Genomic DNA, 107,670 nt, shown 5'->3' on the forward strand with positions numbered 1-107,670 from the left:
TTCCTGTTCATTGACGATGGGCGAAAATATCGCATCTCCAGCACGCTGCCGTTGTCCGCCGCGTTCACAAAGTCGGGCCGTCATTGCATCATGAGGCGGCGTTGTTCCAGAGCGTCGCTGTGGTTATGGGCTCGACTTACTTTATTTTTATCTACGAGGGCAAGGCGGCTTTGAAAGACAGCATCTCACAGACGCAAAAAAGCCCGCAGGGCTTGCGCCATGCGGGCTTTTCGTACTTCACCGGCCTTATCTGGTAATAACCGGTGTCTAAAGGCTGGGGGGAGTTGAATAGGTTGCCTATTATTTTGATTATATGGCTTATTCCTGATTCAATTTTTGTTATATGGGCCTAAGTGGGGGCCTAAAAATTTATTCACATTAGATCCTGTCCCTGTGATGGTTGGTAAGGTGTGAACAAAGAGCAATGGTCTATTTCATATAAAGCTCTTTACTAATGTGCTGGTGAATGTTCACTTGAGCCTATCTATTGGAAAATAAAAGTTAAGTAATGCTGGTGTAAAAAATCTTGAGGAGTGCAATACAGGAGGAGGTAGTTATCTTTCTTGTATGACGCTGACAGAAGGGAGTCTGTGATGAAAAATAACGATGTAATTTGTTTATTATAAACAAATTTTATATGATTTTAGCTTGTTCTCCGAAGATTGTGGGGGAATTATGGCTCGGGAATACAGGCATCCACCAAGCGCAGCATGTCTTTCGGCCTCGATGAGGGATCTTGGGTATTCGCTCGAAACGGCAATTGCTGATTTGATCGACAACAGCATTTCTGCTGGTGCAGATATTATCGACATTATTTGTGATGTGTCAGGTAAGGTGCCTGTTGTCGCTATTCTCGACAACGGAACAGGGATGGCGGAAGACGGATTGATGGACGCGATGCGACATGGAACTGGTAATCCCAAGCAGCATCGTTCGCCGCGGGATCTGGGCCGCTTTGGTCTTGGACTGAAGACGGCATCGTTCTCTCAGTGTCGCTCCTTGACAGTGATAAGCACGAAGGATGGGGCTATCTGTGGTGCCGAATGGAACCTAGATCGCATCGATACAGCAGACGACTGGATCCTGAGTATTCTCGATGATGCTGATATTTTGGCACTGCCTTATGTTGATCGCCTTGGCAAGCAAGGGACTGCGGTCATATGGCGAGAGCTTGACCGCTTGCTGGAAGACGAGGCCGGAGATCGTCGTCAGGAGATCGTGAACGAAAAGCTTGAAACGGTGGGGCGCCATATTTCCCTCGTTTTCCATCGTTTCCTTTCGGGAGAGATAAAGGGGCGTTCCAAAATCTCGCTCACTATTAATGGTCGTCCCATTGGCGCATTTGATCCCTTCTGCCGAAAGAATCCGGCCACGCAAGTCCTTCCGGAGGAAATCGTCCGCATAGGCGATGCCGAAGTTCGCTTGCAACCATACGTGCTTCCACATCACAGCCGTCTTTCCGCGTCCGAGTACGACTACTACCAGGACCGCAGCGACTTCATCTCCAACCAGGGAGGCTATGTCTATCGGAACGGGCGCCTGATGGCGTGGGGAGATTGGTTCCGGCTGGTACCGAAGGGTGAGGCCACCAAACTGGCACGGGTGCAGATCGACTTTCCCAACAGTCTGGACGAAGCTTGGACGATCGACATCAAGAAGTCGCGCGCCCGCCCGCCCCACGCGGTGCGTGAGCGCCTGCGTCAGATAATCTCTAAGATTGCCAGCCGCAGCGTGACGGTACATCGGGGTCGCGGACAGAAGCTGTTTCAGGAAACCCAGGCGCCGTTCTGGGAGCGATATGCCGATAACGGTGGCATTCGGTTCGTGATCAATGAACAGCACCCAATCATAGCCTCGCTGGCGGGAAGACTCTCGACAGAGGATGCAGACCTGCTTAGCACGCTGCTTGATTCGGTTGCAGCTTCGCTGCCAGTTGAGATGATCTATTCCGACTATTCGACTCACCCGCGCGAGATCAATCAGCGTTCGGTGGATGAAAGCCAGACCATGGAGCGTCTGAGGAACCTGCGTCAGGTTCTGTACGGTGATGGGCCGGGCGATGCGAGGGCTTTTCTTCAGATCGTGCGCTCCACACATCTTTTCGATGGCCAGATTGAGCTAGCCGAAAAATTCATCAGCGAGGCCTTTGCATGAGCATTACAGCCATCACGGAAGAACGAAACATTGCCAACGCTCTCATCTCGGGCCTTGCCAACATGGCGGAAACGCCAACGCGCGATCAGGTGGAGGAAAAGGCAAGGCAGATTGCTTCAATCTTCGGCTATACGGGAGACCTCCGCAACATTGTCACCGAGGCCATGGAATCGGTTGTGACCCGCATGGGAGCAGGCATCTCATTGGTTGATGTCAATGCGAAGCATAACGATCAATGGGTTCACAAGCGCGAGGACATCACTTGGAGCTATGCCAATGCATACGAGGAATTCCTTCGCAACGAGGGCTGGCCTCCTCAGATGGTCCAGTCGCTGAGCGATGTGACCAACCGCATTCTTGGTCACCTTCAGGATCCACTGAGCGAAGGCACGAGCTGGAACCGTCGTGGCCTGGTCATCGGCCATGTGCAGTCGGGGAAAACGGCTAACTATACGGGTTTGATAGCACGTGCAGCCGATGCGGGCTACAAGTTCATCGTCGTCATCGCGGGCATTCACAACAACCTGCGCAGGCAGACACAGCAACGCATTGACGAGGCCTTCATCGGTCGATCGAGTGATCCGGAGGATCGCCGGAAAATAGGCGTCGGCCTTGATCCAGACTATCCCGGTGCGGCAACACTCACCAACATCAATGAGGACTTCAACAAGAACACAGCGGCCAAGAGCGGCTGGAAGATCAACGACTTCAGCAAGCCGATCATCCTGATCATCAAGAAGAACGTCACGACGCTCACAGCGTTGCATAAATGGCTGAAAGAACTGAACGCCGAAGGGAAAGACCGCATCTCCGATGTACCCATGCTGCTGATCGATGACGAGGCCGACAACGCATCGATCAACACGAACAAGGAGGATCTGGACCCAACCCGGACGAATGCGATGATTCGCCGCATCCTGGGTCTGTTCGCGAAGTCCTGCTATGTCGGATATACGGCAACACCGTTCGCCAACATCTTCATCAATCCGGATGCCTATGGCGATGATGTGCAGGAAGAGCTATTCCCTCGCGACTTCATCTATTGCCTGGATGCACCCACAACCTATTTCGGTGCGGAGAAGGTATTCCTCAATGAGGCGACAAGCGAGTCGATCATCAGGCCGATCGATGATTGCGAGGATCTCATTCCCTACTCGCACAAACGCGACGATCCCGTCCACGAGTTGCCTCCCAGTCTCTATCGCGCACTCGACGAGTTCATCGTCGCCCGCGCCATTCGGAACCTGCGCGGACAGGCCGGCAAGCATTGCTCGATGATGGTCAATGTGTCGCGCTTTGTGCCGGTGCAGAAGGCTGTGCGCGACTTCCTGAGTCTCAGGGAGAAGAAGATCAGAGAAGCAGCTCTCGCCAACTACGCGATGCCGGAAGACGTTTCGTCAAGAAACATGTACATGAAAGGCCTGAAGGAGGCCTTCGATGCCGAATATGCCGACGTTGGAGTCACATGGGCTGAAGTGAAGACTGCCCTCAATGGCGTCTTTGAGCATCTTCACCTCTATGTCATCAACAGCAAGAGTGACGAGGTGCTAGACTACACCCGGTACGAGAAGGAAGGCATCGGGCTGACGGCGATCGCGGTCGGTGGCCTGAGCCTGTCGCGAGGTTTGACCATCGAGGGATTGACCGTCAGCTACATGTACCGCAATACGAAGATGTACGACACCCTCATGCAGATGGGTCGCTGGTTCGGCTACCGGCCGGGCTTCGAGGATCTCTGTCGCGTCCATCTCTCGCGCGATTCGATCAACTGGTACTCCCACATCGCCGATGCTGCCGAAGAACTTGTGCAGCAGGTCAAACGCATGCGGCGCGATCGCCTGAGCCCCAAAGATTTTGGGCTTTACGTCCGCTCGCATCCGGACAGCCTGCTGATCACAGCCGCGAACAAGATGAGATCCGGCCAAGAGGTCACAGTCGAACAGAGTTTCAGTGGGCGACTCCGTGAAAGCTACATCGTTTCCACCGACCCCAATGTGAATGCAAAGAACTTTGAGCTGATCGCCGATCTCTGGCGAAGTGGATTTGGTGGACGGCCAGAGAAGCCCACCAAGAAAGGCGTCATCTTCAGAGACGTGTCCGTCGAGGTGATCGACGATTTTCTCACCCGATTCGAATGCCATTCGACCTTTGCGGGACAGAAATCGGACGTGGTGAGTTATCTCGAACGGATCGCAACGAAGCGTCCGCTTGCGGATGTTCTGCTGATTTCTCCCCCGGGTGGGTCGGGTGGTGAAAGACCGTTCACCCTGAGGAATCAGGTGCGCGTTGTAGGGAAGGATCAGCCAAACGGCACTTCGTGGCGCCTGAACAAGGACCGGGTCGCCTCGCGCGGCGACGAAAAGCTCGGACTCGGCGACACACAATGCGATGAGGCTAGGAAAGTCGCTGGTGGCGAAGATGGATCAGGGGCGGTATCCGACACACACTACCGCATGGTTCGGAACAAACCACTCCTCATGATTCACAGTCTGGAACCCAAGAGCGAGACAGTGACAGGTCCGATCGCCGCCTTTGGGGTTAGTTTTCCCTACGGAGATTATTTGACGACCATCAATGTCGTCGTCAACAAGGTCTGGCTCCAACAGATGGTGGGATATGCCGATGACCCTGCTGAGGAGGAAGAGCAAGATGATTGATTCCTCACCATGGGATGACATCACCGTTCCGGGAGCGGACTTCAATGTCCGCCAAGTTGCAGTGGAAACAGCCGTGCCCTGCTTCTGGGGACGTGATGCCAGTGGTGCCTGCCTGTTCATTGTGGAACTTCAGGGCGACCACGCAGCCCAGTACCGGAAGAATGCGGTCACGGTGAACGGCGTCGATGTCGATCTTCGTGCCGGCGCTCAGGGGCAGCAACACCTAGTCCTCGTTCTTGAAAGACAGGTCGATCGCGATCTCTTCAAAGGACTGTGCCAAACCCTTGCATTCGCACTGGAACACGCCACCGATTCGGCCAGCTCTCTGGCAGTCTCGCTGGCGCACATCCGTCGCTGGAAGACTTTCCTCTCGGGCCGAAGTCAGCATCTTTCCACCGAGGCAGTCCGTGGTCTCTTCGCTGAAATCGTCTTTCTGATGGAGCTGATCGATCGGAAAATGCCGAGCAATGCCGCCGTTGAAGCCTGGCTTGGTCCGGAACGATCACATCAGGATTTCATCTTCGGCAATACGGCTGTTGAGGTCAAGTCACTCTCGGGCGCCGAGCGGAGCAGTATCCGCATTTCGTCGGAAGACCAGCTTGAATCCCTGAACGACACACTGTTCCTGCGCGTTTACCGGTTGAGCAGTCTGGCGGATGCGGAAGGTGCCCGTTCCCTCAATGAGATCGTCGCGGCAGTTCAGGTGCGGTTCGATGAGGCGGGGGCCGTCGAGGCCTTTGACCGGAAGCTGGTTGCTCACGGCTATGCACCGCTCCCTGACTATGATGAGCCACGTTTTGTCGTCAGCGACGTGCGCAGCTATCGGGTTGCCGACGATTTTCCGCGTCTCATGCGGTCGCAACTGCCGGCAGGAATTGCCAAGGTAGCCTACGATATCAAACTGGAAACGATTGCTGAATATGAGTGTGACGGAGCCGCCGTCTTCGGAGGAGAGTGATGGAGCAAACATGTGAAGAGTTCTTCCACGACTTCCGACAGGAACTGCTGGCGGGATCCGAGGTCAATGGCAGATTTCAGCTCGACGAGTTCATGGATACCATCGCTGCAGAGCTTGTCGAAACAGGCTTTACGGAAGGCTTCGAACTGTGTCATTTCCGGGCGCAACGTGGAGTGCGTGTGGACGGCTACTGGTTCAATGATGAGGGAGTCCTTAACCTCTTCATCGCAGACTTCGAGTCCCGAAACGAACTGGCGTCCCTGATCAGGACGGACGTAGATGCGGCATTCAAGCGCGTTGCCAACTTCTTCAATGCGAGTATTGACAGGAGTCTGGCTGACGGTCTGGAAGTCACTTCTCCGGAATACGGCCTTGCCAGACAGATTGTCGATCGAAGAGGTGCCATCAGCTCACTCAACCTGATTCTTCTCTCCGAGCGCACGCTCAGCGGGGCGGTGCAGAGCCTTCCGGATGGAGAAGTTGCTGGCGTTCCCACGAGTTATCACGTATGGGATATTTCACGGCTTCATCGTCAGCGGAGCTCACGCAGCTACAAGGAACCACTGGATCTCGACTTCGAGGAGATGTTCGGCAAGGGCATCGCCTGCCTTCCTGCCCACTTGACAACCGATGCCTATCAGTCCTACCTCATGGTCATGCCAGCAGATGTGCTGGCGACCCTGTACGGAAGTTTCGGAGCGCGCCTGCTGGAGCAGAACGTTCGGACATTCCTGCAGGCTCGTGGTAATGTAAACCAAGGCATACGGGCAACGATCCTGAACGAGCCGGGAATGTTCTTTGCCTACAACAACGGGATCACGGCCACTGCGCAGAGTGTCGAGAAAGAGGCAACGGATTCCGGTCTGGCGATCACAAGAATTGTCGATCTTCAGATCGTCAATGGTGGGCAGACCACCGCATCTCTGTTCCATACGCGGAAACGGGACAAGGCGGACCTTTCCCAGATATTCGTTCAGATGAAGCTCTCCGTCATCGACAGTCAACAAAGCGAGATGGTCGTGCCGAAGATATCGGAATACGCCAATACCCAGAACAGGGTGAATGCTGCCGACTTCTTCTCGAATCATCCATTCCATGTCCGGATGGAAGGATTTTCGCGGCGAATTTGGGCGCCGACGCAGAAGGGAGCTGCTCGTGAGACGCGATGGTTTTATGAGCGTGCGCGCGGCCAGTATGCCGATGCACAGTCGAAGCTCACACCTGCAGAGCAGCGTCGATTTAAGGCCGAACATCCCAAACCCCAGATGTTCACGAAAACAGATCTCGCTAAATTTGAGAACGTCTGGGATGATCACCCGAGGTGAGTGAATCTTGGTTCTCAGAAGAACTTTGCGCGTTACGCTGCTCGAATCGGCGAGGAATGGGTGAAATCATCCGATACGTTCAATGAGTTCTATTTCCAGAGAGCCGTCGCACGTGGCCTGCTCTTCCGTGCCACAGAGCGTATTGTTTCCGCACAACCGTGGTACAACGGTGGATACCGGGCAAACATCGTGGCCTACACATTGGCGATACTCAGCGATATCACGAAACGCAGAAAGGCGAGTGTCGACTTTCTGGGAATCTGGAATACGCAGATGGTCGATTCTGTTTTGGGAGAGGCACTCGCCCTAGTGTCGAAGCAAGTGAATGATGACATCATCAAACCACCACCAGGGATCTCGAATATTTCCGAATGGTGCAAAAAGGAAGCATGCTGGACGAGGATACAGGCTCGTACCGAAGCCATTGCCAATCTACTCTCTCAAGAATTTTACGATCAACTTGTTTCGAACGATGATCAAATTGCGACTGAGCGGTCAGCAAAAAATACGCAAAGGATCGACAACGGCATCGAGGCACAGCAAAAAGTACTGGCTGTTCCCTCCTGCGAATGGGCTCGTATCTGCCAATTGCTGCTCGAAAGACATCTGCTCACGCCGAAGGAAGAGGGTGTGCTCAGGGTGGCCATTCAGATTCCTGGCAAGATTCCAACAGAGAGGCAGAGTTTGGTTTTGCTGAAGGTTCTTGATAAAGGACGGCAGGAAGGCATTGTTGTAAGCAAATCCTAACGAGGATTTGCTCAATCACTATATGTTTTCATGACCGCTTTTTGGGGTATCTTCCAATATTGAAAGAACGATCTTGGCTATATTATAAGCAAGGAATGGTGGTACGGCGTTTCCTACCTGATGGAATTGCTGAGTCCGATTTCCTTGAAAAAAATAGTCATCTGGGAAAGTCTGTAACCTGGCTGCTTCTCTTACCGTCAGGCTGCGACACTGATATGGATCATAGTGAATAAAGTAATGTCCATCTTTGGCTATATGACTGGTAATTGTGGTTGATGGCTGATCTTCCAGTTGTACTCGGAAGCGATCAGCGAATTTTCCACTCTTCCAGTTTTTATGAGCCGGAGTTAATCCTTCCAAAGAAAAATCCTTATGGCCTTTGGGAGAAACACCTTTTGCTTGAGCGAATGCAGCGGCAAAGAGGTAGCGACGCAGGTCACTCTCCATATGCCCTCTGGTTTCATGATTCATAAAAAAATCGAGATGCCTTGATGCCAGCCCTGTATACCATTGGGCTAATTCAGAGAAACATTTTTGAGGGTTACGATATTGTTTTCGTTGCATACCGTAGTCACGTGGTAAACGTGTTGCTATGGCAACTATATTCAGAATATCTGCGACATCTTCCAGTTCATTCTTTTCCTTACGGGCCTCTTCTGCGAGTTCACGAGCATGCTTGGTAAGAAGGTCTGCCCATCGTTCAGCAGAATCTTCACCCTTTGATATCTTGCTGCGAAGTGAGGGAAGATCCCCAATAACCTGTCTTACACTGATAGGTGCGAACGCTGGTTTGAGTACGTTTGGTCGCCATCCAGACCCTTTCTCACGGCACAGATCATCTCTTATGCCTAACAAAATCACCCGATGTCTAGCCTGAGGTATACCATAATGTTCCGCTCGTACAATAAAGTCACGGGCGTCAATATTTTTAGGGTCATCTCCCTGAACAAAAGATGTATCTGTAACTAATGAAAAAATGCTATAGCCACAACTTACCAAGTCTTTCAAGATACTTTGAAATATTTTCGAACCATTAACTTTAGATGAAAGAATACCCTTAACATTTTCCATTACGAAAATCTGCGGTTTATATTTATCAATAATGCGTAGATATTCCTTGTAAAGGAAATGGCGGGGGTCTTCTTCTGCTTTATAATTTACGTTACCTTTGTTTCTGGCCCTGCCGACTAGAGAATATGCTTGGCAAGGCGGGCCGCCAATCAGAACCCAAGGCGTTTTCGAGTTTATACCTTTTTCCCTGATTGCCTGATCGAGACGAAGGTTGCTATCTGCTTTACCTAGTGTCAGCATCAATGCTTCATTGCACGCCTCTACCCAGGCATTGCTTGTTTTTTCATCCCATTCTGGAAGTGGGGTCGCATCTTTAGGGATGCTGCTTTTGCCGTTACATAGCGAAAAATAAGGGGCAACAGCATCGTTGCCTAATCTCTTCAAGTTACGGTAGAAGGCTCGCAGTCGAAGCGTTGCATGTGCTGAATGCTCCATCTCCGCAGAGATGGCGATACGGAAAGCAGCATGCGAAGAAAATCCTTCACCCAGCCCTCCAGGGCCAGCAAAAAGGTCTACGATGGGAATCTGTAACAAAGCGGTGCTCATATTATATATCAGTGGTTCTTGTCGGTTGCCAAGATACCAGGAAGTGGCGTAAACGGGAAGGTAAACCTGATGGACATTGTTGATAAGAAGACGCGGTCTCGTATGATGTCTGGCATAAAAGGGAAAAATACACGACCAGAATTGATCGTACGGAAATATTTGCATGCTCAAGGCTTTAGATTCAGGCTACATGTTGACAACTTGCCTGGTAGACCCGATATCGTTTTACCTAAACATGGATTGTGTATTTTCGTTCATGGGTGCTTCTGGCATCGACACGATCGCTGTAAGTATGCAACTACACCAAAGACTCGCTATGAATTTTGGATGAAGAAATTTATTTCTAATAAACAAAGAGATATTGAAGTTAAAATGAAACTGTATGACGCTGGGTGGCGTGTATTTGAACTATGGGAGTGTGGTTTCAGAGATGGTGGTACCCCTCTTGACTGGTTGGCTGAATCTATTTGCAGCGATATCATCACGCTAAACTGGCCTGACTATGTATGCAGTGGTGATAAATTGGACTCTTCATTGTAATCACAGAGGTTCTCCGATGTGGTTATGGCCGGTGTTGGTAATCTGAACGCTTCCAACCTATTCCTGTTAGAATATGTGATGACAAAACTACTATACTAACTACCTTGTTATCACGTCGTGCTTTTGCCATATATCTGCTGTATGTACCGCCCACGTCCATCGCCATGCCCTAAATCCATCGACACCAGCGCGCTGGCTTCCCGATTACTGAAACCCTGTCGCCGGTAATAATGCATCGCATCCTGCGCCCATGCGTAACGCAGGCTGTGCGGGGAATATTGCCCCTTTAGTCCGGCCAGAGCGGTTTGCGAACGCCAGCGGTTTATGGCACTTTTCAGATCCGGTTTATCAATCAGCCGATCGTTATGAGTAGCGGCTACCGCCAGCGCCTGATTCACTGTCTGCGTTAACGCTTCCCGATCCAGCACCCGCGTTTGCCGGGGTCGTCCGCCTTTGGTGCCGAATACCACCATCAATTGCTCGTCGCCTCGATCCAGTGCGGTGGCCCATGTCTGGAGCGACTGCGAACATTGCACCGCTTCCTGCGAACGTAGGCCCATCATCCGAGCCAGTTGCAGCGTCAGCGCGAGTCCGGCGTCTTTCTGTTGCAGGATTGCCAGCGTCGCCTGATAGCGCTCCGGCGTAATCGCCTTTCGCGTACCGTCCCGTCTGGCGCCGCTCAGCCCTAACGCCTTGTTGCTCAATCGTTCCGCATCCGCCAACTTATCCCGACCGGCGGTGCGCAGTATCACCCGCACCGCTGCCATTTCATTATGCAGCGTGCGCAGAGTAATTCCCTGTTCTAACCGTTCGGCGATATAGCATTCGATATGTTTTGCTTTCAGATGCTGCACCGTGCGGATCTGAATATTCAAAGACAGCAGGTGACTGGCAAGCCGCTCTGCAATTTTTAGTCGGTCATGCACCGTCTTATGGCTGCCGCCGGCCTGTCGGGCCAGCGTAAGCATTTCCCGCCTTAATCGTGACATAGAACCCCCATCCTCAATAACCTCTGTTCTCCGGCGCACGGCGATTTACGACACGGGGAAACCGTGTCGCACTGAACAATACCTGCGCGCCGGAGCGGCAGCGGTTGAGGTATGACGGGGATATCGGTTATGCACTCGGTGCAGCCGCCTGCATCAGCAGGGTGGATCCCCTCAGGCTAAAAGCCTGCCTCAGGTATCGGTTCAGTCCTCCTCTGATAATTGGGTTGATGAGAATTGACGCAGAAAATGTGCGTCAGATGACAAGTCGCGTCGGACAGCGCTGTGGCGTAAGGGCTGGCGCAGAGTACGTTAGCCGCGTCACTTGCAACGGCTTTTCGCCGCATGAAGTGACGCCGCTGCCTCATGGATAAGCTAGGCTGAGGCAGCAAAAGGCCGCAGACGGTTGCGCCAGCTATAAGATTGTTACGTACGCATCAATGCGTATGCGAAAGGCAAGAACAAAAAGGATGCAGCCCTAAGGCGTTGGGATAAGGTAGCTACCATCGCCGCAGCGATCACCCGCAGACTGGTAGCGGGACGGGTTGGGTGTCGACCACACAGGTTGAGCCTGCGCGTTGGCTTGAAGGTCGTGGCAACATGGGAATGCTGCTTGCAGCAATGGTGTAAGACTCACAACTTACTGCGCCAAAATCCGTATATCAAGCGGCTAACGCGCTGCGCTTGTTGGCTCCTTACTGGATTTCTATTCCATAGAAATCCAGTAAGGAGCGTCTAAATCCACTGACAGGATGAAAAAAATTTTGTAAATTTTTAGTGGCTAATCCGAAGTTCCATCTCGGTATTGTTGATGCTGTCCGCTGTTATAACGCGAAGGCCAGATCTCTTCGGGGCGTTTATGCAAGGCTTCGGCGATTAAGCGTTCTCCTTTAGGCCAATGGCGCGTCAGTGTATTTGCCAAAGTGGAAGAGGCGAGTCCCGCTTCTCTGGAAACCGCAGCCAGCGTTGTGCCTTTCTTTCTTAAACCAGCAATGATATCTGCCGGATGCCAGTCTTGTTCAATCATACGAAGTCACCCAGGTTGATGCCCGTCAGAGGCGATGAAATCGTTTGTTCTGACTAAGGCATATTTTAATTTCTTCCTTTTTAGCATCCGCTAAGTGACTTTATCTTAAGAGTTACTAAAGACGCGGGATTGAGTTCCTGTTCATTGACGATGGGCGAAAATATCGCATCTCCAGCACGCTGCCGTTGTCCGCCGCGTTCACAAAGTCGGGCCGTCATTGCATCATGAGGCGGCGTTGTTCCAGAGCGTCGCTGTGGTTATGGGCTCGACTTACTTTATTTTTATCTACGAGGGCAAGGCGGCTTTGAAAGACAGCATCTCACAGACGCAAAAAAGCCCGCAGGGCTTGCGCCATGCGGGCTTTTCGTACTTCACCGGCCTTATCTGGTAATAACCGGTGTCTAAATTGGTGGAGCTGGGGGGATTTGAACCCCCGTCCGGAATTACTCTACCGTTGGTACTACATGCTTAGTCTAATCTTTACATTCGCCTGCCAGCTGCGGATAGACACGCTACTAACAAACTAGCCTGATTGGATTTAACGCTTCAGCCCCAGGCAGGACATCCACGCGATCTCTTTTGGGTTTGACCTCTCTTGATCCCCGTCCTAAGAGCGGAGGCTAGGGAGAGAGGGCTCAGAGCAGGTTATTAAGCTGCTAAAGCGTAGTTTTCGTCGTTTGCGACTATTTTTTTGCGGCTTTTTACGAGGCCAACCGCCCCTCGGCATGCACCTAGGGCTTTGCAAATCCCGTCGAATCCAGAATCAGCCCCAAGGAACTTTCGTTAGTATATCAGAACTTACCTGACTTTAGCCACCCGCTTAGCGGTTTGCGTTCTTCATGATACGCGCTTTGTCTACTTTCCACTCACGATCTCGAATATCGTCACGTTTGTCGTGGTCTTTTTTACCTTTCGCTACGCCGATTTTGACTTTGCTCCAGGCGTTTTTCCAGTACATGGATAAGGCAACCACCGTGTAGCCATCACGGCTGGTGCGGCCCAGCAGAGAATCGAGTTCCCGTTTGTTGAGTAACAGTTTGCGCGTGCGCGTCGGATCACAAACAACATGTGAAGAGGCGACGTTGAGCGGTGTGATGGTGGCGCCGAACAGATACGCTTCGCCGTCACGGAATGTCACATAGCTGTCGCTGATATTGGCTTTGCCCGCACGCAGTGATTTTACTTCCCAACCTTGCAACGAAAGACCGGCCTCAAATTCCTCTTCAATGAAGTATTCGTGGCGGGCACGCTTGTTTTGCGCAATGGTAGCGGAACCGGGTTTGTACGCTTTTTTCTTTGTCATAGTGCCGTCATTATACTGGATGTAAAAGGGAATGAAATCCCTGCCGATTGTTTGAACCATTGTTAATGATATTGTGCGATAGTGCGCGCGGAATTTTCATCTGTCGGCTTATCAGTGCTATTATTTTGCGCGTTTATGAATCACGGAAAATGATATGCCAAAGATAAGTCGTTCTGCTCTGGTGCCATTCAGTGCGGAGCAAATGTACCAATTGGTGAATGATGTCTCTTCTTATCCCGCGTTTTTACCAGGTTGCACCGGCAGCCGGGTAATTTCTGCCACGCCAGATGAAATGACCGCCGCGGTTGATGTTGCCAAAGCGGGGATTCACAAGACATTTACCACACGCAACACGCTGACCAATAACCAGAATATCAACATGCAACTGGTTGATGGTCCTTTTCGCCAATTAAGCGGCGACTGGCGCTTTACGCCGTTAAGCCCCGATGCCTGCAAGGTGGAGCTGCACCTTGATTTTGAATTCACCAATGCGTTGATTGAACTCGCTTTCGGTAAAATTTTCAAGGAGTTGGCAGGAAATATGGTGCAGGCGTTCACGCAACGGGCCAAAGAGGTTTACAGTGCCTGATATTCGCGTGGAGGTCGTTTATGCCTTATCGGAACGACAATACCTGCGGCCGGTAACGCTGGCGGAAGGGAGTACCGTCGAACAGGCGATTGTTGCATCGGGGCTGTTGGAACTGCGCCAGGATATCGATTTACAGACCAATAAAGTCGGTATCTATAGTAAAGCGGCGAAATTGACCGATATTCTCAATGATGGCGATCGCGTCGAGATTTACCGGCCGCTGATTGCCGACCCGAAAGCGTTGCGTCGTCAGCGCGCCGAGCGCGCTAAAAAGTAAAGCGTCTGGCGCTTTACTCCCGTCACTCGTCTGCACAGCGGAAACCTTGTCTGATAAAATCGTGGGTTTTCGCTGTTTCAGATTCGCTCTACATTCAACAGGTTATCGCCAGATTAATTCAGCGCGGGTTTGTTATCGATGTGAGTTAACACGCCTTCGCCGCTAAAGGTCAGCGTCAAGGTTTGTTGTTTGACGGATTCATGGCCCGGCTGTTGGCGGAATACATAAAACCAGGTATTGCTGCCGAACGGATCCTGCATCATGGGCGTTCCCAGGATATAAGCAACCTGTTGTCGGGTCATTCCCGTGTGGATTTTCGCGACGTCAGCCGGCGCCAGATAGTTTCCCTGATTGATATCCGGCCGATAAACCACTTTCTCTAACGTGGAACAACCGGCAGTCAGCATAACAACCACCGCAGCGACGACAGTCAGCGTTTTACAGCGCATAGTGATTACATTCCTTAAGAGCATAGGTTGCCGATGATAATAGACCTTGCCTGAATTGAAAACCTGCAAGACCCCAGTATGACCTCGGGAAGGCAAAAAAGTTGGGATTTTTTATGGCGGGCCGTCACTACGTGGCTTGAAAACGCGCCCGGCGTTAATTGCTTTGCTTTATCGAGTCAGGCTGACTTCCCCTTATCGGGTTTACGGGCGTCGATGTCCCGATTTTCAGCGTCCGCAGGCTGCGTTTCCTTCCCCTGTTTTTCTGCAAAAATAACGCATAATCAATACCATTTTTGTTCTTTGTGGTTTCTGTTCGCCTGTGGCAGCATCGCTCTGGACTCAGGTTCTCCTGTCTTCTTGTGCCATCGTCCGATCCGGCGGCACTCATCCTTAGCTTAACTATGAATACATCATTACTGCCCGTTGGCGTCATATCGGCGGGTGGCTTCGCTTAAAATGAGATCGATATGCTATTTTCAACTGCGTTTTACTTTTTCTCCGCCAGTAAATTAAAGAAATATGCCGCCGCGGCCATGATGGGAACGTTATTTTTGCTTACCGGTTGCGATGATGGCGGTAATGAAACGCAAACGTCATCGCCCTCGACGATCCGTTATGCGCTATGGTCTTCTCCCAGCGGAAACTTTCATCCCGAACTTTATTTTACCGATTACGATCGCGCGGTGATTTTTGTCACCTTTGATCGTCTGGTGGAGCTGAGTCCGAAGCAGGAGTTTATTCCTTCGCTGGCGACCCGTTATGAGTACGCCAACGACGGCAAGACGCTGATTTTCCATCTGCGCGACGACGTAAAATGGCATGACGGTAAACCGTTCACCGCCCATGACGTGGCGTTTACCTATCAGGCCACGGCGGATGCGAACTGGCCGGCGGATACGCCGGAGTTTACCACCCAGCTCGAAGGCTTCGACGCTTACCACAGCGGTAAGGCGCAGCAGGTGAGCGGCATTAATGTCATTGACGATCACACGGTGAGCTTTACGTTCAAAACGCCTTACGCTTCGGCGCTGGCGTATTTTGCCGATCGCCCGGTGCTGGCGAAACACGTATGGGAAAGCACGCCGGTCGGCGAGTGGAGCAACGCAACCGCGCTGCTGAATAACCCGGTGGGAACCGGCCAGTATAAAGTGGTGCGTTTCGTGCCGGATCAATATGTGGAACTGGCGCGCAATGATGACTACTTCAAAGGGCAACCGAAAACCGAGCGGCTGATTTTCAAAGTCAGCAACCGCGATACGGCCCAGTCGGAACTGCTGAACGGCGAACTGGATATTGTGCAGTTGTCCTCCTTTAACCCCGCGGATTTAAAGCAGTATGAAGATGCGGGCGTTAATCTGGTGATTCAGAACGGCACCAGCGGGCAGTATATGACCATCAACCATCAGGATCCGATTCTGGCCGACGTGCGCGTGCGGCAGGCGCTGATATATGGCATCAACCGGCAGGGGATTATCGATCATTTGCTGTTTGGCCACGGCCAGTTATTCAATGCCAAGGTTCACCCGCAGGATCCCGCCTATCCGTCGGCGATCAACAATTATTCCTATTCGGTTGAGAAGGCCGGCGAATTGCTGGAAGAAGCGGGCTGGCTGAAGGGCAGCGATGGCGCGCGCGTCAGAGACGGCCAGCGTTTGACGCTGACGCTGCATGTGCCGACCGGCAACCGCACTCGCGAACAGTCTGCGGCAATCATCCAGCAGGATCTGAAAAAGTTGGGGATTGACGCCAATATCATTGTCGGCGACTTCAACTCCACGCTGTCGATCCTGCAAAAGCCGAGCACGCCTTACCAACTGCTGTTGATGGGCGGCACCTTCCGTCCGGGGCAGTACGACAATAACTACTGGTGGGAACGCTTCAGCGACGATCGCCTGACTCAACTGGGCAATGAAGCCAACCGGACGGTGGATAACGCCGCACGCTACCAGATTCTGCATCGTTGGGTACAGCGCCAGAACGAACTGGCGATCCTTGGCTGGCTGTATATCCCCAGCATCGGTTATGCGGTGAATCCCCGCATTCAAAACTATCAGCCCTATCCCTATGAACCTTTCCGACAGGCCTATCAATGGGAGGTCGAGCAGGCAAAACCGTAGGTCATAGCCGATAAAGGAGAGTCAGATTGCTATGCTGATCGTCTATTTTTTACGCCGTTTGCTGCTGGTGTTGCCGATCGCGTTAGGGATTTCGGTGCTGGTGTTCTTGTTGATTAACATGCAGCCCGGCGATCCCTACGCGTTGATGATCGATCCCAACGCGCCGCCGGCGGTGAAAGAGGCGCTGTTGCAGCGCGTGGGGTATTACGACCCGCTTTATATCCAATATTTCAAATGGTTATTTCGGGTAGTGCAGGGCGACTTCGGGTTTTCGCTGCATTACCGCATGCCGGTTTCCGAGGTGATAGCGAGCCGGTTCGGCAATACGCTGTTGCTGGCCGGCGCGGCGCTGGCGATTTCGTTTCTGGTATCGATACCCTTGGGTACGCTGGCGGCGTTACGTCGCCAGACGTCGTTGGATTATCTGACGGTCTCTTTCAGTTTTATTTTTTTCTCCATCCCGGCCTTTTTCCTCGGTCTGGTGCTGATCAAACTGTTTGCCGTGGATCTGCGCTGGCTGCCGGTATCGGGCAAGGTCACGCTGGGTAAAACGCTGAGCGGCGTTGATTACGCGCTGGACGTGCTGCGTCATCTGGTGTTGCCGGCCCTGGTGCTCGGCTTGATGAACAGCGCGGTATTTATCAAATATTTACGCAGTAGTCTGATCGGTATTTTGGATCAGGATTTTATGCGTACCTTACGCGCTAAAGGCCTATCGCGGCGCAACATTATCTGGCGTCATGCGCTGAAAAACGCGGCCAGGCCAATGATCACCATTTTGTCGCTGGAGATCCCGGTGCTGTTTTCCGGCGCGCTGATGACGGAAACGGTATTTTCCTGGCCGGGTATCGGTCGTCTGAATTATGAAGCGGTATTAAACCGTGATTACAACCTGCTGATGGGGATCATCATGCTGTTGGCGCTGCTGACGCTGCTGGCCAATCTCTTGGCTGACGTGCTGTATGCGATAGTGGATCCGCGGGTGAGGTACACGTCATGAGTATCACGCTGCCTGCCGCGAACGATGCGGCGTCGATACAAGGCAACCGGGCGTGGCGGCGTTTTCGTCGTCATACGCCGGGTATGGTCGGGCTGGCGGTATTGGCGCTGATCGTCATCGTGGTGCTGGTCGCGCCGTGGTTTATGCCGCTCGACCCTGATGATATCGATTTGACGCGCATCGAGTCGCCGCCCTCCGTTCAGCACTGGCTGGGAACGGACGAACTGGGGCGGGACGTGCTTACCCGTCTGATCTATGGCGGACAGGTTTCCGTGCTGGTGGCCTTCAGCGCCACGCTGTTGCAACTGGGCATCGGCATCACGCTCGGCGGTCTGGCCGGCTATTTTGGCAAAGGCGTTGACGCCGTGGTGATGCGTTTCACCGACATCATTATGTGCTTCCCGTTTTATGCCATCGCCATTTCCATGGCCGGCCTGCTTGGCGCCAGCACCTGGAACGTGGTGATCATCATCGGCGTGCTGAACTGGACCGGGATTGCACGTCTGATCCGCGCCGAATTTCTCTCATTATCCAGTCAGGAATATGTGGAGGCCGCGCGCGTGATGAACGTAGGGCACTGGCGCATCATTTCCCGCCATTTGCTGCCGAATGCGCTGGGGCCGGTCATCGTCTACGCCACGCTGGCGATCGCCACCGGCATCCTGGCCGAGGCCGCGTTGAGCTTCCTCGGGCTGGGGGTTAAACAACCGACGGCAAGCTGGGGCAATATGCTGTCGGCGGCGCAAAATATGCGCGTGTTGGGCAATGCCTGGTGGCTATGGCTGCCGCCGGGCGTGATGGTTTTTGTCATGGTGCTGGCGATTAATTTTGTTGGCGATGCGTTGAGATACGCATTCGATCCCACTTCTTCGCGGGCTTAATACCCTGTTGGCAGTAATCCCATGTTGGCGGTAATACCACGTAGTGTCGGAGGTAACATGAGTACGTCTTTGAATAAGCAGGAACAGCAATGGCTGGCGCGTATTGACGAATGGGTTGAGCGACATAAGGAAGAGCTGGTGGCCGATATCGCCGAGTGGGTGCGGATTCCGAGCATCAGTATCAGTCAGGACGGCGAAGACGCGCCTTTCGGCGCGAACTGCGCGCAGGTGCTGGAAGTCGCGCTCAGACGCGCGCGCGAACTGGGCTTTCGCACGCAAACGCATCAGGGTTATGCCGGTTCCATTATTTATGGCGAGCACGAACAGGATATCGGTCTGGCGAGCCATCTCGACGTGGTGCCGGAAGGCGAAAACTGGGTTTACCCGCCGTTTGAGGTTACCCGCAAGGGCGACTTTCTGATTGGGCGCGGCGTGGCGGATAACAAAGGGCCGGCGGTGCTGGATTTGTACCTGCTGCGCCTGATTCGCGATCTCGGTATTCCTCTGTCGCACAATTTGCGCCTGATTTATGGTCTGGCGGAGGAGACGGGCATGGAAGATCTGGCCTGGTATGCGCGCAACGCGCCGGTGCCGGTGGTTTCCATCGTCACTGACGGCCGTTTTCCGGTGAATTATGCCCAGAAAGGCCAGATTTCGCTGACGCTGAACGTGCCGGTGGGCGAGACGCTGCGGCATTTTTCCGCCGGTATCGCCGGCAACAGCGTGCCGGAACGGGCTGGCATTCAGCTCGACGGTATTGATTTGACCACGGCGCAGGCGGCGGTGGCGCGGCTATTCGGGCTGGCGCAAGGAAAAGTGCGCGTTGAGGCGCGTGCGCAAGGCGTATGGCTGGAAGCGCAGGGGGTCGCGGGCCATGCCGCATTTCCCGAGGGAACGCTGAGCGCGGTGCGCGTGCTGTTCGCCGCGTTGCTGGAAACGCAACTGCTGACGGGGCGCGATCGGGACGTCGCGTTGTTCTTCGAGCAGGCGCTGGTTTCCCCCTATGGCGAGCATGTCGGTATCGCTTTTGCGGATGCGCCGTCCGGCAAGCTGACATTCAATGCCGGCGTCTGGCGGCCTGACGAACGGCAGGACGCGCTGCGGGTCACCCTGGACATCCGTTATCCGGTGACGACGAAGGCGGAAGCGGTGATTGCCGGGCTGGAAAAAACGCTGGCGCCGCAGGGCATTACGCTGCTGTCATGGAAAGATACGCCGCCGTTTTATATCGAAGAAAACGATCCGCGCGTACAGATCTTACAACAAAGCTATCAGGCCATACGCCAAACCGATGAACCGCCTTACGCCATGGGCGGCATCACCCACTCGAAAGTGCTGCCCCGGGGCATCACCTTCGGGCCGGGCTATGCGCGTACCGACGGCCGAATCCCGGATTTCCTGCCGCCGGGACACGGTTTCCCGCACGGCGCGGATGAATCCCTGCATCTGCCGTCGCTGCTGTCGGTGTTCCCGATTTATGTGTTATCGATTATCCGGCTGGATAACTGGCTGCGCGAGAATCCGCAATAACCTGAATTTCTAAGGAAATAGAGTGATGCCCAATCCCCCCTCATCGCTTGTGCTGTCCGTGCGCGGTCTGAATGTGAGTTTTGCTCAGGCCGCGGGGGAGCAATCGGTGCTGACGGATATCGATTTTGATCTGTACGGCGGCGAGGTGTTGGCGCTGGTTGGCGAGTCCGGTTCCGGTAAGAGCCTGACGGCGCTGTCGATACTCGGTTTGTTGCCCGCCAATGCCCGCGTCAGCGGCGATATCCGCTATGCCGGACAGTCGCTGCTTGCGGCGTCGGAAAGCCAATTAAGGCAGATTCGCGGTAAGCGTATCGCCATGATCTTTCAGGATCCGCGTCTGGCGTTGGATCCGGTGTTCCGCATTGGCGAACAGATTACCGAGGCGCTGCTGACGCATCACAAAGCGCTCAGCCGCGCGGCCGCCCGAGCGCGCGCTCTGGAATTGCTGGAACTGGTGGATATTCCCGACGCGGCCAGCCGCATCGATGCCTACCCGCACGAACTGTCCGGCGGGCAGTGTCAGCGAGTGATGATTGCCATGGCGCTGGCGTGCGATCCGGAAATTCTGATTGCCGACGAGCCTACCACGGCGCTGGACGCCACGGTGCAGAAAGAGATACTTCAGGTATTGCGTCGTCTGCGTCAGCGTATTCCTATCGCCATCTTGCTGATCACGCATGATATGGGCGTGGTGGCGGAAAGCGCCGATAGGGTGATTGTGCTGCGCCGCGGGCGCATTGAAGAAATCACCGATATCGCCGCCTTGTTTCATCAGCCGCAATCGGCCTATAGCCGGGAATTGCTGGCGGCGATCCCTCGCTATCGTCGGCATGCGCCGACGTCGACGCCTTCTCTGCCGACGTTAGTTCAGGTGACCGGACTGTGCGTGGAATACCGACGGCATCGGCAACGCGTGCGGGCGCTGGACGATCTTTCCTTTTCCTTGCCGGCGGGCTGCTTTACCGGCATGGTGGGGGAGTCCGGTTCCGGCAAATCGACGGTGGGGCGGGTGCTGGCCGGTCTGGTTGCTCCCGGCGCCGGCGAGGTGGTGATCGACGGTATCAATATGGCAGACGGTCGGGCGCGGGATATGCGGCGCGTTCGCCAGCAGATCGGCATGGTATTTCAAAGCCCGCGCAGTTCGCTCAATCCGCGTTATACCGTGGCGCAGTCGATAGCCGAACCGCTGGCGGTGCATAGCGATCTGGCGAAACGTGCTATCGACGTTCGGGTTGATCTTTTGCTGGAGCAGGTTGGGCTGGGGAGTTCGTGGCGGCATCGTTATCCGCATGAGCTATCCGGCGGGCAGTGTCAGCGCGTAGCCATCGCCCGTGCGCTGGCGCTGAAGCCGACGCTGCTGATCGCGGATGAACCGACGTCGGCGCTGGATGTGTCGGTACAGGCGCATATTTTGACGCTGTTGAAAAATCTGCAACAGGAATACCGCTTCGGCTGTTTATTCATCAGTCACGATCTGGCGGTGGTCAGCGAATTGTGTCGTGAAGTGCTGGTACTGAAAGCGGGACGTCTGGTTGAATCGGGGCCGGTCGATAAAGTGCTGCATCATCCCGATCATCCCTATACCCGCAAACTGATCGACAGCGTTCTGTATCCGCTCGCCACCTGAGGGTTTTGTCGCGGCTGACCGGCCCCTCCCTGGGGCCGGGCCTTACGCGGCCAGCAGCTCTTTGGCGTTCGCCAGCGTATTTTTCGTGACGGCGCTGCCGCCCAGCAGCCGCGCCAGTTCCTGCAAGCGAGCGCGCTTATCCAGCGGCTGCATCAAGGTTTCCGTTTCCGCGCCGTCCGTCTGTTTGCTGACAAAAAAGTGATGATGACCGCAGCCGGCGACCTGAGGCAGGTGGGTGACGCACATAACCTGCGTGGACTCGCCAAGCTGACGCAGCATTTTCCCGACGATGGCTGCGGTCGGGCCGCTGATCCCCACGTCGACCTCATCAAAAATCAGCGCGGGCGTATCCATTTTACGCGCGGTAATCACCTGAATAATCAGCGCGATACGCGACAGCTCCCCGCCGGAGGCCACTTTAGCCAATGACTGGTGCGGCTGGCCGGGGTTGGTGGTGACGCGAAACTCGATGCTGTCCGCGCCGCTGGCCGTCAGGAATTCAGGGGTAAATTTTACGTCGATAGTGAAATGCCCGTGCGGCATGGCCAGTTCATGCATATTGCTGGTGATCAGCTGCGCCAGCTCTTTGGCGTGGTGCTGACGACGAACATGCAGCTGCTCGGCGACATGCAGCGCCTGCTGATGATATTCACTGACGGCGAGGCTCAGGGATTCATGATCGCTTTCCTGCTGCGCCAGCAACTGCTGTTCTTCCAGCAACTGCTGGTGAAACGCCGGCAAGGCTTCCGGCTGAACATGGTGTTTACGCGCCAGCGCCAACTGGCGGGATAGCCGTTGCTCAAGTTCAAACAGCCGGATAGGGTCGAGATCCATCTGTTCGCTGTAATGACGCAGTTCGTCGCTGGCCTCGCTAAGTTGGATGCCCGCTTCCTCCAGCATGGAGAGCACGCCGGACAGCTTCTCATCCATACCGACCAGCTCGCCGAGACGATGTTTTACGCTATGCAGCATGCCGAGCATATTTTGCTCTTCGTCTTCACTGAGCAACTGCAATGCCTGCTGACTCAGCGCCAGCAGTTGTCCGCTGTTCGACAACCGTTTGTATTCGGCGTCGATCTGTTCATATTCGCCGGACTGCGGGGCGAATTCATTCAGCTCTTTCAATTGATATTGCAGCAGTTCGCGACGGGCTTCCCGTTCTATGGCGGCCTGTTGCAACTGCGCCAGCGAACGGCAGCTCTGGTGCCACTGCTGCCACACTTGCTGCATGGCGCCGAGCAATTGGGCTTCATCGGCGTAGGCGTCCAGCAGATGTTTCTGGTGCTCCGGTTTGAGCAGCAACTGATGCGCGTGCTGGCCGTGCAACTGAATCAGAAGCTGGCCGAGTTCGCGCAATTGCGACAGGGGAACCGCCGTACCGTTGATAAAACCGCGCGAGCGGCCGTCCGCGCCAATCACCCGGCGCAGCAGGCACTCATTGCTGTCGTCCAGTTGATTTTGCTCCAGCCAGCGCCGCGCGCTGGGCGTGTCCGCCAGCGAGAAACGCGCGCAGATATCCGCGCGGGACGCGCCCGGCCTTACCATGCTGGCGTCAGAACGATTGCCCAGGCACAGGCCGAGGGCATCGATAGCAATGGATTTACCGGCGCCGGTTTCGCCGGTGATCACGCTCATTCCCGCCTGAAAATCGATTTCTAACTCACGCACGATGGCGAAGTTACTGATAGTGAGTTGCGCCAGCATGATAGTTTTCCTGTATGTAATAACAAGGTGTGAATGCATACAGTATAAACTGGTTTTATATACAGTAAAGTGGTGAAAAGCGATTTTAGAATAATTTTTTCGACCAGCCGAGCTTTGAACTCAACGTATTGAAATAATTATAATTTTTAGGGTGAATAAGATTCAGCGCATATTCGCTGCGGCGAATCAGCACCTCTTCCTTTTCCTGTATCGGCAGCGAAATCTGGCTGTCGCAGCTGATTTCCAAATCGCTGGTGATGTGGGAAAACTTCAAACGGATGGTGCTGCTGCTGTTGATTACCAGCGGACGCGCCGAAAGCGTATGGGGGAACATCGGCACCAGCGTAATGGCGTCCAGCGAGGGGGTCAGGATCGGGCCGCCGGCGGATAAGGAGTAGGCGGTGGAGCCGGTGGGCGTGGAAATGATCAGGCCGTCCGAACGTTGGGAGAAGGCGAAGCTGTCGTCGATATAGACTTCGAATTCAATCATGTGCGCCACTTTCCCCGGGTGGAGCACCACTTCATTAATGGCGGTGCTGCTGCTGCTGGGCCGATCGGCGCGGCAAATATGCGCTTCCAGCATAAAACGTCGTTCGCTCAGATACTGACCGCTTAATACATCGGAAAGTTGCTGTTGGGCGTGGTCGGGATCCAGATCGGTCAGAAAGCCGAGGTTGCCGCGGTTAACGCCGATAACCTGAATGTCGTAACGCGATAGTACCCGGGCGGCCCCCAGCATATTGCCGTCGCCGCCCACCACCACGGCGAGATCGGCTTTCTGACCAATCTCGGCCAGACTGCCGCTTTGCGCGCCTTTCAGATTCAGATCGAGGGCGATCTGCTGCTCAATCAACACCGTATAACCTATACTGGTCAGCCAATGATAGAGCATTTCGTGGGTCGCCAGCGCGGTAGGATGGCGCGGATGGCCGACTATGCCAATACATTTAAACGGTTTATTCATTGCTGTCGTTATCCTCGGCGTAATGAGCCAGTAGCGGGGAAATCAATATGTGACTGATTCCCTTGAATCCCCGGTTTTGATCCCCATAATAAGCAACTAGCGGGATTAATGCTAAAACGCGGAGAATTTCATGAGTAGTAAAGAACAGAACACGCCTGACGAGCAAGTCTTGGATCAAACGGACGCGGCAAAAGGGCAACAGGCGCAAGGCGCAGCAGATGCAACCGACCCACGCGATGCGCGTATCGCCGAACTGGAAGCGCAGTTGAGCGAGTTGCAACAGCGTGAACGTGATAACGTGCTGCGCGCCCGCGCCGAAGCCGATAATATCCGCCGCCGTGCGGAAATCGATGTTGAGAAGGCGCATAAATTCGCGGTGGAAAAATTCGCCAGCGAAATGCTGCCGGTGATCGACAATCTTGAACGTGCGCTGGATTTGGCGGATAAATCCAACGAAGCGTTGGCGCCGATGGTTGAAGGTATCGAACTGACGCTGAAATCACTGCTTGATGCCGTGCATAAGTTTGGCATTGAAGTCATTGAGGACGTGAATGTTCCCTTTAATCCGGATGTCCATCAGGCCATGACCATGCTGGAATCCGCCGATCACGAACCCAATCACGTCATGATGGTGATGCAGAAGGGCTACACGCTGAATGGACGCCTGCTGCGTCCGGCGATGGTGGCGGTCTCTAAAGCGAAAGCCTGATTACCTTTCATCTTTCACGTCGCAGACCGGGATATCTGTTGTTTCCTGCGGCCTGAGACCTTGCGTTACACTCTGACCCCATGCCTCGGCGTGGGGTTTTTGTTTATATTTTGTTAAGGTTTTTTTATTAAAGGCGTGTTTTTTATCCTCTTGTTGGACCATCATATTTATCTATCAGAAGAATCGTTATTGCCATTTTAAATGCGCTTGATAATCATTATCATTTATGTGAAGGTGATAAAAACAATAGCGTTAGAAGGGTTATACTATGTCGAGCAGTCGAGTCGCCGAATCAGCACGCCGTACATCAAGAAAAGTTAAACTTTCTTTGATGGGGCCGGCGTTTATCGCGGCGATCGGGTACATCGATCCTGGTAACTTCGCAACCAATATTCAATCCGGCGCCGCCTACGGCTACACCCTGTTATGGGTTGTGGTATGGGCCAATGTCATGGCGATGTTGATCCAACTGTTGTCGGCCAAGCTGGGGATAGCCACCGGAAAAAATCTGGCGGAACTGATCCGCGATCGTTTTCCACGCCCCGTGGTTTGGGCCTACTGGGTTCAGGCCGAGGTTATCGCGATGGCGACCGATCTGGCTGAATTTATCGGCGCCGCCATCGGTTTCAAACTGCTGTTGGGCGTCTCCCTGCTTGAAGGGGCGATTCTCACCGGCATCGCCACCTTTTTGATTTTGATGCTGCAACGGCGCGGGCAGAAGCCGCTGGAGATGGTGATCGGCGGATTGTTGTTGTTTGTCGCCGCCGCTTATATCGTCGAACTGGTTTTCTCTCAGCCTGAATTAGCCGCACTGACCCGCGGACTCGCCATTCCCAGCCTGCCGACGTCGGATGCGGTGTTTCTGGCGGCCGGCGTGCTGGGCGCAACCATCATGCCTCACGTGATTTATCTGCACTCATCTCTGACGCAGCGCGCGGGGGGACACTCCCGCGCCGAACGCTATTCCGCCACGAAAGTCGACGTCGCCGTGGCCATGACCATCGCCGGGTTTGTCAATCTGGCCATGATGGCGACCGCCGCCGCGGCCTTCCATTTCAGCGGCAATCAGAATATCGCCGATCTGGATCGGGCCTATCTGACGCTGGAGCCGCTGCTGGGCCAGGCCGCAGCGACGATTTTCGGCCTGAGTCTGGTGGCGGCGGGACTCTCCTCGACCGTGGTCGGCACGCTGGCCGGACAGGTGGTGATGCAGGGGTTCGTCCATTTCCATATTCCGCTGTGGGTACGGCGGAGCGTCACCATGCTGCCCTCATTCATTGTTATTTTGCTGGGCATGGATCCCACCCAGGTGCTGGTATTCAGTCAGGTTATCCTGAGCTTTGGTATCGCGCTGGCGCTGATCCCCTTACTGTCCTTCACCGGCAACCGGGCGTTGATGGGAGAGATGGTAAACAGCCGGTTAATACAGAATGTCGGAAAAGCGATAGTTTTCGTTGTGGTGGCGCTTAATGTTTACCTGCTCGTCAGCACGGCGTTGGGATGGTGACACTACGTGCATTCCGCCGGATCCCGCTTTATCATCGGGCATTGAATTTTTTGTAACGGGCCTTGCCGCCCGTTATCCTTCCTGGTGCCGTCGCAAACGACGTTTTATTTGGGGGCTGTGATGTCGTCGCCTATCAATATCATTGAAAAAAAACTATTGTCCGATCATTGGTTTATTCTGCATAAATATGTTTTTGATTTAAAAAGAAAGAATGGCGGCGTCGTCCGTCAGATCCGCGAGGTTTACGACCGGGGGGACGGCGCGACCATCCTGCTGTATAACCGGCGCAAGGGTACCGTTATCCTGACCCGGCAGTTTCGTATCCCAACCTACCTGAATGGCAATGAAAGCGGCATGCTGCTGGAGGCTTGCGCAGGCATGCTGGACAATCACTCGCCGGAAGCCTGCGTGCGCAACGAGGCGATAGAAGAAACCGGTTATGCGGTCGGTCAGGTGGAGAAACTGTTTGATGCCTATATGTCGCCCGGCGGGGTGACGGAGCGGCTGCATTTTTTCGCCGCCGAGTATAGCGATGCCGACCATAACAACACGGGCGGCGGTGTCGAGGACGAAGATATCGAAGTGCTGGAATTGCCCTTCACGCAGGCCATGGACATGATAAATGACGGCCGCATTAAAGACGCGAAAACCATTATGCTGCTGCAACACGCCTATATTCGGGGATGGTTTGCGAAATGACGTCGTAATCCGTCCTTTACGTGCGCTTGTCCGGCTGGTTAAGCGCGTATTTATTGAATGCGGTTCAACAACGATGAGTCGAACGCGTTACCCGAATGCGTCCGGCTCTGTCATCCGCCGGTTTGGGTGCGGATTGCCGGCGGCGAAAAATTACAGTCTGGCCGCCAGCAGGTTTTCCAGCTTTTGCTGATCGGCGGCGAACAGACGGATCCCCTCCGCCAATTTATCCACTGCCATCGGATCCTGATTATGCTCCCAGCGAAATTCGGGTTCGGATAAGGCCGCCGGGTGGTGAAACGCTTCCGTTGACGGCGTGAGTCGGCGCTCCACCCGCTCGGTGCTATTTTTTAATTGCGCCAGCAGCGGCGGGGCAATGGTCAGTCGATCGCAGCCCGCCAGCGCCAGAACCTGCTCTACCTTGCGGAAGCTTGCTCCCATAATCACGGTTGAGTAGCGGTAGCGCTTATAGTAATCATAAATATTGCGAACCGATTCAACGCCGGGATCCTGCTCGACCTGATAATCGTCGGCAGGCTGTTTAGCCTGATACCAGTCATAAATTCGGCCGACAAACGGCGATATCAGGTAGACACCGGCTTCAGCACAGGCGCGGGCCTGAGCGAAAGAGAACAGCAGCGTCAAATTACAGTTGATGCCTTCACTTTCCAGTTCTTCAGCCGCGCGGATTCCCTCCCAGGTCGCAGCAAGCTTGATCAAAATACGTGAACGGGGAATCTCTTTTTCCTGATACATCCCAATCAGCTTACGGGCTTTCGCTACGCACATACCGCGATCGAAAGAGAGCCGGGCATCCACTTCCGTGGAAATCCGCCCCGGAATAGTTTGCAGTATTTCAGCGCCGATGTTGATCGCCAGCCTGTCGCAGGCATTAATGAGCTGAGTCGCTTTACCGCCGCCTTGTTGGCGGGCATAGGTAAGCGCATCGTCGAACAGGGATTGATACTGAGGTAGCGGCGCGGCTTTCAGGATCAAGGATGGGTTGGTGGTGGCGTCCTGCGGCGCGAACTGGCGTATGGCCTCGATATCGCCGCTGTCGGCGACCACCACGGTGAACTGTTTAAGGGCGTCTAACTGGTTCATGGCTGAGTTCCTTGCATCGAAGTGGGAAAGGCTCACCGATCGTTTTCCTGATTTTCGTAATAGCTTATTTTCTCGACTTTGGGGGCGGATCCGCCGCCTTCAAACTCGGATGTCAGCCACACGGAGACGATCTCTTTTGCCAGCTCAGGGCCGATGACCCGCGCGCCGAGCGCAATAATCTGCGCATCGTTGCTTTTTCGCGCGCGTTGGGCTGAATAGGTATCGTGGCACTGTGCCGCACGGATACCGGTCACTTTATTGGCGACAATACTCATGCCGATCCCGGTGCCGCACAGCAGGATCCCTCGCGCATGTTTACCGTCTTTAATCGCGTGCGCCAGCGTGTAGGCAATATCCGGGTAGATCGGATTATCGCCGGTCGGATCGTAACTATAGTCGGTTACCTGTAATCCCTGTTGCTGCAAGTAATCAACAATCGTGTTTTTCAGATCAATTGCGGCACTGTCCGCACCTATCGCAATCGAGAGCATGTCTACCTCCTGCCTTTTGAAATGTACCGGCTATAAACATATACCGCCATGATCAAATGTTCAATTGATGAATATTTGTTTTATTGATTACAGGTATAAACATTCTTTAAAAGAGCATTTTTTGTCCAGAAGGATGAGTTTTAGCGGCTTTTTTACCTTTTTGATACATATCTGGATCATGCTCACACTTTTTAAACGTCAGCTATAGGCAAAAGATCGTGGTAAAGCTATTGTTCATATGTTCATTGAATGTGTTAATGATCTAAACCTTTTTGAGGAGATCACAATGTGTCAGACCTGCATGCACGAGATAAAAAAGACAAAAAAGAGAGAAGGTCGCACCGGGTACCCAATGATCAAGTATTACGGCGTTGCTCAGGAACAGCCTGGCGTAGAGGCGGAGTTACGGAATGGTGTGACTATCGGTCGTGAGGAGTCCGTATGAGTAAGATCTCTGTTACTGAAACCGCAGAACAGTCTTCAATCCCGTCTTCTGTAGAAAAATCGACCATTCGCAAGATTTCCCTGCGTCTGGTGCCTTTCGTCGGGTTGATGTTCTTCATTAATTTTCTCGATCGCACAGCGATATCTTTCGCTGGCCCTAATGGTATGAATACCGATCTGTCGCTGACCGTTGCGCAGTTCGGACTGGCTTCCGGCATTTTTTTCATTGGCTATATTCTGCTTGAAGTACCCAGCAATCTGGCGCTGCACCGTTTCGGCGCCCGCAAGTGGTTATCGCGCATCATGGTGACCTGGGGGATTGTTTCGCTGCTGTTTACCTGGGTCAGCAGCGTCGAAGGACTGTATACGCTGCGATTTTTACTGGGGATTGCGGAAGCCGGTTTTTTCCCCGGCGCGATTCTGTTCCTCAGTATGTGGGTTCCAGCCCGCTACCGCAGCAAAATCCTGGCGCTGTTTTATCTGGCTCAACCGCTGACGGTGGTGCTGGGCGCGCCGCTGGCCGCCTGGCTTATCGATCAGCATGGCTTATTCGGGCTTTCCGGCTGGCGCGTGATGTTTCTCGGCGTATCAATACCGGCAATTGTCGTCGGCATTATTACCTGGTTCTATCTGGCCGATCGCCCGGCAGAAGCAAAATGGTTGAATGATGACGAGAAACGCTGGCTGGTGGGCGAGCTGGAGAGCGAACACGCCACGAAAAACCACAGCAAGCACCCTGGCGTCATGACCGTGATGTTTAACAAACGCGTATGGGTGTTGTGTCTGATTTACTTCGGTTTCATTTATGGCCTGTATGCGCTGGCGTTCTTCCTGCCAACCATTATCGCCGGTTTCCAACAGCAGTTCGGAACGACGTTTAATGTCATGGAAAAAGGGCTGATTACCGCCGTGCCGTATCTGCCTGCCGCCATCGTCATGTATTTCTGGTCGCGTGACGCCACTCGACGCGGCTGTCGTTCATGGCACATCGCCATTCCGGCGCTGACCGGCGCGGTCAGTATTCCTCTGGCGCTGTTTATGGAGTCGCCGACGGCGACGATAGCCGTGATTACGGTGACCGCCTGTTCCATTTTTGCCGCCTTGCCCAACTTCTGGACGCTGCCGACTCAGTTCCTGACGGGGGCGTCGGCCGCCGCCGCTATCGCATTGATTAACACCATTGGCAATATCGCCGGTTTCTCCGCGGGATACATAACAGGTATGGTGCGTGGCCTCACCGGAACCTACATTATTCCGATGATGATCGTCGGCGGCCTGATGCTGCTTTCAGCCGTGTTAATTGTCCTGCTCAGCCGTTCGGATCGGCAATCCAAAGCCGTATCCGCAACACAGGAGCATTGATATGACTTATTTGTTCAACCAACCTTCCGCGTTTGCCCGGGAATTAGTCGAAGGCTTTGTCGCCGCGCATGCCGGCAAGGTACGTCAGGTTCCCGGCGGCGTGGTGAGAAGTACGCGCAGTCGTGAAGGTGGGGTCGCCATTGTGGTGGGCGGCGGTTCCGGCCATTATCCGGCGTTCGCCGGGCTGGTCGGCCAGGGGCTGGCGCACGGCGCGGCAATGGGCAATTTGTTTGCCTCGCCTTCCGCACAGCAGATCTGTTCTGTCGCCAGAGCTGCGCACAATGGCGGCGGCGTACTGCTGACATTCGGCAACTACGCGGGAGATGTTCTGCATTTTGGTCAGGCTAAGGCGCGCCTGAATGCGGAAGGTATTCCCTGTGAGCTGCTGGCGGTGACCGATGACATCTCCAGCGCGCCGCTGAACGAATGGCAAAAGCGACGCGGCGTGGCGGGCGATTTGATGGTCTTCAAGACCGCCGCCGCCGCCGCGGAAGCCGGATACGATCTGGCCGCGGTACTTGAGATCGCCACGCGAGCCAATCAGCGCACGCGTTCATTAGGCGTCGCGTTTTCCGGTTGTACTCTGCCGGGGGCGGAACAGCCGCTGTTTCAGGTTCCTGCCGGTACGATGGCGGTAGGTATGGGGATCCACGGCGAGCCGGGCATTCAGGAAGGACCGATATCCAGCGCGGATGAACTGGCGGAACTACTGGTGAGTTCACTGTTGGCGGAAGTGCCGGCGGGGATTGGCGACATTGCCGGGCAGCGGGTCAGCGCGATCCTTAATGGCCTGGGCTGTGTGAAGTATGAAGAACTGTTTGTGGTTTATCGCCGGGTTTCGCAACTGCTGGCTGAACAGGGGTTAACGGTGGTGGAACCGGAAGTCGGCGAACTGGTGACCAGCTTTGACATGGCGGGCCTGTCGCTCACGTTGTGCTGGCTGGATGACGAACTGGAGCGATTCTGGCGCGCGCCGGCCGATACGCCCGCGTTCCGTAAAGGCAGCGTGTTGGCCGCCGAACCGTTGGCCGAGCGGGAACTGGCGGCCGAGCCGGAAACGATCCCGCCGGCGACGGACGTCTCAAGGGATGCGGCTCGCTGTGTGTCCGCCGCGCTGGATGCGGCAAAACGGGTGATTGTGGAAAACGTTGCAGAACTGGGACGTATTGACGCCATCGCCGGCGATGGCGATCACGGCATCGGTATGGAGCGCGGCGTGATTGCCGCGGCAGAGAAAGCGGCGGAGATGCTGGCGCGGCAGGCGGGGGCCGGCACGTTATTACAGCGTTCGGCGGATGCCTGGGCCGATCGGGCCGGAGGCACCTCCGGCGCGATTTGGGGCGTGGCGCTTAACGCGCTGGGCATCGTGCTGGGGGATGAGAAACGACCTGATGGCCACTGCGTGGCGGAGGGCGTCCGCCAGGCCAAAGAGAGCATTATGCATTTTGGCAAGGCGAAACTGGGCGATAAAACGCTGGTTGATGTGCTGAGTCCGTTTAGCGATGAACTGACCCGGCTCGTCAATGAAGGCGCCTCGTTGCCTCAGGCCTGGCAGCAGGCGGTGATTCGCGCGCAGCGGGCGGCGCAAGAAACCGCGCATCTGCGTCCCAAAATTGGCCGCGCTCGTCCGCTGGCGGAAAAAAGTCTCGGCACGCCCGATGCGGGTGCGGTATCGCTGGCCATGATTGTTGAGGCCGTCTCGGCGGTATTGAATTCCGCGCAAACTTCAGCGTCCTCCTCTCAGGCGGTGACGCACGGGGAGTGTGAGCGATGAGCGCACGTAAACTGACGCTGGGCGTCAGCCTGAAAATGTATTTCGGCTATCAGCAAACGCTCGACTGGTGCCGGAAAGTCGGCGCCGTCGTTGCACAGCACCCTCTGGCGTCGAGGCCGCAGGTCAGGCTATTTGTTCTACCCGCCTTTCCGGCTTTGGCGCCGGTTATTCGCACTCTGGCCGACGGCCCGGTCGGTGTGGGCGCGCAGGATCTGCACTGGGCGGACAGCGGCGCGTTTACCGGTGAAGTCAGCGGCGCCATGCTGCATGAAATAGGCTGTCGCTATGTGGAAATCGGCCATGCCGAGCGCCGTCGCTACTTTGGCGAAACGGATGAACATATCGCGCTGAAAACCGCCGCCGCCTGGCGTAATGGCCTGACCCCGGTGCTGTGCGTCGGCGAGGAAAATCGTGGCTCGGTGCGGCAGGCGATCGAAATCTGCCAGGCGCAGTTGGACGCCGCGCTGGATCTGGCCCGGAAGCAGCAGCTAACCGGCGATTTGATCCTGGCCTATGAGCCGCAGTGGGCGATCGGCAGTATCGAGCCCGCGCCGGTTGATGAAATTAGCGAAGTTTGTCAGGCGCTGAAGCAGAAATTCAACCAGCAGGCGGACGTGCGCGATGGTCGGGTGATTTATGGCGGCAGCGCTGGACCGGGATTGCTGAGTCAGCTTGGCGAACCGGTTGACGGTCTGTTTTTGGGGCGTTTCGCCCATGATCCGGCCGCTTTCCGGTCGATTTTGGATGAAGCGCTGGCGCTGCATCGGTAGGCGCAAGGACTACAGAGGAAAAAAAATGGCAATCGGATTAAGCACCTATGCATTTTTTTGGCGAGCCTCTTCCCGCGTGCCGACGCCGCTGGGACTGGAAGCCATGCTGGAACAAACCGCGGAAGCCGGCGCGAGTGTTTTTCAGATTTGTGATTATGCCGCGCTGGAAACGTTATCGGCGCCCGAACTGGAGCATTTGCGCCAGCGTGCGGTCGATCAGGGGGTTCAGCTTGAGCTGGGGACGCGCGGGCTGGCGACGGAACACCTGTCGCGTTATCTCGCTATGGCGCGCGCGCTGGACGTGCGTTTTGTGCGCACGATGTTCAATTCCGCCGCGCACAAGCCTACGCAGGAAGAGGCGCTGGCATTGCTGCGTCGCGTGCTGCCCGAGTTTGAAACACTGGATGTCCGCCTGGGGCTGGAGACGTACGAACAGGTCAAAACCCGTGACGTGCTCGCCGTCGTCGATGCCATTGATAGCCCCGCGCTGGGAATTTGTCTCGATCCCGGCAACTGCGTTGCCGCGCTGGAATATCCGCGTGAAGTGATCGACATGGCGGCCAGTCGCGTCGTGAACCTGCATATTAAAGATTTCGCTTTTGCCCGGCAGGAAGGGTGGGTTGGTTTTACTTATTCAGGCTGTCTGCTGGGAAACGGCTTACTGGATTACGACTATCTCCAACAGGCCGTTCGTCCGAATGAAAACAATATCAACCAGATCGTCGAGCACTGGCTTCCGTGGCAGTCCAATGCAGAAGAAACCTGCCGGCTGGAAGAAGTCTGGACGCGTCATAGCCTGCATTACCTGTACGGCAGGAACCCGTCTGCGCCTTCTGCGCGACAGGAAACTCATTCTGTTTAAACAAAATCCGATGTACCCAAATTCGAGGAGTAATCGTCATGGCTGCTGAATTAAAAAAAATTACGGTATTAGGTGCCGGCGGTAAAATGGGCATGCGCATTTCCGCCAATTTCCAGAAAAGCGACTATCAGGTTTTCTACTGTGAGAACTCGCCGCGCGCGCAGGAACAGGTTATTGCCGCGGGCAGAGAGTTGTCCGTCGCCGAGCATGCCATCCCGGAAAGCGACGTGGTGATTCTGGCCGTGCCGGATATTGCCCTGAAGGTCGTATCGGCGCAGGTTGTCCCGCAGATGAAAAGTTCCGCTATCCTGCTGACGCTCGACCCGGCAGCGGCTTATGCCAATCTGATCGCCAGGCGCGATGATATCGACTATGCCGTTGCGCACCCTTGCCATCCGTCGGTGTTCCTGGACCGTTTCACGCCGGAAGAGCACGCTGATGCTTTCGGCGGCGTCGCCGCGCCTCAGCACGTCGTCGCATCTTATGAAACGGGCAGCGATGAGCAGAAAGAGACGCTGGCCCATGTAATCAAAGTGATGTACGGCCCGGTGCTTGACGTACACTGGGTGACGGTAAAACAGCTCGCCTATCTGGAGCCGACGCTGGTAGAAACCGTAGCCTGCATGGTGGGTACCTTTATGAAAGAAGCGCTGGATGAAACCATTCACACCGTTGGCGTGCCGGAAGCCGCGGCGAAAGCGATTCTTTATGGCCATATCCAGATTGCGCTGGCTGTCGCCTTCCGCAGTACCAACCCATTCTCCGACGCCTGTATGATCGCTATTGAGTACGGTAAAGAGAACATTATCAAACCTGACTGGAAGAAGATCTTCGATGAGAAAGAGCTTGATTTGGTGATTGCGCGTATGCTGAAAATCGACGCCATATCACGTTGAGTAACGGAAAAGTTGTTTCAGCAGGTCATATCGACGGCGCCGGCCATTGGCCTGGCGTCGTCGCATTATAATTTGTACCCTTTACATTATTTCTATATCACGGCGCCGGGGTTGAGCCGTGTTCTCCATCATGCAACAATCTCTTACCACGACCTGTTTTCATCTGTAGGTACAGCGTCTGTATAAATTGCTTTATACCCGCCATCCTTCAAGTCGCAGATGCATTGGCTGTTTTACCCGGCCCGTTCCCGGTGGCCGCCTTTCATGCCACTCGACATCTATTGGGTATAGGGTCGCATCACCTTGTTTAAGGAAAATTTTACCGGATGGAAAAGCAACCAGGATCTCAGGAAAACGAACTGCTGACTGAAATTGCCGTAGCCTATTATCAGGACGAAATTACTCAGGAAGAGATCGCGAAGAAGTTCGGCATTTCACGCATCAAGGTTGGTCGTTTGCTCAAACGGGCAAAGGAGGAGGGGATTGTTGAAATTACCGTACGCTATCATCCGGTATTCAGTACCCGCCTTGAACAGCAAATGCTGGAGCGTTTTCCGATAAAACGCGCGTTGATCGCGCTGGATTATCAGGGGGAGGAAGAACAACGGCGTCAGGTGGCGGCGCTGGTTTCCAACCATCTGGCGCTGACCCTAAAAGATGACATGGTCGTGGCCGTCGGGCAGGGGCGCAATGTCGCGGCCGTGGCCGATCACGTCAGTAATGTGGTTGAGCGTAACTGTCGCTTTATCTGCGGTATCGGCGGGACGCATCGCCCCGGCGATGCCATCAACGCCGACCACATTAGTCGGCGTCTGGCGAAGAAATTCGGCGGCAGCAGCGAAACGCTTTATTCCCCGGCCTATGTTGAGAATCGGGCGCTGAAAGACGCGTTTATGCAAAACGGCACCATTAAGGAAACGCTGGATCGGGCGCGCAAAGCGGATATTGCGCTGGTCGGTATTGGCGATATGAACGAAAATAGCTACATGGTGAAGCTGGGTTGGTTTACGCCGCACGAGATTATCGATGCGAGCCTCAATCAGGGCGTCATTGGCGATATCGCCGGCTATGATTTCTTTAATGCGCAGGGTCAGCATGTCGATACGGTCATGAACGATCGGGTGATTGGCGTCAGTATTGAGGAACTGCACAAAATCCCTTGTGTGATTGCCATTGCCTCCGAAAATACCAAAGCGTTGGCGATCCTTGGCGCGTTGCGCACCGGCGCGATTGATATTATCGCCACCAGCGCCGGGAATATCCGCACGATTTTAAACATGACGCAGTGAAGTCTGTCCCGTCAAAGCGCCGCTTGTCTAACTCCCGATACTGATTTTGCCGCCGGTAACCCGCGCCGGCGGCAAAACCGAGTTGTAAATTAATTATATTAACTATATTAAGCGAAATTAAATTCCGCTTTTTGCCGTCCTTCAAAGTTTAACAAACCACACACATTATACTGGCCCTCTATAACCTCATTCCCTCCCCATAACGAAAACAGACAAAGGACGTAACAATGGACGACCAATTGAAACAGAGCGCATTGGATTTCCACCAATTTCCGGTACCAGGGAAAATTCAGGTATCGCCGACCAAGCCGCTGGCGACTCAGCGCGATCTGGCCTTGGCTTACTCTCCCGGCGTCGCCGCGCCATGTCTTGAGATCGCCGAGGATCCGCTGGCGGCGTACAAGTATACGGCGCGCGGTAATCTGGTGGCGGTGATATCGAATGGCACCGCCGTGCTGGGTCTTGGCAACATCGGCGCGCTGGCCGGCAAGCCGGTGATGGAGGGGAAGGGCGTTCTGTTCAAGAAATTCTCCGGTATTGATGTATTCGATATTGAGGTGGATGAGCTGGATCCGGATAAATTGATCGATGTTGTCGCGGCGCTGGAACCGACGTTTGGCGGTATCAATCTGGAAGACATCAAGGCGCCTGAATGTTTCTACATTGAGAAAAAGCTGCGCGAGCGGATGAAGATCCCGGTATTTCATGACGATCAGCACGGCACCGCCATCATCTGTACCGCCGCGGTGCTGAACGGTCTGCGCGTGGTGGAGAAGAATATCGCCGATGTGCGTCTGGTGGTTTCCGGCGCCGGCGCGGCGTCCATCGCCTGTCTGAATCTGCTGGTGGCGCTGGGCCTTCAGAAACGCAACATCGTCGTCTGTGATTCGCGCGGGGTGATTTATCAGGGCCGTGATGAAAATATGGAAGAAACCAAAGCGGCCTACGCGGTTGAGGATAACGGCGCGCGTAAGCTGGCGGACGTCATTCCCGATGCCGATATTTTCCTCGGCTGTTCCGGCCCCGGCGTGTTGACGCCTGAGATGGTGAAAACCATGGCGCCGCGTCCGCTGATTCTGGCGCTGGCCAACCCCGAGCCGGAAATTCTGCCGCCGCTGGCGAAAGAAGTGCGCCCGGACGCCATCATCTGCACCGGTCGTTCCGATTATCCGAATCAGGTGAACAACGTGCTGTGCTTCCCGTTCATCTTCCGCGGGGCGCTGGATGTCGGCGCCACCACCATCAATGAAGAGATGAAGCTGGCCTGTGTGCATGCCATCGCCAACCTGGCGCTGGCGGAGCAGAGCGAAGTGGTGGCGTCCGCCTATGGCGATCAGGATCTGTCGTTCGGGCCGGAGTATCTGATCCCGAAACCGTTCGACCCGCGGCTGATTATCAAAATCGCGCCGGCGGTGGCGAAAGCGGCGATGGAGTCAGGCGTGGCGACGCGGCCGATTGAGGATTTCGACGCCTATATCGAGAAGCTGACCCAGTTCGTCTATAAAACCAATCTGTTTATGAAACCGATTTTCTCCCAGGCGCGTCAGCAGCCGCGCCGCGTGGTGCTGGCCGAGGGGGAAGATCCGCGCGTGCTGCATGCGACGCAGGAGCTGGTGACGCTGGGGCTGGCCTTCCCGATATTGATCGGCCGTCCGAACGTCATCGAGATGCGTCTGCAAAAGCTGGGGTTGCAGTTGACCATCGGTAAAGATTTTGAAGTGGTGAATAACGAATCCGACCCGCGCTTCAAAGAATACTGGGGCGAGTATTTCGAAATAATGAAACGCCGCGGCGTGTCGCAGGAAAAAGCGCAGCGCGAGGTGATCGGCAATCCAACCCTGATTGGCGCCATCATGGTATTGCGCGGCGAAGCGGATGCGCTGATTTGCGGCACCATCGGTACCTACGAAGAGCATTTCGACGTGGTGGAGAGAGTGTTCGGCTACCGCGAGGGCGTGCATGTGGCCGGCGCGATGAATGCGTTGCTGTTGCCGAGCGGGAATACGTTTATCGCCGACACCTACGTCAACGCCGATCCGACGCCGGAGCAACTGGCTGAAATTGCCCTGATGGCGGCGGAAACCGTGCGTCGTTTCGGCATTGAGCCGAAGGTCGCCCTGTTGTCGCATTCGAGCTTCGGCACTTCCGATTCGCTCACCGCACAGAAGATGCGCGCCACGCTGGCGCTGGTGAATAAACTGGCGCCGGAACTGGAAATTGACGGCGAGATGCACGGCGACGCCGCGCTGGTGGAAGCGATCCGCCGCGAGCAGATGCCGGACAGTCCGCTGAAAGGATCGGCCAATATCCTGATTATGCCGAATATGGAAGCGGCGCGTATCAGCTATAACCTGCTGCGCGTATCGTCCTCGGAAGGCGTGACGGTCGGGCCGGTGCTGATGGGGGTATCCAAACCGGTGCATATCCTGACGCCTATCGCCTCGGTGCGCCGTATCGTCAACATGGTGGCGCTGGCGGTGGTGGAAGCGCAGACTCAGCCGCTGTAATCTGCCTGAGCTAAAAAAGCCCGCGGGAGTACGCGCTCCGGCGGGCTTTTTTTATCTTGCCTTAGGTGGTTTGCCGCAGCCATTTGTCCAGTTCGTTGGCGAACTGCTGGCGATCGCGTTGATTGAGGGTCGCCGGCCCGCCGGTCTGGATGCCGCTGGCGCGCATGGTATCCATAAAATCGCGCATGTTCAGCCGTTCGCGGATGGTGTCCGGCGTATAGCGTTCACCGCGCGGATTGAGCGCCACCGCGCCTTTTTCGATCACTTCCGCCGCCAGCGGGATATCGCTGGTGACCACCAGATCGCCGGTTTCAACCCGGCGCACAATCTCGTTGTCCGCGACATCAAAGCCGGCGGCGACGCGCAGGGTACGAATAAAGCGTGACGGCGGCACCTTCAGCGACTGGTTGGCGACCAGCGTGGTCAGGGTGGCGGTGCGATCCGCCGCGCGAAACAATACCTCTTTAATGACGTTCGGACAGGCATCGGCGTCGACCCAAATCTGCATTATTGGCTTACTCCTGTTGCGGTTTCTGCGCGGTTATTATCGTTCAGCCAGTCTCTGACGGGTAAAAAATCGCGGTACAGCGCGGCTTCCGGGCTGTCTGGTTCAGGTTGATATTGATATTCCCAGCGGGCCAGCGGCGGCATCGACATTAAAATGGATTCGGTGCGTCCGCCGCTTTGCAGCCCGAACAGCGTTCCGCGATCCCATACCAGGTTGAATTCGACATAGCGTCCGCGCCGGTAGAGCTGAAATTCGCGCTCGCGCTCGCCCCACGGCAGCGCCTTGCGTTTTTCGACGATCGGCAGATAAGCCGCCAGAAATCCTTCGCCGACCGCCCGGGTAAAATCAAAACAGGTGGCGAAATCCGGCGTATTCAGATCGTCAAAGAATAATCCGCCGATGCCGCGCGCCTCATTGCGGTGTTTGAGATAAAAATAGTCATCGCACCATTTCTTATAGCGCGGATAAACATCGGCGCCGAAAGGACGGCACAGATCGTGGGCGGTCTGGTGCCAATGCACAGCGTCTTCCTCGAAGCCATAAACCGGCGTCAGATCGAAGCCGCCGCCGAACCACCATACCGGCTCTTCGCCCGGTTTTTCGGCAATGAAAAAGCGCACGTTGGCGTGGCTGGTGGGAACATAAGGGTTTCGCGGATGAATAACCAGCGATACGCCCAGCGCCTGATAGCTGCGTCCCGCCAGTTCCGGACGATGAGCGCTGGCCGATGGCGGCAATGAATGGCCCGCGACATGAGAAAAATTGACGCCGGCGCGTTCGAAGACGCCGCCGTCGGACAAGACGCGGCTGCATCCGCCGCCGCCCTGCGCGCGCTGCCAGATATCTTCATCAAAGTTCGCGGCGCCGTCCGCGGCGGCAAGCTGTCGGCAGAGCTCGTCCTGCAACGTGCGCAGAAAGGATGTTACCGCCTGAATGTTCGGCATAGGCTAACGTCTCGTGTCCTGGATCGCTAAAGGCGCTAAGTATAACGATTATTGCCGCGTGTAATAAATACTATCCCCGTCGCTGAACTTGTCGGGGGATTTCCATGGCCTGGGCGCAATTTGATATTGCGTCTGACACAAATCACGCGATAATCAGAGCTTACCTAATTGCAACCTGGTCAATGTGATGGAAATCCGCATATTCCGGCAAGATGACTTTGAAGAAGTGATCACTCTTTGGGAACGCTGCGATTTGCTGCGCCCGTGGAACGATCCTGAAATGGATATTGAGCGTAAGCTGAATCACGATCCCGATCTGTTTCTAATCGCTGAAGTCGGCGGTGAAGTGGTGGGGTCGGTCATGGGCGGCTACGACGGTCACCGCGGCTCGGCTTATTACCTTGGCGTTCATCCGGATTTTCGAGGCAGAGGTATCGCTAATGCGTTGATCAGCCGCCTGGAAAAGAAACTTATCGCCCGCGGCTGCCCCAAAATTCATCTGATGGTGCGTGAGGATAACGACGCGGTGATCGGCATGTATGAAAAACTCGACTATGAGATGGTCGACAGCGTCACGCTGGGAAAACGGCTGATTGAGGATCAGGAATACTGATCCGCCGTCTGGCGTCATCCGCTTCACGCCCTGTGACGTCAGGCTCGTCATTGCCGGGTCTGTCCGTCTGAGCGACGCATCGCCATCGGCGTCCGATTTCTTCCCCGTTTTACGGCACTTTCCTTCGACCCTATACTCAAACTCAAATCGGGTGATGGCGGCTACTGATTCAGCCCGTTCAATATTGAAGGAGTTAATGTAATGAAATTTCGCCCACTATTATTGGTTTTTCCGTTATTGCTGACCGGGTGCGGCAGCCTGTCTCATTTTTCCTGGTCCAGCCTGTCGCCGTTTAACTGGTTTGGCCGTTCAATCCAGGTAACGGACAGCGGCGTCGGCGGCATTAATGCCGGTACGCCGCTATCGGAATCCGTTTTACAGGCGGCGCTGAATAATGACTATCGCCTGCGTAGCGGCATGGGCTCGAGCAACGGACAACTGGTGGCGTTCTATCAGGCATTGGATGGTAATGACGTGAAGCTGATTATCAGCGGCGAACCTAAAAGCCATGTCCGGAAAGTGGAAGTGATGGATGCGGCGATTGACAGCGAGTGGGGGGTTAAAATCGGCGATACGTTCGATTCATCCTACAGCAAGGCATTTGGCGCCTGCCAATTGGGGCAAGGGGATGATGCTCAAAGCGTTGAGTGTGTCGCGCCGCAGAGCAAACATGTCAGCTATCTGTTTTCCGGCGAGTGGCGCGGACCGGAAGGCCTGATGCCTTCCGACGATATTCTCAAGAGCTGGCGGGTCAGTAAGATCGTCTGGCATGCGCAGGCTCGCGACTGATCGCCGCCTCTTTTTCGCCGATATAAAAGGGATTTAGTCATGATGGGGATTAAGGCGACGCCGATCTTTTATTTCTGGGGGATGATGGATCTTGCCTATGTCGTTCGCTTTCTATGGCTGAATTTTTCGCATCAAAGAATACCGATTTACGATGATACGCTTGCCTTTTTGTCGAATCGCCCTGTTTTGGGCGTTTATGGCGATCTGTTTTTCATACTATCGCTGTGCTTAACGCTTTCCCTTCCCGTATCGGCCTGGCTTTTTTTACGTCAGCGTCGGTGCGCCATCACGCTGGCGTACCTGCAAACGCCGGTCAGGTTGCTGACGGTAACGCCTTCCCTGTCTTTTATTCCCTGGTTGATTGGCATCATCGGCGTTCAACACGCGCTGTTGAACCTCGGATTGCTGTTATGTTCTGAGATAGCCAAAGTGCTGAGCTTGCGCTTTATTCGCGTCGATAGACAAAAAAACGCGGTTTCATAACAAATCTGCATTTTCCTTGTGGTTGATATTCAAATACCTTCTCAATATCTCCCGCCATGTTTAACGCGATAAACCCGGCGTTGGTGATGATTTTGCGCTTAAGCAAAGTAAAACCCTGATTTCTTCCGGTATGATAGTCCGGCCGCGCATAGTGCATGGCAAACAAGAATAAAGAAGCATGCTTAGATTGAGGAAGCAAAGATGACACAAGTTCAGAGCGGTATTTTATTGGAGCACCGCCGTTTTGCCATTTATATGGAAGCCATGATCCAGGGGGAGTTTGATGCCATCCGGCAGGGATGCAAAAAGTTTTGCCAGGCGTTGTCCGAGCTGCAACAGCAGTTTCCCGATGCCGGCCTGGGCGCGGTGCTCGCCTTTGGTTCTGACGTATGGCGCGATCTGGATTGCCAGAATTCCGCGCAGGAGCTCAAACCGTTTACGCCGTTAGGCAAAGGACTGGCGCCGGCAACCCAACGCGATTTGCTGATCCATATTCATTCATTACGACAGGATGTGAATTTCAGTCTGGCGCAGGCCGCGCTGGCCGCCTTTGGCAGCGCCATTCATGTGGAAGAGGAAATTCACGGCTTCCGCTGGGTTGAGGATCGTGATTTGAGCGGTTTTGTGGATGGCACCGAGAATCCGCAGGGCGACGCCCGTCACGATGTGGCGATCATTCCAGAGGGTCAGCCGGATGCCGGCGGCAGCTATGTTTTGACCCAGCGTTGGGAACATAATCTGAAGCAGTGGCAGCGCTTTAGCGTTGAACAGCAACAGCAGATGATTGGCCGCACCAAACAGGACAGCGAAGAACTGCCGCCCGAACAGCGTCCGGTGACGTCGCACGTCAGCCGCGTTGATTTAAAAGAAGACGGCAAGGGGCTGAAAATCCTGCGTCAAAGCCTGCCTTACGGCACGGCCAGCGGTAAGCACGGACTTTACTTTATTGCCTACTGCGCTCGTCTGCATAACATCGAGCAGCAGTTGCTGAGCATGTTCGGCGACCTGGACGGCAAGCGTGACGAGATGCTGCGTTTTACCCGTGCGGTGAGCGGCAGCTACTTCTTCGCGCCGTCGCTGGATCGCTTGCTGGCGCTGTAATTCCTGACTGAGGAATCCCCAGGGTAAGGCGTATCTGTAAGCACGGTGAAAGTTTCGTGCGCACTGACCTCAGCCGATTTCTGCCACCGTTGCAGCACGCGCCCGACACGAGGCGGCTCAGTCGCCGCCGCCCCGTGACCCCGGGCTTTTCGCGCAAATCGCGTCGCTATGCGATGCCTTCGGCGTTCGTGACCGCTGGTCGGGCCGCCATTGACGCGCTCCCGGCGCGGCACTGGCTTTCGCGGCTTCCCTGCCGCTCACCCGGCGGTCACGCTCACCTCAGCGCGATTTTTTACGCGAAGGAAAACCTTTAAAAAACCACATCCTGCCAGCTAAGACGATTTATCACACAATACTTAATTATTTTCTGGGGATTCCAGCTTTCCGGCTATTTATGATGGCGGGCTATCCCTGCCCGCCACCCTTCGGGCCGCCGCAAGCGACGTTAAAAATTGCTCCCGGCAATTTTTTATGGCGGGCTATCCCTGCCCGCCACCCTCCGGGCCGTCGTAAACGACGTTAAAAATTGCTCCCGGCAATTTTTTATGCGTTTCGATGCTTAAAAATCCCGAAATATTCTATATAAATTGCCTGGCCCGACCCCAACCTGCACATACACTGGTCTCTTAATAAGCATTCCCGACAATAACTCTGGCAGGAAAAAGTGATGAATAAAAAACCGATAACAAACTGGTTGGTAAAGGGTTCCCTGGCGCTGTCATTACTGTTGGGCGGGCAGGGATATGTCTCCGCCACCGAGATTTTAAACAGTTCCTATGATGTTTCCCGCGAGCTGTTCGCCGCGTTAAATCCGGGGTTTGAAAAGCAGTGGCTGGCGCAGCACCCGAACGATCCGCTGACCATCAAGCAATCCCATGCCGGCTCCTCCAGACAGGCGCTGGCTATTCTGCAAGGACTAAAAGCGGATGTGGTCACTTACAATCAGGTGACGGACGTGCAGATCCTGCACGATCGCGGGCAGTTAATCCCCGCCGACTGGCAGAGCCGCTTACCGAATAACAGTTCTCCGTTCTACTCGACCATGGCTTTTCTGGTGCGCAAAGGCAATCCGAAAGGGATCCATGACTGGAGCGATCTGGTGCGCGACGACGTTAAGCTGATTTTCCCCAACCCCAAAACGTCCGGCAACGCCCGTTACACCTATCTGGCGGCCTGGGGCGCCGCCAGTCGGGCCAACGGCGGGGATGAGGCGAAAACCCGCGACTGGATAAAACGTTTCCTGGCCAATGTGGCGGTGTTTGATACCGGCGGCCGCGGCGCGACCACTACCTTTGTCGAGCGTCAGCTCGGCGATGTGCTGATCAGCTTTGAGTCGGAGGTGAATAATATTCGCCAGCAGTACGGCGCGGAGAACTATGAGGTCATTGTGCCGAAGGTGAATGTGCGGGCCGAATTCCCGGTCGCCTGGATCGACAAGAACGTCGCCGGCAATGGCACCGAACAGGCGGCCAGGGAATATTTGCATTATCTCTACAGCCCGGAGGCGCAGCAGGTCATCGCCGATTTTTACTACCGCGTGAACAACCCGGCGCTGATGCAAACGCTGCAATCCCGCTTCCCCGCTACCGAATTGTTCCAGGTGGAAGAGCAGTTCGGCCCCTGGCCGCAGGTGATGAAAACCCATTTTGAAACCGGCGGCGAGCTGGATAAATTGCTGGCGGCCGGTCGTCAATAATGCTTTCCGTCGCGAGTCAGCGGGTGCTGCCGGGATTTGCGTTGAGTCTGGGCAGCAGTTTGCTGTTTATCTGTTTGATTCTGCTATTGCCGCTGAGCGCGCTGGCGATGCAACTGGCGGATATGAGCTGGGCGCAGTACTGGGCGGTGATCTCCTATCCGCAGGTTGTCGCCGCCTATAAAGTGACTTTATTGTCGGCGGGGGTCGCCACGCTGTTTAACGCCGGGTTCGGCCTGCTGATGGCCTGGATCCTGACGCGTTATCGCTTTCCCGGCCGCGCGCTGCTGGACGGCCTGATGGATTTGCCCTTTGCGCTGCCTACCGCCGTGGCCGGGCTGACGCTGGCCGCGCTGTTTTCAACCACTGGCTGGTATGGAGCCTGGCTGGCGGAATACGGCATCAAGGTCTCCTATACCTGGCTGGGGATTACGGTGGCGATGGCGTTCACCAGCATTCCTTTCGTGGTGCGCACCGTGCAGCCGGTGCTGGAGGATCTCGGGCCGGAATATGAAGAGGCGGCGCAAACGCTGGGGGCGAATCGCTGGCAGTGCTTTCGCTACGTGATTCTACCGGAGCTGACCCCGGCGTTATTAACCGGCACCGCGTTGTCGCTGGCCCGCAGTCTGGGGGAGTTCGGCGCCGTCATTTTTATTGCCGGCAATATGGCCTGGCAAACGGAGGTGATCTCCCTGATGATTTTTATGCGTCTTCAGGAGTTTGATTTTCCAGCCGCCAGTGCGATTGCCTCCGTGGTGTTGGCCGCTTCTTTGCTGTTATTATTCGCCATCAACGTGGTGCAAAGCCGTTTTGGCCAGCGAACCCGGAGCGTTTAATGGCCGATCCTTTTACCGAGACTCAGCAACCGAAGCATCCTGTCCGCCCGTCGCGCAACTGGGGGAAATGGGCGTTGATTACGCTGGGGGTGATATTATCGCTGATTATGCTGGTCATTCCGCTGGTCTCGATTTTTGCCGCAGCGTTCTCGCAGGGGTTCGGCGGCGTATGGCGTAACCTGAGCGATCCCGACATGCTGCATGCGATAGGCCTCACGCTGCTGGTGGTGGCGATCGCCGTGCCGGTCAATCTGGTATTCGGCACGCTGATGGCCTGGCTGGTGACGCGTTTTCAGTTTCCGGGGCGGCAGTTGCTGCTGACGCTGATCGACATCCCCTTCGCCGTTTCGCCGGTGGTGGCCGGCCTGCTGTATCTGCTATTTTACAGCACCAACGGGGCGGTCGGCGGCTGGCTGGATGCGCATGGGGTGCAACTGATGTTCGCCTGGCCGGGTATCGTTCTGGTCACCATCTTTGTCACCTGCCCGTTTATGGTCAGGGAACTGGTGCCGGTGATGATGAATCAGGGCAGTCAGGAGGAGGAAGCCGCCGTGCTGCTCGGCGCGTCGGGCTGGCAAATGTTCTGCAAAGTGACGCTGCCGAATATCCGCTGGGCGCTGCTGTATGGCGTGGTATTGACCAATGCGCGGGCGATCGGCGAATTCGGCGCGGTGTCGGTGGTTTCGGGCGCGATCCGCGGCGAAACCTACACCTTGCCGTTGCAGGTGGAACTGCTGCATCAGGACTATAACACCGTCGGCGCCTTTACCGCCGCGGCGTTACTCACGGTGATGGCGATACTGACGCTGTTCGTCAAAAGCGCGTTACAGTGGCGCGTCGCCCGGCAACTGGCGCGCGGGCGGGAACATCATCCGCCCGATCAACATTAACGTTTTACCGCTTCCATCGTACATCGTCGATGATGGAATTTTTTAGGATTTAATCGTGACAACGCTTGAACATTGTATTGGCAATACGCCGCTGGTGAAATTGCAGCGCTTGACGCAGGGAACGGACAGCGAAGTGTGGCTGAAACTGGAAGGGAACAATCCGGCCGGATCGGTTAAAGATCGCGCGGCGTTATCCATGATTCAGCAGGCGGAGCGCCGTGGCGATATCGCGCCCGGCGATCGATTGATCGAAGCGACCAGCGGCAATACCGGTATCGCGCTGGCGATGATCGCCGCGGTTAAAGGCTATCGTTTGCGTCTGTTGATGCCGGAAAATATGAGTCAGGAACGGCAGGCCGCGATGCGCGCTTACGGCGCCGAGCTGATTCTGGTCAGCCGGCAGTCAGGGATGGAAGGCGCGCGCGATTTAGCCCGCCAGATGGCGCTGTCGGGCGAGGGGAAAGTTCTCGATCAGTTTAACAACCCGGATAACTCGCTCGCCCACTTTTTGACCACCGGCCCGGAAATCTGGCGGCAAACGTCAGGGAAATTAACCCATTTCGTTTCCAGTATGGGTACCACCGGCACCATTTCCGGCGTCAGCCGCTATCTGAAAGCACAGCGCGACGACATCGTTACGGTAGGGCTACAGCCCGCCGAAGGCAGCCATATTCCCGGCATTCGCCGTTGGGCGGCGGAATATATGCCGGGTATTTTCGATGCGGATGTGGTCGATCGCATCATGGATATTTCACAGCAGGAAGCGGAAGACACCTTATGCCGCCTGGCTCGGCAGGAAGGCATTTTCTGCGGCGTCAGCTCCGGCGGCGCAGTGTCGGGCGCGTTGCGTATCGCGGCGGAAAACCCCGGCAGCGTGATTGTGACGATCGCCTGCGATCGGGGCGACCGCTATTTATCGACCGGCGTATTCGAGTAGGCGTCGTAGACGTCAATCGCGCGCTGAAAATTCAACATTCGGCGTCACCGTAATCCAGTCTTCAACGTACCGTGCCGGCCTTTTCCTGAACGAGTACCCGCCGTCACGATCCATGTATAGCGGGGAGCTAAACGGTTAATCTACGCTGTGTATGGAAAAGCAGCGGCGATCTTTATACCCTTCATCTTGAAATTTATCGGATACGGTAAATGAAGGGTAAGAATTCTGTAAATCCGGCTGCCAAGATTGATGCCAGGCCTGAGAATGCACGATACATCCGCGAATGGGGACAGAGATGAAAATTTTACTGGTCGATGATGACGTAGAACTGGGGAATATGCTTTGCGAATACCTGAATGCTGAAGGGTTTGCTACATCAAGGGTACTGACCGGCAAAGAAGGCATTGATGGCGCGATGTCAGGGGAATATACCGCGATCATCCTGGATATTATGCTGCCCGACATGAGCGGTATCGATGTATTGCGTCAGATCAGAAAGAACCAAAAGCTGCCGGTGATTATGCTGACGGCGAAAGGCGATAATATCGACCGCGTTATCGGGCTGGAAATGGGCGCCGATGACTATATGCCGAAGCCATGCTATCCGCGGGAACTGGTCGCTCGTCTCAGGGCGGTGCTGCGTCGTTACGACGATCGGCCGAGCAAACAACAGGACGATAGCGTCGCCGCCTATGGCGATCTGGTGCTTAATCCGGCAACCCGCAGCAGCGAGTGGAAAGGGCAGGCATTCGATCTCACCGCCTCCGAGTTTAACTTGCTGGAGTTGCTGTTACGGGCGCCGGAACGGGTTGTTTCCAAAGACGAGCTGTCGGAAAAGTGCCTGGGGCGTCGGCGTGAGGCCTACGACCGCAGCGTGGATGTACACATCAGCAATATTCGCCAGAAACTCGGCGCGTTGGAGGGGAATACGATGACCATCGAAACCGTGCGCAGCGTGGGATACCGGATTCGTTGATGATGATACGCGGACGGCTTTTCTGGAAAATATTGCTGGGGTTCTGGCTGACGTTTATCATCATCTCGCAGCTGTTATGGCTGGCGTTTTCTTTGTACGGTCAACCGCATAAATCCATGGAGGAGACGGCAGTTACGCATGTCGCCGCCATGCAGTCGGGCATTGCGTTGGCCGTGTTGCAGCATGGCGGTTTAGCGGAGTGGCAGGCCGTGATGGCGCAATGGCCTGAAAAGGACAGGCGTTATATTGCGGTCACCTCCTCATCGCAGCCCTTATCCGAGCAGGACATGGGGCATCATCCTCAGTCTGGCTCAAATCCAGGCGATCAACCAAAGCCCGGAAAGGGGCTTGAGCTCTCTCCCGAGTCCGATGAGTTTGCGCCGGCCAGTATGCTCAGGCAGGTTCAGGGGCCGCAGGGCGAGTGGTATCAGGTTCGCTACGATACCAGCCGGTTGCGTAGCGAGTTTCGTCCTCCCGCCAGGCCGCGGGAGATCCTCAATGTACCTATGCCTTTGTTTTTGATCGGCGGTTTTTGCGGATTGCTTTTCAGTTGGCTGTTGGCCTGGAACCTGGCCCGACCGCTTGATCAACTGCGTGCGGGGTTTGGCCGCGTGGCTCAAGGCGATCTCACCGTGCGCCTGTTGCCGTTGATGCGCAAGCGTCATGATGAAATCAGCGAAGTCGCGCGTGACTTTGACTCGATGGTCGAGCGGCTGGATATACTCGTCAGTACCAGAGAGCAGTTATTGCATGATGTGTCGCATGAACTGCGATCGCCTCTGGCGCGATTACAGTTGGCGATAGGGCTGGCTCATCAGAACACCGATAATACGGAAAGTTCGCTGTTGCGGATAGAACGTGAAGCGGCCCGCATGGACAAGATGATTGGCGAACTGCTGGCGTTATCGCGTACCCAGAACGCCGGCATGGACGAAGAGTATTTCGATTTACTGGGGCTGGTGAAAGCCGTGGTCAACGATGCGCGTTATGAAGCGCAGATCCCCGGGGTTGATATCCTGTTTGAGGCGGATGAAAATCTGGATCACACGGTGAAAGGGAATGCGGAACTGATGCGCAGGGCGATCGATAATATCGTCCGTAATGCGCTGCGTTTTTCTTCCCGGGCGCAGAAGGTTAATGTTTCGCTGAAGGGCGACGAAAGCGAATGGACGATACGTGTCGCCGATCAGGGGCCGGGCGTGGATAAAAGTAAGCTATCCAGTATCTTTGATCCCTTTGTCCGCATCGAATCACCGGTTTCTGGTAAAGGATACGGTCTGGGATTGGCCATCGCCCGTAAAGTCGTATTGGCCCACGGCGGACGCATTGAAGCGGAAAATGGCGCGCAGGGCGGATTGACTATCTGCCTGTGCATTCCCCGTTGGCAGTAAAATAACGCCGAACGCCATCCCGTAAAAATAAAAACGGCGCCAATCAGGGCGCCGTTTTCAAATCATCAATGACGATGTGATTTATTTCTTGATACGGATAACCGGCGTTTCACCAACGACAACGGTGCCGCTCAGTTTAACCAGGTCTTTGATTTCATCCATATTGGAGATAACCACCGGCGTCAACGTAGACTTGGCTTTTTCTTCCAACAGCGGCAGGTCAAACTCAATGATGAGATCGCCTTTCTTCACACGCTGGCCTTCTTCAGCAATACGCTTGAAACCTTCGCCCTTCAGTTCGACGGTGTCGATACCAAAGTGAACGAACAATTCAATACCACTATCAGACTCGATAGAAAAAGCATGGTTGGTTTCAAAAATTTTGCCGATAGTGCCATCTACCGGAGCGACGATTTTGTTGCCCGTAGGTTTAATAGCGATACCGTCACCGACGATCTTCTCAGCAAACACGACATCAGGAACATCTTCAATATTGACGATTTCGCCAGACAGCGGCGCAATGATTTCGATGCTGCCGGTGTCTTTCTTATCATCAGAAACCAGAGATTTCAATTTATCAAACAAACCCATGATCTTCTCCTAAGCGTTAATATTGGGCCAGCGTCAGTATAGCGGACTCAGCAGAGCGTTTTTTCTTTAATAAAGCGGCTCACCAAGTTGCTCAACTCTTGTGCCGTTGGTTGGGCTAACGCCTGTTCCGCCAGCGCCTTCGCATCTTCGTAATTTGCATTACGGATAATTTTCTTGATGCGTGGGATAGAGATGGCACTCATACTGAATTCGTCCAGACCCATTCCCAATAACAGTAGTGTAGCACGTTCGTCACCAGCGAGCTCACCACACATTCCTGTCCACTTACCTTCGGCATGGGATGCGTCAATCACCTGTTTAATCAGGGTCAATACTGCTGGGGACATCGGGTTATAGAGATGAGAGATCAGCTCATTACCCCGATCAACTGCCAGAGTATACTGGGTTAAATCGTTTGTCCCAATACTAAAGAAGTCAACTTCCTTCGCTAAATGGTGAGCAATGGTCGCCGCCGCCGGCGTTTCAACCATTACACCCACTTCAATGGATTCGTCGAATGCTTTGCCTTCTTCCCGCAACTGGCCTTTCAGCATTTCCAGTTCCGCTTTCAGCGCCTGTACTTCTTCGACGGAGATGATCATCGGGAACATGATGCGCAGCTTGCCGAATACGGACGCCCGCAGGATTGCGCGCAGCTGGGCATGAAGAATTTCTTTACGATCCAGACAGATACGAATAGCGCGCCAGCCGAGGAATGGGTTCTCTTCTTTCGGCAGGTTCATGTACGGCAGGTCTTTGTCGCCGCCGATATCCATGGTGCGCACGATAACGGCCTGGGCGCCAACGGCTTCAGCAACGGCTTTATAAGCCTGGAACTGCTCTTCTTCGGTCGGCAGGGAGTCGCGATCCATAAACAGGAATTCGGTACGATACAGACCAACGCCTTCCGCGCCATTGCGTTCCGCGCCGGCGACATCGCGTACGGTGCCGATATTGGCGCACACTTCCACCTGATGACCGTCCAGCGTGATGGCCGGCAGATCCTTCAGTTTGGCAAGTTCATGCTTCTCTGTGTTGTATTGTTGCTGAACGGCCTTTAATTCGTCGATAACTTCAGCGGATGGATTCTGATAGATTTTGTTGTTGACCGCATCCAGAATCAGGAAGTCGCCGTTTTTAACTTGTTTGGTGGCATCCGTGGTGCCGACAATCGCCGGTAATTCCAGCGAGCGGGCCATGATGGAAGTGTGGGAAGTACGGCCGCCCAGGTCGGTAATGAAGCCCAGTACTTTATCCAGATTAAGCTGCGCGGTTTCCGACGGCGTCAGGTCGGCGGCGACCAGGATGACTTCGTCTTCGATATCGCCCAGATCGATAATCGTCATGCCAAGAATGTTTTTCAGCAGACGCTTGCCGATGTCGCGCATGTCCGCCGCACGTTCTTTCAGATATTCATCGTCAAGCTCTTCGAGCGCTTTTGCCTGATTCTCAATGACGGAATACGCGGCCGCGTCGGCAGAAGCATGCTCTTCTTTAATCAGGGCTATGATTTCCTGCTCGAACTCTTCATCTTCCAGCAACATGATGTGGCCTTCGAAGATGGCTTCTTTCTCTGCGCCAAGCGTTTTGCCCGCTTTGATCTTGATGGCTTCCAGCTGTTTAGCGGCCTTGGCCCTGCCAGTCAGAAAACGTTCAACTTCTTGCTCTACTTGATCCGCAGAGATTTTTTTCCGGTTGATGACTATTTCATCTTCTTTCAGCAAAAGTGCCTTACCAAAAGCGATACCCGGTGATACTAATATGCCTGAAATCATAACCCTACCTTACTCGATTCTGATGTTCACTAAAAAGCTTGTCTGTAAGGCTTGTCTATTACTCAAGCTCAGCCATTAGTTTAACCAGATGTTCTACAGCTTTCTGTTCGTCTTCACCTTCTGCGGCGATGGTAACCACAGTACCCTGAGTTAAGCCGAGTGTCTGTAACTTGAACAAACTTTTTGCGCTGGCGCTTTTACCGTTCGACGTTACGGTGATTTCTGAAGTAAAGCCTTTGGCTTCTTTGACAAACTGAGCAGCAGGACGAGTGTGCAGGCCGTTCGGTGCGGTAATAGTCACTTCTTGCTGGAACATTCTGTATTCCCCAACTTATGGATTAGATTGATGTTGTGGAACTAAAGTTTAGTGCATGCAGTAAACTTTAGCCTGTGTGGTTAGCACCTGATTATGTTACAGGGGCAGGCCGGGATGCGGCAAGGAAACGCAAAAGTATTTCCTGCATAAAATACCACCAAACATCACCTGGTTCCTGAATCTTTCTTTGAACCGGATAAGCAAAACGATGATACAACCATTGTTGCGTCAGTTAAATCGATTCAGCGAAGGGCGATTCCTTGGCGGTTATTAATTTCACGCATCGAAATAATTGTTCGGTTAAATACTAGACCTAAGCCAGAAAAGCAATCCACATATGATGGAAAGTTTGAACTACGCCACAAAAATGCATCTAAAAAAGCACCTGAATAGGTGCTTTTTTAACATTCGGTTTACTTATGCCCTGCGGCGGTCAGTAAACTTATTGCTGCAATTCTTGCTCGGTAAAGAGGTCTGCGAAGAGTGCGGTACTCAGGTAACGTTCACCGGAAGAGGGCAGGATAACCACGATGGTTTTATCTTCAAATTCTTTCTCTTTTAGCAGATTCAGCGCGGCGGCAACGGCGGCGCCTGAAGAGATCCCTGCCAAAATACCTTCTTCTTCCATCAAACGGCGAGCCGTGCTGATGGCGTCTTCGTTAGTGATTCTTTCTACGCGGTCAATCAGTTTCAGATCGAGGTTATCCGGAATGAAGCCGGCGCCGATCCCCTGAATCTTATGCGGACCCGGTTTGATCTCCTCACCCGCCAATGCCTGGGTGATCACCGGAGAATCCGCCGGCTCTACCGCCACGCTGGTGATGGCTTTGCCTTTGGTATTCTTGATATAACGGCTTACCCCGGTCAGCGTACCGCCCGTACCGACGCCGGCGATAAAGACGTCGACAGCGCCGTCGGTATCTTCCCAAATTTCCGGCCCGGTGGTTTTTTCATGAATTTCCGGGTTGGCGGGGTTGCTGAACTGCTGTAGCAGCAAGTAACGTTCAGGATCGCTGGCGACGATCTCCTCAGCCTTGGCGATGGCGCCTTTCATGCCTTTCGCGCCTTCAGTGAGAACCAGTTTGGCGCCCAGGGCCTTCAGCAGCTTGCGTCGTTCGATACTCATGGTTTCGGGCATGGTCAGCGTCAGCTTGTAACCACGGGCGGCGGCCACGTAGGCTAAAGCGATACCGGTATTGCCGCTGGTAGGCTCGACCAATTCGACACCTTTTTTCAGCACGCCGCGTTTTTCCGCATCCCAGATAAGATTGGAGCCGATACGGCATTTAACGCTGAAACTGGGATTACGCGATTCAACCTTAGCCAGAATGCGTCCGTTGCCGATACGGTTCAGGCGAACCAGCGGCGTATGGCCGATTGTAAAAGAATTGTCTTCGTAGATCTTGCTCATAGCCCGTCCTTATAACTGTATGAAATTTTTGCGAACATAGAGAGAATACTCGTTCGCACCCGTCAGTGAAGTAAAGAATTGCTATATCGTTATGTTCTTAGGAAATATGTTTTCATTACAAGGTGAAACATTCATCAATGTGCGCCGGCTCTCACGGTTGTTTTGGCCGCACGGCGGAAAGATCGCGATAACGCTCGGCCCACAGCGCCGTCGCGCCGCAAACCGCCACGGGCATAATGACCAGATTCAGAAACGGAATCAGCGTAAACAGGCTGATCAGCGCGCCAAACTGCATATTGATCACTTTATGCCGGCGTAATGCCTGACGCATGATGGGAAAGCTGACTTTATGATTATCGAAAGGGTAATCGCAATATTGAATAGCCAGCATCCAGGCGCTGAACAGGAACCAAAGCACGGGCGCGAGAGTCTGTCCGACCCCCGGTATAAAATAGAGCAACAGCAGAACAACGGCGCGCGGCAGGTAATAAGCCAGCTTCTGGACTTCCCGCTTCATAATGCGGGGAACGTCTTTGGCGATGCCCAGTATGCCGCTGTCGGGCAATGACTGACCGGTCAGGCGCGCTTCCAGCTGTTCGGCCAGCAGACCGTTGAACGGGGCCGCGATGAAATTGGCGATGGTGCTGAACAGATAGCCGAAAACCAATAAAATGGATAGCACGGCGATCGGCCAGATCAGATAGCTAAGCCACTGGAGCCATGTCGGAATATGGCTCATAACCTGGGGGATCCAATCGCCAAGGCGCGTGAAGAGCCACCAGAACGCGCCGCCCATCAGCAGAATATTCACCAGTAAAGGCAGTATGACGAAACGGCGGATGCCGGGCAGCGAAATCAAACGCCAGCCTTCGAGAAAATAGTGGACGCCGCTGCGTGGTTTACTAACTGGTTTTAAATAAGGCATGAAGTCAGGATTCTCAGTTGTCTATGCATGGCTGCATCATATCGGGATGATTTTATACTGACCAGCCTGCATTTGGATGAAAAAACAGCAAAAAAATGCGTTGTATCTATCTTTATTGTCATAATGTACCGCGCAGACTTGCACTTGTGTACGCAGGCAAATAGAGTTAGTGATACATAAGTCTTTGCCGCGGTGGCAATGTATTGGAACAATTGGGATAGCAATGATGCAGGACTTGCGTCTGATATTAATCGTCGTTGGTGCGATCGCTATAATAGCGCTGTTACTGCACGGCTTGTGGACGAGTCGTAAAGAGCGTTCGTCCCTTTTTCGTGATCGCCCGGTTAAACGTTTGAAAAAAGAACGGGATGAAACCCCGCTTGAGGAGCTCGACGAGGGCGTCGGCGAGGTTCGCGTGAAGAGTGGACGCGCACAGAACGAGCCTTCCCTGGGCAGCTATGGTGCGGATGAGGAAACGCGCGCCGAAACCCCGTCGCCGTTTGGAAATGCGCCTGCTCAATCCGCGTCGTCATACGATCCGCTGTTAGACGAAGCCACTCCGGTTGATTCTCCGCGTTCTCAGATTCATAGCGATGGCCGTCCCAAAGTCGTTGAGCCTCAACTGGATATGCCGCCGCGAAAAGCGTTCACGCCGGCTGATGAGTCCGTGTCTGCGGATGACGTGCATGAGCGCGCGCAGCAAGATGCATCCACGGCCGCTCAATCGCCATCGCCTTCGACGCAACCCGAGCAGAATGAGCAACCGAAAGAAGCGGTTTTGGTTCTGCACGTCGCCGCGCATCAGGGCGGCGTTATCGGCGGCGAACTGCTGTTGCAAAGCGTATTGCAGTCGGGGTTCCAGTTCGGGGAAATGAATATCTTCCATCGTCACGTCAATCCTGCCGGCGCCGGGCCGGTGTTGTTCAGTCTGGCCAACATGGTGAAACCCGGTTCGTTTAATCCGGATGAAATGTCGGACTTTACCACCCCCGGCGTATCCATGTTTATGATGGTGCCTTCTTATGGCGATGCCGGTCAGAACTTCAAACTGATGCTGCAATCGGCGCAGCGTATAGCGGATGATGTCGGCGGCGTTGTGCTTGATGACGAGCGCCGAATGATGACGCCGCAGAAAGTCGAATCTTACAAAGCGCGAATTCGGGATGTCTTGAAAGCCAATTCCTGACGCGGAACGAATCGTTGTTTTGAAAGCCTCCTTTTACGGGGGCTTTTTTACTTCATGGGTTACCTGCCGAGGGTCGGTGACGGAAACGTATTGAAAAATAGGATTAATGGCTGTGAGTGAAGCAAAAGGATTAAAACAGGATCTGGGCATGATCCAAGGCGTCGGACTGCTTTCAACCTCGTTGCTGGGAACCGGCGTTTTTGCCGTACCGGCGCTGGTCGCTCAGATTGCCCAGCAGGATAGCTTGTGGGCCTGGCCGCTGTTGATTCTTTTGGTTTTCCCTATCGCGATTGGCTTTGCGGCGCTGGGACAGCACTTTCCCAACGCGGGCGGAACCGCCCATTTCGTCAGTCTGGCGTTTGGCCCTCGTCTGGCTCGGGTCAGCGGCTGGTTATTTCTTTCGGTTATCCCGCTTGGTTTACCTGCCGCGTTGCAGATTGCCGCCGGTTTCTGGCAGGCCGCGTTTGGCTGGGGGCCGCATGGGCTATTGCTGGTGCAATTGCTGACGCTTGGCGGGATAGGGTTGCTGGGGATGCGCAGCGCGGGGGCGAGCGGCAATATTCAGATCGTCATCGCCCTGCTGGTGGTCGGTTTGGTGGCCGCCATCTGGTGGCGGGGCGGGATCGCTCCCGCCCATATCGACTGGCCGGCGCTCGATGCGCTCTCCTGGCCGAATACCTTCAGTTCGCTGGCGGTGATGTTCTGGTGCTTTGTCGGTCTGGAAGCTTTCGCGCATATGGCGACCGAGTTCCGCTCGCCTGAACGTGATTTTCCCCGGGCGTTGCTGATAGGGATGTTGGTGGCCGGCGCGGTTTATTGGGGATGCACCGTCGCCGTGCTGCATTTTCATGCTTATGGGGAAGGCTGGAGCGCTACCTCGTCGCTGCCGCGCATTGTCGTACAGCTGTTCGGCGAGCAAGGGTTGTGGATTGCCTGTATCGTCGGGTATCTGGCCTGTTTCGCTTCAGTGAATATCTATACCCAGGGTTTTGCCCGCCTGGTATGGTCGCAGGCGCCGACGGGCAGCGCGCTGACCAAACTTTCCGCCGGGCAGGCGCCGGCCAATGCGCTGTTTGTGGTGGTGGCATGTTGCGTGGTGAGTTGCCTGCTGATTTATTGGCTGCAACTGCCGCTTGAACGGCTTATCGTTTATGCGAACGGGGTTTTTGTTTTGATCTATCTGCTGTGTATGCTGTCGGGATGGCGTCTGCTGAAAGGGCGGGCCAGAGTTATGGCGATGATCGGCAGCCTGCTTTGCTGCGCGCTGTTATTGATGATCGGTTGGAAATCGCTTTATGCGTTAATTATGCTGGCGTTGCTCTGGCTTTTTCTGCCGCATAAACAAACGCAACTGGCGCTGCATTGATGCAACGCCTCCGTCAGGCGGCGGAGGCGTCGGTGATATCGTTTATTCGCTATCTGGCTCGGTGGTCGTCGGCTTCTCCGCGTCGGAGAATTTCGCTTCCAGCTCGGTCAGACGCTGTTCCAACCGGGCGATTTTCTCACGGGTGCGCAGCAGTACCTGAGTCTGCACGTCAAACTCTTCGCGATTGACTAAGTCAAGCCGGCTAAACTGCGCCTGTAACACCTGGCGAATTTTCTTCTCTACATCGTCGCCCAATTCCCGGATGCCTTTCGGCATGGACTCATGCACCTGACGGGCGATCTGTTCAATCTTTTTCGGGTCAATCATGGCGCTTTCCTGATTATGTGATTTCGGATGATTATAGCGTTTAGTGTAATGCTAGTTAGAGGAGGGATAAACTAAAACTCACATTTATCCTGTTCATCTTTCAAGTTTTCGTCTGAAATCGATGGGCGGCGCCCGGCGATTATTCCCTGGCGTCGCATCACATTTCTTGTGGCTAATCAATTGCCCTGTTACTTCATTGGCGTTATAGTAAATCCGCTTATTCTCAGGGCGGGGTGTAATTCCCCACCGGCGGTAAACCAGCCGTATATTGTTATATACGCGTTGGAAGCCCGCGAGCGCTCACTGTTTGGTTTCCCGACGAAGAGTTCGGTTTACCTGTGTGAGGTCAGCAGATCCGGTGTAATTCCGGAGCCGACGGTTAGAGTCCGGACGGGAGAGAGTAACGGTACCTGTCGGGTAATGATATGATTATAGCGTTTACCCACTCGCGTTATTTTTTAGCCCTTGCAATGCAGTCTGTTGCGACGGTGACTCCTTAGTCTCGCCCTGATTCTGGTAATCCATAATAACATTGAGGTTTTTTACCATGAATCAGACATTACTTTCTGAATTTGGCACTCCGCTTGAACGTGTGGAACATGCGCTTGACGCTCTGCGTCAAGGTCGTGGCGTACTGGTGCTGGACGATGAAGATCGTGAAAACGAAGGTGACATGATTTTTGCGGCTGAAAATATGACCGTAGAACAAATGGCGCTGACCATCCGCCACGGCAGCGGCATTGTTTGCCTGTGCCTGACGGAAGAGCGTCGTCAGCAACTGGAATTACCGATGATGGTGGCGCATAACTCCAGTCACTATCAGACCGCGTTCACCGTCACTATCGAAGCGGCCGAAGGCGTCACTACCGGCGTCTCCGCGGCTGACCGTATCACCACCATCCGTGCGGCAATCGCCGATGGCGCCAAACCGAGCGATTTGAATCACCCCGGGCATGTTTTCCCGCTGCGCGCTCAGCCGGGCGGCGTGTTAACTCGCGGCGGACATACCGAAGCGTCGGTAGACTTGGCGACGTTGGCAGGGTTGAAACCGGCGGGCGTACTGTGCGAACTGAGCAACGATGACGGTTCCATGGCGCGGGCGCCGGAAGTGATCGCTTTTGCCAAGCAGCATAATATGCCGGTATTAACCATTGAAGATATCGTGACGTACCGTCAGGCGGCGGAACGTAAAGCGAGCTGATTTTCCCGCAAGCCAATCGCTAATCAAGGGCCGACGATCTCGGCCCTTTATCATATCTCTCAGCGCTGATCAGTTTACCAACTGTAGTTCACCGTTAATGTCGTGGTTCTGCCAATGCCATAGAAACAAGAGGTGGTGGAGGCGCATGAGGCGACATAGTCTTTATCAAACAGGTTGTTGACGTTGACCTGGATTGACGCGCCTTTTAGCTGGGGTGCCGCTTTGCCTAAGTCATAGCCCAGCATGGCGTCATACAGGTTGACCGACGGCACCTTGAAGCTGTTTTTCGTATCGCCATATGAACTGCCGACGTAGCGGGCGCCGACGCCGGCGCTCAGCCCGGCTAACCGACCGCTCTGGAATTCATAGTTACCCCACAGGGAGGCGAGGTGGGCGGGAACGCGTGCGAGTTTTTTCCCTTCCGTCCCCGCAACTTCGGTACGTTTGGTTTTGGCGTCGGTATAGGAATAAGTGGCGATGACGCTCAGTTCGTCCGTCAGCTTGGAACGTAACTCGGTTTCCACGCCGCGTGAACCGACCTTACCGATTTGTTTATAATCGACCAGGCTGTTTTCCCGCGTCAGCAGGTTGGTTTGCTGTAAGTCATACAGCGCCACCGACATCATGGTCTCGCTGTCGCGAGGCTGGTATTTTACCCCGACTTCGTACTGGCGGCCGGTGGTGGGGTCAAAGGACCTGCTGCTGTTGGTATTACGTTGCAGCACCGGTTCGAATGAGGTGCTGGCGCTGATGTAAGGCGAAATCCCATTGTCGAAGGCATATAGCAGCCCCGCGCGTCCCGTCAGTTTATGGTCATTCTGCTGATCCTGGCTACTCGTCAGGTGGTTGTAAGTTCTGACTTCGGCCCAATCCTGCCGGCCGGACAACAGCAGGTTCCAGTTATTCCATTCCATCTGATCCTGGAGATAAACGCCAATCTGATCAAGCATCTGACGCTGATTGGTCAGCGGATTGAAGGTGCTTTCATCGAAGCTCAGCCCGTACTGCGGGCTGGTCCAGTCGATAGGACTGGAGGTTCTGTTTCTGTTCAGCGTTTGCTTGTCTTTATTCCATTTATAATCAAGACCGGCCAATACGTTGTGTTCCAATCCGCCGGTGTTGAATTGCGCGCCAAGCTGGTTATCGACCGTCATTTCCTGGGTTTTGCGCCATTCTACCTGCGCAAACCGGTTTAATAGGGTCGTATTTTCTTGCACAAGATTGCCGAATACCAGGTAGCGGTAGCGTTGCTCGATATCCGAGTACCGTACGTTCTGACGTACGGTAAAGACATCATTAATGATGTGCTCGAACAGATAGCCGATGGATTTTTGTTCACGCCAGGATTCGTTGTAATTAGGATCGCTCACGTTGAAATCGCGCGGGATTTTGCCCTGCGCCGTATTAAATACCGTTCCGGAGGCCGGTAAAAAGTTTCTGTATCCGGCTTTAGGGTCGCGCTGGAAACTGGTCAGCAGGGTAAAGCTGGTATCGCTATTGGGCTGATAGGTGATGGATGGCGCAATGGCAAAACGCTGTTCTTTAACGTCTTTTACCTGGGAGTTTTTTGTGCGGCCAATGGCGTTCAGCCGGTAAAACAGCGTGCCTTCATCATTCAATTTCCCGCCTAAATCCAATGCGGCCTGCGCTAAATGGTCGTCGCCGGTTTTAAATTGAATTTTGCGGATATTTTCCGTGGTGGGGCGCTTGCTGATCATATTGATCAAACCGCCGGGGCTGACCTGGCCGTACAAAACGGAGGCCGGGCCACGGACGACTTCCACGCGCTCCAGCAGCCACGGCTCAACCGAGCCATTCTGCGACGCCGCCGTATTGCCGTAACTTAATCCATCCAAAAAACGCGGCGCGTAGCTGAATCCACGGATGAACAACTCGTCATAGCGGTTTGAATTGCCCCGATACTCAGTGAAGACGCCGGGCGTATAGCGCAATGCCTGCGAAACGGAAGAGACGTCCTGTACATCCATTTGATCGCGGGTGACGACGGAAACGGATTGCGGCGTTTTGACCAGTTCCGTCGCCGTTTTCGTTCCAGAGGTGCTTTTCTTGGCGACAAAACCTTTCAGTGGCGCCGTCGGATTTTCATTCGCCTGAGCGGTAACGACCAGCGTCTCCGCCTTCCCCGGCTCCGCATAGTTGGTTGTGGTCGCCGCCGCGGCCAACGAGCATGGGAGCAGTGTGGCGGTGGTGGTCAATAACAGACGGGAGAAGCGCCCGTCCAGTCGTCGTGTTTTCTTACCCAGCCCTGTTTTTTTATGAGACATAATGTATTTAACTCTTTAAATAAATGTAAAAAATATGGTTTTAGGAATGCGTTTTATATTCCGCGGCTCAAACGGTAACATATTAATAAATGTAAATGCCAATGATTGCTATTTGTATTTATATGTTTGTGATAGCCTGATCAAAATTGATTTGCCAATCTTTAACGTCAACTTCATGTATGGCAGGGTGAATGTGAAACACTTGAAAATGAGCGGAGTCGTGGCTGTGATGATGTCATTGGGGGCCGCCAACGTTTATGCCGAAACGTGCAGACATGAGTCGCTGGACGCGTCCGATTCGGTTATTCGGGGGCAATTTAATTCACAGGGAAAAGATTGTTTTACACTGCCGTTGCAGGCGGGTTTTTATTTTAATGTGGTGCTTAAAGGGGGAAGCGCGCTCGTTCTGGCCGATGAGCAGCGCAAGCATATTCGCACTTTGTTTGCCGATATGCCGATAACATCGGAGAACAAGGGGGTATTTGATATTCATCAGGATAAAAAATATACCTTTGTTATTCGCGGCAATCCCTCGGATCAATATCAAATTCAGTTGATACCACATACCGCCGTTCCCCTGAAGGTTGAGCTGCAAAATGAAATTATCAGCCCAACGATAACCCGGTTAAAAACGTCTATCGATAGCGGTGGAAAGAGTACGGAATTTTGGCGGGAGCGGACGTTATCCGGCGCGCCGATGGTCGAGCCTTACGATGAGCAGAACCGTATTGTGACTTTTCTTTGGCGCGGCGCGCGACAGAATGCGTATATTCTGGGCGCGCCTTCCGGCGATCACGATCCGTTATTTCATTTGCCGGGCAGCGATGTCTGGTTTCGCAGCTATATCGTCCCCGCCGATACCCTGATGTCATATAAAATCGCGCCGGATGTACCTGAAATAACCTCGTCGGCGCGGGAGCAGCGCAGAGCGATTTTGATTACCGCCCAGGCGGATCCGCTTAATCCTCAGGCCAGCCCTTATCCATCCGAGGATAAATATAATCATCATTCATTGTTGAATTTAGCGGGCGATAAAGTCTGCCGCGCCCGATTGTCTGATGGCCAGAAACTGCACGGCGTGGTTAATTCTTTTACCTTTTATAGCCCAACGTTGAAAAACAATCGTGAAATTGCGATTTACGAACCGACGTTGAGTCACGGCGATAACCAGGCTCGAAATGTGGTGTTTCTGTTTGATGGAAAGACGTATATGAAGAAATATCATATACATAAGGTGCTGGATAAGCTGATAGCGGATAAAGAAATCCCTCCTGTCACCTTGGTTTTTGTTGATGTTATCGATGCGGAAACCAGAGAGAAAGAGCTTCCCCCTAACCCCGATTTTGCGGATTTTATGGCCAAAGAATTAATACCCTGGTTGGCGCAGAAAGGGATTAATACGACGGCGGATAAAACCATTGTTTCCGGCTCCAGCTATGGCGGGCTTGCCTCGGCCTGGGTGGCTTATCAATATCCGGCGATATTTGGCAACGTGCTGAGCATGTCGGGTTCGTACTGGTGGGCGCCGAAAGACGAAGAGGGTGAATGGCTAATCAGACAGTTTGCCGCATCCGATAAGAAGGCGATTCGTTTTTATCTTGAGGCGGGTCGTTTTGAAAACAGAGGCGATAACGGCGGCATATTAATGAACAATCGCCATTTTTATGACCTATTGAAAAGTAAAGGCTACGATGTCGAGCATGCCGAAAGATCCAGCGGGCATGACTATATCAGCTGGTGTGAGGCCATACCGCATGGCATAAAGGCGCTGTTGCGTTAGCAACCTAGCGGCGGCAAGTCTGAATCCCCGTCATCGGTGAGCGGTGACGGGGATCGTCGGCTGATTACCTGAGAGATAAAGCCATTTCCATCGTCTATTGCTTTCTTGCCAGCAGCGTGGCGAAGCGTAGTTTTATTCGGTTGCCGTTCTCGTCGGTTTTATGTAATTCGCCGATGTCTTCGTTATATTTGACGATTTCCCATTCGGCATAATAGTTCTTCAGTTCCCCCGCTTTAAACGTGAAGGAAAACGGAATGGGACAGGGATAGTCATCGGTCGACATGGCGGCGACGATCAGGTTATATCCGCCCTGTGCCGTATGTTCCTGCATATTGCGAACAATGTGTGGAATGCGCTCGCGCTCCAGAAACATGAACACCACGGTCGAGAGAATAAAATCGTACTGTTCCCCGATTTCCGCCAGGTTGATATTGTAAACGCGGGCCTGAATGTTCTTCAGCGCTTCGCTTTTGATAATGTCATTCAACGCGTCAATGCTGTGCTGGTTTTTGTCGTAGGCGGTGACGTCAAAGCCGCGCAGATTCAAATACAGGGCGTTGCGTCCGCCGCCGCAGCCTAAATCCAGCGTTTTGCCGGGCTGGATGTAGCGCATGGCGTCAATTACATCGGAATGCGTGCGGGAAAGCTCATATTTTTTTCGATAGAAATCTTCCGGCGTGCAGAAAAAGCTTAACTGACATTCGAGATCGTCAGAAAAGGAAACGATGCGGTGCCAGACCTGCGGCGCAATAAACGATGGTTGATGTTGTGCGCAGAAATGATGTGTTTCCTGCGTATCGCCATTTTCATTTAACAGAGAAAAGGTCATTTCTCCTTGCAGAATGGCCAGTCTGGCCCAGGTTCCCTCCTGCGTGTTGTGTTTTTCCCGAAAAGCGGCCGGCAGCGTATGGCTGTTCCAGCGCGGCATTTTTTTATAGCAAATGAGATCTTGCATGGTTACCTCGGTGGATAGGTTTATTACCGTATTCTATAAAGCCGCACACAGGTTGACTATAAAAATGTATTTTGAATGCATCTTTGTTGGCGGCGAGATATGGAATCGCTTTCGCTGCGGTAACAGTGGGGATGTTCCCAGTCAGGTTGGTTGGGGATTAAGATAAAAATACCCCGGCGAAATGTCGGGGTATTCCGTGACCTTAACTACATTTTGCGCATTGCGAGGACTGGATTATCTGGTAGAAATCGTTGCCTTTATCATCAACCAGAATAAAGGCCGGGAAGTCTTCCACTTCAATCTTCCAGATGGCTTCCATACCCAGTTCCGGGTATTCCACGCAGGTCAGGCTCTTGATGCTGTTCTGCGCCAGAATGGCCGCCGGGCCGCCGATGCTGCCGAGATAGAAACCGCCGTGTTTGTGACAGGCATCGGTCACCTGCTGGCTGCGGTTGCCTTTCGCCAGCATGATCATGCTGCCGCCGTTGGCTTGCAGCAGATCCACGTAGGAGTCCATGCGTCCGGCCGTTGTCGGGCCTAATGAGCCGGAAGCGTAACCGGCGGGGGTTTTCGCCGGGCCGGCGTAATAGATTGGGTGATCCTTAACGTATTGCGGCAGGCCTTCGCCGTTATCCAGACGCTCTTTCAGTTTGGCATGGGCGATATCGCGACCGACGATGATGGTGCCGGTCAGGGAAAGGCGGGTGGAAACCGGGTATTGCGACAGCTCTTTCAGAATTTCCGGCATCGGGCGGTTAAGGTCGATTTTCACCGCATCGCCTTCACCCGCCTGACGCAGCTCTTCGGGGATATATTTACCCGGATTGTGTTCAAGCTGCTCCAGCCAAACCCCTTTGCGATTGATTTTCCCTTTGATATTGCGGTCAGCCGAACAGGAGACGCCCATCCCGACCGGGCAGGACGCGCCGTGACGCGGCAGACGGATAACGCGCACATCGTGGGCGAAATATTTACCGCCGAACTGCGCGCCCAGGCCGAAATCGCGCGCGGCTTGCAGCAGTTCCTGCTCCAGCGCGAGATCGCGGAATGCCTGACCGTGTTCATTACCTTCGGTGGGCAGTTCATCGTAATATTTGGTCGACGCCAGCTTGACGGTCTTCAGCGTGGTTTCGGCGGAGGTGCCGCCGACGACAAAGGCGATATGGTATGGCGGACAGGCGGCCGTACCCAGCGAGCGCATTTTATCCAGCAAAAAGGATTTCAACTTTTCGGGGTTCAGCAGCGCCTTGGTTTCCTGATACAGATAGGTTTTGTTGGCGGAACCGCCGCCTTTGCTGACGAACAGGAATTTATACTCTTCGCCCTCGGTGCTGTAGAGATCGATCTGCGCCGGCAGATTGGTGCCGGTGTTGACCTCTTTGTACATATCCAGCGCGGCATTCTGCGAGTAGCGCAGGTTATCTTCGGTGAATGTGTTGTAAACGCCATGGGACAACGCTTCGGCGTCATTAATGCCGGTCCAGACCCGTTGGCCTTTCTTGCCGACGATAATCGCCGTGCCGGTATCCTGACAGGTCGGCAGAATGCCTTTGGCGGCGATTTCAGAGTTGCGCAGAAATTGCAGCGCGACGTATTTGTCGTTCTCGCTGGCTTCGGGGTCGTGAAGGATGCTGGCGACCTGCTGCTGATGAGAAGGGCGAAGAAAGAAAGAGGCGTCATGGAAGGCTTGCTGGGCGAGAAGGGTAAGCGCTTCCGGTTCGATTTTCAGAATATCCTGTCCTTCAAATTGCGTAACAGAAACAAAGTCGCTGCTGAGAAGGCGATATTCGGTGTCATCCTTACTAAGTGGAAAAGGATCTTGGTAATAAAAGGGTTTAGTCGACATTTTTTTCTCACTTGCGTTCGCATTATTAGTGGGTTTATATCCTGCATGATGCTAATAACCTTCGCATAAGGCTTGACTGGCTGCATACGCATCGGGCACAAATGCAAAAGCAATAATCCCTATAATAGTATGGTTTTACGCCGGCTAGAACCACTTCGCTGCATCACATAATTGGCAAGAAAATCGGGAAAATACTTTTTATTTATAACCTCATGGAGAAAGTAAAATCATTGTAATGAAATAGCTTTAATTAGCAGGGTTATATTAATTAAGTAATTTATTTAAATTACTTAATTAAGGTGGCGGGGTTGGGAAAAATAAGATGTTAATGTACGCGGTTAATTTTTTAAAGCTATTGCCTAAGCGCAAAATAATATAAGCGAAACGCAGCGCAATCGCCATTTGAAGCGTTGCGCTTTATTGTTTACGGGCGCGATTTTGTCGGTGAAATAGCGGTCATTTCCTGCTGAGCGAGCAGGTTATCAATCATCCATAAGCCGGCCGGCCCGGGCGGATGGGGTTTAGACCAGGCGATATCCACTTCAATCTGCTGCGGCCAGCCGGCGACGGGCAGCTCAACTAAAAGCTGGTGACCGAATTGTGAAACCAGCCAGCGCGGCAGGATGCTCCAGCCGAAACCCTGCTCCGCCATCTCCAGCAGCATCAGGTAGGAGGGCGCCGACCAGACGGCGCCTTCAGCCTGCAATTTATCGCCGCGTTTATAGGTGTTGAGATAAAGTTGGCGCGCGGTGGCAAGCTGGCTGCGGGTGACGTTTTTTTCCGCCGCCAGCGGGTGGGCGGCCGCAACGAATACCGCCATTTCTGTTTTTATCTGCGATCGGGAAACCGCGATGTCCGGCGGATAAGCGGGTTGCGCCTGCACCAGCCCGACATGCGCGCGCTGGGATTGCAGTAAATCAATCACATCGTCATCTTCGGCAATCAGGCATTCAAACTCAATATCGGGAAAGCGCTGCGCGAACGCATTTTTCATGCGCTGGGATTTGAAATTATCGCCCTGCTGATTTGCGCGCCCGCTGGGGCCTGGATGCTGAATAAGCCGCTATTTGATATCGGGGCGCTGGCGATGTTGTTATCCAGCGTGGCGATGATCTGGAACATGATTTATAACGCGATATTTGACGGGCTTTGGCCCGCCGGCCGGGTGAAACGGCGTCTGCCGCTGCGGATAGCCCATACGCTGGGATTTGAGGGCGGATTTATTTTTATCGGCCTGCCGCTGGCGGCGTGGATGCTGAATATTACGCTGTGGCAGGCGCTGGCGGTCGAGATCGGTTTTTTCCTGTTCTTCCTGCCTTATACCCTGGCATACAACTGGTGCTACGATATCCTGCGCGGGCGCATTATTCGCCGCCGTGCGATGAACGCCTGCCGCATGTCGGCGCATTCTCGCCTGCGCTGACGCTCGCGCGGCAGATATATGGCCGTAAGCCGCGGCGTCAGCGTTGCTGCCGCCACGTCGCTTTAACCTCCTGATACGCCGGCAGTGACGGAGCGCGCCACAAATACCAGGATGCAATGGTGCGATAAGGTCGACAGGCGTGGCTCAATTCACGCAAGGTATGACGAGTCGGCGCTGCCTGTAGATCGTAAACATAGCGTAGCCCTTGTTTAATCCCCAGATCGTCCAGCGGCATAATGTCCGTTCGTTCAAGCGAGTAAATCAGAAACATTTCCACCGTCCAGCGGCCGATGCCTTTTAGCGCGCAAAGCTGTTCGATAAGGGTTTCGTCATCCATTGTCAGCGCCTGTTCCAGGGTAGGTACCGTTCCGCTGAGCGCGCCCTGCGCGATGGCATGCAGCGTTTCGACCTTACGGGCGGAAAAGCCGCACTGTCTGAGCGTCTCGGCGGAACATGCCGCGATTTGCTCCGCGCTGGGAAAGACCTGGCCGGCTTCGTCGTGTAAGCGCAGCAGTTTAGCCACCATGGCGTCGCCCGCCCGGGTGGTCAGTTGCTGGTGCGCCACCGCGCGTATCAAGGCTTCGTAGGGTTCCCTGTGCGGCGCCGTTTGATGCCGACAGTCGCCGATGTGCGATATCAGCCGGACCCAGCGCGTATTGATCGCACCAAGGTGGGCCTTGGCCTGCTGGTGAAAATCCTGAAGACGATGGGATGTCATAAACGCGTTTACCTGCCAGATGATAATATTAAGCGCCAGGACGCCGAGTACAGGCGAGAGTATAGTCCGATCGCCATACCCTATGCAGCAGGCGCGAAATTAAAAAGCAAGAGTCGGGCGTGTTCGACCGCCGTATACCGTTTATGGTTTGGCGTAAGACTTACGCAATCCGTCACGCGGGAGATAAAGCATGAAATTTGTCGATAAGCCCCATCAGAATGACGATTACCGCTGGTTGGCGGTACAGACGCGCGATAAGGCGGCGGACGGCAGCTTTATTTATGCGGTAAAAACGACGGGCGTATATTGTTCGCCCTCTTGCGCGTCACGTCAGCCCAGGCGAGAAAATGTGGTGTTCTTCGCATCGGCGCAGGAAGCTCAGGCCGCCGGTTTTCGTCCCTGCAAGCGTTGCCGGCAGGGGATGATATCGCGAGAAGATCAGCATGCGAAACAGATAGCCCAGGCCTGTCGGATTCTCGAGCAGGCCGCCAAAGCGCCGCAATTGCAGGCGTTGGCGAAAAGCGTGGGATTAAGCCCTTTTCATTTCCACCGGTTGTTTAAAACCCTCACCGGCGTCACGCCGAAACAATATGCCAGGGCGCAACGGCAGCAACAGTTGCGTAAACAACTGATGAAAAACGGCCCGATTACCGAGGTGATACTGGATGCCGGCTATGGTTCGAACGGCCGCTTTTATGCAGAGTCGGATGCGCAGTTGGGCATGACGCCGAAAAGCTTTCAACATAAAGGACGGGGCATGACGATCTATTTCGCCGTCGGCGCCTGTTCACTGGGAGATATTCTGGTGGCGGAAAGCGAACGGGGGATTTGCGCCATCCTGTTAGGCGAAGATCCTCAGCAACTGGTCGAGGAGTTGCAGGAAATGTTCGCCAACGCGCGGCTGGTGGGCGGGGATGCGGCGTTTGAACAACGGGTGGCGCAGGTCGTCGGCTTTGTCGATGCGCCGGAAATCGGACTGGCGTTGCCGCTGGATATCCGGGGAACCGCCTTTCAGCAGCGGGTGTGGCAGGCGCTGCGCGATATTCCGGTCGGGGAAACCGCCAGCTATAGCGATATCGCCGCCAGGATCGGTTCTCCCGCCGCGGTGCGGGCGGTGGCGGGGGCATGCGCCGCGAACCGGCTGGCGGTGGCGATCCCCTGTCATCGGGTGGTACGCCACGACGGTTCGTTGTCAGGCTATCGCTGGGGCGTGGCGCGCAAAAGCGCGCTGTTAAGCAAAGAAGCCCTGGCAAAAGCCGCGGGGGAGCCGGCGCGTCATGAATCTTGATTTATTTGAACAGGAAGAACCGAGACGCTGGACGGAATCGCTGGCGCCCGGCGCGGTTATCCTGCGGGGATTTGTTTATCGGCAGGCCGCGGACCTGATGGCGGCGGTCAACGCGGTTGCCGCGTGCGCGCCGTTCCGCCATATGGTGACGCCGGGCGGCTATACCATGTCGGTCGCCATGACCAACTGCGGACCGCTTGGCTGGGTCACGGATGAAACGGGTTATCGCTATTCTCCGTTTGATCCGCTCAGCGGGCGACGGTGGCCGGCGATGCCGGAACTCTTTTCTCAACTGGCGAAAGATGCCGCCGGCGAAGCCGGTTTCAGCGCTTTCGACCCCGATGCCTGCCTGATTAACCGTTACGATGTCGGCGCCCGGCTGTCTCTGCATCAGGACAAAGATGAACATGATTATCGGCAGCCCATCGTCTCTTTCTCTCTGGGGTTAAGCGCGGTGTTTCTGTTTGGCGGCATGACGCGCGGCGATCGGGTACGGCGTTTGCCGCTGACGCACGGCGATGTGGTGGTGTGGGGCGGGGAATCGAGGCTGCGTTATCACGGCATTTCGCCGCTGAAAGGCGGGCCGGCGCCCGCAGGTCTGCCGGGGGAGTATCGTTTTAACCTGACGTTTCGCAAAGCCGGGTAGCGGCAAATCGCCGGGGAGTCGGTATGGCGCGCCCATGCCTGGGGAGCGCCATACCGGTCCGCGATTTAACGCCGGTTACTTTTTGCTGAAGTGGATATAGTCGAGCGCATTTTCCGCCGCGATACGGCCTGAATTCAGCGCAAAGCCGAAAGTTCCGCCGCCCAGCAGCAAATCATAGGTGTCGCCGTACATGCCCGCGGCGTCGTTGCCCGTGACGTATAATCCGGGGATCGCGGAGCCGGTTTTATCGATGGCCTGCATTTTTTCATCGATTTTAACCCCGCCCAGCGTACCCAATGCGGCCGGCTGCATTCTGACCGCATAGAACGGGCCGGTTTTTACCGGGCGCAGGTAATCCATGTTTTTGTTAAACACTTCATCCCGTTTCTGGGCGGCGAACGCATTGTTCTGTTCGATGGTCGCTTTCAGTACGTCGGCATCCACGCCCATGGCTTTCGCCAGCCCGTCGATGGTTTTCGACTGGAAGACAAAACCACGGTTTTTCTGGCTCTCTTTATTAAACTCGTTATCGAACTTGGTTAATTTGGTATTGGCGATGACCCATTCGCCAATGGGAACATCAATGCCGTCCTCGACGTAATGCTTGCGGGACTGTTCGTCGAAAATGGAATACATGATGCCGCCGGCCTTCGATAACGCATTCCCTGAGTGCGGCCAGATAATAACGTTGGACTCGTCGGTGAAGCGACGTCCGTGCTGGTCGACCCACAGATAAGGCTGGCGGGCGGCGGCCAACAGATGCGAGTTCGGCGCGTAGTCGGGCAGGCCGGGGCGATAGGCCTGCAATACGCCCAGGCCGTCCGGTTTGGCGCCGGCTTTCCAGGCCATATTAATCCCGTCGCCGTCTTTACCGACGTTGCCGACCATGATGGTGTCCGGGAAGGCGGCGTATTTTTGCAGCATCTCTTTGTTGTTGGCATAGCCGCCGGTGGCGATGATCACCGCTTTGGCCTCGATCTGGAACTGATGGCCCTCGCTGTCTTCGGCGGTTACGCCAGTCACTTTGCCGTCTTTAACGATCAGATCCTTACCCGCGACCTTGACCAGGGTGGTGACATCCATGTTTTTGAACTGCTCATGGAATGTCTTGATTAAATGACGTCCGTGGCCGGGGCCGTCGATAACGTGCCAGGTCAACATGCCGCCGGGGCCGCCGGGGCCGATATATTCAAACTTGATGCCTTTGGATTTTACCCACTCGATGGTATCCGCCGAGCGGTTGACGAATGCCCGCACCACAAACGGATTCGCCAGCCAGTGGCTGTACTCCATAATGGTTTTGAAGGCCATATCCGGGGTGACGATAATGCCCTGACGTTTTTGCATGGCGCTGTTGGCGGCGAAAATACCTTCGGCGAAGTTACCGGTGCCGCCGACGATGGGCTGTTTTTCCAGCAAGACGATTTTGGCGCCTTTCTCCGCCGCGGCCATGGTCGCCGCGGTACCCGCCGCCCCCGCGCCGATGATGACTACATCCGCGCTTTGGGGGATGGCCGGTTTTGCGTTTTCCGCATGCGCGGCAGACAACCCCGTTATTGATATGCATAGGGCCGCAAGCAGATTTTTTCTGAATCTTTGCATGGTGTTTTCCTTAGAGTCATTAAAACTCCGTGGTAATGGAATGATTCGTTATTTGCCGATTTTTGCTTGTGAATAGGCCTCTTCGGCGGCCTCAAGCACTGCGCCGCTGGTAATGCTGGCGCCGGATACGCCGTCAACGTCGATGCTCTGTTTTTCCGTCATCGCTTTGGCCAGTTCTTTTGCCGCTTCGCCGCCGACTTCCGGCGTTTCATCCGGCGCGTCAATGGTGGATTTGGTTATTTTCCCTTTATCGTCAACGTCAATGGTCACGGTGACATCGCCGCCGAGCCCTGGTTTTGCCGCGGAATAAGTTCCGGCTTTAAAATTGCCTGTATCTTGTGCGAAAGCGCTGCCGATGGTTAAAAAAAGGCAAAGAGAGAGCGCACCTGGTGATGTTTTCATATCAACGGTTCCATTAGGTTAGGTTTTATATAAAAGTCATTGGTTATTTACTGCAAAAAAATAATAATTTTTTCTCTGTTATCTCCCATGAATAAAGTGATGTCCGTCATCTTCGTTGAGATGCTTGAATACTAAGCAACAAATAGGTAATCCAATGCCGAGTAATAAAAACAGCAGGCTAAAGCTGTTTAAATTAAAGATAACTTCAAATTGGGACAGAAAGCGTAATGCCGGAAAGGTGAGCGCCATACTTACCATTACCGAGATAAGCTGCGTTATGGTCAGCACATTATTGCCGCTATTATAGGTGGAATTGCTCAGATTGCTGAATGCCAGGGTATTTTCCGCGGAGTGCAGCGTCGATATTAATATACCCAGGATGGTGGCGATAATGCCGATCTGCATCATCGATTTTTCCTGCACGGCGAAACTCATGGCAAGAATAAACAACGAGGTAAATCCAGTGGTCGCCATCAACAGTCGGCGATAGCCTATCTGTTTGATTATCGGCTCGAAAAGCACTTTTGACAGTAAGGCTCCGGTGGAAAACAGCAGCAGGATCATGCTGGTTTCCACCGGTTTGCAGTCCAACGTCGTTTGCAACATCAATGAAAGCACTACAGGCGTGGACGACAGCAGCACCCGGGTTAATATTCCGCCGAAGATACCGATGGAGAAGGTTTTTATTTCAAATAGCGCGGCCGGAAACAGGGTCTCTCTTTTGGTGATATCCCGTTTGAAATAAAGAAACGCCAAACCGATTGCGGACAAACAGAACAGGATGGCGACAGGCGTGGGAATAATATTTTTAGGCATGGCCGTAAGCGTGAATGCGGCCAGAAACAGCATTAACACCAGTAATACCAGCCCGTAAGGATCGGCCTGGCGTTCCACGCCGACCGCTTCGTCGGGAATATGTTTCTTCGCCAAAAAAAGACAAATCAAAGATAGCGGGATATTGGCCATAAAAATAACCCGCCATGAAAATAGATTAACCAGAAAACTGCCTAATACCGGGCCAATCATGGTGCCTAATAAACCGAGCAGGGTAATGCGGTTAAGAAATATCAGTTTCATGGCCTGCGGCGTAGTTCTTAATATCACGGTTCTGATAATAGGCAGCATCAGCGCGCCGCCGATCCCCTGAATGAAACGAAAGACGCTCAGGCTGATAATGGAGTTCGCCGTTACGCATAACAGCGACCCCAGCGTAAATATGCCGATAGCCAGCAGATAGGTTTTCTTTTCGCCTAAACGCTCAGACAGCCAGCCATTGACCGGTGTGAAAGCCACCACGGTGATGACGTAGGAAATCACGATCATTTCCATACGCAGCACCGGTTGATGCAGGGAGTCGGCGATGGCCGGAATGGCGATATACAGCATGGTGGTATCCAGGGATTGCATAAAAAAAGTGATGGATGCAAGCCAGAATAAGACCCATGACGTATTCATCGCCTTAGGCCACCGTCATTTGTCCGGCATAGAGCACGAACATGCGCAGCAGGAAAACGCCCAGCAGGCTTAACGCCGCCATCGCCGCGAGACTGCCTCTGCCTGGCTCCCGGTGTTTACGCATAAAGCCGGCGATTAACGGAACGGCGATCCCCAGCCCGATGATGCCGATCCAGAACACGCCGCCCCAGAAGCCGGTGAGCGCGGTGTGCGCCGCCACCGTTTTTTGTCCGCCGCCCAGAATAAGACCGGCAAAGAAAGCGAACAGCAGAAACACTTCGGCGTAGATAACCGGATTTTCTATTTTATGAATAAAGTGCATGGTGGCGGTATTGCCGGAGGCGCTGCGGCAGGTGGCGTTGACCAGCATCGCCACCGCAATGCCGGAGGTGGTGCCGGACGCCAGGAACAAGACCGGTAATACCGGGTTGTTTAACAGCGGGAACGATTTCAGCGCGGAGAGCAGGAAACCGGTATAGCAGCCGAGCAGCACGGCCAGCACCAGCAGCGTTTTTTCAATCAGCCCGGCTTTACCGGCAATCGCGCCGGTGACTTTTTGCGCCAGCGCGGTGAGCGCCGGACGACGGATTTTGCTTTCGATCAGGCGGAGTAAAGGAGTGCGGTAGAGGTTGATGATCCACAGGGCGATGACCACAAAATAGACCTGAAATAACATCACTCCGAGCGACATAATCGAGGTGGGATTGTAGAAAATCATCAGATGCCAGAACGTCAGCGGACGGGTGAGGTGAAAAATCAGAATCAGCAGACCGATAATCACGGCCAGCGGCGCGACGATGGCGGTCGATTTGATAATAGTATTGCTGCCGCTGTACTCGGCGGGTACATAGTATTTAATCAGAATGGACAGCGACACCATCCCGGCGGAGATCCCCACCAGCAACAGATAGATGGCGATGGGCCAATCCCATACCAGGGTGTCAAAATGAAAGGCGTTATGCATTGTCTACTTCTCCCCGTCTGCCTGGCACGCGATAAAGTTGCGGCTCGGTGCCGAGATAAACTTTTGACCGATAGGTCGCATTGCTCTTGATCATTTTCGAAATATCGCTTTCGGGGTCGTTCAGATCGCCGAACACCAGAGCTTTGGTCGGGCATATTTCGACGCAGGCGGGCTGTTTCCCCGCGGCCAGATTGGTTTCCCGGCAAAAGTTGCATTTATCCGCCGTTTTGCTGACCGGATTAATGAAACGGACATGATACGGACAAGCGGCGATGCAGTAGCGGCAACCGACGCAATGCTTGTCATTGACATCGACGATGCCGGTTAACGCGTCTTTAAACGAAGCGCCGGTCGGACAGACGGTGACGCAGGGCGGATTCTCGCAATGCTGGCAGGATTTGCGGAAATATTGTTTGAAGGCCCGGGTCTTGCCTTCGGCCGGGATATCGACCGTTTTCAGTATTTCCAGCCGGGTGACGCCATCCGGCACATGGTTGGTGGTTTTACAGGCGCCGATACAGGCATTGCAGCCAATACAGCGCTGCTCATTGTGCAGCAGGCCATATTTGACGCCTTTGGGTTTCGTTGTTTTTGCAGACTCTTCGGCAGTCTGCGCAAGCGCGAGGCTGGAATTCCCGGTAACAACAATAGCGCTTCCCAGGTAAGCGATAAAACGACGACGAGAGAATTCTTCCATAACATAACCTTCACATTGAAACTGCAGCCATTCTGAAAGCGGTACCGATATCAAAAATCGTCGTGATAGGCTTTTGGCTGATTCGTGTCATCCTGACGGTAAACGAGGCGGTCCTGCGCCATGCAACAAAAAACCTATTGGGGAAAGTGGTACCGATTTGGCATCAGAGGTAAATTTTTGACTTAAAATATTCCGGTTCCGATAGCTTACTTACTCGTAATCCATATTCTTTTTATTGTTTTTATTTGACCATAGGGCAAAGGGTATAATTGTGCTCTTAGTCACATTTATTTCTTTGTATATCTATATAAAACTCATCTCAATCTATTATAAATAGCGATTATTTAGATAAGTCGCCCGACTTTTCAATTCGATAGGGACTGAATTATCTGCAACATAATGCATCGATTTTTAGCGAATGATTTTTATTTGTATTGACGTTTGTTAATGCGATCAACAATAAGGTAATTTATTTGTGATCGGTAAGCGTTTATTTGACTAAATCGAGACCGCGGTCGAAAAATTATTTATCCGGTTAAAAAGCGTTGGCGCCTTTATGACGCCAACGCCGACAATAAATATTGCAAAGATGTTAATTCGCCATCAGGGTTTCAGATGTTTATCGAGAAAACGAATGGTGATTTGCATGATATCCGGCTGCAACCAATGCGGGCCGCCGTGTACCGCCCCCTTGACGATATAATAGCTGGAGGCGATGTTTTTCTCGGTCAGCGCCTGGTGTAGCCGCGCGGTTTGCCGTGGCGATACAATCTCATCATCCGCGCCGTGCATAATCAGGAACGGCGGCGTGGCGCTACTGATGTAGTTAATCGGATTGGCCGCCGCCGCCCTGTCCGGATTGCTGGTGATGGCGCCGCCCTCATCGAATACGGCGGTCCCGTTAACCCACATGGCTTCGGTCGCCGAGGCGGAGGCGTGCTTTTGGACAATGCTGTCCGCCAGTCCTTCGCCGACCAACGTAAGATCGGACAAGCCGTAGAAATCGATCACCGCCTGAACCTGGCTGCTTTGATCGAGGTTTTCGCCTTTATCAAACTGCGTGTCGCCGTTTGTCGTACCGGCAAACGCCGCCAGATAGCCGCCGGCGGAAGAGCCGAAAACGGCGACGCGCCCGCCGTCGATACCAAACTTCTCGGCATTGGCGCGCAGATAGCGAATCGCGGATTTCACATCTTCCAGCGGCGAAGGGAAAAGCACCACGGGGGCGACGCGGTATTCCATGCTGGCGACCACATAGCCGGCCTCGGCGATTTTGAGACGCTGTTGCAGGTAGTTGTCTTTGTTGGCATGAATAAAGCCGCCCCCGGTGATATATAACACCACGGGCAGCGGTTTTTTCGCCTCAGGTTGCAGGATATCCATTTTCAGCGCCACGTTGGGAAAGCCGCGGCTCGGAACCTGGGAAAACACCACATCGGAAATCAGTTTTACCGCCGGGACGGCGGCGGGATTAACGGTCAGCTCTTGCGTAGCGGCGGCGGCAGCCGCCGTATTGCTCAAGCAGGAGACGCCGACCATCAGCGCGGTCAGCAATATTTTTTTAGCGTTTGGGTGGATCATGATTTGGTCTAATCCTGTGGTTGGTCACGGCGGAAATGCCGGATAAGCGCAAAGGGGATGCAAAGCAAACCATATCGCCGGATAGTGGTTATCAACGATATGTAATTGATATGAAATTTATTTCATATTGCTAATTTAATCCGTTAGGCAGGAAAGTAAGTGTGCATTCCATCACATTTGTTTTTTTGTATATTCATATAATTGTTATATCAATATATTATAAATAATTCATAGCGCATGATTAGTATAAAAAGAGTTATCTATTATCAGGAACTCATCAGAGTCGGGAGTTTTACCAAAGCGGCGAAAACGCTGAATATATCGCAGGCATTTCTCTCTCAGGAGATAGCCAGGTTAGAGATTGAAACCCAGAGAAAACTGATAAACCGTACCACCCGGCAGTTTTCCCTTACGCCGTTCGGCCGGATTTTCGCCAAAAAAATTCGTCCGTTGATTAAAGAGCATTATGAGCTGGAGCAGTTCGTCAGCAGCTATGAGGAAAGCTCCGAGGGAACCTTGCTGGTGGGCGTCATTCCGATTTTCAACCGCCTGGACTACTACAACGTTTTTAGCCTGTTTCAGAAAAACTATCCCAACATAGAAATCTCGTTTATTGATGGGGTGAGCACCCACTTATTGGAAAAGGTGCGCAATACCGAGATTCATATTTCTTTCTCTACGCCCTTTGACGAGTATCTGAACGATCCGCTGTTCAATCATTCGGTTTTTCTGGTGGATGACATCGTGGTGGTCATGGCCGCATCGCATCCGTTAGCCAAATCGACAGCGTTAAACCTGACGCGGTTGGCGAATAATAAACTGATTGTGCCGCAGAAAGGGACCGGCGAGCATGCGATGGTCTCCGAGACGTTTAGCAAAATGGGCATCAATCCCTGCTATTTTCGCGAGTGCAGCAATATCGACATCATCATGGATCTGGTGATGAATCAGTCCGGCGTGGTATTTCTTTGTGCGTCCGTCGCCAGGAGCCTGGAGGGCTATGACATCGCCATCGTTCCGCTGGAAGAACAACTGAAAAGAACCTTTGCGGTAAGTTACCTGAAACGCAGCATCAACATACCGATGGTGCGTCTATTCGTGGATTTTCTGGAAAAACACGACGATCCCTTTAAATTGTCAAACGATTAACTTCATGTATTAACTCATTTTTATTATGAATAAGCGGGTAGTGACCGCTATTTTTTCGCGTCCGTTTTCATTAGCCCGGCATCGTCCGCCATTGATAATCCCGATGACGTAAGTGTGAAGTGACTCAATTTATCTCCCTTCATATACTTGTATGGTAGTTTGCGTAGAAGGCGTTAGCGATCATCAGTAGAGAAGGATAAGTAAAGTGAAAATTGTCAGCGCGGAAGTGTTTGTTACCTGCCCCGGGCGTAACTTCGTCACCCTGAAAATCACCACGGACAGCGGCGTGACCGGCATCGGCGATGCCACGCTCAATGGCCGTGAATTATCGGTTGCGTCTTATCTCAGGGATCATCTTTGTCCGCAGTTGGTTGGGCGTGACGCGCAACGCATTGAAGATATCTGGCAGTTTTTTTATAAGGGCGCCTATTGGCGTCGCGGCCCGGTCACGATGTCGGCGATTTCCGCGGTGGATATGGCGCTGTGGGATATCAAAGGCAAAGTCGCCAACCTGCCGCTGTATCAGCTATTGGGCGGCGCATCGCGCACCGGGGTGATGGTTTATTGCCATACCACCGGCCATACCATTGATGAAGTATTGGATGATTACGCCAGACACCGCGATCGCGGGTTTAAGGCCATTCGCGTGCAGTGCGGCGTCCCCGGCATGAAAACCACCTATGGGATGGCGAAAGGCAAAGGGCAGGCTTATGAGCCGGCGACCAAAGGCGACTGGCCCGAAGAGCAATTGTGGTCGACGGAAAAGTATCTTGATTTCACGCCGAAACTGTTTGCGGCGGTGCGTGACAAATTCGGCTTCGCGGAACATCTGCTGCATGACATGCATCACCGGCTGACGCCGATAGAAGCCGCCCGCTTCGGCAAGCGCATTGAAGATTACCGCCTGTTCTGGATGGAAGATCCCACCCCGGCGGAAAACCAGGCGTGTTTCCGCCTGATTCGCCAGCATACGGTTACGCCGATCGCCGTCGGCGAAGTGTTTAACAGTATCTGGGATTGTAAGCAGCTCATCGAAGAGCAGTTGATCGACTATATCCGCACCACCATCACTCATGCCGGCGGCATTACCGGGATGCGGCGAATTGCTGATTTCGCGTCGTTATATCAGGTTCGAACCGGCTCTCACGGTCCGTCCGACCTGTCGCCCGTCTGTATGGCGGCGGCGCTGCATTTCGATCTCTGGGTGCCTAATTTCGGCGTACAGGAATACATGGGCTACACCGAACAAATGCTGGAGGTGTTCCCGCATAGCTGGACGTTCGACCAGGGATATATGCATCCGGGCGATAAGCCCGGTCTGGGGATCGAGTTTGATGAAAAGCTGGCGGCCAAATATCCCTATGAACCCGCCTATTTGCCGGTGGCGCGTCTGGAAGACGGCACGTTGTGGAATTGGTGAGATGGGAACGTTGACCTGGAGAATAGGCGATGAAAAGTGTGGTGATTGAACAACCCGGCACATTGGTGATACAGACGCGACCGGTTCCTCAACCCGAGGCGGGAGAAGTGCGGGTAAAAATCAGGTACGCCAGCATCTGTGGTTCCGATGTGCATATCTGGCACGGACAGAACCCGTTCGCTAAATATCCTCGCGTTATCGGCCACGAGTTTTTCGGCGTGATTGATGATGTCGGCGCGGGCGTCGATCGCGCGCGCATCGGCGAACGCGTGGTGGTCGACCCGGTGGTCAATTGCGGTCATTGTTACCCCTGTTCAGTCGGCCGTCCGAATGTTTGCGCCGAACTCCAGGTCATTGGCGTACATCGTGACGGCGGATTCAGCGAATACGCCTGCGCGCCTGCCGATAATGCCTATCGTATTCCTGACGCCATCCCGGACAAACTGGCGAGCCTGGTCGAGCCCTTCACCATTGCCGCCAATATCTGCGCCTTTCTGCAACCGACGCCGCAGGACGTGGCGTTGATTTATGGCGCGGGGCCGATGGGATTGACCGCGCTTCAGGTACTGAAGAATGTGTATGGCGTCGGGCGCGTGGTGGTGGTCGATCGTCTGGCGGAACGATTGACGATGGCGAGCGACAGCGGCGCCGATCTGACGCTGAATAACAGCGAAACGCCTTTGGCGGCGCAGCTTAAAGGCAGTCCTCCGACGCTGATTATCGATGCCGCCTGCCACCCGTCGATTTTGCCGGAAGCCATTGCGCTGGCTTCGCCGGCGGCCCGTATCGGATTACTCGGTTTTTCCGGCGAGCCATGCGCCATCACGCAACAAAGCCTCACCAGCAAAGAACTCTCATTATTCACCTCGCGCCTGAACAGCCGCCGTTTTCCTACCGTGATTGATTGGCTGGCGCGGGGATTGCTCGCGCCGGAAAAACTGGTTAGCCACTACATGCCGCTCTCCCGGATAGCAGAGGCGATGACCATTTTTGACCAGGACCCGCGCGGCTGTTGCAAGGTGATTTTAAGTATTCATTAGAAAAAGCGAGATAACCAGCATGCCAAGAATCCATTTTGACGTCATGAAAGAAACGGTGAAAAAGGCATTTCTCAATGCCGGGTTAAGTGAGCATAAAGCGGAGGTTTGCGCGCAAATCCATACCGAATCCAGCTGCGATGGCGTCTATTCCCACGGTTTGAATCGCGTCGCCCGTTTTGTCGATTACGTTAAAAAAGGCTGGGTTGATATCCATGCCGAGCCATCGTTAGTTAAATCATTAGGCGTGATTGAGATTTATGACGGCAATCAAGGCGTCGGCGTCACTAATGCGCTGTTCGCCGTGGAGAAAGCGGCGCAATTGGCGCGCAATCAGGGCGTCGGCATCGTCGCGCTGCGCAACACCACCCACTGGATGCGGGGCGGCGCCTATGGATGGAAAACGGCGGAACAAGGATTGGCGGCGATTTGCTGGACCAATACCGAATCCTGTATGCCGGCATGGGGCGCAAAAAACACCCGTCTGGGCAACAATCCCTTTGTGATGGCGGTGCCGCGGGAAAAAGGACCGCTGGTGCTGGATATGGCCATGTCGCAATACTCATTCGGTAAATTGCAGGTGACGCGCCTGAAAGGCGCGCGTCTGCCTTTTCCCGGCGGCTACGACAACGAGGGCAACTTGACGGATGAACCCGGTCCGATTGAACAATCGATGCGTATTCTGCCGACCGGCTACTGGAAAGGCTCCGGCATGGCGGTGCTGCTGGATGCGATGGCCGCGCTGCTTTCCGGCGGTAACCCGACGAATGCCATCGATAAGGTGGGGAAAGGCAGTTGTACCGGCGCCAGCCAGATTTTTATCGTTTTCGATCCGGCTCAGCTTGGCGGCAGTGAATTCACTGAGCGTATGGCGGACAGCGTGGCCGACTACGTGAAAACATCAGACCCCGCGGAAGGACAAACGGACGTTTACTATCCAGGCGAAAACTCAGCCAACCACCGCCGCGAGAATCTGGCGCAGGGCATCCCGGTAGACGAGGGCGTGTGGGCTGAAGTGCTGGAACTGGCTAAATAGGTGATTGCATGATTATTGGCAACATTCTTCAACTGGAAAAAAGCCGCGCCGAACTGCCGGAGGCGATTTACCGGGTGCTGAGCCGGATCCGCAGTCTGGATTTCCGTCATCATCCCGACGGTGAAATGACGGAGCAAGCGGTGGTTTATAAGACATTCCACGCCGACACCGCGCCGTCGGCGAACCGTATTGCGGAAACGCACCGGCTGAATATCGACGTGCAGTTTGTTATTTCCGGCGCGGAATATCTGGAATATCAGCCGGTGTTGGCGCGAACCCCTGATGATGCGCATCCCGAACAGGACAATGATTTCTACCACGGCAAATCGGGCGATGAAAAAGCACTGCGCCTCGACAGCGGCGATTATGTCGTGCTGTTTCCCTGGGATATTCATACCCCGTTATGTCAGGGGGAGGAGAGACGGCAGGTGCGTAAAGTGGTGGCTAAGGTGCCGCTTAGCTTACTGAATTTGGCATGAGGGCCTGGCGATGAATCTTTCACAACGCAATCTTCGGCATGTGTCGCCGGCAACGATCATTCCCAAATACGATCGCGGCGTACTGAGAACCCGAATCGTGCATCTTGGCTTTGGCGCCTTTCACCGCGCGCATCAGGCGGTCTATGCCGATCGGCTGGCCGCCGACCACGGCAGCGACTGGGGATATTGCGAAGTTAACCTGATCGGCGGCGAGCGGCAAATCGCCGATCTGCAACAGCAGGATCTGCTCTATTCCGTGTGTGAAATGAACGGCGACGACTGGCGCGGCCGGATCGTCGGCGTGATCCGCCAGGCGCTGCACGGCGAAGCGGACGGCATTGCGAAGGTGCTGGCGGCGATGACGCAGCCGGAAATTGCGATTGTCTCGCTGACCGTCACGGAAAAAGGCTATTGCTACCTGCCGTCAACCGCCTCCATTGATGCCAACCATCCGCTGATTCAGCACGATCTGGCGCATCCCGGTCAGCCTCGTTCGGCGCCGGGCGCGATCGTCGAAGCGCTGCGCCTACGTCGGGAAAAAGGTCTGAAGCCGTTTTCCGTGATGTCGTGCGACAACATGCCGAACAATGGCCGCGTTACCCGCAATGTGGTGCTGGCGTTGGCTAACGCGCGGGATGAGGAACTGGCCGCATGGATTGCGGACAACGTCAGTTTTCCTTCCACGATGGTTGACCGCATCGTGCCGGCCGTCACGCCGGATGCTTTGGCTAAAATCTCGCAGGCTATCGGCGGCATTCAGGATCGGGTGGGGATTGCCTGCGAGCCTTTCAGCCAGTGGGTGATTGAAGATAATTTCATCGCCGGTCGGCCCGCCTGGGAAAACGTCGGCGCCGAACTGGTGGCGGACGTGCTGCCTTATGAGGAAATGAAGCTGAGAATGTTGAATGGCAGCCACTCGTTCCTGGCCTATCTCGGCTATCTGGCGGGATATCAGTACATTGACGAGTGTATGCAGGATACGGACTACGTTCAGGCCGCGCGGCAACTGATGCTGGATGAACAGGCCGTCACGCTGCATGTGGAAAACGTCGATTTGGCCGCGTATGCCGAATCGCTGCTTACCCGCTATCGCAATACCGGGTTGAAACACCGTACCTGGCAGATTGCGATGGACGGCACGCTGAAGCTGCCGCAGCGGATGCTGGATTCCATTCGTGTTCACCTGGCGCAAGGCACGCCTTTCAACCTGCTGGCGCTGGGGGTGGCGGGGTGGATGCGGTATGTCGGCGGCGTCGATGACGGCGGAAAAAACATTGAAATCAGCGATCCGTTGCAAGACGCCCTGGCGCAGTTGGTTGCGCAAAGCGCGGACGGTCAGGATAGGGTCGAGGCGCTATTAAGTCTGCGTAACGTATTCGGTGACGATTTAGCGGACAACGCCTCTTTCGTTCAACAGGTTTCGGCGGCGTATGCGCTCTTGCAACGTTATGGAGCGAAAAAATCCGTCGGTCTGGTATTAGAGAAAATCAATAAAGGCTGAGTTAATCAAGATAGTGATAATCACGACGAATTATATGACGAGGCGTTGCGTAATATATCCATATTGTTTGTCATGGTAATTCGGTCGGCGTTTGATTAGATAATTTTATTTATGCTTAAAAATAAATTTAATCGTCACGTATTTTATTTATTAGAGAACCTCTCGGTGTGATTTTTATATAAGCCGAATAGTGGAAGATAAAATCAGATAGATGTGATCGCTGTTGCAAAAATATTATCGGTCATCAGGTTTATATCACCGCTTTCCGTCAATAATGAAAGTGAAAGCAGAGGGCGCTATGAAAAGATGTCTGTTTATAGCCCATTACTTTTTCTTTGGAGAATAAAATGTCAATCGATACATTAAAATTAATCAATGAGCGCTTTCATGCCTCTCCTCCGCGTATCTTTAAAAGAATCGTATTGGGAACGCTGCTTTCACTCTTTGTCATTTCCTCTCTGGAGGCAAAAACCTATGAATTTAATTTAAGTACGGCGCTGGCCCCTGATGATCCTATTTATGCCGGCTTCAGGGAGTTTAAGAAAAACGTGGAGGCGCGCACGGATAAACAGGTGCGGGTAAGGTTATTTCCCAGCGGACAATTGGGAGCGGACGGTGAATTGATTCAGCAGGCGCAGGTCGGCAGCAATGTCGGCGTGCTGACCGACGGCGGCCGCCTGGCGCAGTTTGTGCCTGAACTGGCGATACTCAACGCGCCATTTTTATTATCTTCTTATGAAGAGGCATCCAAGCTGGTCGCCACCCCGTTATTTAAATCGTGGGAGTCTCGGTTGCAGAGCAAGTCCGGCCTGATCAGTCTCTCATTCAACTGGTATCAAGGCTCCCGCATGATGATTACCAAACGGCCTTTCACCACGCCGGCGGATTTAAAAGGGGTCAGAGTCAGGGTGCCTGATGCGCCAATCGTTATTGAAACCATCCATTGCATGGGCGGTTCCCCCACGCCGATGGCCTGGTCGGAAGTTTATTCCGCCATCCAGACCGGCGTGGTCGATGCCGCGGAGGCGCATCCCACCGCGCTCTATGGTTCAAAGCTGCATGAGGTGGTGAAAAATATCACCAAAACCGAGCACTACCATTTAATGACGGCGATTGTCGTCGGCGATAAATGGTTCCAACAGCTGCCCGCCGAGTACCAGCAGATCCTGCGTGAAGAATCCGTCAAGGCCGGCGCCTTCGCTTCTCAGAAAATTATCGAGGAGAGCAATAATGTGTTGGAAAAAATGGTAAAAGGCGGCGCGACTTTGCACGCAATCGATCTTGAGCCTTTTGTCAAAGCCTGCGCCAACGTACCGAATAAACTCGGACTGGATCAAGCCAAAGCGGATCTGCAACAGGCCCTCAAGGCTGAATAATATCATGTGTATTTCCACGCTTTAGTCCCGCCCCGGCCGCGGGACGTTATTTAAGAGAACGCATATGAAAAAACTCATCAGAATAGAAGTCGCCATCGCAAGAATTATGTTTGTCGCTATGGTGATACTTATTTTGGTTGCAGCGATTGGTCGCTGTGTCGGTTATCCGCTGATTTGGTCAATTGAAATATCCATGGTGCTGTTTGCATGGATTAGCATGTTTTCTATTCATTATGCGCAGGCTAATCACCGTAATATGGGAATCGATTTTTTATCTAAACGTCTGCCGGAAAAATTACAAAACGTTTTTGATTACATCAATAAAATACTGATTATCGCCTTTTTGGGATTTGGCGCCGGCGCCGGTTATCTGTTCACCTGGGATACGCGCGCTCATGTATTGCCGGTTTCTGAAATAAGTCAGGTGTTTGTCAATGCCGCCGTCCCGACGGGCTGTCTGTTGCTGATGCTGACCTGTATTGAACAACTGATTGAGAAAGTCACTTCCACCAGAGCATTACCTGCGAGAGATCATTTATCATGATGTGGTTAACGGGCTTATTATTTTTGCTGTTTATGCTAATGGGCATGCCGGTCGGGTTTGTTATTGCCATATCGAGTCTGGCCTATTTCTTCACTTCCGATTTTTTGCCGCTGGGCATCGCTTTTCAAAAATTCGCCGCGCCCACCCAGTCTTTTCCGATGATCGCCGTCCCCTTATTTATTCTGGTGGGCAACCTGCTCACCCGCACCGGTATTACCGAGCGGCTACTGGATTTCGCCCGCTTGTTGACCGGATGGATGATTGGCGGGCTGGCGCAAATCAACGTTTTGCTGGCTATGTTGATGGGCGGCGTCGCAGGTTCGGCGGTGGCCGATGCCTCAATGCAGTCGCGCATGCTGGGATTCTCAATGATCGAGCGCGGCTATCCGCGCGCCTACACGGCGGTGGTTATTGCTTTTGCTTCCCTGATCACGGCGACGTTGCCCCCTAGCATTCTACTGATTCTCTTCGGTTTTGTGGGTAACGTGTCGATTGGTAAATTATTCATCGCAGGGATTATTCCCGGTTTAATGTTGACCGTCACCTTGATGATTACCAATTACATCATGGCCCGCCGCATGAAGATCCAGCCGGAAACCTTGTCGAAGCCGACATTCAAAGAGGTCGCGGCGAGTTTTCGCCGTGGTTTTTGGGCGTTGATGTTCCCGGTCATTCTGATTGTGGTGATCCGCTTAGGTTTGTTTACCACCTCGGAAGCGGGCGCTTTTATCGTGCTTTATGCGATTATCGTCGGTGGGCTGATTTATAAAGAGCTCACCTGGCAGGGTATCCTCGATACCCTGACGGAAACCCTGGGCGATCTCGGCATCGTCATGCTGCTGGTGATGGCCGCGTTTATTCTTGGACATATCAGCGTGCTGGATCAGTTGCCGCAATCAATGACCGAATTGATCACCGAGTTTACTGAAAGTCCGATGGGTATTATGCTGTTGATTTTTCTATTGGTTCTTGTTATCGGCATGGTGCTGGACGCCAGTCCGCTGGTCCTGTTGCTGACGCCGATATTATTGCCGATTGTGACGGAGATCGGCTATGACCCCATTCATTTCGGCATTCTGTTTATTACCCTGACGCTGCTGGGGGCCAATACGCCGCCGGTAGGCATCTGTATGTATACGGTCTGCGGGATCCTGAAGTGCGATACGGCGCACTTTATGCGATCTTCCGTGCCTTATTTGATCGCGTTTCTGATTTTCGTCGGCATCTTGTTTATTTTTCCGCAGACCGTGATGTTCTTGCCTAATCTGCTGATGCCGTAACCCCGATCGACGGCATAGGCCTCTGCGGTCGGGCTGACCGCAGAGCGTGTTGTCTGTCGTGGCGATGCCGGCGCGCATGGTATTATTGAGACGCATGGCGGCGTCCGACGCTAAAAATCAGGCGGGTAAAAGATGATAGATATCGCCCTGAGTAAGCAGGTATCATAATTCACAAATATCTCGGGTATAAAGCGGCTGAATGGATAACTCTTTTCAAATCAATAACAATGAACCCGTAAATCAACAGATTTATCGTGTGTTGCGTAAAGATATCGTGGAATGCACTATTCCGCCGGGCAAGCTGCTGTCGGAAAAAGAAATATCCACGCGTTTCGCGGTATCGCGCCAGCCGGTCAGAGAAGCGTTTATCAAGCTGGCCGAATCCGGGCTGGTGCAAATATTGCCGCAGCGCGGCACGTTCGTGATGAAAATTTCCGAACAGCGGGTGGCCGATGCCCGCTTTATTCGTCAGGCGCTGGAGTGTGCGATTGTTCGCCGCGCCGCCGGGATGGTCACCGATGAGCAGCTCCTGACGCTGGAACACAATTTACGCCGCCAGGAACTGGCCGCGCAGAATGAGCAGATGCGCGAGTTTCTCAGCCTTGACGACAGCTTTCATCAGTTTTTGACCCAGATAGCCAACTGCCCGCTCGCCTGGGAGACCATTGAGTCGATTAAGGCGACCATGGACAGGGTGCGTTTCCTTAGCCTCAGCCAGGTTTCCCCCCCGCAGAGTTTGATTCGGCAGCACTATCTTATCTTTGACGGGTTGAAAAAGCGCGATCCTGATGCGGCTGAAAAGGCGATCCGCGCTCATTTGCAGGAACTGATTTACTCGATTACGCCGATCGCCGAACAGAACAGCGATTGGTTTGAACAGGCCTGAGGGAACGGGTTTAGCGTGGGAGCAGAACAGGATTGGGGAACCATAGTATCGGGCGACGGAGCGGCGCCCGAAATAACAGAAATGATGCGTGGGTAAAACCGTCAATCAGGCACGGCTAAGGCACATCAGTTCCTGAGGGGCGAAATACTCTTTAACGCCCTTGAGTTCAACGCATTTTGAACGACGGATTTCATCACGTTTCAGGTTTTCAGCGTGAATGGCCGCAATGGTTCCGACCAGGCGCGAATCGCTTTGCATCACGCGGTAACCGGCATCGAGCGGATTTCTGTATCTGTCATACGCCTTATACATATTAACCTCCTTCGTTTGACGATAAAAAATCGTAACGATCCTACCGCCGGCGGAAAGCCATCACCAGCGGATTGCGGTTTTTATAGAAAGTCCGTATATAAACCAAGCCGTTATTAACCACTACGGCTAAAAAATGCGGCTTTGATCACGGATTTAGCCGATCAACAATATTGTGTTAACACCGTCCGGGCGTTCAAAACCTGTCGTGGCAGGGCAAAGAAATGCCAGATACGTAAACCGGTTAGCGTATCGGTTGCGCCAGCTTGATCAGCCACAGTTCGTTGTCGGACTCTGGTTTTTGCAACGGTACGATTTCCAGCGTGGTGCGGACGGCTTCGCCGTCGCGCGTCAGTTTACCGTCCGCGCCGACCTGATAATCATCCGCCTTGTCCTTGGCTTTCACCGGAGATTGCAGTACGGCACGCAGGCCGAAGTCGTTATCGTTGATCACGGCCAGCGTCTGTCTATCGACGATGGCCAGGCCTTCAACCTTTTCCTGCCGCCAGCCCAGCCTACGCAAATCCAGCAATTCCTGTTTTTGCGCCAGACGAATGCCGCGCTTTTCCAACTGCTCGCGATCGTCGAATTCAGGCGATTTGCCGTCGGCGTCGAACGCCGTCAGATCGGTGGCTTTGCTCAGGTCCACCAGATAGATGCGGTTCTGCATCTGCTTGTCTTTATCCGCGCCTTGTTCGACCAGCAAAATGCGTTGATTATCCAAAGCGACGATATCGCCGATTTTGGCGTCTTTGGCCTTTTTATAGCGCTCGATATCGATGGGGTAGCCCAGCATACGGCTGGCGCCGGTTGCCGGGTTAAAGACGACCAGTCGCGTGAATCGCGCCTGGTTCTTGCTCTTGCCCTCAATATCCAGCGTGCTTTGCAGCGCCATGATCAGGTCGCCGTTCGGCAGTCTGGCCAACCCCTCGAAGCCGCGATTGGGCTGACGCCATTTGATGATATTGGGCAGTCCGTCGGCGACGGCGTGTTCGTCGCCGATGGGCGTCGGGCCGAATTTTTGCAGGATTTTCCCCTGCGCATCGATATGGATCAGAAACGGGCCGTATTCATCGCACAGCCAGAAGCCGCCGTCGCCGTCCGGCGTGATGCCCTCGGTATCCAGACCGCGTTTACTGGTCGTCAGGGGAAGCAGCGCGTCATTGAGCGCCACCTCGTTGGTGGAGCCAATCAAACCGCCCGGCAACGGCAGGCCGTTGATCGGCCCCTGTTCGTCATGCAGAGGGCGGGGGTTGACGGCCTGCGCCGCTTTGGCGCTCACTTTGATATCCATAACCATCGGAGTGTAATCCGGGTTGGCGAAGATCTTGGCTTCCTTATCGCCCGCCATCGGCGCATCGGCGTTGGGGCCGCGATCGGTCAGGGTGGTAAACAGCAGGTCGTCGCCCTGTTTTCCCGCAAAATGCAGGCCGGAACCAATCCCGATCGGTAACCCGTTGGGAAAATGACCGGCGAATTTCCCCTGATAACCGACACGGTCTCCTTGCGGAAAGGTGACGACGTAGCGGGTGACTTTTTCACCATCGGCCAGGGCATTTAAAGGAATAAGTCCGGCTAGCAACAGCGGCAACACATTCTGTTTCATCGTATTCACTCTTGTGGGTGTCCGTCATCGGGCGGTATGGGCTGATTTGATTATGCAAATCACAGGAGCTTAAATAACGGATATGTCATTCGCGTGACGGTTTTACGCCGGCACGCAATCGGGATGGGTATCGATGAAATCCGCCGTTCGGGACGTGTTCAGGTTTTTTTAGGTAGCCGACGAAATTGCGACGCGATCTGTATGCAGTTGCACAGCACCAGAAACGCGGTCGTCAGAAAGACCCAGCGGAAACCCGCGATGGCTGAAACGCCGGAGCCAATCAGCGGGCCGGCCACATTACCCAGATACATAAACGACTGATTATAGCCAAAGATGCGGCCGGTGACCTGCTGGCTGCTGTATTTTACCAGCAGCGCCTGGACCGTGGGCATCAGCGCGCCGTCGGCAAAGCCCAGCATAAACCGCAGTATGCCAAGCTGGGTTGGCGTTTGTATGACCGACATCGCGCAGAATAGCAGTACGCTGAACGCCAGCGCGGCAATCAGGATACGGTGCGCGCCGATGCGATCGCCCAGACGGCCGAGCCGTGGCGCGGCCATCAGCGCCGATACGCCGGGGATGGCGGCAATGACCCCGCTGATAAACGCGATATTATTGCTATCGGGCGCAAGGTCGCGGATGAAGAGCGTCAGAATGGGGTTGATGGACGCGTTTGACAGTTGGATCATCATGGTGGTGATGAACAGGCTGACGATCAGCGTCGGGTAGGGCAGGGAAGTAAACACCGCTTTACCGCTCAATCGATTGGCCTTGCTGACTTTGATGACGTTTTCTTTAATCGCGAACAGCGTAATCAGAAAGCTGGTGAACAGCATGCCGGCGGTAATGAAAAAGACGATCCGCAGGCCAAGGTAGTCGGCCATAAATCCGCCGAACAGCGGGCCGAGGATCACCCCGGAAATTTGACCGGTGGATAAGGTTCCCAGCGCCCAGCCGCTCTTTTCCCGCGGCACCTGCGAGGCGATCAACGCCATCGCATTGGGGATAAAGCCCGACGTCAGCCCCATCAGGGAGCGCAAAATAAACAGTTGCCATACGTTGGCGGCCAGGCCTTGCAGCGCCATGATGATGGACATGCCCAGCGCCGCGCGCAGCAGCATCAGCTTACGCCCTTTGCGGTCGGCCAGACTCCCCCATAACGGCGCGACAATCGCTGAAACCAGAAAGGAAGAACTGAAAATGACGCCGGACCAGAGGCTTAATGATTCGTGCGAATGTACGCCAAGTTGTTCTATGTACAGCGGTAGAAAGGGCAATATCTGGCTCATGGCCATGCCGGTAAAAAAACAGCCCAGCCATGCAGCGAATAAATTGAGTTTCCAGGTTTCCATGGTGTGCGGGACGCGCCTTTGTAAGCCGGTTGCCAATGGTGAAATTAAGCGTCAGAACGTAATTTGCAGGTAGGGGGATCAACAAATAACGTACGGTTACTGGTATTTCATCTCTCGCGACGAGCATAACATAGAGTGCGATTTTGTTGTTCAATAGCCCGGTAACTATTCGCAACAAAAGTATGCGGCAAGCCAGCGCCGCAGTGGTGGTTACGACGACATGCGAGAACTATTTTTGTGATGCACATCACAAAAAACTTGCATGGGATGATGGCGAATCGTACAATTAATCACATCAGGATAACAATTCGACAACGTCATTCATCAAGGTGAGCACAATGCGCAAATTATTGAAAAAATTATTGAATGTCTACATCAATGCTTATAAAGATGTGCCGCCGGGCGCCATCCATTAATTTTCGTTAAACACCGTTTCTGCTCAAAGGCCGCGTATGCGGCCTTTTTGATCTATGCGACGTTACCATTAACAACCCCCACCCGGCCTCCCCCTTGCCCTGTCTCTTAGTCGCATATTTACCGATAACGGTATATGTAGGCTTATTTCGTGCGCGAAAAGAAAGGTATTTTTATGCCACGTCGTAGCACGCGCCCGACAAGGAGCGCTTGTTAGGGGGAGGAGTTGGCACCCTCCCCTGCGAAGGGGAGGGTTGGGGTGGGGTAAAAGCAGCGCGTCGACGGTGATTAAACCGCCCGGCCGCCCAGATACAGCTCGCGCATGCGCGGATCGTCCAGCAATTCGTCGGCCTTACCGGTCAGGGCGACCTTGCCCAGCGCCAGCACGTAAGCACGGTCTGAAATGTGCAGCGCTTCCATCGCGTTCTGCTCCACCATCAGGATCGTCACGTTTTCCTGCCGGCGGATAGCCTGGATCGCCGCGAACACGTCGGCCAGCATTTTCGGCGACAGCCCGGCGGAGGGTTCGTCCAGCAGCAGCGTCGACGGTTTCGGCATCAGGGCGCGGGTCAGCGCCAGTATCTGCCGTTCTCCGCCGGACAGCGCCGACGCCATGGCGCGCCATTTTTTGCGCAATAGCGGGTAGCGTTCGCACAGCTCTTCCATCCGTTGACGCCGCTGGCCGTCGGGCAGAAATTGTCCGCCGGTCTGTAAGTTTTCCCTGATGGTCAAATTGTTAAAGACGTTATCCGTTTGCGGCACAAATCCCAGCGAGCACTCGCGAACTTTGCGGTGAATCGGGATCTGACCGACGTCCCGCCCATCCAGCATGATTTGCCCGCTGCGCGGGCGCAGGTAACCCGCGATACATTTCAGCAAGGTGGATTTGCCGCAGCCGTTCGGGCCAAGCAGCGTGACGATTTCCGCATTATCAACCTGTAGGGAAATGCCTTGCAGAATATCGATGCCGGGCGTGTAGCCGGCGACCACATCATGCAGCGCGATCATTCGGCCTCCTGTAGTGCAAGCGGCGTGCTGCGGCCGAGATAGGCATCCAGCACCTGTTGGTTATTGGCCAGTTCATTGGGGTGACAGTTGGCGACGATTTTGCCCCTGTCCAATACGATGCAGCGCTGGCAGAGTTCGCGGATAAAGTGCATATCGTGTTCGATAATCATCAGCGACAGCCCGTTGCGTTGCAGACGCAGCAGCGTGTCGACAATGTCGCGCCGCAGATTGGGATGCACGCCCGCCATCGGTTCGTCCAGCATCAGGAGCCGCGGCTCGCCCATCAACGCGCAGGCAATGCCCAGCAGTTTCTTCTGCCCGCCGGACAGCGCGGCGGCCGGCAGGTCGCGCACCTGGGTCAGCAACAGTTCGTCAAGCAGCGCCTGGGCCTTCTGTTTATCCTCCCGTTCCGCCTGTCGGGCGGCGGGCAGAGACAGCAAACTGCTCCAGAAACCGTGATGCCGGGTGCCGGCCGCCATCACCACTTCCATCACGCTCATTTTTTCAGGCATGGCCGGCAACTGAAAGGTACGCGCCACGCCGGCTTTGATGATTTGGTGGGGCGGAAGCCGGTCGATGCGCTGCCCGTCCACCAGAATGATCCCGTCGTCGATGGGGGCGAAACCGGAGATCGCGTTAAGCAGCGTACTTTTACCTGAACCGTTAGGGCCCAGTAATCCGAGGATCTCCCCCTGACGCAGAGTAAAGGTAACGCCTTCCAGTACCCGATTGCCGCCGAAAGCCTTGCTGACGGCATCGACCTGCATCAGTGGTGTCATGTCGGTATTCTCCTTAGTCGTTCAGGCAACAGGCCGCCGGCGCGTCCCAGCAGGCAGGCCAGCAGAATGACCCCCACGGCGCCCAGCCGCAGCGCGCCGGTAATATCGGAACCGATATTGAAGATATCTTTGGCGAACGGAATAAAGGTATAGAGGCACTCCACCAGCAGCACGCCCAGCAATACGCCGGCCACGTTGCCGATGCCGCCGATCATCACCATGCTCCAGATCAGAAAGGTTTCCGAGGACAATAGGTAGTCGGGGCTGACGTAGCTGGTGTAATACGCCAGCATAATGCCGGCGACGTTGGCGATGGCGGCGCTGCACATCAGCGTGCGGCATTTCAGCCATTGCAGGTGATAACCCATGCAGGTCGCCAACTGCGGCTGTTCCCGCATCAGCCGCAGCGCGCGGCCGAAGCGGCTTTTGCCCAACTGCACGCAGAGCAGGGCGATGAGCGCCACCATCAGCAGGATCACGACGGCAAAGATCACGCTGTCCTGTTGTTGGGAGCCGGTCGTCCAGAGCGGAACGATATTGCCCAGCCCCTGGGCGCCGCCGGTCAGCGCATCTTCGTTGATGGCGATGGTGCGAATGATTTCGGCCACCGCCAGGGTGGCGATCCCCCAGTAGTCGGCGGCCAGTTGGCGGCCGAGCATCGCCATACCGGCGCCGATCAGCATCGATATCGCCATGCCGATAGCGGAGGCTTCGATAAAGGACAGCCCGAACTGGATGCCGATGCCGGCGGAGTAAGCGCCGATACCGACAAAGGCGATATGACCGAAGTTCAGCAGCCCGGCATAACCCGCCTGAATATTTAACGCCAGCGCGATCAGGGCGTAGATACCGGTGATGCTGATGAGATGGAGCAGGAAGTCAGACACGGCGCACCTCCCGGTTAAACAGGCCGTAAGGACGCAGCAGCAGCGCCAGCAACAGGATCAGGAACGAGGCGGCGTTAATGTAGGTCACGGGAATAAAGATCAGTTCGCCGCCGAATAGCCAGCCAAAATCGAGGTTGGTGACCAGCGTTTCGGTGGCGGCGATCAGCAACGCGCCGAGCACCGCGCCCATCGGGTTGCCCAATCCGCCCAGAATGGCGGCGGCCAGCACCGGCAACAGCAGATCGTTACCCTGATTGAAGTAAGCGCTGGCGTTCATCGCCAGCATGGAGCCGCCCAGTCCGGCCAGCGCGCCGGCGATGAAATTAACGGTGTGTACCAGCGCATCGGCATTCAGCCCGGACGCGGCCGCCAAATCGCGATTGCTGGCCAGCGCCCGAATCGAGCGCCCCAGCGAAGTGCGAAAGAGCAGGATGCTAAAGCCGAGCAGCAGCAAAAAGGTCACCGCGGCGGACCAGAGTTGATTACGGGAGATATGGCTGCCGGCCAGCGAGAGCATCGGGCTGAGCGGCAGGTTATAGCTTTGCGGCGACGATCCGACGACGCCGAGAATCAGCGCGATCAGGATCATCGACATCGCCAGCGAGCCGATCATGGCATTCGCCGGTCCGGCCTGCACCAGCCGACGGAAGATCCAATGATGCAATAAGGCCGCCATGATCCCGCACAGCGCGCTGGCCGCCAGGATGGCCGGCAGCAACGGGCAGCCGAGCTGGAGCAGGGCGAAGGTGATAAACGACCCCACCATAGCGTACTGGACGTGCGCCACGTTGGCGAAGCGCACCAGGCCATAGACCAGACTGAGGCCCACGGCGATCAGCGACAGCTCGGCCGTGCGGAGTAATGTATCAAGAATGAACTGAAACATAGTTTTTCCTGCAACGAAACGAATGGCTTATCAATCAGCCACGGCTCAGCGCAGCACCTGGGCGCCGTCGACCACTTTGACCTTTTTATAAGGCTGCGTTTGGCGCAGGTTGTCGGCATCCAGGTTCAGCGGGCCGGTGACGCCGTCGAAGTGCGGCGCGACGCTTTGCATCGCCGCTTGCAGCGCGGCCGGATCGGCCGAACCCGCTTTATTGATCGCCGCGGCGGCTAGCGTGATGCTGTCATAGGCATAGCTGCTGTAGGCGGACTGCGGGTCGTTGCCATAGCGTTTGTGGAACATATCGATATAGCCCTGGCCTTCGTCGCCGGTGCTGGCCACTTCCATGCCCATCCGTCCCTCGATGTACTGCGCCGGGGTATTGGCCGTACACATGGTCAGGTACATACCGTACCAGGGCGTTTGATTCAGCCCCATTTCATAAGATTCGCGGTTGAGCACCACGGCATCCTGACCGTAAGTGGTGTAGACATAGGCGTCCGGTTTGACGCGCGCCAGTTGTCCCAGCTCGCGGCGGTAGGAAGACTGGCCGCTGGTGTAGAGCATCTTGGCGGCGACTTTGCCGCCCAGCGCCTGAAAGTCTTTGCTGAACTGATCCAACATGCTCTGGCCGTAGGCGCCGTTAGGCGCGACGAAGGCGACCTTGCGGTAACCCATGTCGTAGACGTCCTGCGCGGAGAATTTGGTCGCCAGATCGGCCAGCCCGATCACACTGTAAGAGTATTTGCCGACTTTACGCATATCGGTGCTGGAAGAGTTGATATTGATGTGTACCAGCTGATTTTTCACCAGATATTGCCCGATGGGAATGGTGACGCTGGATGAAAACTCGCCGGCGACCAGCGGCACGCGGTTAACCTGGGTGAGTTTACGTACCGCATCCAGCGCGGTGACCGGGCTGCCGGCGGAGTCTTCAATCATGACCGCCAGCTTTTGACCGTTAACGCCGCCATGTTCATTGACCTGTTCCACCGCCAGGGCGATCCCCCGGCGCATGTCTTCGCCGATGGTGGCGTTGACGCCGGTCAGCGGCAGAATCGCCCCTATCGTGACATCGGCTTTCGCCGCCAGGGAAGTGCCTAAAAGCGCGCCGCCCAACAACGCCGAAGCGAAAAGAACATGACGAATACGTGAGGTCATACTAAATCTCCTGGTCAGAATTAATGCGGGCGGAGTGATGATTAAGCTGTTTTATCCCCGTCGGCATCGCTGCGTAATTGCCTGTGATCGGCAGGACGTAAAGTCTTGCGGTCCTTGCTCACCTGAAAGTGAATAACATAGTGAGTGATGAAGTGAATACACTTTGCCGAAACTATACAGCAATTGCCATGCCAGCCGGGAAAAAAAGCGGTACGCAGGCGCGGGCAGGGCGGGGGCGTCATTGGCTGACGTTGTAATATTTCTATAAATAACAAGGGATAATGTGGGTGGTAAGCGAGAGGCGTAGATAATGCGATCGTTTATACATAAAAGGAATATCTAATAAACAGATGGAATAAATTATCTGAAGGCAATACGAATTTGCTTTATTTGGGTGCAAGCAAGGTTAATTTAGTGCAATGCTTTTTTTATTCTAAATATAGAAGAAAATTGTCTGTTACATCCGTATGGCTCTGCGGATTTTATATTTGCGTTTAGCGCCGGCTATGTGTAGATCGAAGTGTATGCACATCACGATTGTGTTATGTTTTCCGGCATGTTATCAATTTAAATATACTCGTCATACTTCAAGCCTCATGTGTGTTGGCCGCTCTTCCGTATCGCCGAATTTATCGGGTATACGGTATTTTTCGGAAGCCTTTCCGATAGTTAATCGGTTAATGCCATGACAGCCATCAAGAGGAAATAACGTGCCGGTGAGTCAGAAAACAGCGCGCAGCGCGGATAGCGTGGAAAAAGTGTATGAAGTGGTGAAAACACTCGCGATAGATTATCACTTCAAACCCGGCGAACGTATTAACGAGGTTGAACTGGCCAGCCGGCTGGGCGTTTCTCGTACGCCGGTGCGCGAGGCGCTGAATCGTCTGGCTCAGGATGGCTTCATGAGCTTCGTACCCAATCGCGGTTTTTATTCCAGAGATATCACGCCCGACGGCGTGCGCGAGCTTTACGAGATGCGGGCGGTGATTGAACAGGCGGCGTTCCGCTTCGCCTGCCTGCGCGCCAGCGATGAAGACATCAATCAGACGGCGGAAATCTGGGAGCGGAGCTGCCGCGATTTGCCCGATCCGACCACCATCAAGGACTGGACCAAAGTCGCCGAAGACGACGAAGCCTTCCATATGTCGATCGCCCGTATCGCCCGTAATAAACGGCTGTATGACACGCTCGCCGGCCTGAATTCCCTGATCCGTTTTTTCCGCCGTATCGACCTGGAAACGCCCAGCCGGCGCAACAATGCCTATGACGAACACGTCGGCATTATTGAAGCATTGCGCCGGCGTGACGTGGAAACCGGGGTTCCCTTGATGGAAAAGCACGTTTCACTCAGTGCGGACCATGCGATTGCGGTGACGAAAGAAGGCCTGGCGCGTATTTATTTCGGCAAGTTGACGTGAAGCGAATAAGCGGTAAATACGGCAGGGAAATAACGCCATCGGCGGGAAAAAATGAACGCAAATAAAGGATGAACGGCGCATCGGCTTATTTTTTTATCGCGGGAATAATCCAGCTTTCATCAAGGCGACGACGGAACGCTGATTAACTTGAAAATCACGGTGGGTATATCGTCGGTCGCACATTTTAGGTTACAGCCCTGATTTTCAGGAAAAGGAATACGCAAATGAATATTAATCAGAAGGCGGCGTTAAGCCTCGATCATGTGTTGGTCACGGTCAATCACTATGAGCAGTCCTTTGAGAATTATCGTCGGATGGGGTTCTCCCCATCGCCCATCAGCTATCACCCGTGGGGAACCGTCACCAGTTTCATGATGTTCGAGGATAATTTTATTGAGCTCATCGGGGTCAATGACGCCAGTAAGTTCGGCAACAATGCGGTGAATGGCTTCTGTTTCGGCCGCCAGATGGGATCTTTTCTCGAACGCGGCGAAGACGGTATTTCCCTGATTGCGTTGCACAGTAAAGACGCCAGGGGCGATTACGCGCAGTTGATTAAGCGCTTTGAGCAGCACCAGGGCGTGATTGACTTCCGACGTGAAATCATCATGGATAACGGCCAGTTGGACGAAGTCGTGGTGTCTATCGGCTTGCTGATCGACCCCCGCTATCCGGAAGCGTCCGGCTTTATCTGCCAGCAGTTCCGGCCCGACCTGATTTGGGTGGATGCGTGGCGTCATCATCCGAATGGCGCGACCGGCATTGAGGCCGTGACCTACACGGCGCAGGACGGTGAAATGAACGTGCTGGAAGCACGCTGGCGCAATGCTTACGGCGAACGCGTCGCCTGGCTCGACGGCGTACTGACGGCGGATACCGGTTCCGGTCTGCTGCGGGCCATGACTCCGGCGCAGGCCGAGGAACATTTCGCGGGCGCGGCGCTGCCGGTTTCGGTTAATACCAAACCTCATGCCATCGCTCTGACGCTGGGTACGCGCAACGGCCGCGCGTTGCGCGATATTCTGACGACCAATCAGGTCAGCTATTCTGACGCCGCCGGACGCGTGCGCGTGGCGCCGGAAGCGGCGGGTAATATCATTCTTGAGTTTGTTGACGTCGAACGCTAAATATCTGGAGGCAATACCATGAGTCAGATTCACTTTATTGGGGCAGGGCAGATGGCGGAAGCCATTATTCGGGCGGCGCTGAACAACGGCAAACTGTCGCGCAACGCGATCACCCTGGATGATATCGATGCGGCGAGAATCGCCACGCTGGAAGAACGTTACCAACTGACGTCCCGCCTGCGCGGCGAGGATGCGCTGGCGGCGGCCGATTACATTGTGATAGGGGTGCGGCCGCAGGACGACATTGCGTCGGTCTCCGCCCGCATTCGCCGGCATGCGTCGCCACAGGCGACGGTGATTTCCATCATCGCCGGCGTGACCATCGCGACCTTGACCGAACAACTGGGCGATGCGCGGCCCATTGCCAGGGTGATCCCGAATACGCTGACCGACACCGGCTATGGCTACAGCGGCGCGGTGCTGAACGCCCATGTTGAGGAAGCGCCGCTGCGGGCGTTTCTGGAAAGCTTCGGCAAAGTAATGCTGGTGGAAGAGCGGCTGCTGGATATTTTCACCGGTTACGGCGTGGCCGGCCCGAATTACGTGTACTACTTTATCGAATCGTTGATTGACGCCGGCGTGCTGGCCGGTATGCCCCGCGCGCAGGCAACCCAGATCGCCTATGAAAACCTGGTGGGCGCGGTGGCGATGCTCAACATCAGCGGCAAACATCCGCGTCAGCTGCTGGATATCAACAACTCGCCGGCTGGGGTGGGCATGAACGGGCTGTATGCGTTAAACAACAGCGATTTCGCCGCCGGGCTACAGCGCAGCGTGCTGGCGGCGGTGAAACGCACCACCGAGCTGGCGGGCAACAAATAAACCTCGCTCTGATCATCACGCCGCGTGTTTGCGCGGCGTCGCCGCCGGGGCGAGATCACGCCAAGCGGTCCAGCGCTGCGCATCCTCAACACTCTCGCGGCAAAAGGTCCGGATGTGTTTGCAAATTGAGTTGAAAGTACAATACCACTGCTGATCCAATACGCCGGTCTTGAGTGGTCGCTATGAGCTGACGGTCTGAGTACGAGGTTTTGCCTGTTGCCGCGCATCCTCCGGGAATTTTGGCGGATTTGCGCGTTCCTTATTCAAAAACGCCGTTTCAATATGACGGATGGATCATGATGTCGGCGCCGATCAGAAACATCGTCAGCATTCCCTGTTTGCGGTGAATTTATGTGTAAAATGGCTGTCGGAAAAGTTGCGCGATAAAGGACGGCAGGCATGAAACCCAAATCGATTACGCTGTATGACGTGGCTGAATATGCCGGCGTCTCTTATCAGACCGTGTCGCGCGTGATTAATCAGGCGAGCCACGTTTCAGAGAAAACCCGGCTGAAAGTGGAAGCCGCCATGGCCGCGCTGAATTATGTGCCGAACCGCGTGGCGCAGCAACTGGCGGGCAAACTCAGCCATACCATCGGCCTTGCCACCACTAATCTGTCCCTGCATGCGCCCTCGCAAATCGTCGCCGCGATCAAATCCGAAGCCGGAAAAATGCAGTTCAACGTGGTGATTTCCATGATAGAACAGCCGGGGCTGGAGGCGAGCAGAGCGGCGATAAACAGCCTGCTCTCTCAGCGAGTGGATGGGTTGATCGTCAATATTCCGCTGGAGAATGACGATGCGCAGGTCATTATGCGCGCCTGCGGTAAGGTGCCGGTGCTGTTTCTGGACGTGTCCCCCTCTCTGGCGGCCAATACCGCGCTTTTCGATCCCCATGAAGGCGCGCGGCTGGGCGTTGAACATCTGGTGAATCTGGGGCATCGGCGCATTGCGCTGTTGACCGGGCCGCTGACTTCCGTCTCCGCGCGCTTACGTTTTGAAGGCTGGCGGCAGACGCTGACGCAGCGCCAGTTGCAACCGCTGGCGGTTTTGCAGGGCGACTGGAGCTCTCTCTCCGGCTATGAGCAAACGGCGCGCATGCTGGCGCAGGGCGCGCTCCCGACCGCGCTGCTGGTCGCCAACGATCAGATGGCGCTGGGGGCGCTGCGCGCGCTGTCTGAATCCGCGCTTGCGGTGCCTGGACAGGTTTCGGTAGTCGGCTATGACGATACGGAAGACAGCGCCTGTTTCATCCCGCCGCTGACCACCATCAAGCAGGATTTCAAAGCGCTGGGCAAGGCCAGCGTTCATCGCATGATTGAACTCATCCATACGCCGGACGCCGCCCCGTCGTCTCAGCTGTTGCCGATTACGCTGGTGGAACGCAAAACCACCGCCGCGCCGGAAGAAAGCGCCGCATCGCCGCAGGCGTTGGCCGATGCGCTGAGCGCGTTGGCGCGTCAGGTCGCCCGGCTGGAAAAGCGTTAATCCCACACAAGGCAGCGACCGACCGCAGCCCTCCGCCGGACGTTAACGCGCGTTCCGCCCGCCGATCCCCGCCTGATGCCGCGCGTTGAACCTTATCTCACTTGATTCGCCGGCAATTAATTTGTGAGGCCTGTCACCGAATGCCGTACGCAGGCTTTACATCCTGGACGTCAGCACGGATATTTTCCTTAAATTGTGAGCGAATCACAATCTGACAAAGGACTCCGATGATGACTCTTCAAGCAGGCACTCTCGCTTCGGTACTCGCACGGCGCGACTGGGAAAATCCCTCGGTTACCCAACTGAATCAACTTGACGCGCATCCCGCATTCGCCAGCTGGCGCGCGCCGGCGGATGCCAGGGATGATGCGCCATCGCCCAGCATGCGTAGTTTGAACGGCTTCTGGCGCTTCAGCTATTTCCATCGGCCGGAAGCGGTGCCGGAAAGCTGGCTGCATCAGGATGACCCGCGCGCCGATGAGATTACGGTTCCATCCAACTGGCAGATGCTGGGCTATGACGAGCCGATCTATACCAACGTGACCTATCCCATTCCGGTCAATCCGCCGTTCGTACCGGCTGAAAACCCTACTGGTTGTTACTCGCTCACATTTGATGTGGACGACGACTGGCTCGCCGGCGACCAGACGCGCATTATCTTCGACGGCGTGAACTCGGCGTTTCATCTCTGGTGTAACGGCTGCTGGGTCGGCTACGCGCAGGATAGCCGTTTGCCCTCGGAGTTCGACTTGACCGCGCTGCTGCACGCGGGGGAAAACCGGCTGGCGGTGATGGTGCTGCGCTGGAGCGACGGCAGCTATCTGGAAGATCAGGATATGTGGCGCATGAGCGGCATTTTCCGCGATGTCTCCTTGTTGCGTAAGCCGCAAACCCATCTCAGCGATCTGCGTATCGCGACCCATCTGAACGACGATTTCAGCCATGCCGAGCTGGAAGTGCTGGCGGTGGTCGGCGGCCCGCAGCGTGAGAGCGCGCAAATTACGGTGCAATTGTGGGATGGCGGGCGATTGGTCGGCGAGCGCCGGCAGCCTGTCGGCAGCGACATCATTGATGAACGCGGCATTTACCGCGACCGCGCCACGGTGCGCCTGCCGGTCAGCCGGCCTGCGCTGTGGAGCGCCGAGATCCCGCATCTCTATCGGGTGGTGGTGATTTTGCAGGACAAAAACGGCGCCTTCATTGAAGCGGAAGCCTGTGATACCGGTTTTCGTAAAGTCGAGATCGGCAACGGTCTGCTGAAACTGAACGGCAAGCCGCTGCTGATCCGCGGCACAAACCGGCACGAGCATCATCCGCAGCAGGGTCAGGTGATGGATCTTGCCACCATGCGCCAGGATATCCTCCTGATGAAGCAGCATAATTTTAACGCGGTACGCTGCTCCCACTATCCTAACCATCCCCTCTGGTATCGTCTGTGCGACCGTTACGGCCTGTATGTGGTGGACGAAGCCAATATTGAAACCCACGGCATGGAGCCGATGAACCGGCTGACCGACGATCCGCGCTGGTTGCCGGCCATGAGCGAACGCGTGACGCGCATGGTGCAGCGCGATCGTAACCATCCGTCGATCATTATCTGGTCGCTGGGCAACGAGTCCGGACACGGTTGCAACCATGATGCGCTCTATCACTGGATCAAGGCCAACGATCCTACGCGTCCGGTACAGTATGAAGGCGGCGGGGCCAATAGTCCGGCCACCGACATCGTGTGTCCGATGTACGCCCGCGTGGATCAGGATCAGCCGTTCCCGCAGGTGCCGAAGTGGTCGATCAAAAAATGGATCGGCATGCCGGACGAGCAGCGTCCGCTGATCCTGTGCGAATATGCGCACGCCATGGGCAATAGCCTGGGCGGTTTCCACAAATACTGGGCCGCGTTCCGTCAGTACCCGAGATTACAGGGGGGATTCGTATGGGATTGGGTGGATCAGTCGCTGACGCAATACGGTGAAAGCGGCGAGCCTCATCAGGCCTACGGCGGCGACTTCGGCGATAAGCCGAACGATCGCCAGTTCTGTATGGACGGTCTGGTTTTTGCCGACCGGACGCCGCATCCGTCGCTGTACGAAGCGCAGCACGCGCAGCAGTTTTTCCAGTTCGTCCTGCATCAGGAAAGTCCGTTGCGGCTGGAGGTGTGCAGCGAATACCTGTTCCGCCGCAGCGACAATGAACGCCTGATCTGGACGCTGGCGCAGGAGGGTGAAACGCTGGCAAGCGGCGAAGCGACGCTGGATATCGCGCCGCAGGGTCGTCAGTCGATCGTCCTTGACGCGTTGCCGGAAGCGACCACGCCCGGACAGGTGTGGCTGACGGTCAGGGTGGCGCAGATTAACGCCACGGACTGGAGCGACGCCGGCCACGTCTGCGCCTGGCAGCAGTGGCGTTTAGCGGATGTACCGGCCGTTGACCCGGCGCCGGTTAAGGGCGCCGCGCCGCAGTTGGCGGTGAGCGAACGGCATTATGATATCAGTCTTGGCGCGCAACGCTGGCGGTTCAGTCGTGAAAGCGGCCTGTTGACGCAGTGGTGGCAGGATGGGCGGCCGACGCTGCTGCATCCGCTGGCGGATCAGTTTACCCGCGCGCCGCTGGACAATGATATCGGCGTCAGCGAGGTCACGCGTATCGATCCCAATGCCTGGGCGGAACGCTGGAAAGCGGCCGGCTATTACGATCTGGAAGCCGATCTGGTGCAGTGCGAAGCCGAAGCGCTGACGCAATCCGTGGCGCTGTACACCGTTCATCGCTGGACGTATCAGGGCAAGACGGTGTTTATCAGCCGTAAAACCTACCGTATCGACAGCCTCGGCGAGCTGCATATCGACGTGGATGTGACGATCGCGTCGGGTTCGCCGGCTCCGGCGCGCATCGGCCTGACCTGCCAACTGGCGGAGGTGAACGACGATGTGACCTGGCTGGGACTCGGCCCGCATGAAAACTACCCGGATCGCAAACAGGGCGCATGCTACGACAAATGGCGGCGTCCGCTCGACGAACTCTATACCCCTTATGTCTTCCCGACGGAAAACGGCCTGCGCTGCGATACGCAGCGGCTGGAATATGGCGACAACCGCTGGCGGGGCCATTTCCATTTCAATATCAGTCGTTACAGCCAGCGACAGCTGCGCGAGGTTTCGCATCGCCATCTGTTAACGCCGGAAGCGGGTACCTGGGTGAATCTGGATGGTTTTCATATGGGGGTCGGCGGCGATGACTCCTGGAGTCCCAGCGTTGCGCCGGAGTATTTGTTGCAGAACAGCCATTATCGCTACGTCGTGCGCTGGCGGCGCGGCTAACCCGGTTCGGATGATCTTTCCCCTGCGGGCGAACCGACGCGTTCGCCTGACTGCTAGCCTAAGGATAACAGTATGTATTATTTAAAAAATACCAATTTCTGGATGTTCGGGCTGTTCTTTTTCTTCTACTTTTTCATCATGGGGGCCTATTTCCCGTTTTTTCCCATCTGGCTGCACGATATCAACCAAATCAGTAAAAGCGACACCGGGATTATCTTTGCCAGCATCTCTTTCTTTTCACTGTTGTTTCAGCCGATTTTCGGTCTGCTGTCCGACAAGCTGGGCTTAAGGAAACATCTGCTGTGGATCATCACCGGCATGCTGGTGCTGTTCGCGCCGTTCTTTATTTATGTGTTCGGCCCGCTGCTAAAGACCAATATTCTGCTGGGATCGATAGTCGGCGGCATTTACCTCGGTTTTATCTATAACGGCGGCGCGCCGGCGATCGAGGCCTATATTGAAAAAGTCAGTCGCCGCAGCCAGTTTGAATTTGGTCGCGCCCGGCTGTTCGGCTGTATCGGCTGGGCCTTATGCGCCTCGATTGTCGGCATTATGTTTACCATCAACAACGAGTTTGTTTTCTGGCTGGGCTCAGGCTGTGCGGTGATCCTCGCGATCTTGCTGTTTATCGCCAAACCGCAGACGTCCTCTTCGGCGGAAGTGGCGGACTCGCTCGGCGCGAATCAGAGCGCATTCAGCTTACGTCTGGCGCTGGAACTGTTTAAAAATCCCAAGCTGTGGTTTCTGTCGCTCTACGTGGTGGGCGTCTCCTGTACCTATGACGTATTTGACCAGCAGTTCGCCAACTTTTTTACCTCGTTTTTCAGCTCCAGCGAGCAGGGTACGCGCGTATTCGGCTATGTCACGACGATGGGGGAACTGCTGAATGCCAGCATCATGTTCTTCGCGCCGCTGATCGTTAACCGCATTGGCGGTAAAAACGCGCTGCTGCTGGCGGGAATGATTATGTCCGTGCGTATTCTCGGCTCTTCTTTCGCCTCCACCTACGTGGAAGTGATCATTCTGAAAACCCTGCATATGTTTGAAGTGCCGTTTCTGATCGTCGGCTGCTTCAAATACATCACCACCCAGTTCGAGGTTCGTTTCTCCGCCACCATCTATCTGGTTTGTTTCTGCTTTTTCAAACAGCTGGCGATGATGTTTATGTCGGTGTTCGCCGGTCACATGTACGACGGCATCGGTTTCCACGGCACCTATCTGGTGCTGGGCCTGGTGGCGCTTGGCTTTACGCTGCTTTCCGCCTTCACGCTGAGCGGTATGGGACCGATTGCCGCCTGGCGCTCGTTTGGCAAAGCGAAAGAAAAAATCGCCTGAAACAGGTATGCCGATACGGAAAAACGCTCGCTGTTATCGACGACAGCGAGCGTTGAGTTGACGTTGCTCAAGCCCGCAGCTCGTCGTAACACACCATTACATGCTCTTTGAATGCCGGGCGCTGCGTCAGGCGTTCATAGTAGCTTCGGACGGCCGGCAACGCGCGGCGTTGAATCGCGATATCGTAATAACGGTAGAGCACATGGCCGAACTGGATATCCGCCAGGGTGAAATTCGGGCCGGCCAGATAGTCATGCGCCGCCAGCCTCTCTTCTGCGATGCTGAGTTTGACGGTGAAGGCCGCCAGCGCTGTTTCGATCGCCGCATCATCGCGTTCGTTTGCCGGCGTACGCACGACGCGCCAGAAAATCGGCGCGGTGAACATCAGCGCGATATTGAGCTTGGACCATTCAGCCCATTTGTCGACGTTGGCGCGCGCCGACAAATCCGTCGGCCAGAACGCCTCCGCGCCATAACGGTTGGCCAGATAGCGAAGGATGGCGCCGGTTTCCCAGAGCGGTTCGCCGTCATCCTCTTTCAACACCGGCACGGTGCCGTTCGGATTCATCGCCAGAAACGCCGGCGTATCGGTGCCGCCGTAGATATGGCCCGCATCATGGCGATGATAAGGCAAGCCCAGCTCGCCGATACACCACATCAGCGCCTGAACATTTGACGAGGAACGTCTTCCCCAAACCGTTAACATGCCGACCTCCGGTGAATGTGTGGTATTAACCCGATGATTGTACTCTAATGAACGCTATTCCATCAGGGTTAACGAGGAACCATGAATATGCGAATCATCGAAAAAAGTGATGCGCCAGACATTGACTGGCAGGCGCTGGCCGCGCTGTTACGTCGCGCCGGACTGGGCGACAGAGAGAGGATGAAATTAAAACAGGCTTATCAGAACAGCCAGTATTACTGGCTTGGCTATGAGGGCGGGCAAATGATCGCCACGGCGCGCGCCATCAGCGATTTTACCTATGCCAGCTACCTGGCGGATGTGGCGATAGCGCCCGAATATCAGGGCCGGGGGTATGGCAATTTATTGATGAACGAGATTATGGCGACGCTTTCCCCCTATGGAAAAACCTTTATCTATTCGGTGCCGGATAAAATCGGTTTCTACAACAAATATGGTTATCATGTTCTGGCGACCGGCATGGTTTATGCCAATCCGCAAGAAATGGAACGTCTCAGAAGCGTTGGCTATCTTGCGGATTAAGCTGGCAAACGAACTAAAAGTACCGTTATTAAACGAAATTTATTACGAAAGTACATATCGGGAACCGTTATTTTCTAGCCAGTTATGCATATTTTCATTAACGTGATAGTTGCCCTCATGATGCATAAACTTCAGTTTATTTTTCATATTTAATTCCACAACGCCTTGTCCGGTCCAGGAGTCGACGATCGCCCCTTTGGGGAAAGTATCGTTTGGGGGGAAAACTACATAGTTATGACTAAGTTTATGGTTGCTTACGATGCTGAAATCAGTCAAACCTAAACCATATCGTAAGTGCAGCCCGACTTCGAGAGCCTGCATATCACAATTGGAAAATCCATGTTCGCGGCATTTTTGCAGACAATCCGTGAGCTGTTCCGGCGACATTTCAATTGCGCCCCGCAGTTCATCGCTGACGGTGCGGTAGATATATTGTTGTTGCAACGCCGCCAGTTGTTTTAGCGTTTCTGTCGGGTAAGCCCGCTTGGCCGCCTGGGTATATTGCTCGGCTCTGCGCATTGTCATCAGAGAGTTGGCATCCAGTCTGTGGGCATTGTTTATTCGATCCATCGCCATTTGGTAGCCGGTGGTCGATAACCGGGTTCTGTTAGCTATTTGCTGCGTCAGTTCACTGATCTGCTCAGATAACCCCAAACATTGAGAACCGGAGGCCGTTGCTCGTATATTCGAAGATGAACTTGTGGCGGATGGGGAATTTCTATAGGAATACGCCCATGAGGCGTTTGCTGAATAGCCGGGTATCTTATCCATATTAAGCTTTTTCCATAATATACTTATCTGTTATGTATGCAGTAAGTAAGAGCCAAGTGGAGTAAGTTCCCTTCTTAAGGTTCCCGCAGCGGCGTTATTGAATAAATCATTTTAAGGTGCAGCAAAGTCCTTTCCTCATCTATCAGGCAATATGATCCTACCCACGAATGGTGGACACGCTGTTAAGCGAGTAAAATCGTTAACAAGGTGAACCATGACGCAAGCAAAATCTGTGAAGAAGACATCCCGTAATCAATATACCCCGGAGTTTCGCCAGCAGGCGCTGGCGCTGGCTG

95 protein-coding genes, 1 other RNA gene, 3 pseudogenes and 1 riboswitch are annotated in these 107,670 nt (G+C 54.5%); of the genes and pseudogenes, 60 read left to right on the top strand and 39 right to left on the bottom strand.

The features are described 5' to 3' along the window. The first annotated feature begins 101 nt into the window (after window positions 1-101). From ABRZ26_RS18810 to ABRZ26_RS18830, 5 genes and pseudogenes are all read left to right on the top strand, one after another. A complete protein-coding gene (locus tag ABRZ26_RS18810) occupies window positions 102-257 on the top strand; it encodes a hypothetical protein (protein WP_319605656.1) in 156 nt (51 codons plus the stop codon). Window positions 258-675: 418 nt separating this feature from the next. Continuing rightward, complete coding sequence (locus ABRZ26_RS18815) at window positions 676-2,154, top strand: ATP-binding protein (protein ID WP_319605657.1); 1,479 nt, start codon at window positions 676-678, stop codon at window positions 2,152-2,154. Further along, window positions 2,151-4,811: a Z1 domain-containing protein gene (locus tag ABRZ26_RS18820; protein WP_319605658.1), complete on the top strand. Its 2,661-nt coding sequence runs from the start codon at window positions 2,151-2,153 to the stop codon at window positions 4,809-4,811. The genes ABRZ26_RS18815 and ABRZ26_RS18820 overlap by 4 nt, the downstream gene beginning before the upstream one ends. Beyond that, window positions 4,804-5,769 carry a PD-(D/E)XK motif protein gene (locus ABRZ26_RS18825; RefSeq protein WP_319605659.1) on the top strand — a complete coding sequence of 322 codons (966 nt, stop codon included), beginning with the start codon at window positions 4,804-4,806 and terminating at the stop codon, window positions 5,767-5,769. Before ABRZ26_RS18820 ends, ABRZ26_RS18825 begins: the two co-directional genes overlap by 8 nt. 92 nt (window positions 5,770-5,861) lie before the next feature. Then, window positions 5,862-7,841 (top strand): annotated as a pseudogene (locus tag ABRZ26_RS18830) (AIPR family protein). A gap of 18 nt (window positions 7,842-7,859) precedes the next feature. On the opposite strand, the gene ABRZ26_RS18835 reads toward ABRZ26_RS18830, so the two are convergent. Then, window positions 7,860-9,458 (bottom strand): DNA cytosine methyltransferase, encoded by a 1,599-nt coding sequence (locus ABRZ26_RS18835; protein WP_319605660.1) that lies wholly within the window; start codon window positions 9,456-9,458, stop codon window positions 7,860-7,862. 69 nt (window positions 9,459-9,527) lie between these two features. Between ABRZ26_RS18835 and ABRZ26_RS18840 the strand changes: the two genes are divergently transcribed. Next, window positions 9,528-9,998: a very short patch repair endonuclease gene (locus ABRZ26_RS18840; RefSeq protein ID WP_319605661.1), complete on the top strand. Its 471-nt coding sequence runs from the start codon at window positions 9,528-9,530 to the stop codon at window positions 9,996-9,998. A 110-nt stretch (window positions 9,999-10,108) separates the two neighbouring features. On the opposite strand, the gene ABRZ26_RS18845 is transcribed toward ABRZ26_RS18840, so the two are convergent. After that, on the bottom strand, window positions 10,109-10,987 hold the full coding sequence (locus ABRZ26_RS18845; RefSeq protein WP_319605662.1) for an integrase domain-containing protein: 879 nt from the start codon (window positions 10,985-10,987) through the stop codon (window positions 10,109-10,111). Between the two features lie 778 nt (window positions 10,988-11,765). Beyond that, window positions 11,766-12,011, bottom strand: a complete 246-nt coding sequence (locus ABRZ26_RS18850; protein WP_137712680.1) for a helix-turn-helix domain-containing protein — start codon at window positions 12,009-12,011, stop codon at window positions 11,766-11,768. A 235-nt stretch (window positions 12,012-12,246) separates the two neighbouring features. Here ABRZ26_RS18850 and ABRZ26_RS18855 point away from each other — a divergent pair, with 235 nt between their 5' ends. Further along, window positions 12,247-12,402 carry a hypothetical protein gene (locus tag ABRZ26_RS18855; RefSeq protein ID WP_319605656.1) on the top strand — a complete coding sequence of 52 codons (156 nt, stop codon included), beginning with the start codon at window positions 12,247-12,249 and terminating at the stop codon, window positions 12,400-12,402. 16 nt (window positions 12,403-12,418) lie between these two features. On the opposite strand, the gene ssrA is transcribed toward ABRZ26_RS18855, so the two are convergent. Continuing rightward, window positions 12,419-12,782: a transfer-messenger RNA gene (gene ssrA, locus ABRZ26_RS18860) on the bottom strand. Window positions 12,783-12,831: 49 nt separating this feature from the next. After that, window positions 12,832-13,314, bottom strand: a complete 483-nt coding sequence (gene smpB, locus ABRZ26_RS18865; RefSeq protein WP_319605663.1) for an SsrA-binding protein SmpB — start codon at window positions 13,312-13,314, stop codon at window positions 12,832-12,834. 154 nt (window positions 13,315-13,468) lie between these two features. Here smpB and ABRZ26_RS18870 point away from each other — a divergent pair, with 154 nt between their 5' ends. Next, entirely contained in the window at window positions 13,469-13,903 is a 435-nt protein-coding gene (locus tag ABRZ26_RS18870; RefSeq protein ID WP_319605664.1) for a type II toxin-antitoxin system RatA family toxin, read from the top strand. Beyond that, window positions 13,896-14,180 (top strand): RnfH family protein, encoded by a 285-nt coding sequence (locus ABRZ26_RS18875; protein ID WP_319605665.1) that lies wholly within the window; start codon window positions 13,896-13,898, stop codon window positions 14,178-14,180. Before ABRZ26_RS18870 ends, ABRZ26_RS18875 begins: the two co-directional genes overlap by 8 nt. A gap of 113 nt (window positions 14,181-14,293) precedes the next feature. On the opposite strand, the gene bamE is transcribed toward ABRZ26_RS18875, so the two are convergent. Continuing rightward, window positions 14,294-14,629, bottom strand: a complete 336-nt coding sequence (bamE, locus tag ABRZ26_RS18880; RefSeq protein ID WP_319605666.1) for an outer membrane protein assembly factor BamE — start codon at window positions 14,627-14,629, stop codon at window positions 14,294-14,296. A gap of 467 nt (window positions 14,630-15,096) precedes the next feature. Between bamE and ABRZ26_RS18885 the strand changes: the two genes are divergently transcribed. Genes ABRZ26_RS18885 through ABRZ26_RS18905 form a run of 5 tightly spaced genes read left to right on the top strand, consistent with a single transcriptional unit; the run spans window position 15,097 to window position 21,784 of the window. After that, a complete protein-coding gene (locus ABRZ26_RS18885; protein WP_319605667.1) occupies window positions 15,097-16,746 on the top strand; it encodes an ABC transporter substrate-binding protein in 1,650 nt (549 codons plus the stop codon). A 31-nt stretch (window positions 16,747-16,777) separates the two neighbouring features. Then, window positions 16,778-17,746 (top strand): ABC transporter permease, encoded by a 969-nt coding sequence (locus tag ABRZ26_RS18890; RefSeq protein ID WP_319605668.1) that lies wholly within the window; start codon window positions 16,778-16,780, stop codon window positions 17,744-17,746. Beyond that, complete coding sequence (gene opp4C, locus ABRZ26_RS18895; protein ID WP_319605669.1) at window positions 17,743-18,627, top strand: oligopeptide ABC transporter permease; 885 nt, start codon at window positions 17,743-17,745, stop codon at window positions 18,625-18,627. The genes ABRZ26_RS18890 and opp4C overlap by 4 nt, the downstream gene beginning before the upstream one ends. 57 nt (window positions 18,628-18,684) lie before the next feature. Next, the gene (locus ABRZ26_RS18900; protein WP_319605670.1) at window positions 18,685-20,157 is read left to right on the top strand and encodes a Sapep family Mn(2+)-dependent dipeptidase; all 1,473 of its coding nucleotides are present in this window, start codon (window positions 18,685-18,687) and stop codon (window positions 20,155-20,157) included. 25 nt (window positions 20,158-20,182) lie between these two features. Then, window positions 20,183-21,784, top strand: a complete 1,602-nt coding sequence (locus tag ABRZ26_RS18905; RefSeq protein ID WP_319605671.1) for a dipeptide ABC transporter ATP-binding protein — start codon at window positions 20,183-20,185, stop codon at window positions 21,782-21,784. A gap of 42 nt (window positions 21,785-21,826) precedes the next feature. On the opposite strand, the gene recN is transcribed toward ABRZ26_RS18905, so the two are convergent. Both recN and nadK read right to left on the bottom strand, forming a co-directional pair. Continuing rightward, the gene (recN, locus tag ABRZ26_RS18910; RefSeq protein ID WP_319605672.1) at window positions 21,827-23,488 is read right to left on the bottom strand and encodes a DNA repair protein RecN; all 1,662 of its coding nucleotides are present in this window, start codon (window positions 23,486-23,488) and stop codon (window positions 21,827-21,829) included. Window positions 23,489-23,573: 85 nt separating this feature from the next. Next, window positions 23,574-24,452, bottom strand: a complete 879-nt coding sequence (gene nadK / locus ABRZ26_RS18915; RefSeq protein WP_319605673.1) for an NAD(+) kinase — start codon at window positions 24,450-24,452, stop codon at window positions 23,574-23,576. 130 nt (window positions 24,453-24,582) lie between these two features. On the opposite strand from nadK, the gene grpE reads away from it, so the two are divergent. The 3 genes from grpE to nudK all read left to right on the top strand — a co-directional run bounded on the left by grpE (window position 24,583) and on the right by nudK (window position 27,367). Next, the gene (gene grpE, locus ABRZ26_RS18920) at window positions 24,583-25,161 is read left to right on the top strand and encodes a nucleotide exchange factor GrpE (RefSeq protein ID WP_319605674.1); all 579 of its coding nucleotides are present in this window, start codon (window positions 24,583-24,585) and stop codon (window positions 25,159-25,161) included. Between the two features lie 268 nt (window positions 25,162-25,429). Next, window positions 25,430-26,668: an Nramp family divalent metal transporter gene (locus tag ABRZ26_RS18925; protein ID WP_319605675.1), complete on the top strand. Its 1,239-nt coding sequence runs from the start codon at window positions 25,430-25,432 to the stop codon at window positions 26,666-26,668. Between the two features lie 120 nt (window positions 26,669-26,788). After that, a complete protein-coding gene (gene nudK / locus ABRZ26_RS18930; RefSeq protein WP_319605676.1) occupies window positions 26,789-27,367 on the top strand; it encodes a GDP-mannose pyrophosphatase NudK in 579 nt (192 codons plus the stop codon). A gap of 150 nt (window positions 27,368-27,517) precedes the next feature. On the opposite strand, the gene tal is transcribed toward nudK, so the two are convergent. Both tal and rpiB read right to left on the bottom strand, forming a co-directional pair. After that, a complete protein-coding gene (gene tal, locus ABRZ26_RS18935) occupies window positions 27,518-28,468 on the bottom strand; it encodes a transaldolase (RefSeq protein WP_319605677.1) in 951 nt (316 codons plus the stop codon). A gap of 32 nt (window positions 28,469-28,500) precedes the next feature. Beyond that, window positions 28,501-28,959: a ribose 5-phosphate isomerase B gene (rpiB, locus tag ABRZ26_RS18940; RefSeq protein ID WP_319605678.1), complete on the bottom strand. Its 459-nt coding sequence runs from the start codon at window positions 28,957-28,959 to the stop codon at window positions 28,501-28,503. Between the two features lie 441 nt (window positions 28,960-29,400). Between rpiB and ABRZ26_RS18945 the strand changes: the two genes are divergently transcribed. From ABRZ26_RS18945 to maeB, 7 genes are all read left to right on the top strand, one after another. Continuing rightward, window positions 29,401-30,765 (top strand): MFS transporter, encoded by a 1,365-nt coding sequence (locus ABRZ26_RS18945; protein WP_319605679.1) that lies wholly within the window; start codon window positions 29,401-29,403, stop codon window positions 30,763-30,765. A gap of 1 nt (window position 30,766) precedes the next feature. Then, window positions 30,767-32,539 (top strand): L-erythrulose kinase, encoded by a 1,773-nt coding sequence (gene lerK / locus ABRZ26_RS18950; RefSeq protein WP_319605680.1) that lies wholly within the window; start codon window positions 30,767-30,769, stop codon window positions 32,537-32,539. Next, window positions 32,536-33,309: an L-erythrulose-1-phosphate isomerase gene (gene lerI, locus ABRZ26_RS18955; RefSeq protein WP_319605681.1), complete on the top strand. Its 774-nt coding sequence runs from the start codon at window positions 32,536-32,538 to the stop codon at window positions 33,307-33,309. Before lerK ends, lerI begins: the two co-directional genes overlap by 4 nt. A gap of 25 nt (window positions 33,310-33,334) precedes the next feature. Continuing rightward, window positions 33,335-34,171: a sugar phosphate isomerase/epimerase family protein gene (locus ABRZ26_RS18960; RefSeq protein WP_319605682.1), complete on the top strand. Its 837-nt coding sequence runs from the start codon at window positions 33,335-33,337 to the stop codon at window positions 34,169-34,171. A 38-nt stretch (window positions 34,172-34,209) separates the two neighbouring features. Further along, on the top strand, window positions 34,210-35,067 hold the full coding sequence (locus tag ABRZ26_RS18965) for a phosphogluconate dehydrogenase C-terminal domain-containing protein (RefSeq protein WP_319605683.1): 858 nt from the start codon (window positions 34,210-34,212) through the stop codon (window positions 35,065-35,067). Window positions 35,068-35,393: 326 nt separating this feature from the next. Next, window positions 35,394-36,356, top strand: coding sequence for a sugar-binding transcriptional regulator (locus ABRZ26_RS18970; protein ID WP_319605684.1), 963 nt, complete (start codon window positions 35,394-35,396; stop codon window positions 36,354-36,356). Between the two features lie 227 nt (window positions 36,357-36,583). Further along, the gene (gene maeB / locus ABRZ26_RS18975; protein ID WP_319605685.1) at window positions 36,584-38,863 is read left to right on the top strand and encodes an NADP-dependent oxaloacetate-decarboxylating malate dehydrogenase; all 2,280 of its coding nucleotides are present in this window, start codon (window positions 36,584-36,586) and stop codon (window positions 38,861-38,863) included. 61 nt (window positions 38,864-38,924) lie between these two features. Here the strand turns inward: maeB and ABRZ26_RS18980 are convergent, their stop codons facing one another. Then, window positions 38,925-39,371, bottom strand: coding sequence for a YaiI/YqxD family protein (locus tag ABRZ26_RS18980; RefSeq protein ID WP_319605686.1), 447 nt, complete (start codon window positions 39,369-39,371; stop codon window positions 38,925-38,927). Next, window positions 39,371-40,315 carry an oxygen-dependent coproporphyrinogen oxidase gene (gene hemF, locus ABRZ26_RS18985; RefSeq protein WP_319605687.1) on the bottom strand — a complete coding sequence of 315 codons (945 nt, stop codon included), beginning with the start codon at window positions 40,313-40,315 and terminating at the stop codon, window positions 39,371-39,373. The genes ABRZ26_RS18980 and hemF overlap by 1 nt, the downstream gene beginning before the upstream one ends. 187 nt (window positions 40,316-40,502) lie before the next feature. Here hemF and ABRZ26_RS18990 point away from each other — a divergent pair, with 187 nt between their 5' ends. The 10 genes from ABRZ26_RS18990 to ABRZ26_RS19035 all read left to right on the top strand — a co-directional run bounded on the left by ABRZ26_RS18990 (window position 40,503) and on the right by ABRZ26_RS19035 (window position 50,024). After that, the gene (locus tag ABRZ26_RS18990) at window positions 40,503-40,928 is read left to right on the top strand and encodes a GNAT family acetyltransferase (protein ID WP_319605688.1); all 426 of its coding nucleotides are present in this window, start codon (window positions 40,503-40,505) and stop codon (window positions 40,926-40,928) included. 201 nt (window positions 40,929-41,129) lie between these two features. Next, complete coding sequence (locus ABRZ26_RS18995; RefSeq protein ID WP_319605689.1) at window positions 41,130-41,717, top strand: RpoE-regulated lipoprotein; 588 nt, start codon at window positions 41,130-41,132, stop codon at window positions 41,715-41,717. A gap of 39 nt (window positions 41,718-41,756) precedes the next feature. After that, window positions 41,757-42,200 carry an arginine:ornithine antiporter gene (locus ABRZ26_RS19000; RefSeq protein ID WP_319605690.1) on the top strand — a complete coding sequence of 148 codons (444 nt, stop codon included), beginning with the start codon at window positions 41,757-41,759 and terminating at the stop codon, window positions 42,198-42,200. A 201-nt stretch (window positions 42,201-42,401) separates the two neighbouring features. After that, the gene (locus tag ABRZ26_RS19005; RefSeq protein WP_319605691.1) at window positions 42,402-43,301 is read left to right on the top strand and encodes a Dyp-type peroxidase; all 900 of its coding nucleotides are present in this window, start codon (window positions 42,402-42,404) and stop codon (window positions 43,299-43,301) included. A 667-nt stretch (window positions 43,302-43,968) separates the two neighbouring features. Then, a complete protein-coding gene (locus tag ABRZ26_RS19010; protein ID WP_319605692.1) occupies window positions 43,969-44,997 on the top strand; it encodes a sulfate ABC transporter substrate-binding protein in 1,029 nt (342 codons plus the stop codon). After that, window positions 44,997-45,830 carry a sulfate/thiosulfate ABC transporter permease CysT gene (cysT, locus tag ABRZ26_RS19015; protein WP_319605693.1) on the top strand — a complete coding sequence of 278 codons (834 nt, stop codon included), beginning with the start codon at window positions 44,997-44,999 and terminating at the stop codon, window positions 45,828-45,830. Before ABRZ26_RS19010 ends, cysT begins: the two co-directional genes overlap by 1 nt. Then, window positions 45,830-46,720 (top strand): sulfate/thiosulfate ABC transporter permease CysW, encoded by an 891-nt coding sequence (gene cysW / locus ABRZ26_RS19020; protein ID WP_319605694.1) that lies wholly within the window; start codon window positions 45,830-45,832, stop codon window positions 46,718-46,720. The genes cysT and cysW overlap by 1 nt, the downstream gene beginning before the upstream one ends. A gap of 55 nt (window positions 46,721-46,775) precedes the next feature. Next, on the top strand, window positions 46,776-47,657 hold the full coding sequence (cysM, locus tag ABRZ26_RS19025) for a cysteine synthase CysM (protein WP_319605695.1): 882 nt from the start codon (window positions 46,776-46,778) through the stop codon (window positions 47,655-47,657). 295 nt (window positions 47,658-47,952) lie between these two features. Continuing rightward, window positions 47,953-48,633 (top strand): response regulator transcription factor, encoded by a 681-nt coding sequence (locus ABRZ26_RS19030; RefSeq protein WP_319605696.1) that lies wholly within the window; start codon window positions 47,953-47,955, stop codon window positions 48,631-48,633. After that, a complete protein-coding gene (locus ABRZ26_RS19035; protein WP_319605697.1) occupies window positions 48,633-50,024 on the top strand; it encodes an ATP-binding protein in 1,392 nt (463 codons plus the stop codon). Before ABRZ26_RS19030 ends, ABRZ26_RS19035 begins: the two co-directional genes overlap by 1 nt. A gap of 81 nt (window positions 50,025-50,105) precedes the next feature. Here ABRZ26_RS19035 and crr read toward each other — a convergent pair whose 3' ends face one another. The 5 genes from crr to cysZ form a co-directional block, all read right to left on the bottom strand. Further along, window positions 50,106-50,615 (bottom strand): PTS glucose transporter subunit IIA, encoded by a 510-nt coding sequence (gene crr / locus ABRZ26_RS19040; RefSeq protein ID WP_319605698.1) that lies wholly within the window; start codon window positions 50,613-50,615, stop codon window positions 50,106-50,108. A gap of 47 nt (window positions 50,616-50,662) precedes the next feature. Continuing rightward, window positions 50,663-52,390, bottom strand: coding sequence for a phosphoenolpyruvate-protein phosphotransferase PtsI (gene ptsI, locus ABRZ26_RS19045; protein ID WP_319605699.1), 1,728 nt, complete (start codon window positions 52,388-52,390; stop codon window positions 50,663-50,665). A 58-nt stretch (window positions 52,391-52,448) separates the two neighbouring features. Further along, window positions 52,449-52,706: a phosphocarrier protein Hpr gene (ptsH, locus tag ABRZ26_RS19050; RefSeq protein ID WP_005971891.1), complete on the bottom strand. Its 258-nt coding sequence runs from the start codon at window positions 52,704-52,706 to the stop codon at window positions 52,449-52,451. Between the two features lie 442 nt (window positions 52,707-53,148). Next, on the bottom strand, window positions 53,149-54,117 hold the full coding sequence (gene cysK / locus ABRZ26_RS19055) for a cysteine synthase A (RefSeq protein WP_319605700.1): 969 nt from the start codon (window positions 54,115-54,117) through the stop codon (window positions 53,149-53,151). A gap of 151 nt (window positions 54,118-54,268) precedes the next feature. Further along, complete coding sequence (gene cysZ / locus ABRZ26_RS19060; protein ID WP_319605701.1) at window positions 54,269-55,042, bottom strand: sulfate transporter CysZ; 774 nt, start codon at window positions 55,040-55,042, stop codon at window positions 54,269-54,271. Between the two features lie 223 nt (window positions 55,043-55,265). Between cysZ and zipA the strand changes: the two genes are divergently transcribed. Together zipA and yjeH are read left to right on the top strand one after the other, a co-directional pair. Further along, a complete protein-coding gene (gene zipA, locus ABRZ26_RS19065) occupies window positions 55,266-56,228 on the top strand; it encodes a cell division protein ZipA (protein WP_319605702.1) in 963 nt (320 codons plus the stop codon). A gap of 112 nt (window positions 56,229-56,340) precedes the next feature. Further along, window positions 56,341-57,594, top strand: a complete 1,254-nt coding sequence (gene yjeH / locus ABRZ26_RS19070) for an L-methionine/branched-chain amino acid transporter (protein WP_319605703.1) — start codon at window positions 56,341-56,343, stop codon at window positions 57,592-57,594. A 42-nt stretch (window positions 57,595-57,636) separates the two neighbouring features. Here yjeH and ubiK read toward each other — a convergent pair whose 3' ends face one another. Continuing rightward, window positions 57,637-57,921, bottom strand: a complete 285-nt coding sequence (gene ubiK / locus ABRZ26_RS19075; RefSeq protein WP_319605704.1) for a ubiquinone biosynthesis accessory factor UbiK — start codon at window positions 57,919-57,921, stop codon at window positions 57,637-57,639. Between the two features lie 215 nt (window positions 57,922-58,136). Beyond that, a riboswitch (FMN riboswitch) is annotated at window positions 58,137-58,327 on the top strand. A 141-nt stretch (window positions 58,328-58,468) separates the two neighbouring features. On the opposite strand from ubiK, the gene ribB reads away from it, so the two are divergent. Beyond that, window positions 58,469-59,122: a 3,4-dihydroxy-2-butanone-4-phosphate synthase gene (gene ribB, locus ABRZ26_RS19080; protein WP_319605705.1), complete on the top strand. Its 654-nt coding sequence runs from the start codon at window positions 58,469-58,471 to the stop codon at window positions 59,120-59,122. A gap of 74 nt (window positions 59,123-59,196) precedes the next feature. On the opposite strand, the gene ABRZ26_RS19085 is transcribed toward ribB, so the two are convergent. Continuing rightward, on the bottom strand, window positions 59,197-61,407 hold the full coding sequence (locus tag ABRZ26_RS19085) for a TonB-dependent siderophore receptor (protein WP_319605706.1): 2,211 nt from the start codon (window positions 61,405-61,407) through the stop codon (window positions 59,197-59,199). A 229-nt stretch (window positions 61,408-61,636) separates the two neighbouring features. Here ABRZ26_RS19085 and ABRZ26_RS19090 point away from each other — a divergent pair, with 229 nt between their 5' ends. Then, window positions 61,637-63,187: an alpha/beta hydrolase-fold protein gene (locus tag ABRZ26_RS19090; RefSeq protein ID WP_319605744.1), complete on the top strand. Its 1,551-nt coding sequence runs from the start codon at window positions 61,637-61,639 to the stop codon at window positions 63,185-63,187. A gap of 94 nt (window positions 63,188-63,281) precedes the next feature. On the opposite strand, the gene tehB is transcribed toward ABRZ26_RS19090, so the two are convergent. From tehB to ABRZ26_RS19105, 3 genes and pseudogenes are all read right to left on the bottom strand, one after another. Continuing rightward, window positions 63,282-64,142: an SAM-dependent methyltransferase TehB gene (gene tehB, locus ABRZ26_RS19095; RefSeq protein ID WP_319605707.1), complete on the bottom strand. Its 861-nt coding sequence runs from the start codon at window positions 64,140-64,142 to the stop codon at window positions 63,282-63,284. Between the two features lie 202 nt (window positions 64,143-64,344). Further along, window positions 64,345-65,988, bottom strand: coding sequence for a class I fumarate hydratase FumA (gene fumA, locus ABRZ26_RS19100; RefSeq protein ID WP_319605708.1), 1,644 nt, complete (start codon window positions 65,986-65,988; stop codon window positions 64,345-64,347). 424 nt (window positions 65,989-66,412) lie between these two features. Further along, window positions 66,413-66,970, bottom strand: a pseudogene (locus ABRZ26_RS19105) (substrate-binding domain-containing protein); the annotation flags it as partial. Between ABRZ26_RS19105 and ABRZ26_RS19110 the strand changes: the two are divergent. Continuing rightward, window positions 66,950-67,411, top strand: coding sequence for a multidrug/biocide efflux PACE transporter (locus tag ABRZ26_RS19110; protein ID WP_319605745.1), 462 nt, complete (start codon window positions 66,950-66,952; stop codon window positions 67,409-67,411). The pseudogene ABRZ26_RS19105 and the gene ABRZ26_RS19110 sit on opposite strands and share 21 nt — an antisense overlap. Window positions 67,412-67,448: 37 nt before the next feature. On the opposite strand, the gene ABRZ26_RS19115 is transcribed toward ABRZ26_RS19110, so the two are convergent. After that, entirely contained in the window at window positions 67,449-68,129 is a 681-nt protein-coding gene (locus tag ABRZ26_RS19115) for a DNA-3-methyladenine glycosylase family protein (protein ID WP_319605709.1), read from the bottom strand. A 190-nt stretch (window positions 68,130-68,319) separates the two neighbouring features. Between ABRZ26_RS19115 and ada the strand changes: the two genes are divergently transcribed. Together ada and alkB are read left to right on the top strand one after the other, a co-directional pair. After that, complete coding sequence (ada, locus tag ABRZ26_RS19120; protein ID WP_319605710.1) at window positions 68,320-69,417, top strand: bifunctional DNA-binding transcriptional regulator/O6-methylguanine-DNA methyltransferase Ada; 1,098 nt, start codon at window positions 68,320-68,322, stop codon at window positions 69,415-69,417. Continuing rightward, on the top strand, window positions 69,407-70,063 hold the full coding sequence (gene alkB, locus ABRZ26_RS19125) for a DNA oxidative demethylase AlkB (RefSeq protein WP_319605711.1): 657 nt from the start codon (window positions 69,407-69,409) through the stop codon (window positions 70,061-70,063). Before ada ends, alkB begins: the two co-directional genes overlap by 11 nt. Window positions 70,064-70,138: 75 nt before the next feature. Here alkB and ABRZ26_RS19130 read toward each other — a convergent pair whose 3' ends face one another. The 6 genes from ABRZ26_RS19130 to ABRZ26_RS19155 form a co-directional block, all read right to left on the bottom strand. Continuing rightward, window positions 70,139-71,665, bottom strand: a complete 1,527-nt coding sequence (locus ABRZ26_RS19130; RefSeq protein ID WP_319605712.1) for an FAD-dependent oxidoreductase — start codon at window positions 71,663-71,665, stop codon at window positions 70,139-70,141. A gap of 48 nt (window positions 71,666-71,713) precedes the next feature. Next, window positions 71,714-72,067: an FMN-binding protein gene (locus tag ABRZ26_RS19135; RefSeq protein ID WP_319605713.1), complete on the bottom strand. Its 354-nt coding sequence runs from the start codon at window positions 72,065-72,067 to the stop codon at window positions 71,714-71,716. A gap of 78 nt (window positions 72,068-72,145) precedes the next feature. After that, window positions 72,146-73,522, bottom strand: a complete 1,377-nt coding sequence (locus tag ABRZ26_RS19140; RefSeq protein WP_319605714.1) for an MFS transporter — start codon at window positions 73,520-73,522, stop codon at window positions 72,146-72,148. Between the two features lie 4 nt (window positions 73,523-73,526). Then, the gene (gene nrfD, locus ABRZ26_RS19145; RefSeq protein ID WP_319605715.1) at window positions 73,527-74,486 is read right to left on the bottom strand and encodes a cytochrome c nitrite reductase subunit NrfD; all 960 of its coding nucleotides are present in this window, start codon (window positions 74,484-74,486) and stop codon (window positions 73,527-73,529) included. Then, window positions 74,479-75,183 carry a 4Fe-4S dicluster domain-containing protein gene (locus tag ABRZ26_RS19150; protein ID WP_319605716.1) on the bottom strand — a complete coding sequence of 235 codons (705 nt, stop codon included), beginning with the start codon at window positions 75,181-75,183 and terminating at the stop codon, window positions 74,479-74,481. Before ABRZ26_RS19150 ends, nrfD begins: the two co-directional genes overlap by 8 nt. Window positions 75,184-75,786: 603 nt before the next feature. Further along, the gene (locus tag ABRZ26_RS19155) at window positions 75,787-76,764 is read right to left on the bottom strand and encodes an alpha/beta hydrolase fold domain-containing protein (protein ID WP_319605717.1); all 978 of its coding nucleotides are present in this window, start codon (window positions 76,762-76,764) and stop codon (window positions 75,787-75,789) included. 237 nt (window positions 76,765-77,001) lie between these two features. Between ABRZ26_RS19155 and ABRZ26_RS19160 the strand changes: the two genes are divergently transcribed. The 10 genes from ABRZ26_RS19160 (at window position 77,002) to ABRZ26_RS19205 (ending at window position 87,472) form a co-directional block, all read left to right on the top strand. Beyond that, a complete protein-coding gene (locus tag ABRZ26_RS19160) occupies window positions 77,002-77,913 on the top strand; it encodes a LysR family transcriptional regulator (RefSeq protein WP_319605718.1) in 912 nt (303 codons plus the stop codon). 205 nt (window positions 77,914-78,118) lie between these two features. Continuing rightward, window positions 78,119-79,333 carry a D-mannonate dehydratase ManD gene (manD, locus tag ABRZ26_RS19165; RefSeq protein ID WP_319605719.1) on the top strand — a complete coding sequence of 405 codons (1,215 nt, stop codon included), beginning with the start codon at window positions 78,119-78,121 and terminating at the stop codon, window positions 79,331-79,333. 29 nt (window positions 79,334-79,362) lie between these two features. Next, entirely contained in the window at window positions 79,363-80,373 is a 1,011-nt protein-coding gene (locus ABRZ26_RS19170; protein WP_319605720.1) for a Zn-dependent oxidoreductase, read from the top strand. A 19-nt stretch (window positions 80,374-80,392) separates the two neighbouring features. Then, entirely contained in the window at window positions 80,393-81,406 is a 1,014-nt protein-coding gene (gene yiaK / locus ABRZ26_RS19175; protein ID WP_319605721.1) for a 3-dehydro-L-gulonate 2-dehydrogenase, read from the top strand. 8 nt (window positions 81,407-81,414) lie between these two features. After that, a complete protein-coding gene (locus tag ABRZ26_RS19180) occupies window positions 81,415-81,885 on the top strand; it encodes a NanQ anomerase/TabA/YiaL family protein (protein ID WP_319605722.1) in 471 nt (156 codons plus the stop codon). Between the two features lie 10 nt (window positions 81,886-81,895). Continuing rightward, on the top strand, window positions 81,896-83,386 hold the full coding sequence (locus ABRZ26_RS19185) for a mannitol dehydrogenase family protein (protein ID WP_319605723.1): 1,491 nt from the start codon (window positions 81,896-81,898) through the stop codon (window positions 83,384-83,386). Window positions 83,387-83,733: 347 nt separating this feature from the next. Further along, complete coding sequence (locus ABRZ26_RS19190) at window positions 83,734-84,762, top strand: C4-dicarboxylate TRAP transporter substrate-binding protein (RefSeq protein WP_319605724.1); 1,029 nt, start codon at window positions 83,734-83,736, stop codon at window positions 84,760-84,762. 64 nt (window positions 84,763-84,826) lie between these two features. After that, the gene (locus ABRZ26_RS19195) at window positions 84,827-85,306 is read left to right on the top strand and encodes a TRAP transporter small permease (protein WP_319605725.1); all 480 of its coding nucleotides are present in this window, start codon (window positions 84,827-84,829) and stop codon (window positions 85,304-85,306) included. Then, window positions 85,303-86,586 carry a TRAP transporter large permease gene (locus ABRZ26_RS19200; protein ID WP_319605726.1) on the top strand — a complete coding sequence of 428 codons (1,284 nt, stop codon included), beginning with the start codon at window positions 85,303-85,305 and terminating at the stop codon, window positions 86,584-86,586. Before ABRZ26_RS19195 ends, ABRZ26_RS19200 begins: the two co-directional genes overlap by 4 nt. A gap of 199 nt (window positions 86,587-86,785) precedes the next feature. Next, complete coding sequence (locus ABRZ26_RS19205; protein ID WP_319605727.1) at window positions 86,786-87,472, top strand: GntR family transcriptional regulator; 687 nt, start codon at window positions 86,786-86,788, stop codon at window positions 87,470-87,472. A 105-nt stretch (window positions 87,473-87,577) separates the two neighbouring features. Here ABRZ26_RS19205 and ydfZ read toward each other — a convergent pair whose 3' ends face one another. The 3 genes from ydfZ to ABRZ26_RS19220 form a co-directional block, all read right to left on the bottom strand. Then, on the bottom strand, window positions 87,578-87,784 hold the full coding sequence (gene ydfZ / locus ABRZ26_RS19210) for a putative selenium delivery protein YdfZ (RefSeq protein WP_319605728.1): 207 nt from the start codon (window positions 87,782-87,784) through the stop codon (window positions 87,578-87,580). Window positions 87,785-88,025: 241 nt separating this feature from the next. Continuing rightward, window positions 88,026-89,387, bottom strand: coding sequence for an esterase-like activity of phytase family protein (locus ABRZ26_RS19215; RefSeq protein ID WP_319605729.1), 1,362 nt, complete (start codon window positions 89,385-89,387; stop codon window positions 88,026-88,028). Window positions 89,388-89,545: 158 nt separating this feature from the next. Continuing rightward, window positions 89,546-90,739 carry a multidrug efflux MFS transporter gene (locus ABRZ26_RS19220; protein WP_319605730.1) on the bottom strand — a complete coding sequence of 398 codons (1,194 nt, stop codon included), beginning with the start codon at window positions 90,737-90,739 and terminating at the stop codon, window positions 89,546-89,548. A 338-nt stretch (window positions 90,740-91,077) separates the two neighbouring features. Between ABRZ26_RS19220 and azuC the strand changes: the two genes are divergently transcribed. Next, the gene (gene azuC, locus ABRZ26_RS19225) at window positions 91,078-91,155 is read left to right on the top strand and encodes a stress response protein AzuC (protein ID WP_349830377.1); all 78 of its coding nucleotides are present in this window, start codon (window positions 91,078-91,080) and stop codon (window positions 91,153-91,155) included. Window positions 91,156-91,441: 286 nt separating this feature from the next. Here azuC and ABRZ26_RS19230 read toward each other — a convergent pair whose 3' ends face one another. The 5 genes from ABRZ26_RS19230 to ABRZ26_RS19250 are packed head-to-tail and all read right to left on the bottom strand — an operon-like array spanning window position 91,442 to window position 95,871. Next, window positions 91,442-92,161: an ABC transporter ATP-binding protein gene (locus ABRZ26_RS19230; RefSeq protein WP_319605731.1), complete on the bottom strand. Its 720-nt coding sequence runs from the start codon at window positions 92,159-92,161 to the stop codon at window positions 91,442-91,444. Continuing rightward, a complete protein-coding gene (locus ABRZ26_RS19235) occupies window positions 92,158-92,940 on the bottom strand; it encodes an ABC transporter ATP-binding protein (protein WP_319605732.1) in 783 nt (260 codons plus the stop codon). Before ABRZ26_RS19235 ends, ABRZ26_RS19230 begins: the two co-directional genes overlap by 4 nt. Further along, window positions 92,937-93,827: a branched-chain amino acid ABC transporter permease gene (locus ABRZ26_RS19240; RefSeq protein WP_319605733.1), complete on the bottom strand. Its 891-nt coding sequence runs from the start codon at window positions 93,825-93,827 to the stop codon at window positions 92,937-92,939. Before ABRZ26_RS19240 ends, ABRZ26_RS19235 begins: the two co-directional genes overlap by 4 nt. After that, a complete protein-coding gene (locus ABRZ26_RS19245) occupies window positions 93,820-94,713 on the bottom strand; it encodes a branched-chain amino acid ABC transporter permease (RefSeq protein ID WP_319605734.1) in 894 nt (297 codons plus the stop codon). The genes ABRZ26_RS19240 and ABRZ26_RS19245 overlap by 8 nt, the downstream gene beginning before the upstream one ends. Before the next feature lie 45 nt (window positions 94,714-94,758). Beyond that, complete coding sequence (locus ABRZ26_RS19250; RefSeq protein WP_319605735.1) at window positions 94,759-95,871, bottom strand: ABC transporter substrate-binding protein; 1,113 nt, start codon at window positions 95,869-95,871, stop codon at window positions 94,759-94,761. Between the two features lie 716 nt (window positions 95,872-96,587). Here ABRZ26_RS19250 and ABRZ26_RS19255 point away from each other — a divergent pair. The 7 genes and pseudogenes from ABRZ26_RS19255 to ABRZ26_RS19285 all read left to right on the top strand — a co-directional run bounded on the left by ABRZ26_RS19255 (window position 96,588) and on the right by ABRZ26_RS19285 (window position 105,375). Next, a complete protein-coding gene (locus ABRZ26_RS19255) occupies window positions 96,588-97,289 on the top strand; it encodes a GntR family transcriptional regulator (RefSeq protein WP_319605736.1) in 702 nt (233 codons plus the stop codon). A gap of 224 nt (window positions 97,290-97,513) precedes the next feature. Then, a complete protein-coding gene (locus ABRZ26_RS19260) occupies window positions 97,514-98,416 on the top strand; it encodes a VOC family protein (protein ID WP_319605737.1) in 903 nt (300 codons plus the stop codon). Between the two features lie 18 nt (window positions 98,417-98,434). Beyond that, a complete protein-coding gene (locus tag ABRZ26_RS19265; protein WP_319605738.1) occupies window positions 98,435-99,238 on the top strand; it encodes a pyrroline-5-carboxylate reductase family protein in 804 nt (267 codons plus the stop codon). A 45-nt stretch (window positions 99,239-99,283) separates the two neighbouring features. After that, window positions 99,284-99,367, top strand: a pseudogene (locus ABRZ26_RS19270) (helix-turn-helix domain-containing protein); the annotation flags it as partial. Window positions 99,368-99,637: 270 nt separating this feature from the next. Further along, entirely contained in the window at window positions 99,638-100,726 is a 1,089-nt protein-coding gene (locus ABRZ26_RS19275; protein WP_319605739.1) for a LacI family DNA-binding transcriptional regulator, read from the top strand. Between the two features lie 230 nt (window positions 100,727-100,956). Beyond that, entirely contained in the window at window positions 100,957-104,040 is a 3,084-nt protein-coding gene (locus tag ABRZ26_RS19280; RefSeq protein ID WP_319605746.1) for a beta-galactosidase, read from the top strand. Window positions 104,041-104,112: 72 nt separating this feature from the next. Then, on the top strand, window positions 104,113-105,375 hold the full coding sequence (locus ABRZ26_RS19285) for an MFS transporter (protein WP_319605740.1): 1,263 nt from the start codon (window positions 104,113-104,115) through the stop codon (window positions 105,373-105,375). Window positions 105,376-105,442: 67 nt separating this feature from the next. Here ABRZ26_RS19285 and ABRZ26_RS19290 read toward each other — a convergent pair whose 3' ends face one another. After that, window positions 105,443-106,081, bottom strand: a complete 639-nt coding sequence (locus ABRZ26_RS19290) for a glutathione S-transferase family protein (RefSeq protein ID WP_319605741.1) — start codon at window positions 106,079-106,081, stop codon at window positions 105,443-105,445. Window positions 106,082-106,168: 87 nt separating this feature from the next. On the opposite strand from ABRZ26_RS19290, the gene ABRZ26_RS19295 reads away from it, so the two are divergent. Then, window positions 106,169-106,603, top strand: coding sequence for a GNAT family N-acetyltransferase (locus ABRZ26_RS19295; protein ID WP_413556333.1), 435 nt, complete (start codon window positions 106,169-106,171; stop codon window positions 106,601-106,603). Between the two features lie 42 nt (window positions 106,604-106,645). Here the strand turns inward: ABRZ26_RS19295 and ABRZ26_RS19300 are convergent, their stop codons facing one another. Further along, window positions 106,646-107,374: a hypothetical protein gene (locus tag ABRZ26_RS19300; protein ID WP_319605743.1), complete on the bottom strand. Its 729-nt coding sequence runs from the start codon at window positions 107,372-107,374 to the stop codon at window positions 106,646-106,648. Between the last annotated feature and the right edge of the window lie 296 nt (window positions 107,375-107,670).

Source organism: Brenneria sp. L4-2C (genome assembly GCF_040240335.1).
In the GTDB taxonomy this organism is placed as follows: Bacteria; Pseudomonadota; Gammaproteobacteria; order Enterobacterales; family Enterobacteriaceae; genus Brenneria.

Excerpts from the sequence above, each read along its gene's own strand:
- ABRZ26_RS18815 (WP_319605657.1), top strand. The coding sequence starts at position 676 with ATGGCTCGGGAATACAGGCATCCACCAAGCGCAGCATGTCTTTCGGCC.
- ABRZ26_RS18820 (WP_319605658.1), top strand. The coding sequence starts at position 2,151 with ATGAGCATTACAGCCATCACGGAAGAACGAAACATTGCCAACGCTCTC.
- ABRZ26_RS18825 (WP_319605659.1), top strand. The coding sequence starts at position 4,804 with ATGATTGATTCCTCACCATGGGATGACATCACCGTTCCGGGAGCGGAC.
- ABRZ26_RS18835 (WP_319605660.1), bottom strand. The coding sequence starts at position 9,458 with ATGAGCACCGCTTTGTTACAGATTCCCATCGTAGACCTTTTTGCTGGC.
- ABRZ26_RS18840 (WP_319605661.1), top strand. The coding sequence starts at position 9,528 with ATGGACATTGTTGATAAGAAGACGCGGTCTCGTATGATGTCTGGCATA.
- ABRZ26_RS18845 (WP_319605662.1), bottom strand. The coding sequence starts at position 10,987 with ATGTCACGATTAAGGCGGGAAATGCTTACGCTGGCCCGACAGGCCGGC.
- ABRZ26_RS18850 (WP_137712680.1), bottom strand. The coding sequence starts at position 12,011 with ATGATTGAACAAGACTGGCATCCGGCAGATATCATTGCTGGTTTAAGA.
- smpB (WP_319605663.1), bottom strand. The coding sequence starts at position 13,314 with ATGACAAAGAAAAAAGCGTACAAACCCGGTTCCGCTACCATTGCGCAA.
- ABRZ26_RS18870 (WP_319605664.1), top strand. The coding sequence starts at position 13,469 with ATGCCAAAGATAAGTCGTTCTGCTCTGGTGCCATTCAGTGCGGAGCAA.
- bamE (WP_319605666.1), bottom strand. The coding sequence starts at position 14,629 with ATGCGCTGTAAAACGCTGACTGTCGTCGCTGCGGTGGTTGTTATGCTG.
- ABRZ26_RS18885 (WP_319605667.1), top strand. The coding sequence starts at position 15,097 with ATGCTATTTTCAACTGCGTTTTACTTTTTCTCCGCCAGTAAATTAAAG.
- ABRZ26_RS18890 (WP_319605668.1), top strand. The coding sequence starts at position 16,778 with ATGCTGATCGTCTATTTTTTACGCCGTTTGCTGCTGGTGTTGCCGATC.
- opp4C (WP_319605669.1), top strand. The coding sequence starts at position 17,743 with ATGAGTATCACGCTGCCTGCCGCGAACGATGCGGCGTCGATACAAGGC.
- ABRZ26_RS18900 (WP_319605670.1), top strand. The coding sequence starts at position 18,685 with ATGAGTACGTCTTTGAATAAGCAGGAACAGCAATGGCTGGCGCGTATT.
- ABRZ26_RS18905 (WP_319605671.1), top strand. The coding sequence starts at position 20,183 with ATGCCCAATCCCCCCTCATCGCTTGTGCTGTCCGTGCGCGGTCTGAAT.
- recN (WP_319605672.1), bottom strand. The coding sequence starts at position 23,488 with ATGCTGGCGCAACTCACTATCAGTAACTTCGCCATCGTGCGTGAGTTA.
- nadK (WP_319605673.1), bottom strand. The coding sequence starts at position 24,452 with ATGAATAAACCGTTTAAATGTATTGGCATAGTCGGCCATCCGCGCCAT.
- grpE (WP_319605674.1), top strand. The coding sequence starts at position 24,583 with ATGAGTAGTAAAGAACAGAACACGCCTGACGAGCAAGTCTTGGATCAA.
- ABRZ26_RS18925 (WP_319605675.1), top strand. The coding sequence starts at position 25,430 with ATGTCGAGCAGTCGAGTCGCCGAATCAGCACGCCGTACATCAAGAAAA.
- nudK (WP_319605676.1), top strand. The coding sequence starts at position 26,789 with ATGTCGTCGCCTATCAATATCATTGAAAAAAAACTATTGTCCGATCAT.
- tal (WP_319605677.1), bottom strand. The coding sequence starts at position 28,468 with ATGAACCAGTTAGACGCCCTTAAACAGTTCACCGTGGTGGTCGCCGAC.
- rpiB (WP_319605678.1), bottom strand. The coding sequence starts at position 28,959 with ATGCTCTCGATTGCGATAGGTGCGGACAGTGCCGCAATTGATCTGAAA.
- ABRZ26_RS18945 (WP_319605679.1), top strand. The coding sequence starts at position 29,401 with ATGAGTAAGATCTCTGTTACTGAAACCGCAGAACAGTCTTCAATCCCG.
- lerK (WP_319605680.1), top strand. The coding sequence starts at position 30,767 with ATGACTTATTTGTTCAACCAACCTTCCGCGTTTGCCCGGGAATTAGTC.
- lerI (WP_319605681.1), top strand. The coding sequence starts at position 32,536 with ATGAGCGCACGTAAACTGACGCTGGGCGTCAGCCTGAAAATGTATTTC.
- ABRZ26_RS18960 (WP_319605682.1), top strand. The coding sequence starts at position 33,335 with ATGGCAATCGGATTAAGCACCTATGCATTTTTTTGGCGAGCCTCTTCC.
- ABRZ26_RS18965 (WP_319605683.1), top strand. The coding sequence starts at position 34,210 with ATGGCTGCTGAATTAAAAAAAATTACGGTATTAGGTGCCGGCGGTAAA.
- ABRZ26_RS18970 (WP_319605684.1), top strand. The coding sequence starts at position 35,394 with ATGGAAAAGCAACCAGGATCTCAGGAAAACGAACTGCTGACTGAAATT.
- maeB (WP_319605685.1), top strand. The coding sequence starts at position 36,584 with ATGGACGACCAATTGAAACAGAGCGCATTGGATTTCCACCAATTTCCG.
- ABRZ26_RS18980 (WP_319605686.1), bottom strand. The coding sequence starts at position 39,371 with ATGCAGATTTGGGTCGACGCCGATGCCTGTCCGAACGTCATTAAAGAG.
- hemF (WP_319605687.1), bottom strand. The coding sequence starts at position 40,315 with ATGCCGAACATTCAGGCGGTAACATCCTTTCTGCGCACGTTGCAGGAC.
- ABRZ26_RS18990 (WP_319605688.1), top strand. The coding sequence starts at position 40,503 with ATGGAAATCCGCATATTCCGGCAAGATGACTTTGAAGAAGTGATCACT.
- ABRZ26_RS18995 (WP_319605689.1), top strand. The coding sequence starts at position 41,130 with ATGAAATTTCGCCCACTATTATTGGTTTTTCCGTTATTGCTGACCGGG.
- ABRZ26_RS19000 (WP_319605690.1), top strand. The coding sequence starts at position 41,757 with ATGATGGGGATTAAGGCGACGCCGATCTTTTATTTCTGGGGGATGATG.
- ABRZ26_RS19005 (WP_319605691.1), top strand. The coding sequence starts at position 42,402 with ATGACACAAGTTCAGAGCGGTATTTTATTGGAGCACCGCCGTTTTGCC.
- ABRZ26_RS19010 (WP_319605692.1), top strand. The coding sequence starts at position 43,969 with ATGAATAAAAAACCGATAACAAACTGGTTGGTAAAGGGTTCCCTGGCG.
- cysT (WP_319605693.1), top strand. The coding sequence starts at position 44,997 with ATGCTTTCCGTCGCGAGTCAGCGGGTGCTGCCGGGATTTGCGTTGAGT.
- cysW (WP_319605694.1), top strand. The coding sequence starts at position 45,830 with ATGGCCGATCCTTTTACCGAGACTCAGCAACCGAAGCATCCTGTCCGC.
- ABRZ26_RS19030 (WP_319605696.1), top strand. The coding sequence starts at position 47,953 with ATGAAAATTTTACTGGTCGATGATGACGTAGAACTGGGGAATATGCTT.
- ABRZ26_RS19035 (WP_319605697.1), top strand. The coding sequence starts at position 48,633 with ATGATGATACGCGGACGGCTTTTCTGGAAAATATTGCTGGGGTTCTGG.
- crr (WP_319605698.1), bottom strand. The coding sequence starts at position 50,615 with ATGGGTTTGTTTGATAAATTGAAATCTCTGGTTTCTGATGATAAGAAA.
- ptsI (WP_319605699.1), bottom strand. The coding sequence starts at position 52,390 with ATGATTTCAGGCATATTAGTATCACCGGGTATCGCTTTTGGTAAGGCA.
- ptsH (WP_005971891.1), bottom strand. The coding sequence starts at position 52,706 with ATGTTCCAGCAAGAAGTGACTATTACCGCACCGAACGGCCTGCACACT.
- cysK (WP_319605700.1), bottom strand. The coding sequence starts at position 54,117 with ATGAGCAAGATCTACGAAGACAATTCTTTTACAATCGGCCATACGCCG.
- cysZ (WP_319605701.1), bottom strand. The coding sequence starts at position 55,042 with ATGCCTTATTTAAAACCAGTTAGTAAACCACGCAGCGGCGTCCACTAT.
- zipA (WP_319605702.1), top strand. The coding sequence starts at position 55,266 with ATGATGCAGGACTTGCGTCTGATATTAATCGTCGTTGGTGCGATCGCT.
- ubiK (WP_319605704.1), bottom strand. The coding sequence starts at position 57,921 with ATGATTGACCCGAAAAAGATTGAACAGATCGCCCGTCAGGTGCATGAG.
- ribB (WP_319605705.1), top strand. The coding sequence starts at position 58,469 with ATGAATCAGACATTACTTTCTGAATTTGGCACTCCGCTTGAACGTGTG.
- ABRZ26_RS19085 (WP_319605706.1), bottom strand. The coding sequence starts at position 61,407 with ATGTCTCATAAAAAAACAGGGCTGGGTAAGAAAACACGACGACTGGAC.
- ABRZ26_RS19090 (WP_319605744.1), top strand. The coding sequence starts at position 61,637 with ATGATGTCATTGGGGGCCGCCAACGTTTATGCCGAAACGTGCAGACAT.
- tehB (WP_319605707.1), bottom strand. The coding sequence starts at position 64,142 with ATGCAAGATCTCATTTGCTATAAAAAAATGCCGCGCTGGAACAGCCAT.
- fumA (WP_319605708.1), bottom strand. The coding sequence starts at position 65,988 with ATGTCGACTAAACCCTTTTATTACCAAGATCCTTTTCCACTTAGTAAG.
- ABRZ26_RS19115 (WP_319605709.1), bottom strand. The coding sequence starts at position 68,129 with ATGACATCCCATCGTCTTCAGGATTTTCACCAGCAGGCCAAGGCCCAC.
- ada (WP_319605710.1), top strand. The coding sequence starts at position 68,320 with ATGAAATTTGTCGATAAGCCCCATCAGAATGACGATTACCGCTGGTTG.
- alkB (WP_319605711.1), top strand. The coding sequence starts at position 69,407 with ATGAATCTTGATTTATTTGAACAGGAAGAACCGAGACGCTGGACGGAA.
- ABRZ26_RS19130 (WP_319605712.1), bottom strand. The coding sequence starts at position 71,665 with ATGCAAAGATTCAGAAAAAATCTGCTTGCGGCCCTATGCATATCAATA.
- ABRZ26_RS19135 (WP_319605713.1), bottom strand. The coding sequence starts at position 72,067 with ATGAAAACATCACCAGGTGCGCTCTCTCTTTGCCTTTTTTTAACCATC.
- ABRZ26_RS19140 (WP_319605714.1), bottom strand. The coding sequence starts at position 73,522 with ATGAATACGTCATGGGTCTTATTCTGGCTTGCATCCATCACTTTTTTT.
- nrfD (WP_319605715.1), bottom strand. The coding sequence starts at position 74,486 with ATGCATAACGCCTTTCATTTTGACACCCTGGTATGGGATTGGCCCATC.
- ABRZ26_RS19150 (WP_319605716.1), bottom strand. The coding sequence starts at position 75,183 with ATGGAAGAATTCTCTCGTCGTCGTTTTATCGCTTACCTGGGAAGCGCT.
- ABRZ26_RS19155 (WP_319605717.1), bottom strand. The coding sequence starts at position 76,764 with ATGATCCACCCAAACGCTAAAAAAATATTGCTGACCGCGCTGATGGTC.
- ABRZ26_RS19160 (WP_319605718.1), top strand. The coding sequence starts at position 77,002 with ATGATTAGTATAAAAAGAGTTATCTATTATCAGGAACTCATCAGAGTC.
- ABRZ26_RS19170 (WP_319605720.1), top strand. The coding sequence starts at position 79,363 with ATGAAAAGTGTGGTGATTGAACAACCCGGCACATTGGTGATACAGACG.
- yiaK (WP_319605721.1), top strand. The coding sequence starts at position 80,393 with ATGCCAAGAATCCATTTTGACGTCATGAAAGAAACGGTGAAAAAGGCA.
- ABRZ26_RS19180 (WP_319605722.1), top strand. The coding sequence starts at position 81,415 with ATGATTATTGGCAACATTCTTCAACTGGAAAAAAGCCGCGCCGAACTG.
- ABRZ26_RS19185 (WP_319605723.1), top strand. The coding sequence starts at position 81,896 with ATGAATCTTTCACAACGCAATCTTCGGCATGTGTCGCCGGCAACGATC.
- ABRZ26_RS19190 (WP_319605724.1), top strand. The coding sequence starts at position 83,734 with ATGTCAATCGATACATTAAAATTAATCAATGAGCGCTTTCATGCCTCT.
- ABRZ26_RS19195 (WP_319605725.1), top strand. The coding sequence starts at position 84,827 with ATGAAAAAACTCATCAGAATAGAAGTCGCCATCGCAAGAATTATGTTT.
- ABRZ26_RS19200 (WP_319605726.1), top strand. The coding sequence starts at position 85,303 with ATGATGTGGTTAACGGGCTTATTATTTTTGCTGTTTATGCTAATGGGC.
- ABRZ26_RS19205 (WP_319605727.1), top strand. The coding sequence starts at position 86,786 with ATGGATAACTCTTTTCAAATCAATAACAATGAACCCGTAAATCAACAG.
- ydfZ (WP_319605728.1), bottom strand. The coding sequence starts at position 87,784 with ATGTATAAGGCGTATGACAGATACAGAAATCCGCTCGATGCCGGTTAC.
- ABRZ26_RS19215 (WP_319605729.1), bottom strand. The coding sequence starts at position 89,387 with ATGAAACAGAATGTGTTGCCGCTGTTGCTAGCCGGACTTATTCCTTTA.
- ABRZ26_RS19220 (WP_319605730.1), bottom strand. The coding sequence starts at position 90,739 with ATGGAAACCTGGAAACTCAATTTATTCGCTGCATGGCTGGGCTGTTTT.
- azuC (WP_349830377.1), top strand. The coding sequence starts at position 91,078 with ATGCGCAAATTATTGAAAAAATTATTGAATGTCTACATCAATGCTTAT.
- ABRZ26_RS19230 (WP_319605731.1), bottom strand. The coding sequence starts at position 92,161 with ATGATCGCGCTGCATGATGTGGTCGCCGGCTACACGCCCGGCATCGAT.
- ABRZ26_RS19235 (WP_319605732.1), bottom strand. The coding sequence starts at position 92,940 with ATGACACCACTGATGCAGGTCGATGCCGTCAGCAAGGCTTTCGGCGGC.
- ABRZ26_RS19245 (WP_319605734.1), bottom strand. The coding sequence starts at position 94,713 with ATGTTTCAGTTCATTCTTGATACATTACTCCGCACGGCCGAGCTGTCG.
- ABRZ26_RS19250 (WP_319605735.1), bottom strand. The coding sequence starts at position 95,871 with ATGACCTCACGTATTCGTCATGTTCTTTTCGCTTCGGCGTTGTTGGGC.
- ABRZ26_RS19260 (WP_319605737.1), top strand. The coding sequence starts at position 97,514 with ATGAATATTAATCAGAAGGCGGCGTTAAGCCTCGATCATGTGTTGGTC.
- ABRZ26_RS19265 (WP_319605738.1), top strand. The coding sequence starts at position 98,435 with ATGAGTCAGATTCACTTTATTGGGGCAGGGCAGATGGCGGAAGCCATT.
- ABRZ26_RS19275 (WP_319605739.1), top strand. The coding sequence starts at position 99,638 with ATGAAACCCAAATCGATTACGCTGTATGACGTGGCTGAATATGCCGGC.
- ABRZ26_RS19280 (WP_319605746.1), top strand. The coding sequence starts at position 100,957 with ATGACTCTTCAAGCAGGCACTCTCGCTTCGGTACTCGCACGGCGCGAC.
- ABRZ26_RS19285 (WP_319605740.1), top strand. The coding sequence starts at position 104,113 with ATGTATTATTTAAAAAATACCAATTTCTGGATGTTCGGGCTGTTCTTT.
- ABRZ26_RS19290 (WP_319605741.1), bottom strand. The coding sequence starts at position 106,081 with ATGTTAACGGTTTGGGGAAGACGTTCCTCGTCAAATGTTCAGGCGCTG.
- ABRZ26_RS19295 (WP_413556333.1), top strand. The coding sequence starts at position 106,169 with ATGCGAATCATCGAAAAAAGTGATGCGCCAGACATTGACTGGCAGGCG.
- ABRZ26_RS19300 (WP_319605743.1), bottom strand. The coding sequence starts at position 107,374 with ATGGATAAGATACCCGGCTATTCAGCAAACGCCTCATGGGCGTATTCC.